Below are 102443 nucleotides of genomic sequence, written 5' to 3'. Positions count from 1 at the left end.
GCGCCCATTCCTGCACTGAGATCACCCTTCCGATCGTGGATGGGTGGCCGATTTTCAAAGAGCGCCGGTGGCCGGATTTTCGAAGAGCGCTGACACCCACCAACTGGTGGCGGTGGTCAGAGTGGTTCCGTACACAAAACCTACAAGAGTGTCACGACATTCCGCGAGAGCGATACCGAAGCCTGGCTCGGTGATCATCTCGCTGAGCATCTCTCGATGACGCTGCGACTCGATGTCCGGCCAAACGAACGGGGGCACCGAGAACGCTTCGTCATACAGCTCACAGATCGCATCGAAGTGGTGCCGTGCGTCGTCCGCGGTTCCGAGCCGGACCGCTGTCGCATCGTTCATGGACCAACCATAGATACGAACGGAGAATGACTTCATGGCCGAGGACTACACGGCGGATCACTGGTGGTGGCGTCCGGGATGGAAGCAGGGCAAGTCGTTCTACACCTGGCACATCACCTTTGACGACGATTCCCCAGCTGGGCAGCTGGCCCAGGTCTTCGCGCCGACTCTTTCGCAAATATCCACTATGGATCCCGTTGCGCGCGAGGGACTGCACATCACAATCCAGGGCATCGGATTCACCGATCAGGTGACAACGGCGGATATACGGCGGATCAGCGAGGCCGCCGAGAACTACCTGTCCCGGCGTGAGCCATTCGACGCCCTGATCGGACCACCACGCGTCGACCGGGAAACCATCGGTATGCCGATTGCGAACCCTGAGTGCTTCATCGACATCCGCGACGATCTGCAACGCGCCATCGCCGATGTCTGGGGCAGCGATCAGGTGCCCGAGCGCGGCGACCGCTTCCATCCCCACCTGTCGCTCGCCTACTCCACTGGCGTGGCGTCGATACCCGACCTTCGCGACCTGCTCACGCGAAATGAACTCGATGACATACAAGTCTCCCAGGCGGTGACGGCGGTATCGCTCATCGCGCTGAACCGGGACAACCATCGGTACGGATGGCGCGAGATCACCAAGATCCCGGTGGACGCGGTGATTCCGGCGCATGACATGGCAGAACACTGCGCCGGAATCACCGAGACGTATCAACCCGGCAAGGTGATCAACCTGAACCGGTGCCAGCCGCTCAGTACCCATGCCTCCATGTCCCGACCACCGCCGGAGGTGTGCACGGCACCTCGAGAGGTTTCCGAGAGCGATCGAACCGCTCAGAACCCGAGCTTGCCCAACTGCTTCGGATCCCGCTGCCAGTCCTTCGCCACCTTCACGTGCAAATTCAGGTAGATCCGGGTGCCGAGGATGTGTTCGATCTGTTTGCGGGCGTTGGTGCCGACCTCTTTCAGCCGGGAGCCGCCCTTTCCGATGACGATGGCCTTCTGGCTGGGGCGCTCGACGTAGAGCAGGGCGTGGACGTCGAGCATGTCCTCGCGGTCCTCGTAGGGCAGGACCTCCTCGATGACGACGGCCAGCGAGTGCGGCAGTTCGTCGCGGACGCCCTCGAGCGCGGCTTCGCGGATGAGCTCGGCCATCAGCGTTTCCTCGGGCTCGTCGGTGAGTTCGCCGTCCGGGTAGAACGCCGGGCCCTCCGGCATCTTCGAGGCGATGACGTCGACGAGCACCTCGACCTGCTCACCCTTGACCGCCGACACCGGCACCACGTCGGCCTCGGGGCCCAGGAGCTGGGAGACGGCGAGCAGTTGCTCGGCGACCTGGTCGCGGCTCACCTTGTCGATCTTGGTGACCACGCCCAACAGCGTCGTCTTCGGCGCCATCTGCTTGATCTGCTGCACGATCCAGCGGTCGCCCGGCCCGATCTTCTCGTCCGCCGGGATGCACAGCGCGATCACGTCGACTTCCGAATACGTGTCGCGCACAAGATCGTTGAGCCGCTGGCCGAGCAGGGTGCGCGGGCGGTGCAGGCCGGGGGTATCGACCAGGATCAGCTGCGCGTGCTCGCGGTGCACGATGCCGCGAATCGTATGCCTGGTCGTCTGCGGGCGCGAAGAAGTGATCGCGATCTTCGCGCCGACCAGTGCGTTGGTGAGCGTCGACTTGCCGGTATTCGGGCGACCGACGAAACAGACGAAACCGGAACGGAATTCGCCCTTGCCCTGTGCCTCAGCCACCGCGGACCTCGCCGGAGTCGGCGCTCACCGCGTCGGCCGCGTCCGCCGAGTCGTCGACGACCTCGAACACCGCGCCGTCGCGATCGGTGAAGATGATTCGCGCCTCCGGCGACACCTCCCGCACCGCGGTCACACCGAAGTCGGACAACCGCCCGCCGACCACGACGGCCGCCTCGAATCCCTCCGCGCCGCTGGACAACGCCGCGGCCACGGCGGCTTGCAGCGCCGTCAGCCGCAGCGCGGTCAGCGTGACCTCGCCCGCGGCGTAGGTGCGTCCGTCGGTGTCCCGGATCGCCGCTCCGCTCGCCCCGCCGGTGCGGCCGAGCGCGCCGCGGGCCAGCACCACCAGCTTGTTGTCCTCGGCGTCCAGTTCGGTCATTCGCTGTCTCCGTCCTCGTCGCGATCGGCAGGGATCTCCCGCTCCGATCCGTTGGCCTTGCGCTTGCCATTGGGATTGTCCCCGTTGGGCTTCCCGGCGGGGACCTTCTCGCGCGCTTTGCGTACCACCACGGTGTTCACCCGCATCCGGCCGCGCGCGTCCGGGCCGCCCTCACCGCGCAGCACCAGCCCGTGCGCCTCGATCTTCGACCCGGGCAGCGGCACCCGGCCCAGCTCGTGTGCGAGCAGGCCGCCGACGGTGTCGACGTCCTCCTCCTCGATCTCCAGCCCGTACAGCTCGCCCAGATCCTCCACCGACAGCCGGGCCGACACACGGTAGTGACCGTCGCCGAGATCCTCGATGGGCGGGGTCTCGTCGGTGTCGTACTCGTCGGCGATCTCTCCGACGATCTCCTCGAGCACGTCCTCGATGGTCACCAGACCCGCGATCCCGCCGTACTCGTCCACCAGCAAAGCCATGTGGTTGCGCCTGCGCTGCATCTCGTCCAGCAGGCTGTCCAGCGGTTTGGAGTCGGGCATGAACACCGCGGGCCGCATCACCTCCTGCACCCGCACCTTGCGGCTGCGCTCGGCGAACGGCACGAGATCCTTCAGATAGACCACGCCGAGGATGTCGTCGACGTTCTCGCCGATCACCGGGATCCGCGAATGCCCGGAGCGCACCGCCAGCGACATCGCCTGCGCAGCGGTCTTGTCCGCTTCGATCCAGACCATCTCCGTGCGCGGCACCATCACCGCGCGCGCCGGTGTGTCGCCTAGTTCGAAGACCGACTGGATCATGCGCCGCTCGTCGTCGGCGACCACACCGCGCTCACCGGCCATCTCGACCACCTCGCGCAATTCGATCTCGGAAGCGAAGGGGCCGTTGCGAAAACCCTTACCCGGGGTGATCGCGTTACCGATGAGGATCAACAGCCTGCTCAGCGGGCCGAGCAGCGCACCGATGAACTGCAGCGGCAAGGCCGCCGCCAGCGAGATGGAGTACGCGTGCTGCCTGCCCAGCGTGCGCGGGCCGACACCGATCACCACGTAGGACACCAGCACCATCACCAGCGCGGTGATCAGCAGCGCCCAGTTCCTCCCCCAGACCGTCATCAGTCCGGCCGCGAGCAGCACCGTGGCGCCGATCTCGCACAGGATGCGCAGCAGCACCATGAGATTCACGTAGCGCGCCCGGTCGTCGACGACCCGGCTCAGCCGCACCGCGCCGGGCCGGTCGGCCCGCACCATGTCGTCCACCCGGGCGGGCGAGATCGTGTTCAGGGCGGAATCGACGCCGGCGAAAACCCCACCCACGAAGATGAGCAGGACCGCCAGCAGGACCAGGGTCAGGGAATTCACGCGGGACCCAGGGAGTCACCCGGTGTGGTGAAGCCCGCCTTGCCCAGCAACCGCGCGTCGCGTTCGGCCAGCTCGGCGCGCCGCCGAGCCTCCCGCAGGCTCTCGTACCACTCCTCGAGCAGCCGGGCCTGCAGCGCGAACATCTCCTTCTCCTCCTCCGGCTCGGCGTGGTCGTAGCCGAGCAGGTGCAGGACGCCGTGCACGGTGAGCAAGGCGAGTTCGTGATCGAGGGAGTGCCCCGCCTTGCGCGCCTGTCCGGCGGCGAACTCCGGGCACAGCACGATGTCGCCGAGCATGGACGGGCCGGGTTCGGGGCTGTCGGGCCGCCCGCCCGGCTCGAGTTCGTCCATCGGGAAGGACATGACGTCGGTCGGGCCGGGTAGGTCCATCCAGCGCATGTGCAGGTCGGCCATGGTGTCGAGATCGACGAGCACCATCGACAGCTCCGCGGCCGGGTGGACGTCCATCCGGGCGATCACGAACCGTGCGACGCTGACCAGCTCTTCTTCGGGTACGTCGATGCCCGACTCGTTGGCGATCTCGATGCTCACCCGAACAGCCTACGATCCCGGCTGCCGCGTCGGCGGAGCGGAGCCCCGCCCGGCGAGACGAGTTATCGCCGGTCCGACCGGCTCGCCGCGCGGCGCTGCGCGCGATTGCCGCCGTAATGCGGGGCGACCTGCGGCCGGGTTTCGGCTTCGAAGCGGTCGTAAGCGTCGACGATGTCCGAGACCAGCCGGTGGCGGACCACGTCGCTGCTGGTCAGCTCCGCGAAGTGGATGTCATCGATCTCGGTGAGGATCTCGCTGGCGGCGCGCAGACCGGACCGCGCGCCCGTCGGCAGATCGACCTGCGTCACGTCACCGGTCACCACGATCTTCGAGCCGAACCCGAGGCGGGTGAGGAACATCTTCATCTGCTCGGCGGTGGTGTTCTGCGCCTCGTCGAGGATGATGAACGAGTCGTTCAGGGTGCGTCCGCGCATGTAGGCAAGCGGCGCGACCTCGATGACACCGGCCGCCATCAGCTTCGGAATGGCCTCCGGATCCATCATGTCGTGCAGCGCGTCGTACAGCGGCCGCAGATACGGATCGATCTTCTCGTTCAGCGTGCCGGGCAGGAAGCCGAGCCGCTCCCCCGCCTCGACCGCCGGACGCGTGAGGATGATCCGGTTGACCTGCTTGGACTGCAGCGCCTGGACCGCCTTCGCCATCGCCAGATAGGTCTTGCCGGTACCGGCGGGACCGATGCCGAACACGATGGTGTTGGCGTCGATCGCGTCGACGTAGCGCTTCTGGTTCAGCGTCTTGGGCCGGATGGTCTTGCCGCGCCGGGACAGGATGTCCAGGCTGAGCACCTCCGCGGGAGACTCGCTGGAGCCCTCGGTGAGCATCGATACGGTGTGCCGCACCGCTTCGGGAGTCACCACGCGGTTGCGGCCGGTGAGCGCGACCAACTGCTCGATCACCCGCTCGGCGAGCGCGACGTCGGCCGCCTTGCCGGTGAGGGTCACGGAATTGCCGCGGACGTGAATGTCCGCGTCGAGCAGCGCTTCCAGTTCACGAAGGTTCTGGTCGGCCGAACCGAGGAAGGGGAACACGGATTCTGGAGCGAGTTCGATGCTCGAGCGCACGGTGCGCGCTGCCGGACCCGAACCGTTGTCGCCGGCGCCGATGCCTGCCGCTGGGGTGGACGGGTCGCCGATCTCGCCTTGTGTTCTCAAAAGTGGCTATAGCCTGCTTTCCGGTCTCGACTGCTGTATTGAGAAAAGTTTAACGCGCCCCACCGACACCGCCCAGCGAATAAGCCGCGGGCAGAACCGGCCCTCACGGAATTCCCCCACGCCGCCGCGCCCAATCCTCGGTGAAGTCACGAAAGCGTCGCACCGCGTCCGGCGGCGTCGCCGCGGCGGGCCAGACCAGCCCGACCGCGCGCGCGGCGCCCGCGTCCGCCAGCGGCACCGTCACCGGGCCGGACAACGGCCCCGCCGACAAGGGATCCTCCTGCGGCAGGATCGCCACCCCCAGACCCGCCGACACCAGCCCGGCCACGGTGACGAGATCACTCGACTCGAACGCGATGCGCGGCCGGATGTCCGCCGCGGCGCACAGCTCGTCGAAGATGCGCCGCATACCGAACCCGTGGTGCATGGTGACGAACTCCGCGTCGGCCGCCTCCGCGAGCCGCACCTGCCGCCGCCCGGCCAACCGGTGATCCGGCGGCACCGCGAGAACCAGGGGCTGGCGCAGCACGACCCGCCAGCCGACGCCCGCGACGGCGGGGCGCGGCGAGACGATGCCCAGATCGGCCGCGCCTTCGAGCACCCGCTCGGTTACCGCCGTGGCCGCCCCTTGCCACAGGGTGACGGTGATCCGGCCGGAGACGCGCCGGAAACCGCTGATCAGCTGCGGTACCAGGGAGCCACCGAACGAGTGCTGGAACGACAACCGCACGACGCCCCCGGCCGGGTTGGCCCGATCGGCGAGCGCCTGTTTCGCGGCGTCCAGCTCGGATCGCGCGCGGCGGGCGTGCTCGTAGTAGATCCGGCCGTACTCGTTGAGGATGATCCGTTTGCCGTGCCGGTCGAACAGTTCGACACCCACCCTGCGCTCCAGACGGGCCAGCATGCGCGACAGGGTCGGCTGCGCGAGGTGCAAGCGATCCGCCGCCGCACCCACCCGCTCCAGTTCGGCGAGTGTCGTGAACCACTCCAGATCCTCTCCGAGCACCATCCCACCTCGCTATATGCGTCCAGAGAATCAACTTCCTCGCCATTATTCATTTCCTTCGAGATGCACCGGCTGACGATGCTGGAGGAAGGAGGAGCCATGACCACGACCCGGATCGAAGCGGCGAGAGACGTCGCGCACGAACGCAGGATCACCATCGCGCTGTTCGCGGCCGGTCTGACGACGTTCGCCTCCATGTACAGCGCGCAAGCTCTGCTGCCGAGCCTTTCGGCCGCCTTCGGTGCGACGCCCGCGCGGGCCGCGCTGGCGGTCTCGCTCACCACCGGTTTCCTCGCGCTGGCGATCATTCCGGTGAGCGCGCTCTCCTCACGGATCGGCCGGACCAGGGTGATGATCGGTTCCGCCGTCGCGGCGGCGGTGATCGGGCTGCTGCTGCCGCTGAGCCCCTCGCTGGATCTGCTGCTCGCCGGACGCGCGGTGCAGGGCATCGCGCTGGCCGGCGTGCCCGCGGTGGCGATGGCCTATCTGGCGGAGGAGATCGGCGGGGACGGGTTGGGCGCCGCGATGGGCGTCTACGTGGCGGGCACCACGATCGGCGGGCTGGCGGGGCGGTTGATCCCGGCGTTCGCCCTGGACCTGGCGTCCTGGCGGTGGGCGCAGGCCACGGTCTCCCTCGCCGCCGTAGCCTGCACCGTGTGGTTCGTCCGCTGGTTGCCGCCCTCGCGCGGCTTCGTCCCGCGACCCGCCGGATTCCGGACCGTGCTCGGCGACCTCGGCAGCCAGCTGCGTCAGCGCGGACTGCTCGCCCTGTTCGGGCTGGCGTTCGTGCTGATGGGCGGGTTCGTCTCGATGTACAACTATCTCGGCTACCGGCTGACCAGCGCGCCGTTCGGATTGCCGGAAGCCCTGGCCGGGCTGGTGTTCGTGCTGTATCTGGCCGGAACGGCGGCCTCGGCGGCCGCCGGCCGGTTGACCGATCGGATCGGCAGGTCACGCGTCCTCGCGATGTCGCTGGTCGTGACGACGATCGGGCTGGGGACGACGATCCCCGACCACATCGGCACCGTGATCATCGGCGTGCTGCTTTTCACCGCGGGGTTCTTCGGGGCGCACACCGCGGCGAGCGCATGGGTGGGCGCGATGGCCGAGGGCAACCGCGGCGCGGCGTCGTCGCTGTACCTGTTCGCCTATTACCTCGGCAGCGCACTCGTCGGCGGAACGGCCGGGATCGCCTACGCTCGCGCCGGGTGGCTCGGCCTGGTCTGCGGTATCGGATCGCTGATGGTCATCGCGGCGCTACTGCTGTGGGTGTCGCATCGAGCGCACCGCGGTGCGGCGACAGGGGGTACCACCGGTAGCGCGCCGGAAGCGGCGCCCATCGAGGTTTGATCCGGCCGCAGCCCTTGCCGACGGCCACTCCGGGCGTCGCGGCGCAGCGCCGGTCCCGGTGGCGGGGTGCGGATCGCCGTGCGGTGTACGGCATGCGCGGCGCGTGCTCCCGAGCGCAGGACGGATTCGGCACCTCGGCAGCGACGCGAGCCAACCTTGCGGGTGGCGCGCGGCTCTCACCAGCGCGGGGTCAGAGCGCCGAGCGCGCCGAGCGCGACCGCCGCCGCGGTGGAGGTTCGCAGCACCGTCGGACCGAGCAACGTCACCTCCGCTCCCGCATCGGCCAAGGCGGTGAGCTCCGCGTCGTCCAGCCCGCCTTCCGGGCCCACCACGAGCACGATCCGGGTCGCGTCGGCGAAGGGCAGCGTGCTGAAACGGGTGGTGCCGGATTCGTGCAGCGCCGCGACGATCGCGCCGCCGGACTTCGCGTCGCGGATCAACTCCAGCACGTCCTTGGTGCGGTGTAGGTCGGACACGTCCGGGATGTAGGCCCGGCGGGACTGGCGGGCGGCCGAACGGGCAGCGGCCCGCCATTTCTCGACACCTTTGGCCGCTTTGCCCTCCCAGTTCGCGACACAGCGCGCGGCCTGCCACGGCACGACGGCGTCCGCGCCCGCCTCGGTCATCAGCTCGACCGCCAACTCCGAACGATCGGATTTCGGCAGCGCCTGCACGACGGTGACCGGTGGGGCGGGCGGAGCCGCGAGCACCCGGTTGCGCACGGCTAGATCGAGCCGGTCGCGTTGCGCGGCGACGACTTCCGATTCGGCGAGCACGCCCCGGCCATCGGAGAGGGTGATCGGCTCGCCGACCCGGATGCGCCGCACCGTGGCGGCGTGCCTGCCCTCCGGGCCGTCGAGCACCGCGACCGCGCCCGGCTCGGGCACCTCGTCGAGGTAGAAGACCGTCGCGGCCACCTAGCGCCCGCTGAACGAGGCGCGCAACCGCGCGAACAAGCCGCTGTTGTGCTCGGACTGCGCCGACATCACCTCGGCGCGCTCCCGCTCGCGCAATCCCTTGTACTTGCGCAGCAGTTCGGTCTGCTTGCTGTCCAGCTTGGCCGGGATCACGATGTCCAGGTGCGCGAGCAGGTCGCCGCGCGCGCTGGAGCGCAGCCGCGGCATGCCGTGCCCGCGCAGCACCGAGATCTCGCCGGGCTGGGTGCCCGCCGGAATGGACAGCTCGGTCGGACCGTCCAGGATCGTGTCGATCACGACGGTGGTGCCCAGCGCCGCGTCGACCATCGGCACCCGGATGGTGCAGTGCAGATCGTCACCGTCGCGGACGAAGACGTCGTGCGGCTGCTCCACGATCTCGACGTACAGGTCGCCCGCATGGCCGCCGCCCGGGCCGACCTCGCCCTGCGCGGCCAGCCGTACCCGCATGCCGTTCGCGACGCCGGCGGGGATCGGCGCGGCGATCTCGCGGCGCGCCCGCACCCGGCCGTCGCCACCGCACTTGTGGCAGGGGTCCGGGATGGTCTCGCCCGCGCCCCGGCAGGTGGGGCACGGACGCGAGGTCAGCACCTGGCCGAGGAAGGACCGCTGCACGGACTGCACTTCGCCCGCGCCGCCACAGGTTTCGCAGCGCACCGGCTTGGAGTTGCCGTTGGTGCCGGAACCCTGGCAGATGTCGCACAGGATCGCGGTGTCCACGGTCAGGTGCTTGGTGACGCCGACCGCGCACTCGGCCAGGCTGAGCCGGGTGCGGATCAGCGAATCGGCGCCCGGCTGGACGCGGCCGCGCGGCTTGCGCGTACCGGCCGATCCGCTCATGCCGCCGAAGAACGCCTCGAACACGTCGCCGAGCCCGCCGAAGCCCGCGCCGTTGAATCCGGCCCCGCCGCCGCCGGATTCCAGCGGGTCGCCGCCCATGTCGACGATGCGCCGCTTCTCCGGATCCGACAGCACCTCGTAGGCGGTCGACACTTCCTTGAACTTGGCCTGCGCCGCCTCGTCGGGGTTGACGTCGGGGTGGAGCTCACGCGCCAGCTTGCGGTAGGCCCGCTTGATCTCCTGGTCGGTCGCGTTCTTCGCGACGCCGAGCAGTCCGTAGTAGTCCCGTGCCACTTGAGTTCTCTAGTCCTTGGTCGTTTTCGACAGTGCCGCCGGTGCCCGCGACGCGTGCGAAGCGCGCCGGCAACAGCATTAGTCTTGTGCACTCAACTTTATCCGGCCGAAGGGTCGAGCGTAGCAGTGGCGTCGCCGGGAGACGTCAGGTCAGCGCTCGGCGAGGACCTCGCCGATGTATCGGGCGACGGCCGCGACCGACGCGATGGTGCCCGGATAGTCCATCCGGGTCGGGCCGAGCACCCCCATACCCCCGAGCACCGCGCCGGCCGCGCCGTAGCCGGTGGACACCACCGACGTGCCGCGCATCTGCTCGACCTGCGTCTCCTCGCCGATGCGCACCGTCACCGTCCCCGGCTGCTGGGCCGCGGCGAGCAGCTTGAGCACGATCACCTGCTCCTCCAGCGCTTCCAGCACCGCGCGCAGCGACCCGGGGAAACCGAAGTCGGCGGCGTTGCGGGTGAGGTTGGCGGTGCCGCCGAGCACCAATCGCTCCTCGGGGTGTTCCACGAGGGTCTCCACCAGCACCGTGGCCACCCGCACCAGCACGTCGCGCAGCCGCACCGGCGCGTGCTCGGGTAGCTCGGCGACCGCGGCCGAGGCCGTGGCCAGCCGTTTGCCGTCCATCGCACCGCCGAGCATGCCGCGCAGCGCGGCCAGGTCCTCGTCATCGATCACCGCGCCGAGTTCCACCAGACGCTGGTCGACCCGGCCGGTGTCGGTGATCACCACCAGCAGCAGGCGCGCGGGATTCAGCGCGACCACCTCGATATGCCTCACCGTGGACGCCGAGACGGTCGGGTACTGCACCACGGCGACCTGCCTGGTCAGCTGGGCCAGCAGACGCACGCCCCGGCGCAGCACGTCGTCGAGATCGACACCGGATTCCAGGAATTCCAGAATCGCCCTGCGCTCGGCCGGCGACAGCGGTTTCACCTCGGAGATCCGGTCCACGAACTGCCGGTAGCCCTTGTCCGTGGGGATGCGGCCGGAACTCGTGTGCGGCTGTGTGATGTAGCCCTCGGCCTCGAGCACCGCCATGTCGTTGCGCACCGTCGCGCTGGAAACTCCCAGGTTGTGCCGCTCTACCAGCGTCTTCGACCCGATCGGTTCCTTGGTCGCGACATAGTCCGCGACGATTGCGCGCAGGACCTCGAAGCGCCGATCCTCGGTGCTCGACATCGGCCGCACCTCCTCGCATTGGTCTCCGGTTGCGCCGTCTCCGGCGCCGACGTCCCGTGGCCACCATTAAGCGCAGGCGAATCACGGTTCGTCTGTCGACCACAGTCTAATTGTCGGTACCCGAATCCCTCGCCCGCTACGCCTGCCCGCGACGCGGGAGCAACGCCGCGCTCAGCGCGGGACGGCGGCTTCGATCACCGCTGCCACGGCGTCGGGCCGGGAGACCGGAGACGCGTGCGAGGCGTCGATCTCACTGGTTCGAGCCCCCATGCGCTGGGCCATGAAGCGCTGGGAGGACGGTGGTATGACCCGGTCGGCGGCCGAGACGAGAAACCAGCTGGGGGTGCCGGACCAGGACGGCGGTCCGGAGGGTTCGAGGTTGGCCTTCACGGCGATGGAGTGCTGGTGGGCGATCATGTCGGCCGCGGTCGCCGGGCCGACGTCCTGAGCGAAGACGGCGTTGAAGCTGTCGGGCGCGACATAGCCGTCCAGGTTCTTCCCCGCGACGCCGGTGACGTCGTCGACGATCTTCACCTGCAGGGCGGGCGGGAGCAGCCTGCTGCCGGGGAAGCGGATCGGGTCGAGCGCCTGCTGGGCCACCTCGCCTTGCACCGGCGCGAAGGCCGCGATGTAGACGAGCGATTCGACTTTCGGGTCGCGCACGTTGCTGATCACGAAGCCGCCGTAGGAGTGCCCGGCCAGCACGACCGGGCCGCTGATCGTATCCAGCGTGCGTTGCACGGCGGCGGCATCGTAGGCGGGCCCGCGCAGCGGATTCTCCGGCGTCACCACGCGATAGCCGCGCTCGCGCAACGCGGCGGCGACGCCGTCCCAGCTGGTCGTGTCGGCGAAGGCGCCGTGCACGAGCACGATGGTGGGCAGCGGCTGCGCCCACGCGGGCCCGGCCGACATCGTGGCGGCGAAGGCCAGGGCGAGCGCGGCCAGGGCGCGGCGCAGGCAGCGTCTGTTCGTCATGGGGTCTCGGCTCCTCGGTTCTGCACGAAGTCCAGTAGATCGGCGTCGAACGCCTTCTCGTAAGCGCCGCACAGGCCGTGCGGGGCGCCGGGATACACCTTCAACCGCGCTCGCGGTAGCAGTTCCGCCGTCTTGGCGCCCGCGGCGGCGAGCGGCACGATCTGGTCGTCGTCGCCGTGCGCCACCAGCACCGGGATGTCGATGCTCGGCAGCTCGGCGGTGAAATCGGTCTCGGAGAACGCCTTGACGCAGTCCAGCGCGGCCTTCAGCCCCACCTGCATGCCCATCAGCCAGAAGTGGTCGCGCAGCCCTTGCGAGACCTCGGCGCCCGCGCGGTTGGCGCCGTAGAACGGGACCGACAGGTCCTTCCAGAACTGCGATCGGTCGGCGGCGACGCCGGCGCGGATGTCGTCGAACGCCTGGATCGGCGTTCCTTCGGGATTGGCGTCGGTCCGCAGCATCAACGGCGGGACCGCGCCGAGCAGCACCGCCTTGGCGACCCGCGACGTGCCGTGCCGGGACAGGTATCTGGTCACCTCGCCGCCGCCGGTGGAATGCCCGACCAGGATCGCGTCCTTGATGTCCAGCTCGTTCAGCACCGCGGCGAGGTCGTCGGCGTAGTGGTCCATGTCGTGCCCGTCCCACACGTCGCCGGAGCGGCCGTGCCCGCGCCGGTCGTGCGCGACGGCGCGGCAACCATGGCTCGCGACCAGGTGCATCTGGTTGTCCCAGGCGTCGCCGTTCAGCGGCCAGCCGTGGCTGAACACCACGGGACGGCCCGAACCCCAGTCCCGGTAGTAGATCTCGACGCCATCGGTGGTGGTGATCGTCGGCATGGCGGTTCCCTTCGATCCGGATGGATGGTCGGATTGCGTGTCGCCGGGCATCGCCGGAGGGTTCTGGCCGAGGCCGCCGGACACCACCGGACGTTCGCGCGGTCACGCCGCCGCGCCTCCTCCACCGCACCCGGAATCGATCTTGGTCGTCGTTCGACAGCGTAGGACGGGCGGCCGCCGGAAAAACGACTCTGCGTGCACGATCTTCGGCTCAGAATGCACGTCCTGATCGACCGGGCCCGTGCGAGGATTGCCGAATCTGTCTCATTTGCGACGGAGGCTGTGATGACGGTCGTGTTCGATTCGGACACCATCGCGCCGCACGAGCGGGCGGAGGCGGTGGCCGCGGCGGTACAGCAGGCATCGGTCCCGTCCCACGTCGTGCTGGACGGGCCGGACGAGTGTGTCCACGCCAGGTTCGACGTGTGGCGGTTCGGCGAGGTGAGCGTTCTCCGCGCCCGCACTTCGGGCATCCAGCTGATCCGGACGCCGAAACAAGTGCGCACCTCGCCCGCGCCGGTGCTGGCGATCGCGGTACGGCAGGCGGGGGACGGACGCTACGAGCAAGGCGGCGTCCAGCGCGTCGTGCGGCCGGGCGAGTTGCACATCGTCGACCTGAACGCGCCCTTCGACTTCCGCAGGCACGGCGACGGGGCTTCGACCTGCCTGCACGTGCCGCTCGATCAACTCGGCCTGCCCGCCGAGCTGATCAGCCAGGCCGCCGCCGTAGTCCGGGACAGCCCGCACTACCGGCTGGTGGCCAACCACATCGTCCAGCTGACCGCCGAGGCCGACGCGCTCAGCGCCGACCCGGCCGCCGCGTCGTCCGGCTGCGCCAGCATCGAGTTGATCCGGGGACTGCTGTTGTCGGCGGCCAGCGACGACGCCAACGGCTCCGTCGTGCCGTCCGACATCCAGCTGTCCCGGATCCGCGCCTACGTCCGGCGCAACCTGGCCGATCCCGAGCTGGGGCCGGAGCAGATCGCCAGGGCGCACAACATGTCCGTCCGGCAGCTCTACAAGATCTGCGCGAACGCGGAGTACCGCCTCGAACAATGGATCATCGGCCAGCGGCTGGAGCGGGTCCGCGGCGATCTGGCCCGTCCGGACCAGAAGCACCGGACGATCGCGGTGATCGCGCGCCGCTGGGGTTTCCGCGATCCGTCGCATTTCGCCCGGCGTTTTCGCGCCGCCTATGGGCTCTCGCCGCGGGAATGGCGCGGGACCGTCCTGGCCGTGGACGAGCCGTAGCGGTCAGCCGCGCTCGCCGGCTCTCGCCTGTTTGCCCGCGAGGGCGTCGAGACCGAGCATCGCCAGCAGCGACTCGCAGTCGGCGGCGTTCTCCGCGTAGCTGGCGACGGTGCGGGCGGCGACGGCGCACTGGCGCGCGTTCTCCGCCTTCTCCGCTGCTCGCGCGACCGCGAATTCGCCCGGTTCATGGATAAGGGTGATGTGTCGTGCCGACGCCATAAGTCTCCTTGGGGGTTGGTCGCAGACTACGCGGACGGGCGGGGGCGCGTTACAGGAACGAGACACGTAGGTCCGCCCAGTCACCGATTCGTGATGGGACGCCGGGCGCGCACGCCGCACCGGGATCGGACGACCCGAGACCGCGCCCAGCCCTCGACGCGCGGACCGGCCGCGTCGTCTCGGCAGCCGGGGCGCGCGGCGAACCTGCTGGTCAGTCGAGCAGTTCGCGGACGACGCCGTCAGCAAGGAGGCGACCGCGGTCGGTGAGGACCAGCCGGTCGTCCGCGGTGCGCAGCGCGAGGCCGTCGGCGACCACCCGGTCGACGGCGGGGCGGGCCGAAGAGGCCAGATCGGCCAGCGGCAGACCCGTGCGCAGCCGGACGGCGAGCATCACCCGCTCGGTGTAGCGCTCCTCCGCGCTGAGCGCCTCCCAGCCCGCGGCGGGCAGCCCGCCCGCGCCGACCCGATCGGCGTACCGCGCGGGATGCTTCACGTTCCACCACCGCACGCCGCCGACATGGCTGTGCGCGCCCGGTCCGGCGCCGAGCCAGTCACCGCCGTCCCAGTAGCCGAGGTTGTGCCTGCATGCCGCCGCGTCGCCCGCGGCCCAGTTCGACACCTCGTACCAGCCCAGACCCGCCGATCGCAGACGCGCGTCGATCCGTTCGTAGCGGGCGGCGAGCACGTCGTCGTCCGGCGCGGGGAGCTCACCGCGGCGCACCCGGCGGGCCAGCGCGGTGCCGTCCTCCACGATCAGCGAGTACGCCGAGACGTGGTCGACGCCCGCGGCGAGCACCGCGTCCAGGCTGGCGTCGAGGTCGGCGTCGCGCTCGCCCGGCGTGCCGTAGATCAGATCCAGGTTGACGTGCTCGAATCCCGCGGCGCGCGCCTCCCGCGCGGCGGCCACCGCGCGGCCCGGGGTGTGCGTGCGGTCGAGCACCTTCAGCACGTGCGCGGCAGCGGATTGCATGCCCAGCGACACCCTGGTGAATCCCGCCGCACGGATGCGCTCGAAGAACTCCGGGGAGGTGGACTCCGGATTGGACTCGGTGGTGACCTCGGCTCCGGCGGCGAGGGTGAACTCGGCGCGCACGGCGTCGAGCACCGCCGCGAGGCCGTCACCGCCCAGGAGGGATGGCGTTCCGCCGCCGACGAAAACGGTGGACACGTCCGGCGTCGGCGTGGGCAACGCGGCGAACTCCCGCGCCGCGGTGGCGAGCTCACCCCGCAACGCCGTCAGCCACGACTGCGGCGACGCCGACGTGCCGAGTTCCCCCGCGGTGTAGGTGTTGAAGTCGCAGTAGCCGCACCGCGTGGCGCAGAACGGCACGTGGACGTAGATCCCGAACGGGCCGTCGCCGAAGTCGTGCAGCACCGGCGCGGCGGTGCCGGTGCTCGCGGACAGGGCGGAAGAACTCACCTGTCCAGTGTGAACGCCGCCGCGACCGCGCCGACGCCCGGGACTCGGCTAGGGGCGAACGGGTCCCGGTTCTCCGCTCGGACCGTTCGCGGTCGCCGCCGCCGCACCCGGCGAGCGGAGACGCGACGGCCGCACGGCCGAGTGTCCGGCGCCACCGCTCCGGGCGCCCTACCCCGGCGGCTGCCCGATCGGCTCAGTCCCCCACGACCGGGGTGTTCTGGTTGGCGGTGAGCACCCAGCGCCCGTCCTCCTTGGACATCACGTACAGCGGGCTGCCTTCGCTGTCCAGCACGCCCTCGGGGGTGAAATAACGCTGCCGCACCTTCACCGCGGCCACGTCCGGGCGGATGAACAGCACGTGCTCGACCTCGTAGGTGGCGGTGCCGTGCGCGGTGGCCCCGGGCAGCACCTGGGCGGTGAACTCGGCGATGGCGGCGCGGCCGAAGAGTCGTTTGCCGTGGCCGGTGGTCCAGATCGCGTCCTCCCGGAAGAGCGCGGCGAATTCGTCGACGAGTTCGTTTCGCTGGGCGTGCTGGACGCTCGCGACCACCGCGCGGATGGCCTCGAGTTCGGCGGCGGTGTCGACAGCTGTGGTATTCATGCCGCCGAGCGTGCTACCTAGACCCGACTCGAGGTCAAGTGGCGTGTGCGGTGTCACACCCGATGCGGTGGTGGTATCACGCGCCCGGCCGCGGCTCGGACTATGACTGCCGTCACAAACCGGGTCGAGCGTCCAGGGCATTTCCCGTCAAAGTGCGGGAAATACTGGACGTGGGGTCGGAAGGCCATCGCTGACGTGGCACAATGGCCGCATGCGCGCTTTGGAGATCCGACTTGTGGCACGTCGCCACGTCGATTACAAGCGCGTCTGTAGCGCCTGCTGTCTGCCCGGTTCCCTCCGGTAGCTCAGCGCGCCCGATCCCCGGGTCCCCGGCGATCCCCGACTTCCTCGGCCCGCTGACACCGCAGGCGTGAGTCAGCCCCTCACGCCCTCAGCAGGATGTACCACCCACCCCGCAGGAGCGACCCCATGACGTCGAGCACCGACGCCGGTCCGAACGATCAGCCCACGCCCGAATCCCAGCCCGGGCACCGCGCGCGTCCCGACCGCCCGGCCTCCGAACGCCGCGTCCGCCCGGACCGCCCGCGTCCCGAGGCGACCTCCACCGGCCCGCGCGCCCGCACCGGCAAGCCCGTGCGCCGCAAGGCCGAAGGCCAGTGGGCGCTGGGCTACCGTGAGCCGCTGAACCCGAACGAGCAGTCCAAGAAGGACGACAACCCGCTCAACGTCCGCGCCCGCATCGAGAACATCTACGCCAAGACCGGCTTCGACGGCATCGACAAAGGCGACCTGCGCGGCCGGTTCCGCTGGTGGGGTCTGTACACCCAGCGCGAGCAGGGCTACGACGGCACCTGGACCGGTGACGAGAACATCGACCTGCTCGAGGCCAAGTACTTCATGATGCGCGTGCGCTGCGACGGCGGCGCGCTGAACCTCGCGCAACTGCGCACCCTCGGTCAGATCTCCACCGAGTTCGCCCGCGACACCGCGGATCTGTCCGACCGGGAGAACGTGCAGTACCACTGGATCGAGGTGGAGAACGTCCCCGAGATCTGGAAGCGGATCGAGGCGGTCGGGCTGAAGACCACCGAGGCGTGCGGCGACTGCCCGCGTGTGGTGCTCGGGTCCCCGCTGGCGGGCGAGTCGATGGACGAGGTCATCGACCCGACGCCCGCGATCGAGGAGATCGTGCGCCGCTACATCGGCAAGAAGGAGTACTCCAACCTGCCGCGCAAGTTCAAGACCGCGATCTCCGGCCAGCAGGACGTGGTGCACGAGATCAACGACGTGGCGTTCGTCGGCGTCGTGCACCCCGAGCACGGCCCCGGCCTGGACCTGTGGGTCGGCGGCGGCCTGTCCACCAACCCGATGCTCGCCCAGCGGGTGGGCGTGTGGGTGCCGCTGGACGAGGTGCCGGACGTGTGGGAGGCCGTCGTCTCGATCTTCCGCGATTACGGCTACCGCCGCCTGCGCACCAAGGCGCGCCTGAAGTTCCTGATCAAGGACTGGGGCATCGAGAAGTTCCGCCAGGTGCTGGAGGACGAGTACCTGAAGCGCAAGCTGATCGACGGCCCCGCGCCCGAGCAGCCGACCAAGCCGATCGACCACGTGGGCGTGCAGCGGCTGCGCAACGGGCTCAACGCCGTCGGCTTCTCCCCCATCGCGGGCCGGGTGTCGGGCACCGTGCTGACCAAGGTCGCCGACGCGGTGGAGCGGATCGGCTCCGACCGCGTCCGGTTCACCCCGTATCAGAAACTGATCGTGCTCGACGTGCCCGACGACAAGGTCGACGCGCTGATCGACGAGTTGGAACCGCTCGGCCTGCAGGCGCGGCCCTCGCTGTGGCGGCGCAATCTGATGGCCTGCACCGGTATCGAGTTCTGCAAGCTCTCCTTCGCCGAGACCCGCAAGCGGTCCCAGGCACTGGTGCCGGAGCTGGAGGAACGGCTGGCGGATCTGAACGCGCAGCTGGACGTCCCGATCACGATCAACATCAACGGTTGCCCGAACTCTTGCGCCCGCTCGCAGATCGCCGACATCGGGTTCAAGGGTCAGCTGGTCGACGACGGCACCGGGAATCACGTGGAGGGCTTCCAGGTTCACCTCGGTGGCAGCCTCGGCTTCGACAGCGCCTTCGGGCGCAAGCTGCGCCAGCACAAGGTGACCACCCAGGAATTGGGCGACTACATCGACCGGGTGGTGCGCAATTTCGTCAAGCAGCGTACGGACGGCGAACGGTTCGCCCAGTGGGCGGTCCGCGCCGACGAGGCCGACCTGAGATAAGTCTCGACGGGAGATCAACTGTGACAACCCAACTCGCGGAAAAGCTGTCCGAGGACGAGCTCCGCGCCATCGCCGCGCGCGGTGCCGCCGAACTCGACGGCGCCTCGGCGACCGAACTCCTGCGGTGGACCGAGGACACCTTCGGCACGAACTACATCGTGGCCTCCAACATGCAGGACGGGGTGCTCGTGCACCTGGCCGCCGGCATTCGCGCCGGCGTGGACGTGCTGTTCCTGGACACCGGCTACCACTTCGCCGAGACCATCGGCACCCGGGACGCGGTGGAGGCCGTGTACGGGGTGAACGTGGTCAACGTCCAGCCGGAGCAGACGGTCGCCGAGCAGGACCGGCTGCTGGGCAAGGATCTGTTCGCCCGCGAGCCGAACGAGTGCTGCCGGTTGCGCAAGGTGGTCCCGCTGCAGAAGTCGCTCGCGGGATACAACGCCTGGGTCACCGGCATTCGCCGGGTGGAGGCGCCGACCCGGGCGAACGCGCCGCTGATCTCGTTCGACGAGGCGTTCGGACTGGTGAAGATCAATCCGATCGCGCCGTGGTCCGACGACGAGATGCAGGACTACATCGAAAAGCACGGCATCCTCGTCAATCCCCTGGTGGAGGAGGGGTATCCGTCCATCGGCTGCGCTCCGTGCACCCGGAAGCCGGAGCCGGGAGCAGATCCGCGAAGCGGCCGTTGGGCCGGCCTCGCCAAGACCGAATGCGGGTTGCACACAGCATGACCGAGTCAGGGCCCGGAGGAGGCAGCCTGCGTAACCACGTAGGGCCCCTCGGGCATGCGAAGAAGGACACAGCATGACCGAGTCAGGGCCCGGAGGAGGCAGCCTGCGTAACCACGTAGGGCCCCTCGGGCATGCGAAGAAGGACACAGCATGACCGAAACCATTCGAAGCGAACGTTCGCTCGGCATCAGCGATTTCGACACTCTCGCCGCGCTGGAGTCCGAGGCGATCCACATCTTCCGCGAGGTGGCGGGCGAGTTCGAGCGGCCGGTGATCCTGTTCTCCGGCGGCAAGGACTCCACGGTCCTGCTGCATCTGGCGCTCAAGGCGTTCTGGCCCGCGCCGCTGCCGTTCGCCCTGCTGCACGTGGACACCGGGCACAACCTGCCCGAGGTGCTGGAGTTCCGGGACAAGGTGGTGGAGCGCTACGGCCTGCGCCTGCACGTGGCGAAGGTGGAGGACTACCTGGCCGACGGCAGGCTCACCGAGCGCCCCGACGGCATCCGCAACCCCTTGCAGACGGTCCCGCTGCTGGACGCGATCAGCGAGCACCGGTTCGACGCCGTGTTCGGCGGCGGCCGCCGCGACGAGGAGCGCTCGCGCGCCAAGGAGCGGATCTTCTCGCTGCGCAACGCCTTCGGCCAGTGGGACCCGAAGCGCCAGCGCCCCGAGCTGTGGAACCTCTACAACGGGCGCCACGCGCCGGGCGAGCACGTGCGCGTGTTCCCGCTGAGCAACTGGACCGAGCTGGACATCTGGCGCTACATCGCCCGCGAGGACATCGACCTGGCGAGCATCTACTACGCGCACGAGCGTCCGGTGTACCTGCGCGAGGGCATGTGGATGACGCCCGGCGTGTGGGGCGGCCCGCGCGACGGCGAGGTACTGGAGACCCGGTCGGTGCGCTACCGCACCGTGGGTGACGGTTCCTCCACCGGCGCCATCCTTTCCGACGCGGCCGACAACGAGGCGATCCTCGCCGAGGTAGCCGCGTCCCGACTGACCGAACGCGGCGCGACCCGAGGTGACGACCGCGTCTCCGAAGCCGCGATGGAAGACCGCAAACGAGAGGGTTATTTCTGACATGTCCGACCTATTGAGGCTGGCCACCGCCGGTTCTGTCGACGACGGCAAGTCCACTCTGGTCGGACGCCTGCTCTACGACACGAAATCCGTTCTGGCCGACCAGATCGACGCCGTCACCCGCGCGTCGGTGGACAAGGGTCTCGCCACACCGGATCTCTCGCTGCTCGTGGACGGGTTGCGCGCGGAACGCGAACAGGGCATCACCATCGATGTCGCCTACCGCTACTTCGCCACGCCGCGCCGCTCCTTCGTGCTCGCGGACACCCCCGGGCACGTGCAGTACACCCGCAACACCGTGTCCGGCGCGTCCACCGCGCAACTGGTGATCCTGCTCGTCGACGCGCGCAAGGGCGTCATCGAGCAGACCCGCAGGCACGCGGCGGTGCTCGCGCTGCTCGGCGTGCCGAAACTGGTGCTCGCGGTGAACAAGATCGATCTGGTGGACGACGCCGCCGCCGTGTTCGCCGCCATCTCCGCGGAGTTCAACGAGCTCACCAGCACGCTGGGCTGGTCGAGCGAGGATGTGCTGGAGATCCCGGTCTCGGCGCTGCACGGCGACAACATCGCCACCCGGTCGGACAAGACCCCGTACTACGACGGTCCCTCGCTGATCGAGCACCTGGAATCGGTGCCGGTCGATGCCGACAGCACCGGCAATCACGCGCTGGGCCTGCGGTTCCCGGTGCAGTACGTGATCCGGCCGCGCACCGCCGAGTACCCGGACTATCGCGGCTACGCCGGGCAGATCGCGGCGGGCGCGGTCGCCCCGGGCGACGAGGTCGTAGTGCTGCCCTCGGGTATCCGCACGACCGTCGAGCGGATCGACACCCCCGACGGCGAACTCGCGGTGGCACAGGCCGGACGCAGCGTCACGCTGATCCTCGCCGACGACGTGGACATCTCCCGGGGCGACATCATCGCGTCGACCGCCGACGCGCCCGAGCCGGTCGACGCTTTCGACGCCACCGTGTGCTGGCTGGGCGACAAGCCGCTGCGCCCCGGCGCGCGACTGCTGCTCAAGCACGGCACCCGAACCACCCAGGCGATCGTCGGCGCGCTGCTGGAGCGCTTCGACGAGCAGCGCCTGGCGGCCGATCCGAGTCCCGAGTCGTTGGAGCTCAACGACATCGGGCGCATCTCGGTGCGGGTCGCCGAGCCGATCGCGGCCGACGACTACCGGGTGAACCGGCACACCGGAAGCTTCCTGCTGATCGACCCGGCCGGTGGCAATACGCTGGCGGCCGGTCTGGTCGGCGACGTGCTGACCGCCGTCGAGGTCGGCACCGGAGTCTGACATGGCCGTGCGGCGAGCTCTTTTCGGCACTCCGCCGGTCTCGCGCGCCGGCGCCCCGGCGTCCCGGCTCGACCGTCCGGCCGTGCTCGACCGGCGCGCGGCGCGGCCGCCCGCGCTGATCGCGGTGGCGCACGGCAGTCGTGACCCGCGCTCGGCGGCGACCGTCGCGGAAGTCGTCGGCGCCGTGGCGGCGGCGCGTCCGGACCTCGACGTCCGGACGGCGTTCCTCGATCTCACCGCCCCGTCGGTGGAGCAGGTCGTGGACGCCGTGGCCGCCGACGGGCACACCCATGCCGTGGTGACGCCGCTGCTGCTCGGCAGCGCCTTCCACGCCAAGGTGGACCTGCCGGGCCTGCTCGCCGCGGCCCGTGCCCGCCATCCCGGGTTGGGCCTGACCCAAGCCGACGTCCTCGGCGTGGACGCCGGACTGATCGGTGCGCTGCGCGACCGGGTGCTCGCCGCCCTCGACGGGCACGCCTCGGCGGATCGGCGCCTGGGCGTCGCCGTCGCGGCGGTCGGCTCGTCCTCGGCGGCGGCCAACGCGCGCACCGCCGAAGTGGCCGCGCGCCTCGCGGCCCGCACCGGTTGGCGCACCGAGATCTGCTTCGCGACCACCCAACCGTCGGTGACCGAAGCGATCGCACGACTGCGCGCCCGTGGCGCGCACCAACTGCTGGTCGCCCCCTGGTTCCTCGCACCCGGATTGCTGACCGATCGCCTCGCCCACGCGGCGCCGCGAGCGATCCACGCCGACGTGCTCGGCGCGCATCCCGCTTTCACCCGGGTCGTCCTGGATCGCTACCACACGGCAATCGCGCAGACGCGCGCGCTCTCGGCCTGAGCGTTCGGCCTCGACCGCTCTCCGGGAACCTCGGAGTCGTCCGCGAGCACACTCCTCGTGCTAGGAACATGGCATGGTCGAGTCGTTCCGCACCACCTCCTGCGTCAGCCACGGACATCCGGAGTTCACCGTCGTGTTCACCGAGCCGCAGTTGCCCGGCATGGAGAACTGGCTGCTGTCGTATCTGGAGTCCACCGTCGCGGCGGGGACGCGGTACCACCCCGGCGAGACGATCCGGATCGGCTGGAATCTGGTCCGGGTGCGTGGCCGCGACGACGGCACCCTGGGCCTGGCCGAACGCACCGATACGCAGACCTGGGCCGAGCAGGTCGACCGCACCCTGCGTGACGTCTGGTATCAACGCGAAGTGGCGGCCGGAGTCGGTTTGACCGATCGGCTGGACTTTCCCGGCGAGGATCAGCAGGCGATCGTCTCGTCGTGCGGACTCGAATCGCCGGTGCTGGTCCTGACCCGCGCCGCGACCGACGACCCGGAGTTCTCCGGCTGGTCGGTCGAGTGCTTCGAAGACCACGCGCACCGCTCGTCGTACTACACCACGCTGCTCGAGCTGGCCACCGCCATGCCTTTCGCGGTGCAGTTCCTCGCGCTTCCGGCCACGACGACGGTGCTGATCGAAAGCCCCGAGATCACCCCCACCGGCGCCATCCGGCCGCACATCGTGGATGCCGACGGCGTGGAGATGTGCCCGATTCCCGGCTCCTACCTGGACTATCTGGTCAACGGCGCACCGGCCGACTAGTCGTCGGGTCCGAGCAGATCCGTCACGACGGCGTGGGCGGTGCGCACGCCCCACTCGTCGCCCATCTGCCGCGCGGTGTGCGCCGCGGCGATCACCGCGTCCAGTTCGAACGCGACGGCATCGGCGGCACGGCCGTCGAGATGACCCTGCTGCTGGGCGCGGCGAATCTCCTTCACCAAGAACGTGAGCCAGTCCCGCCGGTCTTCGGCGATGGCGTCACGTACCGGTCCCGGTCTGCTGTCGAATTCCGCGAGGGTCGCGACGCGGAAGCACCCGCCGGGAAACGCCGGCTCGGCCACCTGACCGAGCCAGCGCTCGACCAGGGCGCGCAGGCGCGGTAGTCCGGCGGGCTCACTCAGGCTCGGCGTGATGACCTCGTCGATGAAGACCTGCCGCGCGGTCTGCACCGCGGCGAGCTGCAAGCTCTCCTTGCTGCCGAAAAGGGTGGCGATACCGCTTTTGCTCAGCCCCAGATCGGCGGCCAAGCGGCCGATGCTCAGGCCGGTGAGGCCCTCGACGGAGGCCACCTCGGCGGCGCGGCGGGCGATCGACGCCCGCGCCCGGGCGCCTTTGGCCACCCGCTGGTCGGTCTCGCGCGGCCGGCCACTCGCGGTGACGGACTCGGTCATGCACTCATTCTTCCACTTCGCTGTTGCACATACGAACGTATGGTCGTACTTTAAGTGAACGAACGATCGTGCGTTTTGTTTCCCTCTTCCTAAGGACTTCCCCATGACCGAGGCGTCCGTGCGGCTGGACAGCCCGCCGACCGCGACCGCGGCTACCCGCACCTTGCTGATCGCTTGCGGCGCGGCCTTCATCGCTTTCCTCGACCTCTCCGTCGTCAATATCGCCTTCCCCTCGATCGCCCGGGACTACCCCGACACGGCCACCACCACGCTGACCTGGATCGTCAGCGGATACGCGGTCGCTTTCGCCGCCCTGCTCACACCGGCCGGACGTTTCGCCGACGCGCTCGGGCGCCGCAGGCTGTTCCTCGGCGCGCTGGCCGGTTTCGCCCTCACCTCGTTGCTGTGCGGACTCGCTCCGACAGCGGGCTGGCTCATCGCGGGCCGGGTGCTGCAAGGCGCGACAGCGGCGCTGATGGTGCCCTCGGCCCTCGGCCTGGTGCTCGCCGCCACCCCGCGGGAGAAGATCGGCGCGGCCATCGGAGCCTGGTCGGCCGCGGGCGGGTTCGCCGCGGTGGTCGGTCCCGCACTCGGTGGCGCGCTCGTCGAAGGATTCGACTGGCGGGCGGTCTTCGTGATCAACGTGCCGGTGGCACTCCTGCTCATCGCGGCGGCCCTGCGCATTCCGGCCGTGGACGGCCGTCCTTCCGGCGGCGCGCTGCCGGATCCGCTGGGCACACTCGCGGTGGCGCTGGGTCTCGGCGGGCTGGTCGCGGGCGTCACCGAGGGGCAGCGCTGGGGCTGGACCTCGGCGGGGACGCTGTCCGCGCTGATCGGCGGCGGACTGCTGGTCGTCGCCGCGCTGGTCCGCTCCGCGCGTCATCGCGAGCCCGCGATCGCCGTTGACCTCTGGCGCAGCAGCTCCTACGCGCTGGCCAACGCGACCTCGTTCGTCTTCGGCGCGGCCATGTTCGCCTGGTTGCTGTCGGGACCACTGTTCCTCGACGCGATCTGGGGCTACTCGGTGCTCGGCTCGGCGGGCGCGATGACCATCGGGGCGGTCGCGTCGATGATGACGGCGACCGTCGCGGGCCGGGTCGCCTCGCCCACCGCCCGGCGATGGCTGGGTGTGCTCGGTGCGGCGATGTTCGTCGCGTGCACCGTGTGGATGAGCACGGACGCCTTCGGACCCACCCCGGCCCTGTGGTCGGCGTGGATTCCGGCCGGCGTGCTCGGCGGTGGCGGCATCGGCTTCGTCGTCACGGTGCTGGGCACCGCGGCCGCGAGTTCCCTTCCACCGCAGCAGTTCGCCGCCGGAACCGGGATGAACCTGACCGCGCGGCAGGTGGGCGGCGCGCTCGGCGTCGCCGTGCTGGCCGCCGTGTTCGCGGCGCGGCCCGACGATCCGCTCGGCGCGTTCCACACCGTCTTCGCGGTGTGCGCGGGCATCGCCGCCGTGGCCGCCTGCTTGGCGGCGCTTCCGACCCGCACTCCCGCATTCTCCGCCGACAACCAGGAAAGATAATGAGCGACAACAGTATTCGTACCGAAGCGAACGACCCGCTGCTGCTGCCGCCCGCGGAACAGCGACGCCTGCTCGCCGACGCGCCATGGCAGCGCTACGCGGTGCTCGGCGACTCCATCGCGCAGGGCGTCGGCGACCCGAGCCCGGGGTACGAACCGGTGGGCTGGGCCGATCGCGTCGCGAGCGTGCTCACCGCGGTCCGCCCGGGTCTGGCCTACCTGAACACCGGCCGGATCGGCGCCACCTCCGCCCAGGTCCTCGCCGAGCAGCTGCCCGCCGTGCTCGAATTCCAGCCGGATCTCGTGCATCTCAGCTGCGGCGGCAACGACCTCTTCCTGCCCGGCGGCGACCTCGCCGAGCTGCGGACGAACCTGGACACCCTGTTCGCGACGTTGACCCGCACCGGCGCGCAGGTCGTCACGTTCACCCTGGCCGACGTCTGGGAAGTCGAGCGCATGGCGCCTATGCGCCCGATGCGCGAGCGGATGGCCGCGCTCAACGATATGGTCCGCGAACTGGCCGCCCGCTACGACGCACTCCTGCTCGAACTCTGGGACCACCCGCTGCGCCTGCGGCCGGACCTGATGAGCGCCGACCTCATCCACTTCAGCATGAGCGGCCACGCCGTGCTGGCCTCGGACATGGTGCGCACGTTGGCCGGTCACGTCCTCGCGCCGCGCTGACGGCGACGAAAGGGGGGAGGCAGCTGCGGCAGCGGATGCCTCCCCCACGTTTCGAGGCGGGCGTCCACCGAGCTGCCACGCTCCGACGGTCAGCGCGACAGCGGCACACGGGGAGCGCCCGAGGATTCGCGCGGCCCCATGGGTTCGTTGCGCAACCTCGTGAGAACCGGCCGAGGGGCACGCCTGGCTCGAAGCATCGACGCTCCGCAAGCGAATGGAAGCAGTGTCGTGCGACCGCATCGGTCCATCGCACGGCCCAGATCAGACCGACCGAAGGGCGCACCCGGCTCGGAGCATCGACGCTCCGCAAGCGGATGGGAAGCAGTGTCGACGTCTCGGAAGATTTTCGCGACCGAATCGGTCCATCGCACGGCCCAGTTGAGACCGCCGAGGGGCGCACCTGGCTCGGACGCTCCGCAAGACGGACCCCTGCCCGTGCGTCCGCAGGATCGGCACTTCGCGACCGCCGACGCCCGTCGGCACTGCCCGCGGGACCGCCCTGCATGCCCTGCACTGGTCGCCCGTCACGGTGCCGCGTCGGGTCGATCGTCCGTTCCGTAGCGGTCGAGCAGTTCGGCGCCCAGGCGGGCCAGCTCGGCGCGGACCTCGGCAGGACCGAGGACTTCGATCGAAGCGCCCCAACCGGCCAGCTGCTGGGCGAGCATCCAGGCGGTGGGCGCGGTGACGCGGACGCGGACGCGGCCGTCGTCGGCAGGACCGTCCACGACGCAGTTCCTGCCCTGCTGGTCGCGCAGAATCGGCAGCAGGCGTTCGGAGATCAACAGGGTGGCGGCGGTGGTCGCGCGCCGCCGTTCCATCTCCTCGACCACCTGTCCCCAAGCGGCGGCGAGATCGAAATCGTCCGGGCGGTGCGCGGGTTCGCCGGTGACCAGCGCCTCGGCGATCCGATCGACGCGAAACGTCCGCTGCCCCTGCTCGGTCCCGGCGACCAAATACCAGACGGCGTCCTTGTCCACCAGTCCCCACGGGTCGACCAGACGCTCGGACCGCTCGCCGGTGCGGTTCGCATAGCGCAGCCGCACCTTGTTGCGCTGCACGACGGCGCGTTGCAGCAGGGACACCACCTCCGGCAGCGGGCGATCGGTCGCGCCCCAGCGCGCCGGGTCGATCACCACGGCATCGGCCGCCGCTTCCGCATCCCCTCGGAAGGTCTGCGGCAGCGCCCGGACCAGCTTGCGCAGCGCCGACCGGGCCTCCGGCGCCGCGCCCGCGGACGGACCGGCCAGGAGGAACAACGCGCGCGCCTCCCCTGCCGTCAGCCCGCTCAGATCCGTGCGCGCACCTCCCACCAGCGACCAGCCACCGCCGCGCCCGGGCTGCGGATACACCGGCACCCCGGCCGCCGAGAGCGCCTCGAGGTCGCGGCGCGCGGTGGCGACCGAGGTCTCCAGCTCCGTGGCGACCTGCGCGGCCGTCACCCGTCCCCGGCTCTGCATCATCAGCAGGATCGCCACCAATCGGTCCGCTCGCATGCCCTGATTCTGCCGTTGAAAGTGCTCATTCGGTGCGCACTTTGCCTCGGATGATGGAGACAACAACGAAAACAACGACTCGAAGGAGAACCCCATGTTGCGCGGAATGGCGACGAGCACCTTCTACGCCGACGACCTCGAGGCCGCCAAGGACTGGTACACCCGGTTCTTCGGCATCGAGCCCTACTACCACGTCCCGGGCGGCTACTACGAGTTCCGCATCGGCGACTACCAGCACGAATTCGGCATCGTGAACCGCGCCTACGCTCCGGCCGGAGCCCGCAACGCCCCCGGCGGCGCGATCGTCAACTGGCACGTCGACGACCTGCAAGCCGCCTTCGACCGGCTGCTGGAACTCGGCGCGACCGTGTACGACCCCATCACCCCGCGCGGCGACGGCGAGGGCTTCGTCACCGCCGCCGTGGTCGATCCGTTCGGCAACGTCCTCGGCCTCATGTACAACCAGCACTACCTGGACATCGTCGCGAAAACCGGGACCGCCTAGGCCGAGGAGAAGGCGACGTGCTGCCGGATCCGGCTGGCCGGACAGCACGCCGCACACTCCGACTGTTACCCGACCGCTGGGCTTACCGGCATCCTTCCCCGGCGGTCGGATCGCGGCTGCGTCGCCTGGTCAGGGGCGGAACCAGCGCTCCAGGACGGTGGCGACGCCGTCGTCTAGAACGTGGCCGGTCACTTCGTCGGCGAGGTCGCGGATGTCGCCGGGCGCGTTGGCCATCGCGACCGAATGCGCTGCCCAGCGCAGCATCTCGCGATCGTTGTATCCGTCGCCGATGGCCAGTGTCGCCTCGTCCGGCACACCGAGGGCGAGGCGGAGTTGTTCCAGCGCCCAACCCTTCGACACGCCCTGCCGGGAAACGGTGAGCCACGGCCCGAACTCGCCGTGCACCCAGCTCGCACCGGGCACTCGCAAGGAGCGCAGGGCGAGCAGCATCTCCTCCAGCGAACCGTCCGGCAACCAGCCGTTCAGGCGCGGAGTCGGCTCGCTGCTCAACGCGTGATGGTCGACGAGCAGGTACTCGCCCAAGGAGAATTCGCCGGGGCCGGCCCCGGTGGCCCAGGTACCGATGCCGACCTTCTCCACGGCGAAGATCATCGCCGGGAACAGCGCGCGCAACGCGGTGATCGCAGGCGCGGGGTCGAACGATTGGATCGCGACCGGTTCCCCTCTGGCCACGTCGATGTGCACGGCGCCGTTCGAGCACAACGCGTGGCCCTCGCGCAGACCGAGTTCGGTGAGCACCGGGCGTGTGGTCAGCAGCGTGCGTCCCGTGGTCACCACGACGTGCGCCCCCGCCGCCACGGCCGCGCGCACAGCCTCGACCACCCGCGTACTGATCGGTGTTCCCGTGTCCAGCAGCGTCCCGTCCACGTCCAGCGCGATCAGCTGGGGACCCCCGGATGCCATCAATCCATTGTGCCTCGGCGTCACCGCGTCGAACAGCGAATCCGGCGCAACGAGACCCCCACGCGCGCCGAATGATTCACCGTCCGAACGGTCGCCGCTAACGACCGCGGCCTCCGCCTCCGCCGCCCGCCGACGAACCGCCGACCGAGCCGGACCGGCCCCGCGACCCTCCGGACGACGAAGCCCCCGAGGAATTCCCGCCCGAATGATTACCCGCCGACGAGGCGCCCCCCGGACGCCCGCCCGATGCGGATCCACCGGACGAGGGTGACCCACCGGCCGACGAATTACCGGCTGCCCCCGCGGAGGACGACCCGTGCGTCGAAGAATTGCCGGTCGACCCACCCGACGCCGAACCACCCGTAGACGAATTACCGTCCGACCCACTCGAAGACGAACCATCCGACGCCGAATCACCGGCTGACCCGCCCGAGGACGAGCCGTGCGACGACGGATTGCCATTCGACCCGCCCGAGGAGGAGCCACCCGGCGAAGAATTGCCGGTCGCCCCACCCGAGGACGAACCATGCGACGACGGATTGCCGGTCGACCCACCCGACGACGAACCGCCCGGCGAGTCATCGGACGCTCCGTTCGCGGCGGAGTCACTCGTCGAACCACTCGACGCGGTCCCACTACCGACGCTACCGCCTGACGTTCCCCCGGCATCGCCGGACGAAGCGCCCCCGGCGTGCGCACCTCCCGAGGACGACGAACTCGCCCCGGAGGAGCTTCCCGGCTCCCCCGATCCGGCACCCGAGGAATCGGGCGTTCCGGTCGAGGAAGTGCCCGCAGCGCTTCCCGGCAGGGTCCCACCGGAAGCCGGGCCGGGTTCCGCAGGCGTCGATCCATTCTGCGGCACGGGAGCGTTCGGCCCCGGCGTTCCCGGCGCGGGCTGGCCGGGCAAGCCCGGAACCTGCCCCGGCAGCGGTAGACCAGGAGTCGAAGACTGCCCGGGAACGGGCGGCTGCGCGATGTCTCCGGGCACGGGACGCGGCGCGAACGGCAGCGGGTTCACGAAGTAGGCGGGATCGCCGTATCCCCGGTAGCGCAATCCGCCCGGCGCGCAACAGTTTCGCGGGTCACGATGCGAGCCGGACCGCGACTCCGCTACCGAAGGACCATAACCGGCGCTACGCGGAGCCGGTGTGATGAACCGGGTGTACGCGGAGGTCCGCTGCGCGAGAGCCGCCCGGCCCGCGTACCAGGCGCCGGGCGCGGACACCCAGGACCAGGCGTCGGCGAGTTGCTCGTCTCCTACGTCGACCAGCAGGCTGCCGGTCGGCGCGCCGAGCTCCGGCAGACGCTCGAGCAGCGGCGACAGTTCGGGAACCGTCGGGCCGCCGAAGACGGTGGCCGCCGACATCGCGACCGCGGAGACCACCGCCGCACTGGAGAACACCGCGACCCGAGGCGCGGTGGATCGGCCGTCCGATGCGCCGAGCGCCATGGTGCGTGCTGCCATGAGGGCGGCTCCAGCGGCGATCGTCTGGCCGGGGTCCGCCGAGATCACCAGGGGGCGGCCGAGTTCAGCGAGCGTCCGCGCCACCTCCGCGGGGCGCGACGCGCCGCCCACCAGCAGGACGCGGCTGATATCCGACAGGGTGACACCCGCCTCCCGCACACAGTCGCGGACCAGTTGCAGCGAGTCCTGCACATGTGCGGTGCGCAGCCCGTCGATGTCGACGATGGACGTCATCGACAGTCCCGCGGACGACACGCCGGGGGCGTACCGCGCGATCATCGACCCCAGCGGCCTGCCGCCGAAGTCGTAGGACCGCCTCGGCTTTCCGATCATCGGATGGTTGTCCCAGTCCGGACCGACACGCACGATACTCACGTCGAGGCTGGTGCCCCCCAGGTCGTAGATCAAGACGAAGCCGGTTTCCAGCGGGCCCTGCTCGTGCTCCAGCCATTCCGCGGCCGCGACCGGTTCGGGCACCAGGAGCACGTCACCCGACCCGGATAGGTCCAACGCCTGCCGCAGCAGCGCCACCTGCTTGTCGGAATACATTGCGGGATACGTGGTCACGACGCCCGCTTCGGACGCGCCCGGCTGCGCCGCCCGCAGCTCGCCGACCACCGCGGCGACGAGATTGGCCGGTGACCAGATGCGGCCGCCGACGATCACCGCTTCCGGATCCCGGCCTAGGTCGGCGAAATCCGTGACCGCCATGTCGAATCGCGGAATCCCGCCCAAGCGCAGTCCACCCGCGCTGTCGAAGGTCACCGCGGTGCGCCGAGACCGCACCGTCGGCCGTGGTAGATCCGCGCTGACCGAAGCCGCCACGGAGTTCACTGCACCGATGCTGAAACCCAGACCTGTCGTCATTCGCTATCCCGTCAACGCACCGTGACCACGTCCATCACATGGCGTTCCCCTGTGGCCGCGGTCGTCTTCCAAACAGCCACCACAGGTTAGCTGTTTCGCGTCCACGCGTATGCGCAATTGATACGGATTGTTCGCCCGAAAGCCATTGTCGTCCGAAATGCCAGGCAGATGCGAGTCGATCGGACCGTCCAGCCGGCTCGACAGCGCGAATCAGTCTGCGATATCGGCCATTCCGCTATCACACAGCGATCTCGAAATCGCCGAGACAATCAGACTCCAGGCCGGTTTACCAAGCGAAACCACACCGCGCGACAGGCACCGACCGGTCGGTAACCGAATCTTTGCCCTCGTGCAGCACACCCACTTCTCGGCCAAATTTATGACACATCAACTAGATGTCCGATATTCGCCAGCATCGCCGTGCGCCTCCGGCTTGACTCGACAGCGGATCCCACCACGGAGGCGGGATCGCGAGAGCGGAAAGGGAATTCGACGATGGCAACACGGTTCGCGGAGCAGGTCGTCCTGGTCACCGGCGCGACGTCGGGTGTCGGCAAAGCGGTGGCGCTGCGCGTCGCGAGCGAAGGCGCCGCGGTGGTGCTCGGCGCCCGGGGCAAGGACGCGGGCGAGCAGGTGGCCGCCGACATCCGCGCGGCAGGCGGGCGTGCGCTGTTCGTGCCGACCGATGTCACAGTGGAGCAGGACGTGGCCCGGCTGACCGACGCCGCGCTGACCGAATACGGCCGCTTGGACGCGGCGTTCAACAACGCGGGCGCGGTGTGCGCCTTCGGTCCGGTAGCGGACATCGATGAGGCGGGGTGGCGCGCCGATCTGGAACTCAACCTCACCAGTGTGTTCTACGGCTTGCGGCATCAGGTGCCCGCGCTGGCGGCCTCCGGCGGCGGCGCGATTCTGAACAACGCGTCGAATCTCGGTGTGGTCGGCATGGGTTCGGTGGCGCCGTACGTCGCCGCCAAGCACGGGGTGGTCGGCTTGACCCGTGCCGTGGCGCTCGAGGCCGCGGATCAGGGTGTGCGGGTGAACGCATTGGTATCAGGTGCGGTCGATACCCCGGCGTTCCGGAATTCCATGGGCGCGACGCCCGAAGGAGAGGCGGCCATCGCGGCGCTGCACCCGGTGGGCCGCATCGCGACACCGAAGGAGATCGCCTCGTTCTGCGCTTATCTGCTCAGCGGTGAAGCCAGTTTCGTCACCGGCGCGGCCCTCGCCATCGATGGCGGTTTCACCGCACGGTGACCCCGCACATGGAACCGCCTCGAGATACCGGCGCGGCCGGGGTATCTCGAGGCGGGGTCCGTCAGGCGCGAGCCAGCAAGCGGCGGACTCGGCCGGGGCGGGCTCCCACCGCTCCCCCGGCGCGGACCGCGGGCTGGCGCAGCCGCACCAGCCGATCGAATTCCGCGGCGGACCCGGCGGGTTCGGGCAGGCGACCCGCGTTGAAGTCCGCGGCCAGCTGCCGCACCGTCTCCTGCGCACAGGACTTGTTGGTGCCGATGAAGCCGGTGGGCCCGCGCTTGATCCAGCCGGTCACATACGTCCCGGTGACCACGGCGCCGCCTGGATGTTCCAGCACCCGGCCCTCCTCGTTGGGGATCACCGCGGCCTGCTCGTCGAAGGGCAAGCCCGGCACCGCGACGCCGCGGTAACCGACCGAGGTGAGCACCAAGCCCGCGTCCAGCCGGTCGGTCCGCCCCGTCGCGACGGCGCGGACGCCGCCGTCCGGACCGGTGACCAGCTCGGTGCGGCCGACCTCGAGGCCGGTCACCCGATCGGTGCCGAGGATCTCGGTGGGCGCGGACAGATAGCGGAACACGATGCGCTTGCGTTCGCCCACCGGCCGGCTGCGCACGCTGTGCAGCAGCCGCAGCTTCTGTTCGACATGGAAAGGCAGTTCCGCGCCGAGTTCGGGCAGTTCGCCCTCGACCACGACATCCACATCGCAGCCGAGCAGGCCGACGAATTCCGGCACGGTGAAAGCGGATTCGAGCGGGCCGCGCCGGCCGAGCACGACCACTTCCTCGACCTTGCTCTCGCGCAGCGCCCGCAAGGCGTGGGGCGCGATGTCGGTACCGGCCAGCGTCGCGGGGTCACTGGTCAGCACGCGCGCGACGTCGAGGGCGACATTGCCGTTGCCGACGATCACGGCACGCCGGGCGGACAGGTCGAATACCCGGTCGGCGTAATCGGGGTGACCGTTGTACCAGGCCACGAAATCGGTGGCCGACACGGTGCCCGCCAGACCCTCGCCCGGGATGCCGAGTTTGCGATCCGACGACGCGCCGACCGCGTAGATCACGGCGTGGAAATGGTCGAGCAGTTCGGCGTGCGAAACATGCGCGCCGACATCGACGTTCAAGTACGAACCGAACCCCGGCTGCGCCGAGATGACGTCGAACAGCTCGCCGACCTTGCGGGTCTTGTCGTGGTCCGGGGCGACGCCGTGCCTGGCCAGCCCGTAGGGCACCGGCAGCCGGTCGAATACCGTCACCGACACGTCGGGCTGGGTCAGCAATTCGTCGGCGGCGTACATCGCCGACGGACCCGATCCCACGATCGCCACCCGCAGCGGCGTGCGCTCGGTGTGGATCCGTGCCGCGGGCACCGGTCGCGCCAGCAGGGGGCGCGGCCGCGCCTGCCGGTAGAAATCGGCGTTGATCTCGATGAACGGCTTCTGCTCAGCGGTCAGCTTCTGCGCTGACACGATGGCGTCGACCGGGCACGCGGTGGCGCAGGCGCCGCAGTCCACGCACGCCCGCGGGTCGACGTACAGCATCTCCGCCGTCCGGAAGTCCGGTTCGTCGGGCGTGGGATGGATGCAGTTGACCGGGCAGGCGTACACGCAGGACGCGTCGCTGCAACAGGATTGGGTGACGACGTACGGCATACGACTCAGGCGACCTTGCTCACGGCGCGCAGCGGCTCGGACCGGTACCGGGTGCTCGGACCGTCGATCCCCAGCGCCTTCCAGACGGCCTTGGCGACCGGGTTCATCAGCCCGATGTCCTTGGCCAGGGCGCGCACGTCGCAGAAGTAGTCGCTGAAGACCTGCTTGGCCTCCTTCGAGCCGTAGAACAGCTCCTTGCGGACCTTTTCCGGGATATCGAACTCGGTGAAGAACGACCGCGGCGGCGTGACGATCGCGCGGCCGAGGATCCACATGACGATCGGCATGGCCAGCGACAGGATGAACTTCTGCGCGGGCTTGGCCTCCGGCACATGGTTCTTCAGGAACTCGTGCGCGAAGGAGATGTGCCGCGCCTCTTCCGCGACGTGAATGGCCATCACGCCGCGCATGATCGGGTGCACCTCTTCGCCGGAGCGCAGGATCTGCTTCTGGATGTGGTCGATCGGCTCCTCACCGGCCAGCACGGCCATGAAGAACAGGTTCGGGAACCAGGCGGCCACCGGCGCGCCCAGGTACTTGAACTTGCTGACCAGCGGGCCCATGCCGGGCACGTCCAGCCCGATCCGGTTGACCATTTCCTGGAACATCAGGGTGTGGTTGTGCTCCTCGATCATCTCGTGGGAGCAGTACCGGAACTCCGGCGAGCCGTTGGGCAGCCCGAAGTTGTGGATGACCATGCCGCTGATCAGGATCGACTCGAATTGCAGGCCGACCTTGGCGATGTTCGCCTGCCGGTACTTGCCGACCGCGATCTTCTGTTCCTTGCTCAGCGCCTGGTACCAGGGATGGCGGGCCACGGTGTCGGCGGACACGGGCAGGATCCAGCGCTCCTCACCGGCGTCGGCGGCGAAGTCGGGGTTGTCCCAGTCGATGTCCTCGAAGGGATCGAAATGCTTGTTGACCGATCCCTCGGAGAGCAGCAGCAGCTTGGCGGCGTACTCCTGCGCCTTCTCCAGATCAGGATCGACGGCTGGTGTCACGGCTGCGGACATCGTCGTCACTGCCTCTCGTCGATGGAACCGTTTAACTGTATCCCATAGTTACACCAACGGAGAGTCACGTCAACCCAGCAGTTGCTAGGGCCGTCCGGCGATGCGCGCCCTCATCACGCGCACCGCCGGACGGCCCCTGTTCATCGCAGCCCTGACCGGGCGCCTAACTCACCAGCACCCCGTCACCGGCCGCCAGGATCGAAGTTCCGAGACCGAACACCGCCGACATGCTCGTCACGACAACCGCCCGGCCCAACCGGCGCCGGGTCCGGCGCGACAGCATCAGGGCGCGTGTCGTGGCACGGCGCCGTACGCGGCGGCGCCTGGCCCGACGCTGCTCGGCCACCGCTTCCGCCACGAGCGCCGCCCTCCGGCCGATGATCGCGGCGCCGTCGGCGGTGGTCCGCTCGGGATCCGCGGCAGCGATCACCGGCCTGGCCAGTTCCGCGGCGAGCACCTCGGCCACCTCCGCCGGGCGCGCCGCCCCGCCGACCACCAGGACCCGGTCGACGTCGGCCATGGTGACATCCGCGACGCGCAGGCAGCGGTAGACGAGTTCGAGCGACGCCCGGACATGGCGGACGCGCAGTTCTCCGGCGAGCGTGTCGGCGACGGACTCGGACACCGAGGACGAGGACAGACCCTGCCCGGCATGCTCGGCGATCAACGCGCCGAACGCGCGCCCACCGAATTCCGTCGAACGCAACGAGACGCCGACGATCGGGTTGCTCGGACATCCCGCGCCCACCCGGACCAAGGTGACGTCCAGCCCCGCGCCGCCGAGATCGTAGACCAGGGTGAGCCCCGGCATCAGCGGACCGCGGTCGGCTTCCAGCCAGGCCGCCGCCGCGACGGGTTCGGCGACCAGCGCGGCCTGCGTGAGGTGGACGCCGTCGAGTGCCGCGCGCAATGCGTCCACCTGCTCGTCGGCGTAGCGGGCGGGGTAGGTCACCGCGATGCCGAGCCCGGCGTCGCGGCCCGCCTGGTCCTGCAGCACCTCGTCGATCAGGCACTTGGCCACGGTGGCGACGAGGTCGGCCGGCGCGAGCGCGCGATTGCCCACCCGTGCCCACGTACTGGAACGCTGCGTGAGGTCGGCGAATTCGGTGACCGCGCGGCCGTGCCGGGGAATCATGCCGACCCGGGCGACGCCGGTGCTGTCGAAGGTCAGCGTGGTGCGGCGCGTGATGGTCTGCGCCCGCTGCGTTTTGCGTCGCCCCGGCGGAGCCTTGGCCGAACCTTCCTCCGCCAGAACGGAAACCGTGTTCACCGTACCGATGCTCAACCCGAGACCAACCGCCATCGCAATCCACCCGATCGCCGTGCCGATTTGCTTCGAACGCGTTTAGGCAACCACTCCGCGATCTTCGTGCCAAGTCCGGACACCCGATTGTCCGCAAGCCGCCTGTGCCGCACCGCACCGTTTCCGCGATCTTCGGCGCGCTCACCTGGCCGAGCAGCGTTGCACATGCCGTCCAGTCGGGTTTCCTTGCGACACGCGAGGATCGATCGTGCCCGGTGGAGGTTTGCCGGGTTCCGGCTGTCGCGGGAGACCTCGCCCATCCATAGCGCTCCACATGCGGAGACTCCCCTTGGCCAGACTCCACTGAGCGGTGCCGATGATTTGCCGATCGGCATCGAACGCCGGACCGACGGCAACCACGGACACCAGCATCGCCTGCCGAGCCCGGCACGATCGTCCCTGCGGCTGCCACATCGCCGCCCGGACGGCAACCGCACCGCAGCTCCGGCACAGACCGTCGCCACCCCGAATGCCGACGAGCGCAGCAACCTTTCAGCGCCGCGCTCGTCGCACACCAGGACGCGGTTACCCCGCCGAACGCCTAGTGGGCGGGGAGCTCGGGGATCCGGGTGGCGCGGACGTACACCGTCTCACCGTCCGACAGCCGCAGCGCTTCGGCGTCACCGCGGGTCACCTGCGCGGCGAACAGGTCGCCGGTGGCCGCATTGCGCAACTCCACGCGCACCTCGAAGCCGAGGTGCACCACGCGCTCGACCGTCGCCCTGGTGACACCCGCGGACTCCGCGGTGCCCTCGTGCTCGGCGAGCGCCATGCCGGGATCACGGCCGACGCGAATGTCGTGCGGACGCACCAGATGTCCGTTGAGCCGGGCCACCGCGCCGAGGAACGACATGACGAACTCGTTGGCCGGCCGGTCGTACACGTCCTCCGGAGTGCCGATCTGCTCGATGCGGCCCTTGTTCATCACCGCGATCCGGTCGGCGACGTCCAGCGCCTCCTCCTGGTCGTGGGTGACCAGCACGGTGGTCACGTGGACCTCTTCGTGCAGCCGGCGCAGCCAGGTCCGCAGATCGGCACGGACTTTGGCGTCCAGCGCGCCGAACGGTTCGTCCAGCAGCAGCACCTGCGGATCGACGGCGAGCGCGCGGGCCAGCGCCATGCGCTGGCGCTGACCACCCGACAGCTGGGCCGGGTAGCGATGCTGGAAGCCGTCCAATCCCACGATGCCGAGCAATTCGTCGACGCGCTTGCTGATCTCGCTCTTCGGGCGCTTGCGGATCTTCAGCCCGAACGCCACGTTGTCGCGCACGGTCATGTGCTTGAACGCCGCGTAGTGCTGGAACACGAAGCCGATGTCGCGCTTCTGCGGCGGCACCCGGGTGACATCGCGTCCCGCGATGCTGACCACGCCGGAGTCCAGCGACTCCAGTCCGGCGATCGAGCGCAGCAGCGTCGACTTGCCCGAGCCCGACGGGCCGAGCAGCGCGGTGAGCTCGCCGGAGGGAATGTCGATGGTCACGTCATCGAGGGCCGCGAACGTGCCGTAGTTCTTGTTCGCGTTGGTCACGGTGATCACTTTGCGCCCCGCTTACGTTCGAGGATGGTCATCAGCAGAAGGGTGACGAGGGCGATGCCCATCAGCAAGGTCGCGGCGGAGTAGGCGCCGAAGGTGTTGTGGTCGTTGATGTACCGGCCGTGCACGAGCAGCGTCAGCGTCTGCGACTTGCCCGGCAGCGCGCTGGACACCATGATCACCGCCCCGAACTCGCCGAGTGCGCGGGCCACGGTGAGCACCACGCCGTAGGTCAGGCCCCACCGGATCGCGGGCAGCGTGATCCGCCAGAACGTCTGCCATTTCGACGCGCCCAGAGTGGCCGCGGCCTGCTCCTGGTCGTCGCCGATCTCGTGCAGCACCGGTTCGACCTCGCGCACCACGAACGGCAGCGTGACGAAGATGGTGGCGATCACCATGCCCGGCAGGTTGAAGATGACCTTGAAGCCCCACTCTTCCAGGCCGCCGAACCAGCCGCCCGCGCCCCAGAGCAGGATCAGCGACACGCCGACCACCACGGGCGAGACCGCGAACGGCAGGTCCACGATGCCCTGAACCAGGTTGCGGCCCGGGAACTTCCCACGGACCAGCGCGAGCGCCGTCACGATGCCGAAGACCACGTTCACCGGCACGGTGATCGCCACGATCAGCAGCGACAGCTGGAACGCCGAGATAGCCGCGGGCGTCGTGATCGAGTCGGCGAACGCGCCGACGCCGCGCTCGAAGGTGCGCCAGAGGATGATGATCAGCGGCAGGACCAGCAGCACGAACAGATAGCCGAGCGCCACCGTTCGCAACGAGATACGGGTCAGCGGATGCAGTTTCATCGCGCCCGCTCCGTCCCGCGAGTATTTCCGCGCCCCGGCGACGCCGGGCGCTGTGCGCGATCGTGTCTCATCGAGCCGCCTGCTCCTTGCGCGCGCTGCGTTCCGCGAGCAGCCGCAGCACCAGCAGCGTCGCGAACGAGATGGCCAGCAGCGCGACCGACACCGCCGCCGCGTTCACCGGCCGGTCGATCTCGATCTGCTTCTGGATGTACTGGGAGGCCATCTCGGTCTTGCGCGGGATCGCGCCGCCGATCAGCACCACCGAACCGTACTCGCCGATCGCGCGGGCGAAGGCCAGTCCGCCACCGCTGATGATCGCCGGCGTCAGCGCGGGGAGCACGATCCTGCGAAAGGTGGTCCAGTTGTTCGCGCCCAGCGAGAGCGCGGCCTGCTCCACCTCGCGGTCGGCCTCGATCAGCACCGGCTGCACCGAGCGCACCACGAACGGCAGCGTGACGAACGCCAGCGCGACTACCAGGCCCGGCTGGGTGGCGTTCAGGTGGATGTCCACCGGACTCTGCGGACCGTACAGCGAGAGCAGCACGATGCTGGCCACGATGGTCGGCAGCGCGAACGGCAGGTCGATCAGCGCGTTGACGACACCCTTGCCGGGGAACCGGTCGCGGACCAGCACCCAGGCGATCAGTGTGCCCATCACCACGTTGATCACCGCCACCACCACCGAGACCAGCACGGTGATGCGCAGCGAGTCCAGCGCGGCAGGCGCGGTGACCGCGTCCCAGAAGCCGGACCACCCCTCCTCGAAGCTCGTCACCGTGAGCGCCGCCAGCGGCAGCAGCACGATGATGCTCAGCCACAGCACGGCGGTGGCGATGCCGAGCGGCCCCACGGAGCCGGTCACGCGCAGCCACGACCAGTTCCAGCGGCGGCCCGCGCGGGCTGCCTCGGAGACGCCGGGACCGTCTTCCAGCACGGTCCCGGCGTTACTGCTCTTCGTCACGATCGTCCAGTATCCCGTGTAACGAGGGTCACCCGGTCACTTGGTCGCATTGTCGTAGATCACCGCGACCGAGCCGGTGTTCGGGGTGAACAGCTCCTTGTCCACCGTCTTCCAGCCGCCGAGGTCGGCGATCGTCCACAGCTTCTGCGGCGTCGGGAAGTCCTTGGCGTAGTCGGCGGCGACCTTCGGGTCGACCGGGCGGAAGCCGGCGGCGGCCCAGGCCTTCTGCCCCTCGGGGGTGAAGAGGAAGTCGCGGAACGCGACGGCCTTCTGCTGGTTCTTGCTGTTCTTCAGCACCGCGACCGGGTTCTCGATCTTGAACGTCACCGGCGGGACGAAGTGCTCGATCTGATCGCCGTTGCGCTCGGAGAAGATCGCCTCGTTCTCGTAGCTCAGCAGCACGTCACCGGTGCCCTGCAGGAAGGTCTCGGTCGCTTCGCGGCCGGATTTGGGCTGCACCTTCACGTGGTCCTTGGAGACCAGCTTGCTCAGGTAGTCCAAGCCGGCCTGGGGGTTCTTGCCGCCGTCGCTCTTGGCCGCGTACGGCGCGAGCAGGTTCCACTTGGCCGATCCGGAGCTGAACGGGTTCGGGGTGACCACCTCGACGCCCGGCTTCAGCAGGTCGTCCCAGTCCTTGATGCCCTTGGGGTTGCCCTTGCGCACGACGATCGCGACCACCGAGCCGAACGGGACGCCCTTGGTGGCGTCGGCGTTCCAGCTCGCGTCCACCAGGCCCGCGTCGACCAGGCGGGTGATGTCCGGCTCGACCGAGAAGTTGACCACGTCGGCCTCGGCGCCGTCCTTCACCTTGCGGGACTGGTCACCGGAGGCGCCGTAGGACTGCTGGATCTGCACGCCCTTGCCCTGCTCGGTCTTGTTGAACTCGGGGATCACCTTGTCGAAACCGGGCTTGGGCACGGCGTAGGCGTACAGGTTGAGGGTGCCGCCGCTGCCATCGGAAGCGCCTCCCCCGACCGTGTCGCTGGCTCCGCCGCCGCACGCGGTTAGCGCGACCGCCGCGACTGCGGCGAGGGCAACGGCGCTGTAGCGTCGACGCGGCGAAAGCCAAGATTTGCGAGCCATCGGGGTGGACCTTTCGTGCGGACCGCCATTTCTCCGGTAATACATCGGTGGCGGCGACCATCTTCTTGGATCAGCAGACCTGCCGATCGAGCGATACGGCAGCGGCGACTATCGGCCCCAACGGGCCGCTGGGAGGCGGGCACATCCGCAGGAAGCGCGCCAGTCTGCTGGGAACGAGACGCGGAGGTGCCCGGTTGCCGATCAGCGACAGTAGACGTCCGCGACCGCGAGATCACCGACAGCAATCAACGCCAATTCATGGCGGACCTGCGGGACGGCGCTCGAAGACACGGGCAGACTTTATCAGAGCGAACGACGGAGTTCGAATCGAAGAGTCCCAGGAAGAGGGGGGTTTCATCCCATGACCACCAGTCCGGATCGCGTCCGCGTCCAGTTCCCCGGCATCAGCACCCGCACGTGGGAGCATCCCGCCGACCGCACCGCCCTGGTTACCTTGCGGTCACTGGCGGGCTTCGACGTGGTGCTGCGCACACTGTCGGGTTTGCTGCAAGAACGCCAGCACCGGCTACTGTATCTGGCCACCGCCGTCCGGGTGGACGAGCGGCAGTTCCGCACCCTCCACCACCTGCGCCAGGACGCCGTGCGGATCCTGGACGCCCCCACCACGCCCGAGCTGTTCGTGCTGCAGAGCCCGCAGGTGAACGCCCTCACCATCGGCATGGACCGGCCGTTCATCGTGCTGACGACGGGCTTGCTCGAACTGATGGACACCGAGGAACTGCGTTTCGTGGTCGGCCATGAGGTCGGGCACGCGCTGTCCGGCCACGCGGTGTACCGCACGATGCTGATGCACCTGCTGCGGGTCTCCGCGAGCGTCGGCTGGCTGCCGGTCGGCGGCTGGGCGCTGCGCGGCATCGTCGCGGCCCTCATGGAGTGGAGCCGCAAGTCGGAGCTGTCCGGCGACCGGGCGGGGCTGCTGTGCGGCCAGGATGTCGACGCGTCGGTGCGCGTCCATATGAAGACGGCGGGCGGCGCCTGGGTCAAGGAGATGAACCACGGGGCGTTCCTGGCCCAGGCCGACGACTACGAACGGTCCGGCGACCTGCGCGACGGCGTGCTGAAGCTGCTCAACCTGGAGTTGCAGAGCCATCCCTTCTCCGTGCTGCGCGCGGCCGAACTGCGCCGCTGGATCCAGAGCGGCGACTACGATCGCGTGCTGGCGGGCGACTATCCGCGCCGGGACCAGGATCGCGCCACCAGGATCACCGACGAGATGAGAGCCGCCGCCCGCACCTACCGCACGAACTTCGACCAGTCCGAAGACCCGCTCATCCGGACCGTGCGCACGCTGGGACGGGATGTCGGCGCGGCGGCGAGCACGGTCGCCCACGAGGTCGGCGACACCGTCGCGAAGCTCGGCAAACGGTTCGGCGACTGGCGGACCGGCGGAAACTGACCGTCAGCGGGTGAGCAACCAGGCGACGACGATGAGCACGAGCAGGGCGACGAGGGCGAGCTGAACGCGCGAGCGAGGCATCAACGCGCCCCGCTCTGCACCGGCGTGCGAGTCTCGGCCGCCTGCTCGGGTTCGAGCATCGCGGCGGCCGGGGCGGGCCGGACCGGTGCGGGGTGGGCGCCGTATCGGCGATCCAGGATGCGCAGCACGGCTCGCAGCACGCGATCGAGCCCGTAGGCGATGGCGAAGCTGATCGGGACCATGCCCACGAGGACGACCAGGAACTGCGGGATGAACGGCAGTCCCGCCACCCACAGCTCGAAGCCGTCCCACCATCCTGCGATGCGATGCACGATCCCAGCCTAGTCGGTTCGCCGGCCGGTTCCACGAGGCCATCGGCACAGTACCCGGACCGAGCGGTGGACGCCGGGCGCGCATCGGCCCGAAGATGGGGTATGGCGTCCTCCGATCACCTCACCCTCAACGACTCCGACGGCCTGCCGACGAACCTGACCTACCCGACGGGCGCGACCGAGCCGCACCGCCACGGCGCCTACCCGCCGATCGACGACTACGCCTTCCTGTCCGACTGCGAGACCAGCTGCCTGATCGCCAGCAACGGCTCGGTGGAATGGATGTGCGTGCCGCGGCCGGATTCGCCGAGCATCTTCGGGGCGCTGCTGGACCGCAGCGCGGGCTACTTCCGGGTCGGGCCCTACGGCGTGAACGTGCCCGCCGCCCGCCGCTACCTGCCGGGCGGGATGATCCTGGAGACCACCTGGCAGACCGGCACCGGCTGGCTGATCGTGCGCGACGCGCTGGTGCTCGGGCGCTGGCACAACAACGATCAGCGCAGCAAGACCCACCGGCGCACCCCGATGGACTGGGATGCCGAGCACCTGCTGCTGCGCACGGTGAAATGCGTGAACGGCACCGTGGAACTCGAGATGAGTTGCGAGCCCGCGTTCGACTACCACCGGGCCACCGCCCGCTGGGAGTACACCGGCAAGGTGTACGAGGAGGCGACCGCGGTGCGCAGCGACGACGCCAGCGCCGGTCCGACGCTGGTTCTCACCACGGATCTGCGGCTCGGGCTGGAGGGCCGCGAGGCGCGGGCCCGCACCAGGATGAAGGAGGGCGACGAGGTCTTCGTCGCGCTCACCTGGTCGGAGCTGCCCGCGCCGCGCACCTTCGACGAGGCCGCGAACAAGATGTGGCAGACCACCGAGTGCTGGCGTCAGTGGATCACGCTCGGCAAGTTCCCCGATCACCCGTGGCGCAACTACCTGCAGCGCAGCGCGCTCACCCTCAAGGGCCTCACCTACGCGCCGACCGGCGCCCTGATGGCCGCCGCCACCACGTCCCTGCCGGAAACTCCCGGCGGAGAACGCAATTGGGATTACCGCTACAGCTGGGTGCGGGACGCCAGCTTCGCGCTGTGGGGCCTGTACACGCTCGGCCTGGACCGGGAGGCCGACGATTTCTTCGCGTTCCTCAACGACGCGACGACCGGGGAGGAGGGCGAGCCCGTTCCCCTGCAGGTGCTCTACGGCATCGGGGGCGAACGCCAGCTCGACGAGATCATCCTCGATCATTTCGGCGGCTACGACCAATCCCGTCCGGTGCGCATCGGCAACAACGCCTACAACCAGGACCAGCACGACATCTGGGGCACCATGCTGGACGCCGTGTACCTGCATGTGAAGTCGCGCCAGCAGGTGCCGGAGACCTTGTGGCCGCTGCTGGTCCGCCAGGTGCGCGCCGCCATCGAGCACTGGAAGGACCCCGACCGGGGCATCTGGGAGGTGCGCGGCGAGCCCCAGCATTTCACTTCGTCCAAGGTGATGTGCTGGGTGGCGCTGGATCGCGGTGCGAAACTGGCCGAGCTGCACGGCCAGTACGAGCACGCCGAGGAGTGGTACGCGATCGCGGAGGAGATCAAGGCCGACGTCCTGGCCAACGGCGTCAACTCCGAAGGCGTGTTCACCCAGGTCTACGGCGGCGACACCCTGGACGCCTCGCTGCTGCTGGTGGTGCTCACCCGTTTCCTGCCGCCCGAGGACGACCGGGTACGCGCCACCGTGCTGGCCATCGCCGACCGGCTCACCGAGAACGGCTTGGTGCTGCGGTATCGGACCGAAACGACCGACGACGGCTTGAGCGGCGTGGAGGGCGCGTTCACCATCTGCTCGTTCTGGCTGGTCTCGGCGCTGGTCGAGATCGGGGAGATCCAGCGGGCCAGGCACCTGTGCGAGCGACTGCTCGGCTTCGCCAGCCCGCTGCGGTTGTACGCCGAGGAGATCGATCCGCGCAGCGGACGCCACCTCGGCAACTTCCCGCAGGCGTTCACCCACCTTGCGCTGATCAACGCCGTGACCCACGTCATCCGCGCCGAGGACACCCGGCACGCGGGCCGCTTCCAGCCCGCGCACACACCGCAGGGTCATCCGGTCTGATCCTGCGAGCGAACACGATCCGACACCGCAAGGTCATCGGCATGATCCTGCGAGAATCCCCATCCGACACCGCAGGGTCAGCCGGTCCGACCGGGCCCTGGGGACGGCCTACGCGGGAACGAGCCCGTCGGCCTCCTCGCGCAGCGCGCGCACTCTGCCGAGCTGTGCGTCGAGGTCGGCGATCCGCTCCGGCCTGCGGTCACCGTACTTCCCGTAGTTCTCCTCGGCCCGCCGCAGCGCGTCGTCCGCGCCGCGGGCGACCTCGGTCGCGATGTCGGTGAAGTGGTCGCGCAGCACGCGCTGCATGGCGCGCAGGCGGTTGCGCGACTCCTTGCCGACCTGGAAGATCACGTCGTCCATCAGGCGGGCCACCGCCATCTTGGCCTCGGCGCGGCGGCGCAGCTTGCGGTTCTTGCGGTCGTCCCACAGCGCGTTGACGCCCAGCAGCACGCCCGCGCCCGCCGAATACCAGTTCACCAGCGACATGCCCAGCAGGCTGGTGGCCAGACCGACCATCAGGATGCCGCCGTAGGAGCCGCGCAGACCGGTCAGGAACTGCTGAGTCACACCGGCTTTCGCGCTCTCCAGCGGCTCCAAGGGCTGCACCGCTTCGAGCACCTCGCCCGGGTTGGCCAAGCGCAGGTCCGGCAGCGGAGGGGTGCGGTTGTCGGCCGGGAATTTGGCGGCCACCTGCTCGCACAGCTCCATCGAACGGTAGTGCGCCACGGCGAAGTTCTCCTCGACCGCCTCGCAGATGCGCGCGTCCAGATCGGCGCCGAAGTCCTTCCACCGGCGCGCCGGATCGGTCTGGGCGATCTCGGCCTCGGCGTCGCGGATCAGGCTGCGCAGCCGGTGACGCAGATCGTGCTCGATGTCGGCCATCAGCTCCGTCGCGCCGTCGACGAGCGTGACCTGCCAGTTCGCGGTGCGCTGGCGCAGCTGGTCGGCCTCGTCGCGGGCGCGAGCGAGCTGGTCGGTGATCTCGGCCCGGCGCCGTGGATCGCGCAGCGCCTCGGCTTCGGTGCGCAGCGTCACCGCGAGGTGGTCGCAAACCAGGCGAATGTCCTGGACCGCGGCTTCCAGCGCCACCGCGTCCGCGCGGGCGACCACGTAGTCGCGCAGATGATCGATCAGCTGCGGCACGCCGGATTCGATGTCGCGCTGGTAGTCACCGGTCAACCCGGCCTGCCGGTGCAGTTCCGCGGAAACCGGCGCCACCGCGAAGCCCAGCCCCGCCGAGTCCAGCAGTTCGCGGTTGCGCTGCTGGGTGCGCGACCAATGCGGGAACACGTCGATCTTGTTCAGCACGCAGATCACGGTCGGGCAGATCTGCTGGATGCGCTGCAATTCGGCGATCTGCTCCGGGGTCAGCTCGCTACCGGCCTCGCCGACGTAGAGCACGGCGTCGGCCGCGGCGATCATCGACCAGGTGGTGCGGTCGTCGCCCAGCGCACCCGGTGCGTCCATGACCACGACGCCATCGGCGAGCAACGGGCTCGGCTGGGTGAATTCGGCGCGGACGACGCCCTGCGTGGCCAGCGCCGGGCCGGGATCGAGCGGGTCGACCGGCTGACGTTCGGTGCGGCCGTACTCGGTCTGCCGCACCAGCGTGGCGGTCGGATCCGGGCCGTACTCGACGATCACCGGGACGCTCAGATCGCTGTCGGTCGCACTGACCGAGGCGCCGACCAGGCTGTTGACCAGCGTGCTCATGCCGTTCTTCGGACGACCGACGACCACGAGCCGCACCCGGGGATCGCTCACCCTGGCGCGGACCATGCCCAACCGGCTGCCCAGGTCGTCGCGTCCCGCGGATCGGGCCGTCTCCCGCAGCTCGTCGAGTATTCGGATGAGCGGGGCCATCGCGTCCGGATGTTTCACGGTCGCAGCCTTCAGCCCGGCAGCGGCAGACAACCCTCCTCCTTACTCTCGGTGACTTTCGTTCAGGTACCCCCGGCGGGCACTCCACAGTCCTCGCAACCGCGCGCGGCGCTGCTATATCAGTGAGATGTCCGACACATCGGACGCATAGTGATGCATTTCCGGCATGGCCGGCTCCGGCAGCAAGGCACTGGAGAGGCCGCCGGCGGACAGCAACGCGGAGTGATCGTAGTCGTGCTCCGCGAATCCCGGACCGGCGACGGGGTCGGCCGCCAGCGGCGCCGCGATCCCGTGCGGCTTCGGGTCGATCACCTGCGGCTTGATCGGCGCCTGGGTGGGCACGGGTGCGGTGTAGGTCGGCGCGTGCGGCTCGACGGTGGGCGCCTGCGCGGGAGCGCTGTAGGTCGGCTGGTCCGGCGCGGAGTACGTCGGCTGCGCGGGCCGGCTCACGGTCGGCACGTCGCCGGTCGGCAGCTCGTGACTCGGCAGATCGTCGGTCGGATAGGTGCTGTGCGAGGTGCCGCCGGTGCTGGGACGGCCGGTGCCGCCGCCCGGTGTGGTCACGTCGTCGTCCGGGGTGGTCGGAGCGTGCGTGGGCGCCGGGGTCTGGGTGACCGTCGCGCCGGGGGTCTTGGTGGTCGGCAGGTCCGGCGCGGTCGTGATGCCGCCGTGCGGCGCGGTGGTGACGCCCGGCGTCTTCGTGATGTCGAGATCCGGCGTCTTCGGCGCGGACGGTGCGGTCGCGTCGCCCGGCCCGCTCGGCGTCGGCGTGGTCTTGACGATCGTCGTAGGGGTGGGCACGGTCGCCGTCGGCGAATGCGTCGGGTGCGTCGGCTGCGGGTCGGAGACGGGAGACGGCTTGACCGCGGGCGCCGGGCGTACCGCGTCGAACAGCGCGGGAACCGCCGCGGCCGGAGCGGTCAGCACGGACGGCCCCTCCGGAGCGGCGAGCACGTTCGCGATCGGGGTCGAGGCGACGTCGGGCTGGATCGTGGTCTGCAGCGGGGTGGCCGCGACGACCGGAGCGGCGGCGACCGCCGCGGGTGCGGGCGCGGGAGCCGGAACGGCGGGAGCCACCGACGCGACCGGCGCGACCGTTGCGGCGGGAGCGACCGGCGCCGAGGCGGACAGCGGCTGCACGACGCTCGAAGCCGACGGCTGCGCGGCTCCGGCCGACGGGGACTGCGCCACGCCGGACGCCGCCGACGACTGCGTCGCGGACGAGCCCGGTGACGTGAGCGCGCCGAGCAGGCCGGAGTGGCCGTGGCCGGGGGCGTCCTGCTCGGCGGTGTGGTCGGTGCCATCCGGAATGCGGATGCCGTCGGCCAGCCAGTCGGTGTACTCGTCGAGCTGGTCGCCGACATGGCCGACGCCGACATCGACCTTCATCTCGGAGGTGAAGTAGATCCCGTTCGGGCCGATCCCGAAGTCGACCTGCCACTGCGTGCCGACGAACGCCCCGAGATCGCCGCCGCCCTGACCGACGCCGTCGAACGGGTCGCCCGCCGCGGGCGCCGCGCCGACGCCGTTGCCGCCCGGCAGGTCGAAGACGGTGGAGCCGGGCGCGACGAAGCCGTTCGAACCGGGCAGGCCGAAGCCGTGCCCGGCTTGGCCGAGTCCGTGGCCGGGCAGGCCGAACCCGTGGCCGCCGGGCGCGTCGAGATCGTTGGAAGCCTCGGACCGGGTGCCCGGCAGTGCGGGACCGTGGGACACGTGGCCCTCGGTCCCCGGAATGGTCAGACCGGATCCGGAACCCTCCGTGCCCGGGATGCCACCCAGTCCGGGAACGCCGTTTCCGGAGTGGCCGGGCAGTTGCATCCCGTGCCCGCCCGCCTCGCCGCCGGCCAACGTCGGCAGTGGGAATCCGGCGTCGGTCCCGCTGTAGTCGCCCCCGAGCGTGGGCAACGACGGGGCGGCGCCGGTGCTGGGCAAGGTGAACGCGGGCGCGGGGCCGACCGACCCCGGGACCGGGTTGCCGTGCGCCACCGGAGTGTTCGAGCCGTGCGAGGAGAACGGCGCGGGTTCGACGACCGGGTCCGGGAAGGTGATCACCGGGCTCGGCTGGTCGGGGTCGGGATCGGTGCTGTGCGCCCAGCCGGTGTGCCAGCTGTCGAGGCGGGATTCGCCGGGCTGCGCGGGGACGCCGCCACCGTTGGCGGCCACCAAGGCTCCACCGGTGACATAGGCGCCCGCCCGCGCGACCCGCGCGACGCCGGTGGCCACACGATAGGCGGTGTCGCCCGCGCGCTCGGCCCCTTCGGTGTCGTCGTCGAAGGGCAGATCACGCGTCATAAGAAGCTCCACTCTCGGTTGTCCAGCATCCTCACCACGCCGGCCGAGCAAGTGAAGATCATCCAACAGTATTTCGGGAATACTCCCCTGTCACATTCTCCAGGACTGTAGAGAATACGGCTGTGGTGAGCAACACAACCTTGCCATCCGAAATACCGGGTCGGAAGCCCCATTTCCGGTGGTGTTCCGGACCGCGCGCAGACTCGAATAGACGCCGCCACCAGGACTGATCGATTCGTCATCAGCGTGGCTGTGAACCGGCCGGGAAAAATTAATGGAACTCTAAGATTTGCCGGCGGAGTGCTGGAGATCGGCTCCGGACTGTCGAATTCGAGGAACCAGCCGCTCGGCGGCACGGATGCGCGGGGCACCACACCGTCGGCGCATCGACCGGACGACTGCCGACCGATATCGCGCTCCGGCCACCTGGTCGGCAGCCAGCCGGTCACTCCCAGAGTGTGGGATTAGATTGACACCATGGCCGGACAACGAATCCTGGTCGCGGACGACGAGGTTCGCGTCCTCGCGTCGCTGCGGCGAGGACTGGAGCTCTCCGATTTCGAGGTCGTCACCGCGTCCGACGGCGCCGAAGCGCTGAGCATGGTCCGCGCCACCACGCCCGACGCGATGGTGCTCGACGTCAACATGCCCGTGCTCGACGGCGTCGGGGTGGTCACCGCGCTGCGGGCGATGGGCAACGACATCCCGATCTGTGTGCTCAGCGCGCGCACCGCGGTCAGCGACCGAATCGCCTGCCTGGAGCGCGGAGCCGACGACTACCTCACCAAGCCGTTCGATCTCGGCGAGCTGGTCGCCCGGTTGCACGCGCTGCTGCGGCGCAGCCGGAAACCGGTACGGCGGCCGGAGCAGGTGCGCGCGGTCGGGCGGGTGCGCATCGACCCGGCCGGGCGCCGGGTGCTGGCCGGAGACCGGCCGGTGGAGCTGACGAAACGGGAATTCGAGGTGCTCGCCCTGCTCGCCGAGCACACGGGCATCGTGCTCGGCCGCGAGCAGATCCTGTCCGCCGTCTGGGGATACGACTTCCCCACCGACACCAACGTCGTCGACGTGTTCGTCTCCTATCTGCGACGCAAACTGGAGGCGGACGACGTGCCCCGGGTGATCCACACCGTGCGCGGCGTCGGCTTCGTCCTCCGGGAGGAACCATGAGCAGGTCACCGTCGCTGCGCACCCGGGTGGCCGTCGTCTCGGGGGTGGTCGCGGCGCTGGTCGCGCTCACCTTGACGATCACCTTCGCGGCTCTGCTCGACGCCACCGGCGAACGCCAGCTGGACGAGACCGTCTCCTCGATGGCGGTGCGCGTCGCCGGGCCCCTGGAAGCGGTTCCCGCGCAACCGGGTCCACCGGCCGCGGCCCCGTTGTCCCCACGGCAGGCGCCCGCGGACGCACGCAGGCCGGGTGCGCCCGCCGACGCGGCGATCGCCCGGGTCGACGGCCTCCCTGGCGTGCTGGTCGCGCTCGATCCCGACCGCGATGTCGTGGCGTCGGCCATTCACCGCAGTCAGCGCATCGGGTTCGGCATCGGCGTCGCAGGCGCGCTCCTGGCCGCCCTGCTCGGCTGGTTCCTGGCCGGATTCGCCGCGCGTCCACTGCGCCGCCTGGCCGACGCCACCCATCGCATCGACACCTTGGAGGAACTGCCGCCGTTGTCCGGCCGGGGCGCGCGGGAAGCCGAGGAACTCTCCGACGCGATCACCCGCATGCTCGCCCGGCTGGAGGCCGCGCACCGCGCCACCCAGCGCGCCCTGAGCGGGGCGCGCGACTTCGCGTCGGTCTGCGCGCACGAATTGCGTACCCCGCTCACGGCTTTGCGCACCGACCTGCAGGTACTGGCCACGAAAGAAATACCGGAGGGGCAGCGCGGCGCGATCCTGTCCGAAGTGCTGCTGGCCGAGCGGCAGATCGAGAACACGCTGACCGACCTGGAACGCCTCGCGCTCGGCGAACTCACCGAGCCGGACGTCTTCGAACCGTTCGACCTCTGCGACACCCTGGATCGAGCGGTGCACGACGCCCGGCGCAGGCATCCCGGAGTCGACGTCCGGCTCGCCGACTGCGCCCCGGTCACCGTCACCGGTCTGTCCGGCGGCGTCCTGCTCATCGTCACGAACGCCGTCGCAAACGCCGTGCAACACGGTCACGCCCGAACCGTCACCGTCACCGCACGAACCGGCCCGGAGGACACCGTGGAGATCCAGGTCGACGACGACGGCCACGGCATCCCCGAGGCCCTGCGCGCCGACGCGTTCGACCGCTTCGTCAAAGGCCCCGGCTCACCCGGCTCCGGCCTGGGCCTGGCCCTGGTCCGCCAGCAAGCCGAATTGCATTCCGGCACCGCCGAACTCGACGAGAGCCCGTTGGGCGGCGCCCGCCTGCGCGTACGGTTGCGCAGCGGGCTAGGCGGGCCCCAAGTCTGCCTGGTCGGTCGTGGTACCTCATCTCCCGAGTAGCCAGCGCCAACGTGGCAGTTCGGCGATTGCAGTGGTGAGCGCCAGTGTGGTGACGACGACGGCCGGCCAGGCCGGCCAAGTGGCCCAGGACGCGAGTACGGCGGCGGCAAGTTGGAGAACGACGAGACCGATGGTGACTGCGCCGGGGACAGGAATGAGGACCTGTCTCTTGTCGCCAGGGGTGGCGAAGAGGGTCGGCAGCCCGATGAGCACGACCAATGCCGCAACCGCGAGCGCGACCGAGTGATCGGCCAGTGCCCATGGGGTGGCGATCCACGCGATCAATTCGGTGGTGAACCGCAGAATCGAGGCGAGACGTCCCTGGTCGGTGAGGTTCGGCGAGGTGATGGCGCGGGCGGACATGACGGACAGCGTGTCATACCCGCTGGTCTGGAATACTCGATGGTCTGTCAGGGCTCATCGAGCCTGGCGACGAGAGCTTTTCGCGAAAGACGAGGTTAGACGGACGGTGCGTGAGATCACCACATCCATCGAGATCAACGCCACTCCCGAGCAGGTGTGGGCGGTGCTCGCCGATCTGCCGACCTATGGGCAGTGGAATCCGTTCATCCAGCAAGCGGCCGGTGAGCTGCGTACGGGTGCGAAGCTGACGTTGCGGATGGTGCCGAAGCAGGGGCGGCCGATGACGTTCAAGCCGAGGGTGCTGGCCGCCGAGCCGGGGCGGGAGCTGCGGTGGATCGGGCGACTGCTGGTGCCCGGCATCTTCGACGGCGAGCATCGATTCGTGCTCACCGCGATCGATGGCGGCACACAGTTGGTGCAGAGCGAGAAGTTCTCCGGGGCGCTCATCGCGTTCACCGGCGCGATGATCGAAAACACCCGCGACAATTTCGTCGCCCTCAACGAGGCGTTGAAGAAACGCGTCGAAGGCGCCTAGAGCCTGTGTTGAAGTGGTGATGGCGGGTCTGTCTGCCGGTTCTCAGTTGAGGGTGGCACCGCACAGCGGTGCCACCCTCAACTCACTTCGACACACAACCTAGCCGCCTACTTCTTGTCCTTCGGCTTGTCCGAAGCGGCGTCGGAGGACAGCGCGGCCACGAAGGCTTCCTGCGGGACGTCGACCCGGCCGATCGTCTTCATCCGCTTCTTGCCTTCCTTCTGCTTCTCCAGCAGCTTGCGCTTGCGGCTGATGTCACCGCCGTAGCACTTGGCCAGCACGTCCTTGCGAATGGCGCGGATGTTCTCGCGGGCGATGATCTTCGACCCGATCGCGGCCTGGATCGGCACCTCGAACTGCTGGCGCGGGATCAGCTCGCGCAGCTTGGTGGTCATCTTGTGCCCATAGGCCTGGGCCGCGTCGCGGTGCACGATCGCGCTGAACGCGTCCACCGCCTCGCCCTGCAACAGGATGTCCACCTTCACCAGCTGCGACTCCTGCTCGCCCGACTCCTCGTAGTCCAGGCTCGCGTAACCGCGGGTGCGCGACTTCAGCGAGTCGAAGAAGTCGAAGATGATCTCCGCCATCGGCATGGTGTAGCGCAGCTCGACGCGGGTCTCCGACAAGTAGTCCATGCCGCCGAGCTCACCGCGACGGGACTGGCACAGCTCCATGATGGAGCCGATGAACTCGCTCGGCGAGATGATCGTGCACTTCACGACCGGTTCGTAGACCTTGCCGACCTTGCCCTCCGGCCAGTACGAGGGGTTGGTGACCACATGCTCGGCGCCGTCCTCCATCTCCACCCGGTACACCACGTTCGGCGCGGTCGAGATCAGGTCGAGGTCGAACTCGCGTTGCAGGCGCTCGCGGGTGATCTCCATGTGCAGCAGGCCCAAGAAGCCGCAGCGGAAGCCGAACCCGAGCGCCACCGAAGTCTCCGGCGTGTAGGTCAGGGCGGCGTCGTTGAGCTGCAACTTCTCCAGCGCGTCGCGCAGATCCGGGTAGTCGGAGCCGTCCACCGGATACAGGCCGGAGTACACCATCGGGCGTGGCTCGCGATATCCGGTGAGCGGTTCGCTCGCGCCGCCGCGCGCACCGGTCACCGTGTCGCCGACCTTGGACTGACGCACGTCCTTCACGCCCGTGATCAGGTAACCGACCTCGCCGACGCCGAGACCCTGGGTCGGCTTCGGCTCGGGCGAGACGATGCCGATCTCCAGCAGCTCGTGCGTGGCGCCGGTGGACATCATCTTGATCTTCTCGCGCGGGGTCAGCTTGCCGTCCACCACGCGGACATAGGTGACCACGCCGCGGTAGGTGTCGTAGACGGAGTCGAAGATCATCGCGCGAGCGGGCGCGTCGGCCTCGCCGACCGGCGGCGGCACCTGGGCGATCACCTGGTCGAGCAGATCCGTCACGCCCTCGCCGGTCTTGCCGGAGACGCGCAGCACGTCCGACGGCTCGCAGCCGACGATGTGCGCCAGTTCGGCGGCGTAGCGCTCCGGGTCCGCGGCGGGCAGGTCGATCTTGTTCAGCACCGGGATGATCGTCAGATCCTTGTCCAGCGCCAGATACAGGTTGGCCAGCGTCTGCGCCTCGATGCCCTGTGCGGCGTCGACCAGCAGGATCGCGCCCTCACACGCCTCCAGCGCACGGGAGACCTCGTAGGTGAAGTCCACGTGGCCGGGGGTGTCGATGAGGTGCAGCACGAAATCGGTGCCCGCGTGCTCGCCCGTCCTGGGCGTCCAGGGCAACCGCACGTTCTGGGCCTTGATGGTGATGCCGCGTTCGCGCTCGATATCCATCCGGTCCAGATACTGGGCACGCATCTGCCGCTCCTCGACCACACCGGTCAGTTGCAGCATCCGGTCGGCCAGCGTCGACTTGCCGTGGTCGATGTGCGCGATGATGCAGAAGTTCCGGATCCGGGCGGGATCGGTGAACGTCGTGTCGGCGAAGCTGGCGGGCACTCCACTCCTCATGGGTATCGGCAAACTGCCGTCCATCGTCCCATGATGCTGTGTTGGTTTTTGCAGCGCCTGCGGCGCTGCGTGTTCGCGGCCCCGGGAAGTCTCGCGTTCGAGCGACCGAGACTCGCGACTTCGTCGCATGCGCTTCGGTCGCTCGAACGCGAGACGGGCCGCGAACGGTGCTCGTAAGACTCGCACCCGGGCGGGTCGGAAGTGCGCTCGGGCGGTGGGCCCCCGGTTCGCCGGTCCGCATGGCGCGCGATTTCCTCGGGCGGCGAATGACCTCGGCGACACAACGAATCCCACGCGGGTGAGAAGCGGCGGGTGCGCCGTTATTCTCCTGAGATGGCCCGAAGTTGGAACTCCCTCGGCAAGCAGATCGGTCTCCTCGCTAAGCAACAGGGTCCAAAGATAGTCAAGCAGCAGGGTCCCAGGCTGGTCGACCGGCTCGTGGGGTCGCTGGCCCAGCGGCGCGCGAACGGGGGCGTCGCGGTGCGGCCCGCCGCGTCGACACCGGTCCCCACCGCCGAGCGGGCCCGGCAGATCGTCTACTCGCCGCAATTGGACGGCCGCGCCGATCCCGGGGAGATCGTCTGGACCTGGGTGCCGTTCGAAGAGGACCCGAGCAACGGCAAGGACCGGCCCGTGCTGGTGGTCGGCCGCGATCGTCGCACGCTGCTGGGCCTGATGCTGTCGTCGAATCCGGAACGCGCGTACGACCGCAACTGGATCGGCATCGGCAGCGGGTCCTGGGACCACGACGGCCGCCCGAGCTGGGTGCGGCTGGATCGGGTGCTCGACGTGCCGGAGGCGGGCATACGCAGGGAGGGAGCGATCCTGCCGCGCAAGACCTTCGACCTCGTCGCCCACCGGCTCTGCGCCGAATACGCCTGGCACTGAGGACGACGTGTCGCGCGTACTCGGGCCGACCAAGATCGCCATGCTGGTCACCGACGTCGGTTTCCTGCTCTACTGGGCGATCGCGTTCGCCCAGGTGATCCCGCCCGAATGGGCCTACAAGGACTACGCCGACCCGATCCTCGGCGACTGGAACTACTCGTTCGTCGTGCTGGACCTCGCCGCGAGCGCCACCGGCCTGGCGAGCCTGTGCCGCGCGGGCGGGCGCACCCTGATGACCGTCTCCTTGACGCTGACCAGCGTTGCCGGGCTGCAAGCCCTCGCGTTCTGGACGCTGCGCGGCGATTTCAGCCCGCTGTGGTGGGCGCCCAACCTCTTCCTGCTGCTGTTCCCCCTCCCCGCCTTGGTCACCCTGGTATGCGACGGCCCGCAGGAACAAGCGGCGAGCTGACGATGCCGCCGCGCCTGCGGGCCGCTGACCCAGGCGGGAACGCGCCGGTCAGGAGATCATGTCGCGGGAACGGCCGAACAGCAGGCCGTACAGCAGCGCGCCCAGACCCCCGCCGATCAGCGGGAACACGATGAAGGCCCAGACCTGTCCCATCGCGCCGTCCTGGTAGGGCGCCACAGCGAGACTGCGGGCCGGATTGACCGAGGTGTTGTCCACCGGAATCGACACCAGGTGGATCACCGCCAGCGTGACGCCGATGGACAGGCCGGCCAACGGCACGTCCGAGAGCTGGTCGGTGGACGACAGCACCACGAAGACGAGCAGCGCCGTCAGCATCACTTCGACGATGATCATGGCGGCGATCCCGAACCCGTTCTGCACGACCACCTCGCCCAGGGGCCCCCGGATCGCGGACGGGCTGTGCTTGCCCCACCCGTTCGCGCCGAGACCGTCGACCGATCGATCGTATGACGGCAGGTTCTTGGCCAGCGCGAACAGAACGAGTCCGGCGAGGAGCCCGCCGATCAGCTGCGAGATCACATACCCCGCCGCGGACACGCCGCTGAGCCGGCCGAGCAGCAGATGCCCCAGGGTGACCGCCGGGTTGACATGACAGCCCGAAATCGGCCCGATGGAGTAGACGAGAAACATCAGCGACAGGCCGAAGCCCAGCGCGACGCCAAGCGGACCGACCTTGTTCCCCGCCAGCACCGCGGTGCCGACGCCACCGATCACCAGGACGAAGGTGCCGAGCGCCTCGGCGCCCCACTTCTTGCTTTCGGGGATCGGTTTGTTCTCGACAACCTCTTCGACCATTTCCTGGGCCGTTGGAGACATCTGTCCACCTTCCGCGTTCCAGACATGTACTCGGACGAGTCGTGGTACCGCTTCGACAACAGAGCCGCTCGAACAGCAACGGTTGCTCTGAGGACGCTACGCGAGTCGGATGATCTCTACAACGACTTCGGGGCCGGTCGCGCCGCCGCCGGAGAAGACACCGGGAAGCGTCGACCCGGCCACCGCGGGCAGCCGGAAAATGTCATTCATGCAGGTAATGCCGCTGTAGGTGTCGTTACTCCGCCACGCACGCCGCTCGCCCCGTGCTGATATCCCCCGCCGGGCAGCGGCGCGGCCCGGAGATAGCCGGTGCACAGCCGCTCGCGCTGCCCAGGCCGGTTCCGCGACACCAGGCGCCCGCAGCCGCCCGCCGTGCCGGACACCGGCCGCCAGGACTGGGATCGGCCGAGCGCCCGGCTGTCCGACGGATCGCGAGCCCGTCACCCGCGATTCGACCGGTCGGGTGTCGATTTCGTGTGCCGGACGGCGACTGGTAACCTCGACCTTCGGCGCTGCGTTACCCGTCCACCGCGGGTATGTCGCGCGCTCGACGAACTTTCCCAGGACAGACCTACCAGACAGGAACACGAGGAACCGGCGTGGCCAACATCAAGTCCCAGCTGAAGCGGATCCGCACCAACGAGGAAGCGCGCAAGCGCAACCAGTCGGTCAAGTCCGCGCTGCGCACCGCCATCCGCGGCTTCCGCGAGGCCGCGGCCGCCGGTGACAAGGAAGCCGCCGCCGAGCGCCTGCAGTTCGCCAGCCGCAAGCTGGACAAGGCCGCCTCGAAGGGCGTCATCCACGCCAACCAGGCCGCCAACAAGAAGTCGGCCCTGGCGCTGGCCTTCAACAAGCTCTGATCCACCCGGTACCGCACGCCGGTACCGCGCTCGTGCTGTGACGCAGCCGCCGTGGCCTCGATGACCACGGCGGCTTTTGTCGTGCCCGGGCGGCAACACCGCCGCGAGGCGCGTTCTACCTGGGCTTTCAGGATTCGGCCCGCGCCGTGTCAGAGGTTCCAGCTACCATTCCGCGCATGGTAACCGTGTATGCCAATCAGACGGTCGTTCGCGCCGAGGATCTGCCGGACGTGATCCGCGCGGCCGAGGTGCTCGGCTTCGGACTGAAGATCGAGAATGTGCTGGTTCCCGACGACGACGGCGGTTACTCGTTGGAGTGGATCGTCACCCGGGACGAGGACGTGCCGGCCTACGAGGAGTGGGAAGGCCGCTACGAGGACGCGGACGACGACGGCGAATTGGTGCTGAGTTCGGCGGAATGACCCCCGGTCACGGCGCATCCAGGGCGGCGACGAGCCGGTCCAGCGCCGACTGGGATTCCGCGTCCGCGGCGCGATAGATGATGATCCGCTGGTCGGGATCCTGCACGGGCATCAGCACCTCGTAGCTGACGACCAGCGGACCCACCAGCGGATGCCGCAACGGCTTGTTGCCTCGCCCCTGCACGCGCACGTCGTGGCGGGCCCACGCCTGCTCGAACTCCGCGCTGTACTCGGTGAACTCGGCGATCAAATCGGCCAGCGCCCGGTCGTCCGGGTGCGCGGCCCACGCCGCGCGCAGATCCGCGATGCCCTCCCGGATGATGCGTTCCCGCTCGACATAGAAATCCCGCATGCTCGGGTCGAGCAGGCACAGCCACATGGAGTTGCGCTGCCGCTCCGGCAGCGCGCCGAAATCCGTGATCAAGGCTGCCATCTCCCGGTTCCAGGCCAGGATGTCGTATCGGTGGTTGACCAGCATCGCGGGCAACGGCGACAGGTCACACACCAGCATGGCCAGCGCGGGCGGGGGCACCGTGCTCGGCTTGCCGTGGTCGGGCTGCCGCTGTAGCGCCAGATCGAACAGGTAGGCGCGCTCGTCGTCGTTCAGGCACAATGCCCGCGCCAGCGCGTTGAGCACCTCCACCGACGGTCGCAGGCCCCGCCCTTGCTCCAGCCGCACGATGTAATCGGTGCTCACGCCCGCCAGCTCGGCGACCTCTTCCCGCCGCAGTCCCGGGGTCCGGCGCGTCTGCCTGCGCTGCGGCAAGCCGAGATCGGCCGGCGTCAGCCGCTCCCTGCGGGCACGGAGGAACGCTGCCATCTCTTGAACACGATCCGCGCCGCTGCCGGACACCCCGTGGGTGCGCGGACTCCCACCGCCCGGGCCGCGATCGGGACGCTGCGCCGACTCCGCGCCGCTCCCGGGTCCGCCCTGATCAGACCTGCCGCCACCCGAACCGCGATCGGGACGCTGTGCCGGGTCCGCACCACTCCGGAGGCCCCCGTGGTCAGGCGGGCTGCCACCCGGGCCATGATCGGGACGCTGGACCGCATCCGCACCGGGCTTGGGATCACCGTGATCACGCGGGCTACCACCGCCCGGGCCGTGATCGGGGCGCTGCATCAGATCCGCACCGCTCCCGGGTCCGCCCTGATCAAACCGGCTGCCGACACCCGAACCGCGATCGGGACGCTGCGCCGGGTCCGCACCATCAGCGGGCCCACTGTGGTTCCGTGGGCCTCCGCCGGCCCTGGCATCGTGGCGCTGCGCAGACTCCGCGTCACCTCCGGGCTCACCATGGTTGCGGGAGCTGCCGCGGCCGGGCCTGAGGTCGCGGCGCGGTATGGGGTTCACCGTGCCAGTCATCACCGTCGATCCTACGGTTGCCTAGGACTGGACTTCCCAGGATGAAGCTTCCCTTACTGAGCCGCGCGCGCCGTTGAAAACTGTCTTCGGACCACATGGCATCGCGAAACACAAGGAGCTGGACATGTCCGGAGCCCGCACCCTCGACACCTACCGGCTGCTCGGCCGCTCTGGCCTTCGGGTGTCTCCCCTGTCCCTGGGAACCATGACCTTCGGCGCCGACTGGGGCTGGGGCGCGGACCGGGACGAAGCCCGCAAGATCTTCGACACCTACGTCGAGCGAGGTGGCAACTTCATCGACACGGCCAACCAGTACACCAACGGCACCTCAGAGCAACTGCTCGGCGAATTCACCGCGGACAATCGCGAAAGCCTCGTACTGGCGACCAAATACACCATGCTGCGCCGCCCAGGCGACCCGAATTCCGGCGGCAACCACCGCAAGAGCCTGGTCGGCTCGGTGGAGGCCAGCTTGCGCAGGCTGAACACCGATTACATCGACCTGCTCTACCTGCACGCCTGGGATTTCCTGACCCCCGTCGAGGAAATCCTGCGCGGCATGGACGATTTGGTGCGCTCGGGCAAAGTGCTCTACGTCGGCATCTCCGACGCACCGGCCTGGCAGATCGCGCGGATGCAGACCATCGCCGACCTGCGCGGCTGGTCACCCCTGATCGCGCTGCAGATCGAGTACAGCCTGATCGAGCGGACCGTCGAGCGTGATCTCATCCCGATGGCACGCGAGCTGGGCCTCGGCGTGATCCCGTGGTCGCCGCTGGCCAGCGGCGTGCTCACCGGCAAGTACAGCCGCGCGGATCTGGACCACGAAGTGGACGGTTCGCCCGAGGGCAGCCGCAAGAACGTGGCCGCCGCCAACGGCTCGCTCACCGAACGCGGGCTCGCCATCGCCGACGTGGTGAAGCAGGTCGCGAGCGAGATCGGCAGGACTCCGTCGCAAGTGGCGCTGGCCTGGACGCTGCTCGATCCCGCGGTCACGTCGCCGATCATCGGCGCGCGCACCGCCGCGCAACTCGAGGACAACCTCGGCGCGCTCAACGTGGAGTTCGACGCCACTCAGCTCGCCCGGCTCGAACAAGCCAGCGCGGTGGAACTCGGGTTCCCGCACGAATTCCTGAACCGCCCGATGACCCAGAGCGTCACCTTCGGCGATCTGAAGATCGAAGGGCGCGGCTGATTCATCGCTCCGCGTCCGGCACAGCACACTTCGATCAGTTCGGGACCGCCGCACCGTCCACATCGGTGACAACACCGACCGCGGAGGATGACGATGGACTTGGACATGATCACGATGTGGACGCGCGCCGAACGTCTCGGGCTCGCCGACTTCCTCGACGACCTGGACGACCACGAGTGGACGGCCGAGTCCCTGTGCCCGGGCTGGACCGTGCACGACGTCTTGGCCCACCTGACCCTGTCCAATCGGGTCACCCTCGGTGCGACGATCGCTGGAATCGTCCGCGCGCGTGGTGACTGGAACCGGATGACGGAGCGGATGGCACGCGAGCGCGCCCGTCGGTACTCACCCACCGAACTGGTCGGGCAATTGCGGGAAGGCGCCGCGTGGACCCGGCGGGCGCCAGGGGCGGGGGCACTGGATCCGCTGGTGGACACCATGATTCACGGACAGGACATCGCCCGTCCGCTCGGCCGGCGGTACGTCATGCCCGTCGAGCAAGCCGTCGTCGGGCTGGAACACGTGCTGCGCAGCAGGTTCTACGGCAGCCAGAAGCGTCTGCGCGGGATCCGTCTCGTGGCCACCGACGCGGAGTGGTCGTCGGGTACCGGGACAACGGAGATCAGCGGACCGCTGAGCGATCTGCTGCTCGTCGCGACCGGCCGCGCGGCGGGGCTCGCCGGGCTGACGGGCACAGGGGTAGAACGGCTCACCAGCGCGTTATAGGGCCGCCCCGTTGCCCCTCGACTCCCCATCGACGCCCGCCGCGACGTCCCCGATCGGGTCGGATGGCACCGGCTCTGCCGGGTCCGGGTCCGGGTCGGTCCTCTGCCGGCTGCCCGCCACCACGTCTTTCGCGGCCGCGGCGTTGGACGTCGAGGTGTAGGACTGCGCCTGGGGCAGACCCCAGCCCGACCTGCCAGATCGGAGCGCCTGCGTGGCACTGATCGTGTGAGCTGATCATTCGAACTGGTCGATGTCGGCTGGCTGATCGGATCAGGCGCGATCAGCCCGCCCCGTGCAGATCGAGGATGCGGGTGAGGGCGTGTTCCAGCGCATAGCCCGTATCGGCGGCACCGCCCTTCACGTCGGCGTTGAGGGTGGCGACGACTTGGAGGGCGGAGCCGATCGTCGCGGGGGTCCAGTTGCGGGCCTGGGCTTGCGCTTTCTTCACCTTCCACGGCGGCATGCCGAGTTGCTGGGCCAGTTTGAACGGATCACCGCGGCCCGCCGAGCCGACACGCGCGATGGTGTGCACCGAGTCGGCGAGCGCGTCGGCGAGCAGGACGTGCGGCACGCCACGGTCGTTCGCCCAGCGCAGCGCCTCCATCGCACCGGGGCGATCGCCTGCCACCGCAAGCTCGGCCACGTCGAATCCGGAGACCTCGGCCTTGCCCGAGTAGTAGCGGCGCACGGCCGCCACATCGATCTTCCCGCCGGTGTCCGCAGCCAACTGCCCGCACGCCGCCGCCAGCTCACGCAGGTCCGAACCCACCGACTCCAGTACCACTTGGACGACTTCGCCGGACACCCGCACGCCGGCGGTGCGGAACTCACCCCGCACGAACTCGACGCGCTCGGCGGCCTTGGTCAGCTTCGCGCAGTCATGAGTAACGGCCCCGGCTTTCTGCAAGGCGGGTGCGAGCGCCTTGGCCCGGCCGCCCCCGGAGTGCAGAACGACGAGCACCACACCCTCGGGCGGACTCTGCGCCGCCTCGGTGATGACCGCGACCGCGTCTTTCCCCGCCTCGGCCGCGGACTCCAGGATGATCACCCGGTCCTCGGCGAACAGCGACGGACTCAGCAGTTCCGCCAGCTCCGCGGTGCTGGCATCCCCCGCGCGCAGACGATCGACGGGCACGGCGTCCGGATCCGGAGCCAACGCCCGGACCTGCGCGGTCACCGTACTCAACGCCCGCTCGATCAGCAGCTCTTCTTCGCCGAGTACCAGGTGCACCGGCGCTGGTCGCTCGCTCACGACAGCGTTTCCCCGAGACCGGAAGGCACCGTGCTCGACGGCATTGCCGGATTGCTCTGTTCGCCGCGCGCGTCCACAGCCCGATCCTACGATCCGTGGCCGACACCTCCCCTCACCCAGCCCACCGGATCTCGGGCCCCGCCATCCGGCAGACCGCGATGCTCGGCTTCCGCCGACCCCATCGGACCGGGCCACGGCTCGCACTGACGCCCGAACTTCGGGCCGCCACGGCTCACAGCGATTCCGCGCGGATCCGGCCCATCGAATGGCATCCGAACCGCATCGCGTCCCTGCGCCCGACGGGCTCGCAGCATCCGGACCCCCTGTACCCCAGGGGGGCAGCATCCGGTCGCTCGGCGGCGCCGCTACATCGGTATAGGCCCGATCGCGTGAGCTTCGAGTCGACCCGGTCATTCCCATGCCCGCTGGTCGTCATCGCGAACTCGTCACGCGGAGGTTCCCGTCGCTGCCGGAGACCACGAGGTCGCCTTGCCGATCGGTGCGGACCACCGTCGCGCCGAGGGCGGACAAATCCGCCAGGACCGCGGGATTGGGATGTCCGAAAGTGTTGTCGGCGCCGACGCTGACCAGCACCAACCGGGGACGCACCGCGTCGAGGAATTCTCGTGTGGTGGTGCGTGATCCATGGTGCGGTAGTTTGAGCACGTCCGCCTGAATGGGTATCCCGGCCTGCATCAGCGCGCGCTGGGCGGACGCCTCGATGTCCCCGGTGAGCAGGATTCGCCCGGCGGGCGTGCGGGCGATGACGACCACCGAGCGGTCGTTGGCATCCTCGGTTTCGTCACCCTGGACCGGTCGCGGGCCGTTTCTGGACGGCGCGAGCACCTCGAGCTCGATCGACCCGAAACTCAGCAGGTGTCCCGCCGATAATTCCAGTAGCGGCACTCCCGCGCCTCTGGCGAGGGTCACGACCTGGGTCAGACCCGAGACAGCGACACCCACGTCACCCGACGGAAGCACCGCATCATTACTCGCGAATTCACCTGGGCTACAAGAAATTCGCGTGGGCCACTCCGCATGAGCAATGCGATGACGATCGACGGGCGGCAAGCTTCGCGTCCCGCTCCGACCGACGAGACGGCTTCGGTCGTCCTCCCCATCGGCTTTCCCGGATCCGGGACGGCCGTATCCGTCCGCAGCAGGTGTCGGCGGGGAACCGCATCCGAGGCCGCCGTCCGGAGGCACCCGACGGGATTCGCCGGGGGGCGCAGACGGCGCAAGCCCGTCGAGTTCGTGCATGCCGACGGCTATCGCGTCGACCGCGCGACCGTGCAATGCGCCGGCGAGCCCGTCGATGTGGTCGGCGTGTGGATGGGTGAGGATCAGCAGGGGGATGCGCGAGATGCGCAACCGGTCCAGGCAGGTACGAATCGGGCGCGGGTCCGGCCCCGCGTCGATGACGACCGCGGCGCCGGGGCCCACCGACAGAGCGAGACCGTCTCCTTGTCCGACATCGCAGGCCGCGAGCACCCAGCCGCTCGGCGGCCAGCCCGGGTGCCAGATCCGCACCGGCACCAAGACCACCGCGACACCGAGCGCCATCGCGGCGGCGACTCGACGCACGGCTCGGGCGCGCGAGGCCGCGACCACGACCGCCACCACGACGCCCGCGATCAGTCCCCCCGCCGCTCCACCCGGCACCGCGACGGATGCGCCGGGCAACGCGGCGGCGTGGCGGGCCACCCACAGCAACCACCACAGCGGCGGCGCCGCGCAGCGCAGGACCAGGTCGGCGAGGGGTGACCACAGGCTCGCCAGCACCGCTCCACCCGCCCCGGCGACGGTGACCGGTGCGATGACCGGGGTGACCAGCACATTGGCCAGCACCGCGACCAGGCTGAGCCGCCCGGTGAGCGCGATCAGAATCGGCGTCGTCACCACGAACGCCGCGGCGGACACGGCGACCGTTTCGGCAGCCACCCGCCACCATCCCCGGGCGCGCAGCCAGTCGGCCCAGCTCGGCGCCAGCAGGATCAGGCCGCCCGTCGCGACGACCGACAGCGCGAACCCCGCGTTGACGGCGAGCGCAGGCCACAGGGCGAGCAGCGCGATGAGCGCGGCGCACAGCGCGGGCAGCGCCTGCTTGCGGCGACCGGTGAGCACGGCCAGCAGGGTGATCGCGCCCATCGCACCGGCGCGCAGCACGCTCGGGTCCGGCCGCGCGACGACCACGAACATGAGCAGGGCCGAGGCGGCGACGGCCGCCGCGGCGCGCGGGCCGAGGGTCAGCAGGCGCACGACGAACAACACGACGGAAAGCAAGATGGTGAAATTCGCCCCGCTCACCACCGTCAGGTGCTGCAGCCCGGCGATCTCGAAGTCCTCGCGCACCTGCTCGGACAACCCCGAGGTGTCCCCGACGACCAGCGCGGGCAGCAGCCCCGCCGAGTCGGACGGCAGTGCGCGCACCGCCGATGCGGCGAAGGCGGCGCGCACGGCATCGGCGCCGCGCTGCCACCAGGGCAGCGGCCCCGCGGCGGGTGATCCTTGCGCGTGAAGGGTCACGACGGTGAGGTCGGCCCGGCGCGGCTGTTCCACCCGGGCGCGGAACTCGACCGGCCCGCCCGGCGACAAGCCGGCCCACTCCGGGCCGGAGGCCAGGACGACCACCGCGCCGCCGGCATGGACGGTCACACCGCCGCGCCGGTACTCTCGCAGATCCGCGCGGAGCACCCATTGCCGATCCGCACCGGAGACTTTGCCACGCACCGGCTTCGGGTCGTCCGTCGGTGTGACCACCACATGTACGGACTGTCCCACCGCCGCCCGCAGCGGGTGGGTCGCCACGCGATGTTCCCGCCATGCCGCCGCGGCCGCGAACCCCGCCCCTAGCAGAACCGCCGCGAGCGCCACCACCGCTACCGCCCGCCGACGTTCGCCGCGGTGCGCGAGGGCCCACAGCAGCAGCACCCACAATCCGATGGCCGCGACCGCCAGCGCGACCGCCAGCGCAACCCCCGCCCGCCACCCCGCCGTCACCGCGACAATGGTCGCGCCCCAACAGCACAACGCGGCGGGTACCAGACGAGCGTCCAGCACCTGTACGGCGCCGGACTCCTTCGCCGAAGCGTCCTCCTGCTGGTCTCGGATGCCTTCGGCGCTCGGACCGGCCGGCGACTCCAGGCGAGAGCCGAGCCGTCGGCGAACCGATTCCGTCGAGCCCCCGGCGGTCATACCCGCACCAGATCGCGCAATCGGGCCAGGCGGGCCGGGCCGATGCCGTCCACTTCGCCGAGTTGCTCGACCGACGTGAAGCGGCCGTTGGTCGTCCGCCAGCCGACGATGGCGCGAGCGGTGACCGGCCCGACTCCGGGAAGCGCGTCGAGCTCGGATTCGGAGGCCGTATTCAGGTCGATCCGGCCCGCCGGGCTCGACGGACGGCTCGGTGCGGCGGCGGACCCGGAGGACGGACGCCCGCCCGCGCCGATCGTGCTGCTGCCCTGCTGCGCCGCGCCGGAGCTCGGCGCGACCGGCCCCACCAGCACCTGATCGCCATCCGACAACCGCTGCGCCAGATTCAGGCCGGTGGTGTCCGCACCCGCGCTCGGACCGCCCGCCGCGGCCAGCGCATCCGCGACACGGGACCCTTCGGGCAGGCGGACCAAACCGGTGCGCTGGACCAAACCGACGACACTGACGACCAGTTCGGCCGTCGGCGGGCTGGGCTCGGCACGCCTTGGTGATTCCCTGACGGCGCTCACCGGTACGGGAGCGCCGGGTGTTGCCGAGGCGGCGGCTTGCCCGAACGCAAGCGGCGGCACCGGGCGGGCGATCGGGCGCTCGCGGAAAACGATCACCCCGGCGACGACCATCGCCGCGATCCCGACCAGCGCGAGTGCGCGCACCCCGCGAGTGCCCGGATCCAGCCGGAGGCCCCGGAACCGTTCGGGCACAAGGCGACGCCGCCAGTGCGGTCCGCCCGTCGGCTCCTCCAGCCAGCCGGGAGACCGAATGCGACCGACATCGTCTTCGGTTTCCCGATCGGGCGCCGGAGCGCCGGACAGCCGCAGCAGATCCCACTTCCCGGCATCGCCCGAACTCTCGTCCGGCTGTGGGTCGCGGCCGCGCGCAGCGCCACCGGCGACGCCACTGTCGTGTGCCGAGCCGAGCTCGTCTTCGCCCTGCTGGGACCCGGTCGCGCGGGAAGCCACCACCGCACCGACGTCGCGGGCTACCGGCCGTCCCTTTACGGCCACCGGACCGGAGCCGTCGACCCGCGCCGCGCGACTCGTCTTCGATCCGTGATCCGCCGCAGGCGAGGAACTTTCGGTAGCGAGTGGTGGTAGCACCGCCATGCCCGATCGTCCCCCGCGGTGGGTGGCGGCCGCTGCGCGGGCAGGATTCGCGCTGCCCGACTGCCCGGTGTTTCGCGAGGGCTCTGCGCGCGGGGATCGCGCCGTCTCCCAGCCGGACGGTCCGGGCTCGGCGTCCGGCCCGGCCGTACCGGTACCCGCACCGGCCGTTCTGCTCGCGCCGACCCGGGCGGTCAGCTCTCCCAATCGCCGTCGTACCCGCTCGCGTTCGTCCTGTCGTGACATGGCGGTGACGGTAATGCCGCCGACCGGCGAGAAAATCGGTCCGACCAACTGATTCGACGCACCTGTTGATAACCCCCGGACTGTGCACAACTCGCCGTCGACCGGTCGGAGTCTTCATCCCCACACGCCGTGGACTACGCATACGAGCCTTCCCCTCGAGGCCCGCCCGAACGGTCCGCCCCCGACCGAACCGCAATGACCGGAACCGATTTCCGACCGGCCACGACGACCCGACGAAACATCTGGACAGCGAGACCCCCCGCGCCCCAGCGGCGGCACGGCAACGCTCATCCCCTGGCCGCGTAAGTAACCCGAACGACGATGCCGCGACCGAACAGCAGGCCGAAGGAAGAAATGCGGTTCAGCCCAGATGCTTGGCGAAGCAATTCGACAAAGGGAGCACCTCGTACGGCGAGAAAATCGGGATCCGATGGTAGCCACTACGTTCGTAGAAGCGTACGGCTTCCGGTTGCAGGTGACCGGTCTGCAGGATCAACCGGGGGCGCCCGGCCGCCCGGGCGGCGTCCTCGGCCGCGGTGAGCAACAACGTCGCGGCGCCGGAACCGCGATGCGCCGGGCGGACGAACATCCGCTTGACCTCGAGATCCTCCGCATTCCATCGCAAGGCGGCGTGGCCGACCGGACCGTCGGAGTACGCCACGAAGGTACTGTGCACGGTGGCCGGGTCGACCGCATTCGGGTTCGTGGGCAACTCCCTCGCCAGATGGGCGTAGCGCGGCCCGACCTCGGCGGCCATCTCGTCGCGCAACGTCACTGCGTCCGGATGCGCCCAGTCCACCGTGGTCACGGTGAGTGGCGGCCGCACAGAACTCATGCCCCGACGCTAGCCGCACCGCGGGTGACGCACGAGCAATCGGATCACCGAGATTGTTGTCCGACCCGGAGCCCGCAAACGCTCAGTGGCACCCGCCCGGCACGACCAGCACGCCCAGCGCTCCCACCCCGAGGTGCACCGCCAGCGCGGGCCCGAACTCGGCGACGATGAGTTCTCGGATGCCAGGAACGAGTTCGCGCAGCCGGCCCGCGATGGTGTGTGCGGCGTCCTCGGCGCCGAGGTGTTGCACGGCCACCGCGGCGCCGTCCTCGCCCGCCGCCTCGACCGCCGCGGCGACGAGTTTCGCGTACGCCTTGGAGCGCGTCCTGACCTTCTCGCGCAGTTCCAGCCGTCCCTCGACGATGTGCAGCAGCGGCTTGGTGACCAGCTCGCTGCCGAAGAACGTCGCCGCCGAGGACAGCCTCCCGCCGCGGCGCAGCTGCTCGGTGCGGTTGACCAGGATGAACGTGCGAGCTCGCGCGGCAGCGGCGACCGCCGCGTCGTAGACCACGTCCAGCGGCGCCCCGGCCTTGGCCCGGCGCGCCGCGGCCAGCGTGGGCAGCCCGGTCGCCAGCCCGGCGCCCAGCGAGTCGACCAGGCGGACCCGGTCGGCGGCGTCCATGTCGCGCACGGCCTGCCGACCGGCCTCCCACGTCCCGGACAGCCGGCGGGAAAGGTGCACCGCGACAACGCCGTCGCCGCCGCTGCGTTCCCAAGCCCGCTCGTACACTTCGCGCAGCTCGCCGGGGGAGGCGGCCGAGGTGGTCACGGTGTCGGACGCATAGTCGATCTCGACCGGGTCGACGCCTTCCCGCATCGCCCGGTCACCGACCAGGACGTGCAGCGGGACGACGGCGATATCCAGCGAGTCGAGGTGTTCGGCAGGGAGGCTGGCGGACGAATCGGTGACGACCACGACTGCCACGGACTACCGAACCTCCTGCAGGGTCTTGACCATCGCGTTGGCCACCGCCGTGTGACCGTCCCAGCCCCAGTGGATGCCGTCCGGGTTCGCCTCGCCGGAGAAGATGTTGTCGCGCACCGCTTCGCCCAGGTCGACCAGCGGCACCGAGGTCCGGCCCGACCAGGCGCGCAGCGCCTCGACCGCCCGTGGCCGCCCGGAGTGCACGCGACCGTAGGCCGCGCAGTCGTGTACCGAGGGCAGCACCGCGACGACCGGCAGGTCGGGGCGCAACTGCGCCAGCGCGGTGCGGCACTGTTCCAGGTAGTCGACGCTCACTTTCGGTGGAAGCGCAACGGGTCTGCCGAGTTTCGACAGCTTGGGCTGCAGCCAGTTGTAGGTGGCGCGGACGACGCGGCGCAGCGCGGGCGGGCGCACATAGCGGATGAGTTCGCGCAGCGCGGTCGGCAGCGGGGAGGGCAGCGTGTCCATGCCGCCGACGGCGAAGACCACCGCACCGGCGCGCGGCACCGCCGCCCACACCCGGGGGTCGCCGATCAGCGCCCAATAGGCATCGCGGCAGGTCCAGCCGATCCGGGCGACCAATTCGACGTCCCAATCCAGCTCGGCCGCAACGAGATTCGGCCAGATGCGCGGATGGTCGGCGGGCAGCCCGCCCTTGGGTCCGAAGTAGGACAGGGAGTCGGCGATCACCAGCAGCACCGGGCGCGCGGCTTCCCGCGTTTCGGCGGGCTCGTCGGCGGTCGCGGATTCCGAAACAGTAGTGGCGGACTCGGCCGGAGCAGGTTCGGGTTCCCCGGACCCGGCGGGCTCGGTCGTCGCTGCGCTGGACTCGGTCGCGGCGGCGGCCGGTGCGGGCGCTGCGAAGATCGCGGCGCCCCCGGACCCGTCCACCGCCGGTTCATCAAGCACCGGCGCGAACTCTTCCGCCGCTGTAGCAACCGATTCGGCGATCACTTCGACCGCAGACTCGTCCACTGCTGAGGCAACCGATGCACCGAACGCTTCCGCCGAGTCGGCGATCGGTGCGGAGGCGTCGTTACCGGTGCCGCCGGACGAGGTGTCGCCGCCGACGTTCGCCTGTGGCTGCGCCCCGGTGACGATGTCGCCGGATCCGTCGTCCTCCGCGTCGGATTCGTCGGCAGACTCGGCCCCGCCGCCGTTTTCCACGGCCGTGCCCGAAGCCCCGTCGGACGTAGCCTCGGGTTCGCGGGGAGCCGGTGGCGGGCCGAACAACGCGTCCGGCAACTGCCGTTCGGGCTTCGCCGACACCTTACGGAACAATTCGTCCGGGACCGATCTGATCGGCTCTTCAGAGGACATCCGGTGCTACCTTCGCCGCTGCGTTCCACACATCCAGACGCCAGCCGGGCTGTTCGATGCTCGGGCCGTGACTGCTCAGCTGCACCCAGCTGGTGTTGGCCAGTCCTCCGAGGATGGGCCAGTTCTGTGGCGGCAGGTCGAGCAGCGCGGCCGTGAGGGCGGCGATCAGCCCGCCGTGCGCCACCAGGATGATAGTCCGGCCCGGCCAGTCCTGTCGCTCGACCAGCAACTCCCGCACCACCGGCAGTGACCGCGCCCCGACCTCGAGTTTGCTCTCGCCGTTGGGCGGGGTGTAGCGCGCGTCCAGCCGCCACGCCATGCGCGCGCCCGGATAGTCGGCGTCGACTTCCAGATGGGTCAATCCCTCCCAGTCACCGAGATTGGTCTCCCGCAACCGGACGTCGGGCACGACGGTGAGCCCGGTGTGCTCGGCCAGCGCCGTCGCGGTGTCGAAGGCCCGCCGCAGGTCCGAGGAATGGATCGCGATGGCGTTGCGCGAAACCAGTTCCCGCGCCGCCTCTTTGGCCTGCCGGCGACCGAGTTCGGTGAGATCGGTGTCGATCTGGCCTTGCATCCGGTCGGCGGCGTTCCATTCGGTTTGCCCGTGGCGCAACAGGATCAGGGTGCGCACGCCGGCATGTCTGCTCACGATCGCGCCTCGTCCTCCGTCGCCGCGGCGCGCGTCTCCGGCGCGGCCCCGGTGAGGCCGGCGACCGGCACGACGGGGCAGTCCTTCCACAACCGTTCCAGCGCATAGAAATTGCGCTCGTCGCTGTGCTGGATGTGCACGACCACGTCGACGTAGTCCAGCAGCGCCCAGCGGCCTTCGCGGGTGCCTTCCCGCCGGACCGGCTTGTGCCCGGCAGCACGGAGCTTCTCCTCCACGTTGTCGACGATGGCGTTGACCTGACGCTCGTTGGGTGCCGACGCGATCACGAAGCAGTCGGTGATCACCAGTTGCTCGGACACGTCGAGCACCACCACGTCGGACGCCAGCTTCTCGTCCGCGGCCAGCGCGGCGACCTGCGCGATCTCCACCGACTCCGTGGACGCGGTCATGCCCGCACCCCCGTGGCGCTCGACTCCGGCTGGACCGCACTCGCGGCCTTGTCGAGGGTTCGCTCGCTCATCCCCGCACCTTCGCTGCGCTCGCTCACGCTCAGCTACCTTCCGCTGCTCCGGGCACATACAGGTGCCGCTTCGATATGTACTGCACCACGCCGTCGGGGACGAGGTACCACACCGGCCGGTTCTCGGCGGCGCGGCGACGGCATTCGCTCGACGAGATCGCCAGCGCGGGGACCTCGACCATGGTCACGGCATCCGCCGGGAGATCCCGTAGATGCTCCTCGAGATGGTCGATGTTCAGCTCGTACCCCGGACGGCTCACCCCGACGAACTTCGCCAAGTCGAACAGTTCCGCCCAATCCTGCCATGTCAGGATGCTGGCCAGCGCGTCCGCACCGGTGATGAAGTACAGCTCGGCGTCGGGATACGTCGATTGCATCTCGCGCAGGGTGTCGACGGTGTAGGTCACCTTGCCGCGGTCGATGTCCGCGCGGCTCACCGAGAACCGGGGATTGGACGCGGTCGCGATGACGGTCATCAGGTACCGGTCCTCGGCCGGGCTGACCCGCTTGTGCGATTTCTGCCACGGCTGCCCGGTCGGGACGAAGATCACTTCGTCCAGGTCGAACCGGTGCGCGACCTCGCTGGCGGCGACCAGATGCCCGTGGTGGATGGGGTCGAACGTGCCGCCCATCACTCCGAGCTTGCGGCCGCGCCGACCTGTCTCGTGCATGACTGCCGAGCTTAACGGGTCGCGCGCGGCCCGCACGGGCCGGTCAGCGGGGGCGGGCACTCAACTGGAGACACCCGCCCGCACTCCGGCCCGCCGCGGATCCGGCGGTGGCGCCTCAGGCGCTGGTTTCGGTGACCTGGCCGATCCTCAGCATCCGGGCCAGTTGCTCACGGGTGTGCGCGAGCTCCTCCGCCGCCTCGTCCGACTGCCCGGTCAGCGCGGCCAGGTCGGCGGTCAGCGTCCGCATCGAAGTGAGCCAGGGTTCGGGATCGCCTCCGGGAGATACCTGGAGCCAGGCCGCCGCGCGCACGCAACGCGCCCGCGCCGCCACCGCGCCCAGCGCGGCCCACAGTTCGGCGGCGCGGTGGTAGGCCGACACCGCCTCGTCGTCCTGCCCGCAGCGCTCGAGCGCGCCTGCGGCCGACCACGCCAGCTCGGCGTGCAGCCGCGTCCGCTCCGGGTCGCGCTCGACCAGCCGTGCCGCCTCGAGGAACTGCCGGGCGGCCTCGCGGTGCCGGTCCAGGGCGTTCAAGGACCGGCCGAACTGCGCGCGCACCACCGCCAGCTCGCCGGGCGGATACGGTATGGCCCCGCTGACCAGCGCCTGTTCGAACAGGGCGACGGCCTCGCCGTGGCGCTCGGCGCGGTGGAACGCGCGCGCGGCCACCACGGTGTGATGCAGCACGTCCGATTCGGACAACCCTTCCCAGCGTGCGGCGGCGCGCACCGCGGCGTCGGCCAGATCGAGGGCGCGGTCCGGCTGGCTCGCGATGGCGATGACCAGCTGCGCACCCAATCGGGCAGCCTCCTCCCGATCCAGCACCGGTGTACCGAGCGCCAGCGCTTCCCGCAGACGCGCTTCCGCCTCCTCCGGCGCATCGGCGAGCCGGGCGGCGCCGAGTTCGGCGAGTCTGCGTACCTCCGCGGCCCGGTCGCCGGAGAAGTCGTCGGCGACCGGAGCGTCGTCCGGCACCGTCCCGGCGCGGGGCAGCGTGCTACGCACACCGAGGGGTAGCCGGTCGAGCAGCGGTTCGGCGGCGAGCCGGGCAGCCGTGCGGAGGCTGACCGCGCTGTTGCCGTTGCGGGCGTCGTAGCGGGCGCACAGCGCGCCGATCTCGATTTCCAGTTCCGCGCGTACCGATTCCACCGTGCCGTCCGCCAGCGGAAGATCGCCCAGGCGCAGCGCGACCAGCCTGCGCAGCAGCACGCACACGCCGGTCGCGAACGCCAGGCGCGCACCGGCGTCGGCGCCGGAATCGGCCAGCCAGCTCCCGTGCTCGGCGAGGATCTCCAGCCCGCGCGCCTCGTTGCCGGTCAGCGCGCAGAACTCCACGTGCAACGCCACCGACGGGCGCAGGTCCTCGGTATGCCGGACCAGCGGATACCCGGTCAGGTGCGCGCCGCGCGCCGCCGCGACGCGACCGGTGCGCACCAGCGGCAGCAATGCCTCGGCCAGCACGCGGTGCGGTTCCTCGGCGCAGGTCCGGTCGCCGTCGAGCACGGGTTTCCAGTGTGCGAGCGCGGCCTCGTCATCGCCGAGATACGCGCTGGTCACGCCCCATTCGCTGCGCTCACAGGCGTCGCAGTCGGACATACTGTCACGCGCGGCGGCCCGCGCCTGCTCCAGCCATGCGGCGGCCGCCGCGGTGTCGCCGATCTCGCGAGCGAGTTCGGCGCGCAGGGCCAGCACCGGCCGGAGACTGTAGCCGCGCTGCCGGTACCGCTTGTCCAGTTCGCCGAACCAGCGGTCGATCGTGGACAACGGTATCGCCGGATTGTCGATCATTCCCCACGTCACCCATTTCAGGTACCAGTGCACCGAATGCGTCATCGATCCCAGTTCGGCCGGGTGGTCGTCGTAGATGCGCAGCAATCGGCCGTAGGCCACGGGCACCAGGTCGCGTTCCCCGGCGTAGGTGTACGACTGCGCCAGCTCCAGCAGCACCCGGCCTTCGAGCACGCGATCCGATCCGCTTCTCGCGGCCGCGGCCAAGGTCTCCAGTCGCTCGGTCCGCGTCCGGCCGTGTGGCAGGGCGTAGACCTGCGCCAGTGCCGTGGTGATCTCGGCGGCGTCCATGCTCACTCCGTCTCTTCGCCGCGCCCGGCGGCGCGTTGGGTGGCCCAGCCCAGGAATTCGCCGAAGGCGCGGTTGAGCAATGCGGTGTCGGCCGCGCTCAGCGGCCGGTGGGTCATCAGCAGGGCCTGGCCGTAGAGCGATTCCACCGCCGTCTTCAGGAAGGCCGGGTCGCCGATGCGGGTCAGCCTGCGCACGATCGGGCTGTGGTGGTTGAGCACGAGCTGCGCTCGCGGCGTCGCGACCGCCAGTGCGCCCAGGATCTCGCTCCACAGTTCGTCGGCGTCCTCGGCGGTCTGCGCCCGCGCGCGTTCGTTGCGCGCGGCACGGCCGTCGAGGTAGAGCGCGGGCACGGTGACCGGGTGGAAGGCGCGCACGATCACATCGCATGCGAGCGGATCGAGCACGGTCCGCGCCAGCGCGAGCACCGGAGCCAGTGCCAGTTCCTCGCCCGGGTCGACCGGGTCGAGCGCCGCGGTGATCGCGTCGGTGTCCAGGTCCACCACCTCGACGCCGGGCAGCAGCCGAGGCAGCAGCGCGACGAGCTCGCGGTCGTAGGCGTAGCCGCCGTTGACGACGCCGATCCCCTGCGCGGCGGCGGTGGCCGCCACCTGGCGGAACTCCTCGACCGTCGCGGTCACCCGCACGGTGCGGTGGTTGCGGGCGAACTCGGTGAGCGGCACGCGCCCGTCGGTGGTCTCGAAATGCAGATGCGGCAGCATGATCCGCAGCAGGTCGGTCGAATGCCTGGCCAGGGCCTTCACCCCGAGCGCGTGCACGGACAGGAACGCCGCCAGCCGCTGCGGCTGCGCGGCGGCGATCTCGGTGAGCCAGTCCCGGATCCGATCGCCGAGCACCTCACGGACGACGGCGAGCCGCTCGTCCTCGTAGAGCCCCTCGCGCGACGCCGTGGGCCGCAGCGTGTCGGTGTCGATCACACAGCGCACGAAGAACGCCCAGTCCGGCAGCACGCCACGGACGGTGTCCCCGAGCAGCATCCCCTTCAAATACACCCGATGCGCACTGCTGTCGGACGGGTTCCCCGGTTGGGACAGCACATAGGCCACCCCGCTGACCCCCGCCGCACCGGCATCGAGGTCTATCACGTCGAGCGGGGCGAAGCCCAGCGTCCGGTGACCGTACTCGAGCAGGGCGACCCTGCGCTGTTCCACCGACGGGTACGCACGCCGCCAGACCGGCACGCCCTCGGTGATCGTCGTCACGGCACCGCCGGACGCCACCGTCACCTCGTAGGGCAGCAGCGACCCGAACTCGCGGGCCAGATCGGTCACCCGCTCCGGCCCGAACCACTCCCGCGCTCCCCCGCGCGGGCTGAGCCACACCGTCGTGCCGGGCTCGGCGTGGTCGCCCGGATCCAGCGAGCGCACCGCGTACGTGCCGTCGGCGCGGGCCAGCCACTCGACGGGCGGCGCGGCCGGATCGGTGGCCGAGCGGGTGACCACCCGGATGCTCTCGGCCACCGTGAAACAGGCCAGGAGCCCGATCCCGAACTGTCCGAGGAACTCTCGTCGCGCGCCTTCGATGTCGTCCCGCTTGGACGAGCGGCCGATGGTGGCGAGGAACCGGTGGACGTCACTCTCGGTCAGGCCGATGCCGGGATCGCTGATCCGCAGGCCCGCCTCGTCCACGGTGAGGCGAATGGCGGTGGGAGCCCGGGAATCGAGCCGGGTGCGCGCGGTGACCGCGTCGACGGCGTTCTGCAACAGCTCGCGCAGGTAGACCCGAGGACTCGAATAGAGATGATGAGAAAGCAGATCGACTATTCCGCGAAGGTCGACCTGGAACGAATAATTGTCGTGCACCGCCGCCCGACCCTGGGGCGTTGTGTTCACCATGGCCGCCGATCTTGTCGGCGCGCGCCAAAGATTCGCTTAACGAACCCTTTTCGATCACACGGTCGGACGTTTGCTCTTCGGTAGCTTGCGCACGACGGCCTCGTACGAGAGGTCGACCAGCTCGCGGACTTCGTCGTCCGGGACGGCGCCGCCGAGCTGCACGACGTTCCAGCCGTACCGCCCGATGTAGGCCGAGGCCGCCACGTCGTCCGGATACACCCGGACCAGTTCGTCGGCCTCCTCGCGGGTGCGTCCGCACTTCAGGCCGACCGACGTCGCGCCGAGGAAGGCGAAGATCTTGTCCCCCACCTTGGCGACGACGTCACCTTCCCACGGCTCGTCCTGCCAGGCGCCCGGCTTGGACAGGCAATAGTTCAGCAACGCGGCGTCGTCCATGCTCGTCTTCCTACACCGGCAACAGCCGGGACACGACGGCGGTGAGCTGTTTGGCCGAGCGGCATTCGTGCATCTCGATCACGTCGCGATATCTCTCCGCGGCGGAATCGCCGGAACCCCATTGGTTGCGTGGTTCCGGGTTGAGCCAGTGCGCGTGTTTGGCGACCTCGACCAGCGACCGCAACGTGTTCAGTTCGGGATCGCGGTAGTTCGTGCGGGCGTCGCCGAGGATCAGCAGCGAGCTGCGGCTGGTGACGGCGTCCGGATAGTTCCGCGCGAATCCGGCCAGCGCGTTGCCGTAGTCGGAGTGCCCGTCCAGGCCGACGACGCTCGCCTCGCCGAAGATCCGGGCCATCGCCCGGTCCAGCTGGGTGTGCGGATCGAAGAACCTGGTCACCTCGTCGATCTGGTCGACGAACGCGAAGATGCGCACCCGGGAGAACTGCTCGCGCAGCGCGCTCACCAGCAACAGCGTGAAGTTGCTGAAGCCGGCCACCGACCCGGAGACGTCGCACAGCAGCGCCAACTCGGGTCGCCCCGGCCGCGGCTTGCGGTGCACCAGATCGATGGGCACCCCGCCGGTGGACATGGACGCGCGCAAGGTGCGGCGCAGGTCGATGGCGCCGCGGCGGGCGTGCCTGCGGCGCGCCGCCAAGCGCGCGGCGAGGATCCGGGCCAACCGTTGCGTACTGCGCTTGAGTTCGGCGAGTTCGGCTTCGGAGGCGCGCAGGAAGTCGACCTCCTCGGCTTGGCGGGCTACGCCGTAGCTCGCGACGCGTTCCCGGCCGATCCGCTCGGCGACCCGCCGCCTGGTCTCGGCCTCGACGGTCGCGCGGAAACCGGTGATGCGCTGCCGCGCGGCGCGGCGGGCGATCTCGGCGTCGAACTCGCTCGCGTCCGGTCCGAGGGCCATACCCGCGAGGATGCGCGCCAGCAGCGTCTGCGGCTGGACCTCCTTCAGCGCCTGATAGGACGAGAAGGACGGGCCCCGGGCGGACTGGTACTGGCCGAGCTGTTCGACCAGCTGCGCGGCCAGCGCCTCCAGCTGTGGCGTCGCCGACTCCTGCGCCAGCAGTTGCGCGAGCAGTTCGCGCAGCGCCGGGATGTCCACGTCGCCCGACGGCGTGTGCGGAATCTCGATCTCGTCCTGGGCGGCGGCGCGTTCCCCGACGGCGACCGGGAACCACAGGTCGAACAGCCCGTCGAAAGTGGCGCGATGGGTGGTGCGCCGCAGCAGCGCGCAGGCCAGCCCTTCGCGCAGGACCTCACGGTCCATCAGGTCGAGCACGGTCATCACGCGGCCCGCGTCCACCGTCTCCGACGGCCCTACCGGTATGCCGCGCGCCCGCAGCGCTTCGACGAATCCGACCAGATGCCCGGGGATACCGTGCGGCGCGCTCAGGGACGCGATCTCCGCGGGGACCGACCCGGTCGCCATGGCTCAGGCCAGCTTCAGTTCGGCCAGCGCGCGCTGGTGGTCGCTCTGGTGTTTGAGGACGACGCCGAGGGTGGCGCGCACGGTCGTGTCGTCCAGATCCCGCAGGCCCAGCGCCAGCAGGGTGCGACCCCAGTCGATCGATTCCGCGACCGAGGGCAGCTTCTTCAGCTGCATGCCGCGCAGCACGTGCACGATCCGCACCAGCTGCGCGGCGACCGCCGCCGACAGCTCGGGCACCCGGCTGGCCAGGATGCGCCGCTCCAGCTCCTCGTCCGGGAAGTCCAGGTGCAGGTACAGGCAGCGGCGCTTGAGCGCCTCGGACAGCTCGCGGGTGGCGTTCGAGGTGAGCACCACGAACGGTTTGCGGCTGGCGGTGATCGTGCCCAGCTCCGGCACCGTCACCGCGAAATCGCTGAGCACCTCGAGCAGCAGACCCTCGATCTCGACGTCGGCCTTGTCGGTCTCATCGATCAGCAGCACCGTGGGATCGGCGCGCCGGATCGCGGTCAGCAGCGGGCGCGACAGCAGGAACTCCTCGGTGAAGACGTCGGCCTTCGTCTCCTCCCAGTCGTTCTCGCTGGAGGCCTGGATGCGCAGGATCTGCTTGGCGTGGTTCCACTCGTACAGCGCGCGGGCCTCGTCGACGCCCTCGTAGCACTGCAACCGCACCAGTTCCGCACCCGAGGTCTGCGCGACCGCGCGGGCGAGTTCGGTCTTGCCCACCCCCGCCGGCCCCTCGATCAGCAGCGGCTTGCCGAGGCGATCGGCGAGGAACACCGAGGTGGCGGTGCCCTTGTCCGCCAGGTAGCCCGTGCTCGCCAACCGTTCGATCACGTCGTCCACCGACGCGAAGATCGGCTCCTGTACTGCGCTCTCCGACACCACCCGGCACCTTCCTTCCGAACCATTCCCCACGCTACGGCAGCGCGGCCCCGACGCCGACCCGGCGTCGGCCGCGGCCGCCGAGCACCGGTCAGACCGGCCGGATCTGTCCTTCGCCCCAGACGATCCACTTCGTGGAGGTCAGCTCCGGCAGCGCCATCGGGCCGCGCGCATGCAGCTTCTGGGTGGAGATGCCGATCTCGGCGCCGAAGCCGAACTGCTCGCCGTCGGTGAACGCGGTGGAGGCGTTCACCATCACGGCGGCGGCGTCGACCCGGCCGGTGAACTCGCGCGCGGCGGCGAGGTCGCCGGTGACGATGGCCTCGGTGTGGCCGGTGCCCCAGGTGTTGATGTGCTCCACCGCCGCGTCCAGGTCGTCGACCACCTTGAGCGCGATGTCCAGGGTGAGGTACTCCTCGCCCCAGTCGGCATCGGTGGCCGGAACCTGGCCGGGCAGGTCACCGTGGATGGTGACGCCGGAACGCTCCAGCGCCGCGGTGAGCCGGGGCAGCGCGGTCTCGGCGATCGCGGCGTCGATCAGGACGGTCTCGGCGGCATTGCACACGCTCGGACGACGGGTCTTGGCGTTGATCAGGATCCGCTCGGCCATCTCCAGATCGGCGGCGGCGTGCACGTAGACGTGGCAGTTGCCGGTGCCGGTCTCGATGGTGGGGACCTGCGCGTCGCGTACGACCGCGTTGATCAACCCGGCGCCACCGCGTGGAATGACCACGTCGACCAGGCCGCGGGCCTGGATCAGATGGGTGACGCTGGAACGGTCCTCGCTCGGCAGCAGCTGCACGGCGTCGGCCGGGATGTCCTGCGCGGCAAGCGCTTCGCGCAGCACCGCGACCAGCGCGGCGTTCGACCGGGCCGCCGAGGACGAGCCGCGCAGCAGGGCGGCGTTACCGGACTTGAGCGCCAGCCCGAACGCGTCGACGGTGACGTTCGGCCGGGCCTCGTACACCATGCCGACCACGCCGAGCGGCACGCGCACCTGCCGGATCTCCAGCCCGTTGGGCAAGGTGGAGCCGCGCACCACGACACCGACCGGGTCGGGCAGCCCCGCCACCTGGCGCAGCCCCGAGGCGATGCCGTCGATGCGCGGCTTGGTCAGCCGCAGCCGGTCCAGCAGCGACTCCTCGATGCCCGCGGCCTGCGCCGCGGCGATGTCCTCGGCATTGGCGGCCAGCACCCGGTCGGCGGCGGCCAGCAGCGCGTCGGCGGCGGCGTGCAGGGCGTCGTTCTTCTGCGCGGTCGTCAGCTGGGCGAGTGCCCGCGACGCGACCCTGGCCTTGCGGGCGGCCTCGTGCACCACCTCGCGAACATCCGGCTGAGTGGTCGTTCCTACCGTCATGGGTACAGCCTACGCACCGGGCCCGACGCCGATTCCACCCGCTGTGACGCGGACTCACCGGATGCGTGCGCGTCTCCGGCCGGGCGACTACCGTCCGGCGATATGACGGTCGAACCGGACGCTCCCGCGATCGTGGTGCTCGGCAGCATCAACATGGACTTGGTGACCACGACCGCGCGCAGGCCCGTCCCCGGCGAGACGGTCCTCGGCAGCGACTTCGCCATGGTGCCGGGCGGGAAAGGCGCCAATCAGGCCATCGCGGCGCAGCGGGCGGGCGGCGCGGTCCGCTTTCTCGGGGCGGTCGGCGACGACGTCTTCGCCACCGAACTGCGCGGCGCGCTCACCGACGCCGCGGTGTCGGCCGACCGGCTGCGCACCGTCGCCGGACCGAGCGGCATCGCCACGATCGTGGTGGACGACGGCGGCGAGAACAGCATCATCGTGGTCGGGGGCGCCAACTCGCGGATGACCGAGCTGACCGAGGACGACCTCGCGGCCATCGCGGCGGCCGATATCTTGCTGTGCCAATTGGAGATTCCGGTCGAAACGGTCGCCGCCGCGGCGCGCCACGCGCACGCGCACGACACGACGGTGCTGTTGAATCCCTCACCGGCCCGCCGCTTGCCCGCCGACCTGTGGGCCGATGTCGATGTGGCCGTAGTCAATTCGGGTGAGGCGGAGCAGCTGGGCGCTGACCTCGACGCCGTCGCGCACTTGGTCGTCACTCGCGGGGCGGCGGGCGCGGACTATCGCGGGCCGGACGGCGCCCGCCTGTCCCGGCCGAGCCCGCGGGTGGAGGTCGTCGACACCACCGGCGCGGGCGACGCCTTCACCGGCGCGCTGGCCGCGGCCTGGCATCGCGGCCCCGAGTGGGCGCTGACCTGGGCTTGCGCGGCCGGGGCACTGGCGACGACCCGGTTGGGCGCGAGCAGTTCGATCCCGGCTCGCGAGGAGATCACCGCCGCTCTGGTCGCGGAGTAGCGGCGATATCGTGAGGGGCATGGCCACGCCGGACCGCATTCCCGCCGACAGCGACACCGCGCATATCCAAGGGCTGGACGCGTCCATGGTCGCGCTGAGTTTCGTGGACAACGCGGGTATCACGCGCGTGAAAGCCGTTCCGAAGCAGCGGCTGGGCTCGGCGGCCAGGTACGGCGTCGGGGTGTCGCCGTGCTTCGAGACCTTCGCCTTCGACGACCTGATGGCGGTCGGGCGCTATCTCGGCGGGCCCGACGGCGATCTGCGGCTCATTCCGGATCTGTCCAGGCTGACCGAACTGGCCTGCCAGCCCGGCTGGGCGTGGGCGCCAACGGACAAGTACACCCAGGACGGAACCCGTTTCGTCGCCTGCCAGCGCCACTTCGCGGCCCGCCAGACCGCGGCGGCGCGGGCGGCGGGGCTGCGGTTGGCCATGGCCTTCGAGACCGAGTGGGCGGTGGGGCGTGCCGACGATGCCGACGGCTTCACACCGGCGATCGACGGCCCCGCCTACGGACTGGTGCGACTGGGGCAGGTCGCCGATTACGCCGCCGACCTGGTCGCGGCGCTGGAGCGACAGGGAATCGCCGTCGCGCAGTTCCACCCGGAATACGCGCCCGGGCAACTGGAGCTGTCGGTCGAACCGTCCGAACCGGTCACCGCCGCGGACGAGGCCGTGCTGGTCCGGCACACGATCCGTCAGGTGAGCGCGCGGCACGGCATGCGGGCGTCGCTGGCTCCGTGCATCGAGCCGGACGGCGCCGGTTCCGGCGCGCACCTGCACCTGTCGGTGACCGACGACGAGGGCCCGCTGTTCGCGGGCGGCGACGGTCCGCACGGCATACGACCGATCGGTGCGGCGTTCCTGGCGGGGGTGCTGCGGGAACTGCCCGCGCTGGTCGCGGTGGGCGCGGGCAATCCGGCGAGCTTCCTGCGGTTGGCGCCGTCGCGCTGGGCCGGGGTCTGGCAGTGCTGGGGACGCGAGACCAGGGAGGCCGCGTTGCGCTTCGTCACCGGGGTGCGCGGCACCGAGGGGTGGGCGGCCAACGCCGAGATCAAGTGCTTCGACGCGACCGGCAACCCGTACCTGATCGTGGGGTCGGTCATCGCCGCCGGGCTCGCCGGTGTCGCCGAGCGGTTACGTCTTCCGGCCGAGATCACCGGGGACCCCGCGACTTTCGACGCCGAAGCACGCATGATGTCGGATGTGCGCCGCCTCCCCACCACACCGGCCGAAGCCGCCGACCACTTCGCCGCGTCCGAGGTGCTCGCCGACGCCATGGGCGTCGAACTGCACGACGCGCTGCTCACGGTGCGCCGCGCGGAAGCGCAGCGGTACGCCGGCGCGAGCGCCGAAGCGCTCGTCGCCCTGACACGCCGGCGGTTCTGACATGCTCACCGACGGTGTCCGGCTCACCGACCACCACTGTCACGGCGTGCACACCGCGAACCTGGACCGGCCGGGTTTCGAGCGCATGCTCGGTGAGGGCGCCCACGGGAGCTTCGACTCCGCGATCGGGCTCGCCGTGCGCCGCTGGTGCGCGCCCGCGCTCGACCTGCCCGCCCACGTCAGCCCGGATGTCTACCTCCGGCATCGGGCGAGGCTCGGCGGGCGCGAGGTCGCGGCGCGGCTGCTGCGTGCGACCGGGGTGACCCGGTGGTGCCTGGATACCGGGATCGGCGGCGGCACAGCCGATTTCGCCGCCCTGGTGGACGGCGAGGTACGCGAGGTGGTCCGGCTCGAAGCGGTCGCTGAGCGCGTCATCGCGCAGGTCGGCGCGGTCTCCGGGGTGTACGAGCACATCGAGGCGGAGTTGCGGGCGCGGGCCGCGGGCGCCGTCGGGCTGAAGACGATCGTCGCCTACCGGTGCGGTTTGGACTTCCCGCTGCGGGATCACCCGCCGACGAGTTTCGCGCCCGAACACCGGCTCACCGATCCGCAGTTCCTCGGCTGGCTGGTGGGCCTCGGCGCGCGGATCGGCGCCGAGCTCGGTCTTCCCCTGCAATTCCACACCGGGTTCGGCGATCCGGATCTGCGCCTCCGGCACGGCGACCCGCTGCTGCTCACCGACTTCCTGCGCCGGACCGCGGGCACCGGTCTGTCGGTGATGCTGCTGCACTGCTGGCCCTTCCACCGCCACGCCGCCTACCTCGCGCACGTCTTCGACCACGTCCACCTCGATCTCGGCCTGACCATCCCTTACGTGGGACAGCGGGCCGGGGCCGTGCTCGCAGAGACGCTGGAACTCGCCCCGTTCCGTGCGCTGTGCTATTCGTCGGACGGCTACGGGCTGCCGGAACTGCACCACCTCGGCGCGCTGCTCTGGCGGCGCGGCCTCGGCAAGCTGATCGACGAGTGGATCGCCGACGACGCGATCACCACTGCCGACGCCGAAACGCTGATCGGCGCCATCGCCCATGGAAACGCCGAGCGCGCCTACCGGGCGCGGTTCGAGACCGCCGTCGGCTGATCCACCATCCCGGTCGGTCGGATATTCGGGTGCGCCGGGTGCCGCCGGTCCCTACCGTTGATGTGGAAGACAACGGAAGGATCGAAACCATGTTTCCCGTCGAGCTGCGCGGCACCAAGGCGCAGACGCTCATGTGGGCCCACGAGCACGAGGTCGAGCAGGCCGCGCTCCAGCAGCTGCGCAATATCGCCGCGCTGAAATGGGTCCACGGCGTCCGCGTGATGCCGGACGTGCACCTCGGCAAGGGGGCCACGGTCGGATCGGTGATCGCGATGCGGGACGCGGTGTCGCCCGCCGCGGTGGGCGTGGACATCGGCTGCGGCATGGAGAGCGTGCGCACCGACCTCACCGCGGCGGATCTGCCCGACAACCTGCGTTCGCTGCGGTCGCGCATCGAGGCGGCGGTGCCGGTGGGCTTCCAGGCGCACCGCGACGCCGTCGACGTCATCCGGCTCGGCCACCAGGTCGCCGGGCTCGGCGCGAGCACCGCGACGTTGCGGGCGGGCTGGGATCGTTTCTGGGGGTCGTTCGGGGCGTTGGACGACCGGGTGCAGTCCCGGGAGTCCAAGGCGCACAAGCAGATGGGCACGCTCGGCGGCGGAAACCACTTCATCGAGGTCTGCCTCGACCAGGACGACCACGTGTGGATTCTGCTGCACTCCGGCAGCCGCAACATCGGCAAGGAGCTCGCCGAGCGGCACATGGCGATCGCGCGCGGGCTGCCGCACAACGTCGATCTGCCCGACCGCGACCTGGCGGTCTTCGTCTCCGGCACGCCGGAAATGGAAGCCTACCGGCGCGACCTCACCTGGGCGCAGGAGTACGCGGCGCGCAACCGCGCGGTGATGCTCGCCCTGGTCTGCCGCGCGGTCGCCGCCGAGTTCGCCGAGCGCGGTGTGCGTTTCGAGCAGCCCATCAGCTGCCACCACAACTACGTGGCGGAGGAAGTCATCGACGGCGTGCCGATGCTGGTGACCCGGAAGGGCGCCGTGCGCGCGGGCGAAGGCGATCTCGCGCTGATCCCGGGCTCCATGGGTACCCGCTCCTATGTGGTGCGCGGCAAGGGCAATCCGGCCTCGTTCCAGTCGGCGTCGCACGGTGCGGGACGGCGGATGAGCCGCAACGCGGCCAAGAAGCAGTTCACCGTCGCCGATCTCATCGCCCAGACCGAGGGCGTCGAGTCCCGCAAGGACGCGGGCGTGGTGGACGAGATCCCGGCCGCGTACAAGGACATCGACGAGGTCATCGACGCACAGCGGGACCTGGTCGACGTGGTCGCGACGCTGCGCCAGGTGCTCTGCGTCAAGGGCTGATCGGCGCATCCGACCGCGCGCCGGGCGATCCGCTCGCCCGGCGCGATGTCGCGGTCGGCGGGGCTGCGATGTGGCGCCGAACCGCTCCCACGGGCACCGGTGCCTGCCCTCGGAACACTCGGTCCTGGCGGGGCCTGCTCGGTTCCCGTGACGGTGACGGCGCCCGCTCGGTCGAGCGCCGGATTGGACGCACCCGTTCCCGAGGGTCTGGCTCTCCCGGCGGTTTCCTCGATACGATCGGATATGCCCTGGCGGCCCTCCTTCTTCGCGCCCGCTCCGGATTCCGACCCGGCGGCGGACCCACCGGAGATTCCCGGCGTGCGACGGTCGGAGGTGCCCGCCCGCGGTGTGCGTTTCCACGTCACCGAGGCGGGTCCGGCGGACGGACGCCCGGTGCTCGTACTGCACGGCTGGCCCGAGCATCACTACGCCTACCGTCATCTGCTCGCCGACCCGCCGGACGGGTTGCGGATCATCGCCCCCGACCTGCCCGGCTACGGCTGGTCCGGCCCCGCTCCGCACCGATGGGCCAAGGACGACGTCGCCTCCGACGTGCTCGCGTTGCTGGACGCGCTCGGACTCGACCGCGTCCTGCTGGTCGGCCACGACTGGGGCGGCTATATCGCGCACCTGCTGGTCTTGCGGGAGCCGGAACGTTTCGACGCCCTGCTGGCGCTCAACATCGCCCACCCGTGGCAGACGCCGCGCCGGTTCCTCCCGCACGCGTGGCGGTTCCTGCTCTACCAGCCGGCCGTCGCCGCCTTCGGCGGGTACCTGCACCGGCGTACTCGCTTCCTGGAGCAACTCGTCTTCACCCGCGGTGTGCACGATCGCGCGGCATTCGGCCCCGAGGTGACCCGGGCCTACGCGGACCGTTTCCGCGACCCGGTCTGCGCCCGCACGGCGACCGACACCTACCGCACCTTCTTGCTGCGCGAAGTCCCCCGGTCGGCCGGGCGCTGCGAACGACGCCGAGCGCGGGTACCGATCCTGGCCCTGTTCGGCGTCGAGGACGCGGCGATCCATCCGTCGCTCGCGTCCGCCGAGACCGCCCGCGCCGACGACTACCGTCTGGAACTCGTCCCGGACTGCGGCCACTTCATCATCGAGGAACGACCGGACCTGGTCCGCGCCCGTCTGGTCGAGCTGGCGGCGGCGACCGCGCGACCCGCCTGAGTACGTTTGCCGTCGAGGCGACGGCTCAGGCGCGGCGACCGCGGGGGAAAGCCCGCCGGTGTATGTGAAACTCGGGATCGAGCTGTGAGGTCGCATACGACCGCCGGTGACGACGGCAAAGGAGAAATCTGCATGGTGCGCATCGGGGTCACCGGGCACACGAACGTCACGCCGACCACCGAGCCCCTGGTCTACACCGCGATCGGTGCGGTGCTCGCCCCGTACGCCGCCGCTGAGCTGGTCGGCGTCAGCTGCCTCGCCCGTGGCGCCGACTCGGTGTTCGCCAAGGCGGTCCTGGAGGCGGGTGGGCGACTCGAAGTGGTGTTGCCCTCGCGGAACTACCGGGCGGCGCAAGTGCGGCCCGACCACGCCGGGCTGTTCGACGAACTCGTCGAGCGCGCGACGGCGGTGCGGGTGATGGACTTCGACGAGGCGGGAAGCGAAGCCTATGAGGCGGCGAACGAGGCGATGCTGGCCTCGTGTGACCGGCTGATCGCGGTATGGGACGGCGCGGCCGGGCAACGCGGCGGCACCGGATCGGTGGTCGCCCTCGCCCGGCAGCGGAACGTGCCGGTCGAGATCGTGTGGCCGGACGGCGCGGCGCGCGGCTGACGCGGTCGGCGACGGTCGGCCGCGACGCCACCTGTCGGTGTCGTCGGGCACGATGGAGCGCATGACCACGGCCACCGGCGCGTCTCCGATCGACCTCACGGCCCCCGACCTGCGCGAGCACGCCGAACAGCTGCTGCGCGAACTGGCCGGGGCGAACGCTCGGCTGCGCGAGGACCAGTGGACCGCGATCGAGGCGCTGGTCGTACGGCGGCGCCGTGCACTGGTCGTGCAGCGCACCGGCTGGGGCAAGTCGGCGGTGTACTTCATCGCCGCCAAGCTGCTGCGCCGGGCCGGGCGCGGGCCCACCGTGATCGTGTCGCCGCTGCTGGCGCTGATGCGCAACCAGGTGGCCGCGGCACAGCGCGCGGGGGTGGCCGCGGCCACCATCAACTCGGGCAACGTCACCGAGTGGGACGAGATCCACGCCGGCGTCGCCGCGGGCGCGGTCGACGTGCTGCTGGTCAGCCCGGAGCGGTTGAACAACCCGGACTTCCGCGATCAGGTGCTGCCCCGGCTCGCCGCCGACGCCGGGCTGGTGGTGATCGACGAAGCGCACTGCGTCTCGGACTGGGGCCACGACTTCCGGCCCGATTACCGGCGCATCCGCACGCTGATCGCCGACCTCGGCTCGGACGTCCCGGTGCTCGCCACCACCGCGACCGCCAACGACCGGGTGGTCACCGACGTCGCCACGCAGATCGGCACCGACACCTTGGTGCTGCGCGGCACGCTGGATCGCGAGTCGCTGCACTTGTCGGTGGTCCGCTTCGACGACGCCGTGGAACGCACCGCCTGGCTCAGCGGTCACCTGCACCGGCTGCCCGGCTCCGGCATCGTCTACACGCTCACCGTCGCCGCCGCGCACGACCTGGCCGACGTGCTGACCTCGCACGGCCACACCGTCGCCGCCTACACCGGGCAGACCGACCCGGCCGAGCGCGAGGCGCTGGAGGCGGCGTTGCTGGACAACGAGGTCAAGGCGCTCATCGCCACCTCCGCGCTGGGCATGGGCTTCGACAAACCCGATCTGGGATTCGTGGTGCACGTCGGTGCGCCGTCCTCCCCCATCGCCTACTACCAGCAGGTGGGACGGGCCGGGCGCGGTACCGATCGCGCCGAGGTGATCCTGCTTCCCGGCCAGGAGGACGCGCGGATCTGGAGCTACTTCGCCTCCGTCGCCTTCCCGCGCGAGCACATCGTGCGCGCGGTGCTCGACGCGCTGGACTCCGAGCGGGCGCTGTCCACCGCGGCGTTGGAGCCGTTGGTGGAGCTGAATCGCTCGCGGCTGGAGATGGTGCTCAAGGTGCTCGACGTGGACGGTGCGGTGCGCCGGGTGCGCGGCGGCTGGATCGCCACCGGCCGGCCGTGGACCTACGACACCGAGCGCTACGAGCGGCTGTCCATCGCCCGCGAGGCCGAACAGCAGGCCATGATCGATTACCAATCGACCGCCGATTGCCGCATGGAGTTCCTCCGCCGCCAGCTCGACGACCCGGGGCTGTCCGCGGACGCCGCGGAGCCGTCCGGCTGCGGCCGCTGCGACAACTGCACCGGTAGCCGCCCGGACCGCACCGTCGCCGCCGAGGCGGTCGCCGCGACCAAGGCCCGGCTCGACCGTCCCGGCATCGATCTCGCGCCGCGTAAGCAGTGGCCCACCGGCATGGCCAAACTCGGTGTGCCGTTGTCGGGCAGGATCACCGGCGGCGCCGAGACCGGCCGCGTCCTGGGCAGGCTGACCGACCTCGGCTGGGGGCAGCGCCTGCGGACGCTGCTCGACGGCCCGGACGACCCGGTGCCCGACGCGGTCTTCGACGCCTGCCTCGCCGTCCTGCGCGAATGGGATTGGGCCGCCCGCCCCACGTCGGTGCTCGCGCTGGAATCCCCGCGCCACCCCGTGCTCACCGCCACCCTCGCCGCCCGGCTCGCCGAGGTCGGTCGCCTGCACGACCTCGGCACCCTTCGCACCCGCTCCGGCCGCCCGCCCGTCTCGGCGGCCAACTCCGCCCATCGCGTAGCCGGACTGTTCGACTCCTGGGAGATCCCCGACCTCACCCGGGTACAGGGCCCGATCCTGCTGGTGGACGCCATCACGGACACCGGCTGGACCTTCACCGTCGCCGCCCACGCCCTCCGAGCAGCCGGTGCCGACGCAATCCTGCCCTTCGCGCTGGCGACGCCGACTTAGCGACGAGGCCCGGCGGCCCCGAGCCGGTCGGCCACCTGCTCCAGCAGTCGATGACGCTCGAAGGACCCGGGCCGGTTCCTCGACGCGGGGATAGCCCGGCTGCCCCAACCGTCCCGTACCGCGTATCGAGCCCGTGCGGGCCCGAGAAGTCAGCCGCTCCGATCCGCGAACCGTGCCCACAACTCGACGACAACGCACCAAGCCCGCCTGAACCCCCGGTTCGAGCGAAGCGAGTCCGACCGTCCGACGCCGGCAGAGCACGTCGACTACGAACCACACCTCACCAGCTTCCATCGCGACACCTGCGGGTTCCGAACCACCGACGCCGGCCTACCCCGACTGAACTGACACCGAACGCCACGACGGCGCAACCAGCCACGACCGATCCAGCTTGACCTGAACCATAGGGACACCACCCGATTCGAGGGCAACACAATTCGGGTCATGCGTGGTGAGGGCTTGCCGATTAGGTTCGGCCGTCTAGCCGATACGCGAGGAGTTCGAATGTTCGCAGCACGTGGATTTGCCGCCGCCCTGGTCGGTGCCGCAACCCTGACCGGTGCCGGGGCAGCCGCCGCGGCGCCGTTGCCGCTCGAACCGCAGTCGCCCGCACCGGCCGTGTCGGTCGCAGGGAGCTGTGGTGGTATCACCGATCCGTTCGTGGCGCTGGTCTGCGCGATCAGCAGCCTGTCCGGCGGAGGCGGCACGGCCGTTCGATGAGCAGCCGTGAAGTCGGCTCAGCCGCGCAGGAACGGCGCCGAGTTCGGCAGTGACGCGTTCTCTGCCGAACCAGCCGAGCGGAAGCTGAGCGCGCACCAACGAATCGCATCCTCGAGCCACCGGACGAATCCGACTCGTCGAAGCGTTCACCGAAGTTCGTTCCGCCAGGCCCCGGGCGCGGCCGCCGCGTCCGGGGACGAAGGAGCAAGCGGTGGCCGCGCACACGCGAGCCACAAGGGGGCCGCGAGCACGCAACGCCACAGGCGCTGCACTAAAGACTGAGCGTCGCCCGCAGGCGCGCGTCGAGGGATTCCGTCTCGGCCGGGGTGAGCACGCCGAGGTGTTCGGTGAGCCAGGGGCGGTAGGCGCGGTGCAGTTTCATGGTGTCGGCCCAGCCGTGCTCGGTGTGGGTGGCCAGCACGTGGCCGGGGTCCGCGTCGCGCAGCGGGACGACCTGCAGCCAGCGGGAGCGCGACGTGATCACCGCCGAATCGGATACCAGCACGACCGTCATGCGCCGTGGGAAGGGAGTGCCGTCACTGAGCGTCGGGGCGTAGCGCCAGACCTCGCCGCGTCTCATGCGGCGTCGTCTTCGGCGGCCTGGCCGAGCCGGAGGTCGTCGTAGGCGGCGGCCAGTTCGGCTTCCTCGTCGATGGTCAGCGCGATCAGGCTCTCGTGCACGAGCGTGGTGCGCAGCGCGGCGTTGATCACCGACGACAGGCTGCGGTTCTGGCGATCGGCGGCCTCCCTGGCCCACTCGGCCACCTGCGGATCCAACGTGACGGTCACGCGCGTCGCCCTGCTCATATTCGTATGCATACCAGAGCGGTGCGATACCGGGAACTCGTCCGGGGCATCCGAACCGGCGGACTGGAGATCGTGGCCGGAATTTCGTCGGCTCGCCCACTACAGTCGACCCGTGGCCAGCAAATCCACCGGGTCGGCGATCGAGCTCGAGGTCGGCGACCACACGATCCGCGTCTCCAACCCGGACCGCGTCTACTTCCCCGAGTCGGGCGCGACCAAGCTCGATCTGGTGCAGTACTACCTGAGCGTCGGGGACGGCATCGTCAACGCGCTGCGCGACCGGCCCTGCATGCTGCACCGGTTCCCCAAAGGACTCGCGGGCGACAAGGTACATCAGAAGCGGCTTCCCGCGGGCGCGCCGGACTGGATTCCGACTGTGCGCGTGTACTTCCCACGCTACGGCAGGCACGCCGACGAGTTGTGCGTCGAGAAACTCGCCGACGTCATCTGGGCGGTGCAGATGTCGACGGTCGAGTTCCATCCGTGGAATTCGCGCGCCGCCGACACCGAACGCCCCGACGAGTGGCGCATCGACCTCGACCCGATGCCCGACTGCCCGTGGTCGCGCGTGCAACGGGTCGCGGCGGTGGTGCGCGAAGTCCTCGATGAACTCGGCGCCGTCGGGTGGCCGAAGACCTCCGGCGGCAATGGCCTGCACGTGTACGTGCGGATCGCGCCGCAGTGGGGGTTCCAGGAGGTGCGCCGGGCGGCGCTCGCGTTCGCCCGCGAGGTGGAGCGCCGGGCGCCCGATGACGTGACCACCACCTGGTGGCGCCGCGACCGGGACCCGAAGCTGCTGTTCGTCGACTACAACCAGAACGCTCGCGATCACACCATCGCCGCCGCCTACTCGGTGCGCGGCGTCCCCGCCGCCACGGTCTCCACACCGGTACGCTGGGACGAGATTCCCGACATCGATCCGCGCGACTTCACCATGGCCTCCGTGCCCGCTCGCTTCGCCGAACTCGGCGATCTGCACGCGGGCATGGACGACGCGGTGTTCCACCTGGATCCTCTCCTGGAGTGGGCCGAGCGGGACAAGGTGGACGTGGAGCTCGACGAGGAGCAGAGCGAAGCCTAGCGCCGCGACGCACGGCCACCGGCGACCGATCCGCGCACGCCCGGCGGTGCTACGGTCGCAACGTCCACCCGCTCGCGACCACGCCCTACTGCTCCGAAGGAGGTCCATCCATGAACCGACCGGCAGTGACGATCGCGATCGGCCCCACCGAGCCTCCGCCCACGCTGGTGGAGAAGGCCGTGGTGGAGGCGGGCGCTACCGTCTCCGATCTCGACGAGGCTCGCGGGCTGATCTGGGTGGGCGGGGTCGGCGAGTTCCCGGACGAATTGCCGGCCGGGGTGGAGTGGGTACAGCTTTCGGCCGCCGGTATCGAGGATTGGTTCACCTCGGGTGTCATCGCCAGGCATCCTGCCGTGCGATTCACCTCCGCCGCAGGCGCTTTCGCGGCCAGCGTCGCCGAGCACGCGCTCATGCTGCTGCTCGCGGGCGTCCGGTATCTGCCCGAGCATCTGCGCGCGTCGGACTGGCGGCAACAGGACTTCTTTCCGCACATCCGCTCGCTGCGCGGCAAGACGGTGACGATCGTCGGCGCGGGCGGCATCGGCCGCGCGCTGATCCCGATGCTGGTCCCGCTCGGCGCGCACATCATCGCGGTGAACCGCAGCGGGCGGCCGGTCACCGGCCCGGGTATTCCGTCGTCGGTCGAGACGGTTCCCGCCGAGCATCTCGGCCGGATCTGGGCGCACACCGATCACGTGGTGGTCGCGGCGCCCGCGACGCCCGCCACCAGGCATCTCATCGGCGCGGACGAACTGGCGCGACTGAAGCCGTCCTCGTGGATCGTCAACGTCGCGCGCGGCAGCCTCATCGATACCGACGCCCTGGTGGCCGCGCTGAGTTCCGGCGCGATCGGCGGCGCCGGCCTCGACGTCACCGATCCCGAGCCGCTCCCGGCCGGCCACCCGCTCTGGTCGCTGCCGAATGCCATTGTCACTCCGCATGATTCGAATCCACCGCAACTGCGGTTGGCGGCATTCGCCGACCACGTCGAAGCGAACGTCGAGCGCTTCATCGCGGGCCGCCCGCTGCTCGCTCCGATCGATCCCGCTCTCGGGTACTGAACCTGTCGGGCACACCGAATTCGAGGCCCCTCCGCGGGATTCACCAGCGCGGTGGATGCAGCGAGCATGATCTGCGATCCCGTCCTGCCGCTGCGCGAGCGTTGGCCGCCACTACGCACAAGCACTCCGCAGTGCAGTGTGGGGGCGGCGAATCCGGTGTCCCTACCTCGCCGACATCAGCCGGGTAGCGCTCGTCCGAGGATTTCCTCGATGACCGCGCTCTTGGCGTTGGCATAGTGCTGCACGAATTTCCATTCACGCTGCGCCAGTTCGCGTTTGGTCCGCTCGTAATACACCCGGTCCTCATCGTGCGTGCGCAGCCAGTCGCGGAACGCCAGGATCCGCTCGATCTCCGGCGTGCCCGACTCCGGCGAGAGCACGTGCAGATTCACATCCCGCGGCGCACCGTCATCCACGCGGCGAACCAGACAGCGATGCTGATACCAGCCCGGTTGCCGGATACGCAGGGCATACCCGGCCGCCTCGAGAGCCGGTAGATAGGCAGCCTCATCGGCGGCCTCCGGAACCAGCAGCAGGATGTCGATCAGCGCCTTGGCCGCGAGGCCGGGAACCGACGTGGAGCCCGTGTGCTCGATCCGCAGGGCCACGTCGCCGAGCGCTGCGCGTATGGCGGCCTCTTCCTCGGCGTACCAGTCCGGCCACGCGCCGTTGTACTCCTCGAGAACCACCTCGACCCCATAGGGGCGCAGTTCGCCGACTGTCGCCGCCGCGATCTCCTCGTCGTCCACCGTCGCCATACGGCACAGTAACCCGTTCGAATAACAGCCTTCTCAGAATGTGCCATTGACAACTGGCACATTAATGACTGATTCTTAGCGCATGACAAGGTCAACGAGGACCTCGGTCCCTCGCGTTCCGGCCGCGCCGTCCACACGCGCCACCGTGGCCGCGGCGGCCACCAGGCTCACCCTGCGTCCGCTGAACTGCGCGGTGCCGATGAACACGCCGGGCGTGTGGTTCGCGCGCAAGCTCATCGCGACGCTGATGGCCGTCGGTGGTCCGGTTCCGCCCGGCACTTCGGTCACCCAGGTCCGATCGGGCGCGGTGCGCGGCGAATGGGTGCGGGCGGCGGGCGTGCCGTTCGGGCCGCGGGCCGTCTACTACATCCACGGCAGCGGGTACGTCATCTGCTCGGCTCGCACGCATCGCGCTCTCGCGGCCCGGCTGTCGGCGAAAACCGGGCTCCCCGTCTTCCTCACCGACTATCGCCTCGCGCCCGAGCACCGGTTCCCGGCCGCGGCCGACGACGTCGAGGCGGGCTACCGCTGGCTGCTCGGCCGTGGCATCGCCGCGGACGACCTGGTGATCGCCTGCGACTCCGCGGGCGGGCATCTCGCCCTCGATCTGCTCGTCGAGAACGGACGGCACCGACGCCCGCAACCCGCGGCCGTGGCGATGTTCTCCCCGCTGCTGGACCTGACCCTGGGCTTGGCGGCCGAGCGGGAACGCGTCCGGACCGATCCCCTGATCTCGGCCGCCGCCGCGCGCAGGCTGCCCGCGGCCTACACCAGCGGCCACCCGGCCGACGCGGCGCGCCTGCGGCTGGCCGTCCCGCAGGGTCTTCCGCTGCCGCCGATCCTGGTGCAGGTCGGCGGCACCGAGATGCTCGGCGCCGACGCGCAGGCACTGTGCGAGATGGTCCGGCGTGCGGGCGGCAGTTGTGAGCTCGAGATCTGGCCGGGGCAATTGCACGTCTTCCAAGCCCTTCCCCTGGTGGTGCCCGAGGCCGATCAGGCCCTCGCCCGCGCCGCCGACTTCCTGCGCGCGGCGCTGGTCGCTACCTCCGGCACGGAAAAGGTGAGCTGAGATGTTCGGATTGGACAAGCTGGTGGCCCTGGGCCGCCCCCGGCGCACGCACGGCGCGCGAGCCGTGGTCACCGGCGCGGGCAGCGGCATCGGCCGCGCGTTCGCGCTGGAGATCGCGGCCCGTGGCGGCCGGGTGATCTGCGCCGACATCGATGAGGCGCGCGCCGACGAGACGGTCGCCCTGATCGAACGCGACCACCCAGGGGCCGCGCACGCCTTCCGCTGCGACGTGGCGCAGCGGGAGGACGTGGAACTGCTCGCCCGCTTCGCCGAGACGCTGTTCGACCGCCCGGTCAGCCTGGTGATCAACAACGCCGGTGTCGGCATCGGCGGAAAGCCGGTGGGGCGCATCGGTTTCGACGACTGGCAGTGGGCGCTGGGCATCAACCTGTGGGGCGTGGTGCACGGCTGTGAAGTCTTCGCCCCGCGCCTGCGTGCCGCGGGCAGCGGCGGCATCATCAACGTCGCCTCGGCCGCGGGATTCGCCGCCGCGCCGTCGATGGCCGCCTACAACGTGTCCAAGGCGGGCGTGCTGTCACTGTCGGAGACGATGGCCGCCGAACTGAGCGGCACCGGCGTCGCGGTCACCGTGCTGTGCCCGACGTTCGTCCGCACGAACGTCGCCCGCGACGGCCGGATCACCGAGGGATCGGCGCAGCTGGCCGACTTCCTCATGCGCTGGACCGGCTTCTCCCCCGAGCGCGTCGCGCGCACCGCCCTCGACGCGCACGACCGCGGGCAGCTCTACGTGCTCCCCCAACTGGACGCGCACGCCGTCTGGCTGCTCAAGCGGTGCTTCCCGGCGCAGTACACCTTCGTCCTCGGGCTCCTGGAGCGACTGCTGCCCCAGGACCACTCGACCGCCACCGACCGCACGCCGGTCACCGACAAGACAGGAGTCTGACATGGCTGCCATCGCGATGGACTTCGACGACATGCTCCGCAAGATCAAGGACCGCCAGTGGGCGCTGGCCGATATCGACTGGGACGCGCCCGGCGCGGAGACGATCACGCCCGAACTGCACGCCAAGCTCAAGCCGTTCATGGCCGATCTGATGTGGATCGAGAACGTCGGCGCGCGCGGCTTCGCGGCGATGGCGAAGAAGGCGCCGAACGAGACGTTGCGCGAGATCTACCGCTACTTCCACGCCGAGGAGCAGAAGCACGCCAACGCCGAGCTGGCGCTGATGCGCCGGTGGGGCATGCTCGAGGGTGACGAGATCCCGCAGCCGAACGTGAACGTCAAGCTGGTGATCGACTTCCTCGACAAGTACTCCGACGACATGTCGCTGTCGTTCCTCGGCACCGTCATCCCGATGCTGGAGGTCGCGCTGGACGGCGCGCTGATCAAGTTCATCATGGACGAGATCGAGGACCCGGTCTGCCAGGAGGCGTTCAAGAAGATCAACTCCGACGAATCCCGGCACCTGGCGGTCGATTTCGCCGTGATGGATCTGCTCGGACACGCGGAGATGCGCAAACTGCTCATCGACCTGGTCGGCGGCTGGGCCAAGCCGTCGCTGATCATCGGCGTGCTGAGCTATGTGCCGCTGCTGAACAAGATGCGCGACAACATCGTGGCGATGGGCGTGGACGAGGAGAAGCTCTACGGCGCGCTGAAGCGGTACGCGAACGTCGGCGAGCGCAGCGACTTCGCCCGCAGGCTGCCGATGTACCAGATCGTCAAGATGCACGGCAGCTGGGTGATCGACCGCGGCCACCCCTACCACCTGGTGGCCGACGCGCTGGTGAAGATCACCGGGCTGGTGCCGAGGGCGCTGCTGCGCAACAACCCGACCTGGTCGAAGGAACTGACCTACGAGCCCGCGGCATGACAGGGAGCCCGATGAGCACGCACACCCTCGACGTCGCCGTCATCGGCGGCGGGTTCGCCGGTATCGGCACGGCCATCCGGCTGAAGCAACGCGGGATCCGCGATTTCGCGATACTCGAGCGCGGCACCGCGATCGGCGGGACTTGGCGCGACAACACCTATCCCGGTGCGGCGTGCGACATTCCGTCGCGGCTGTACTCCTACAGTTTCGCGCCGAACCCGAACTGGTCGCGCACCTATTCCGGCAGCAACGAGATCCTCGGTTACATCGAGGCGATGGCCGCGGAGTTCCGGCTCGGTCCGCATATCCGGTTCGGGCACAACGTTTCCGGCATCGTGTTCGACGAGCAGGCCGGGGTCTGGGAGATTTCGGTCGAGGGTCACGCGGAGCCGATCCGCGCCCGGGCCGTCGTGCTGGCGTCCGGACCGCTGGCCAACGCCGGTTTCCCGGATATCCGCGGCATCGAGACCTACCGTGGTCACAAGATCCACAGCGCCCGCTGGGATCACGAATACGACTTCACCGGCAAGCGCGTGGCGGTCGTCGGCACCGGAGCCAGCGCGGTCCAGATCATTCCGGAACTGGTCGACAAGGCCGCCTCGGTGAAGGTGTTCCAGCGCACGCCCGGCTGGGTGCTGCCACGGGTCGACCGGCGGACCAACGGCCTGACCAAGGAGCTCTACCGCCGGGTGCCCGCCGCCGAACAGCTGGCCCGGCGCGCCTGGTTCTACGGCCACGAGTCGGTGGCGCTGGGCGTGGTCTGGAATACGCCGCTGACCAGGGTCGTCGAACTGGTCGGCAAGGCACAGCTGCGCAGGCAGGTCAAGGATCCGTGGCTGCGCCGCCAGCTCACCCCGGACTTCCGCGCCGGCTGCAAACGCCTGCTGATGACCGACGACTACTACCCCGCCCTGCAACGGGACAACTGCAAGCTGATCACCTGGCCGATCGCCCGGATCTCCGAGCACGGCATCCGCACCGCCGAAGGCATCGAGCACCAAGCGGATTGCATCGTGTTCGCGACCGGATTCGACGTCTCCAAGACCGGGACGCCCGTTCCGGTGGTCGGGCGCGACGGCCGGAATCTGGCGGAGGAATGGTCGCGCGGGGCTTACGCGTACAAGAGCGTCGCGGTCTCCGGATATCCCAACCTGTTCCTCACCTTCGGACCCAATTCCGGCCCGGGGCACAACTCGGCGCTGGTCTACATGGAAGCCCAGATCGATTACCTCGTCGGCGCGATCGGCATCATCCTGGACCGGGACCTGCGCATGCTGGACGTGCGACGGGATCGGCAGGACCGCTACAACGCCGCCATCCAGCGCAAGCTCTCCGCCACCACCTGGAACTCGGGATGCCGCAGCTGGTATCTCACCGATGACGGCTTCAACGCGACCATGTACCCGGGTTTCGCCACGCAGTACGTCCATCAGCTGCGCGCGGTCGATCTCGACGACTACCTGGTCGTCGAACAGACCGCCGACCAGCGGCGACAGCGGGTGGCACCGGTTTCCTAGGTGCCGAGGCGCCGGCGGCGCGGACGATAGACTCGGTCCGCAGGGAGTTCTATCAGCGTGCCGCCGGTCCATCGGCGCCCTGCTCAGCGAGGGAGGTGAGGTCGACGCCGGAGTACCGGATCGATGACCTCGCGCGCGCCGCGGGCACCACCACCCGCAACGTGCGCGCCTACCAGGAACGCGGGCTGCTGCCGCCGCCGGTCGGCAAGGACGGCCGGGCCAGCATCTACGACGACGCGCACCTCGAGCGGCTGCGCCTGATCGACGCGCTGCTACAGCGGGGCTTCACCACCGCGCACATCGCCGACTTCATCACCAGCTGGGAGACCGGCAAGGACCTCACCGAGGTGCTCGGTCTGCAACACGCCGTGACGGCGTCCTGGGCCAAGGACGAGACCTTCGAGGTGCCCCGCGAGTTGATCGGCACAATCCTCGGCGCCGACGCCGACGAACTGGTCGACCGGCTGCGCGAGATGAAGCTGGTCCGCTTGGAGGGCGACACGGTGGTCTTCACCGAGACCCAGCTGCTCACCTCGTTCGCCGAGTTGCACGAGTACGGCCTCGAACTGCGCACGCTCATCGAGATCTACGCCAAGGTGGCCGACCGGATCGATGACATCACGCACATCATGATCACCGCCGCCAAGCAGCACATCATCGACGAGCACGGCCCCGGCTGGATGCCCGACACCAGCGGCGAAATCGCCGAGACCACAACGATGCTCAACAAGATGCGGGAGCTGGCGGTGGCCTCGGTGCACGCCACGCTGGCCCGCTCGCTGGACGTCACGCTGCGCCGCGAACTCGGCGACTACCTCGCCACGGCGGCCGAGCGCGAGAAACAGCGCAGCGAATCCGGTCGCGACGTACCCTCCTAGACAAAGCGCAGAGTGCCGACCTTCGACGGATGGAGTCGCTGTGGCGTCCGACCGACCGAGAATCCCTCCGCTGCCGCTGATCCGGGCCGTCGAGTCGATTCGCGGCGCGTTGGCCGTCGCGTTCCGGAAACTGGTGCCGGGGCACGTCGCGCTGATGGAGCTGATCGCGGCCGGATGGATCTCGCAAGCCATCCACGCAGCCGCGGCGCTCGGCGTGGCCGACGAACTCGCGGCGGGGCCGCGTTCCGGTGCGGACCTCGCCGCGGCGGTCGGCGCCGACGAGGGCGCGCTGCGGCGATTGCTGCGGCTGCTGATCAGTTACGGCATCTTCACCCAACGGCGCGACGGACGCTACGCGCTGACGCCGATGGCGCGGGCGCTGCGCCGCGACGCGGATGTGTCGCTGCGCGACGCGGTGCTGTTCTTCGGGTCGCCCGGACACCGCAACCACTGGACGCATCTGGTCGACGCCGTGCGCACCGGCGAACCGGTCGGCGAGAAACTCGAGGGGATGTCGTTCTTCGACTACGTCCGGCACGACCGCGAATTCGGCGACCTGTTCGACCGCGCGATGACCAGCATCGGCACCCTGGCGATGGAACCGTTGTTCGCGGCCTACGATTTCGGCCGCTACTCGACCCTGGTCGACGTGGGCGGAGGTGAAGGAACGTTGCTGACCGAAATCCTGCGCCGCGCGCCACGATCGCGCGGCATCCTGTTCGACCTGCCCGAGGTGGTGGCCTCGGCGCCCGCTCGGCTCGCCGAACTGGGTCTCGCCGATCGCTGCGCGGTGGAGAGCGGGTCGTTCTTCGACCGTGTCCCCGGCGGAGGCGACGCCTACATCCTCAAGCACATCCTGCACGACTGGGCCGAGCCCGACGCAGGGCGCATTCTGCGCACGCTGCGTGCGGCCATGGCTCCCGAGGCCCGGCTGCTGATCGTCGAACTCGTCGTCCCCGAACACACCGCACCGCACCCGAGCAAGTTCATCGACCTGGAGATGCTGGTCAACGCGGGCGGCCGGGAACGCACCGAGGCCGAGTACCGCGAATTCCTCGCCCGGCACGGATTCACGCTGACGAAGATCGTGCCGACAGCTTCCCCGGACAACGTGCTGGAGGCTCGGCCGAGCTGACCGCCACGGATCCCCGAGCGGCCGAACGTGTTTCGCAGACGGGCGTCGTTACGAAGCCGCCGCGGGGACGAGGAACGCGAGAGTGGCGATCCCCACCGCACCGTCGGCCACACAGGTGACGCGCATCGGCGTGCCGACCGGCGTCTGCCGCGATTCGAACCCGCTGTAGTAGCCGAACACCGGCCCGGAGCGCTCCGACGGCAGGAAGAAGCCCAGACATTCCGCCTCCAGCACCGACGCCCCTTCACCGCTGTGGCACAGGGCGGCCGCGTCGGTGACACCGCGATCGACGTAGCAACCGGCCGGATCCGCACCCGCGGGCGCGGCCGCCCAGACCAAACCGCTTGCCAGGACCAGCAGAACGGTTCCCACGCCTACTCGCCGCGCCGTGATGTGCACCGCAATCCCTCCTCGGCAGATCTCAGCCATACCCGGTTGTTGCCGTGCGGGTTCTTCCGCCCTCGCATCCCGAACCCTTTCGAATATTTCAGCAGAACCGGCGGGGAGGGTCGAGCGCGACACCGTCACGAAACCGCATTTTCCAGGCTCGACGCGGGATTTCCGCGCGCTGGCCGGAGCGTCCCCGTGCGGTACATCCGGCCTCCCGGCGCCGGGACCGCTAGGCTACGAGCAGCATTGGCGGGTTCGGTGAGGATGTGATTCGGCCGTGGAATGGACCTTCACTCCGGACGAGTTCGCCCATATCTGGCGCGAGACCGATCTGGATCGGCACCCGTTCCCGCTGCGCATCCTGGAGACGCCCCGTACCGAGGACGAGGCCGAGAAGTTGCGCATCGCCCTGGCCGAACGGCTGCCGCTCCGCTCCGACCCCGACCTCTCGGCCTGCCTGCGTATCCTGGCCAAGCCGCACACCAGGATCGTGGCGATCGGCGGCACGCACGGGCCGGGCGGCGAACTGCGTCTGCTGGCCGCGGCCATCTACGACCGTGCCGTGCTCGCGGTGCAGGAACCCGGCACGATCCCGGATTTCGGTGGAAGCGTGCATATTTCGATCGGGCACAGTGCCAAATTGGGGCGGCGGATCGCGGCGCTGCTGCCGAAGACTCCGCCGGGCCGCGAACCGGCCCGCGTCGCCCCGGGTGACGCGGTACGCGACCAGGAGACCGTGCCCGCGCGGCAACAGGCGGCGCCGCGAATCCGCAAGCTGCTGCTCGAACCGCACACCGCCGAGGGACACATCAGAATCGAACCGCGGCTGGATCGTCCGACGCCGCCCCCGCCGATCCACTACACCTGGATCGATGTCCGCGACGACGGGCGATATCTGATCAAAGCGGGTGACGAAGTGCGCATCGCACCTGCCTCCGTCGAGCAGATCGCCACCCAATTGCAGAAGCGCATACCGATATAGCCGCCTTTCCTGACCGCGGCCGCCGCCTATTGCTGACCCGGCACCGGGCTTCCGGTTAGTCTGGGGCGGACCGACCGATCTCAGGGGTGAGCGATGACGATCGAGACCAGCCGAGCCGATATCGCCCGATTCAAGCAGGCCGCGCAGGCCGGGACCGTCCAGTTCGATCCCGCGGCGGCTCGGCAGTGCGCCGAGATGTACGACCGGCAGGCCGATCGGCTGCTCCACCTACAGCAGAACCTCGAATCCGCCGCGGAACTCGGCGGATTCGGCGGATTCATCTCCGCGCAGCAGTTACAGGCCGGTTTCGGCCACAAAGCGCGGGACGCGGCGGCGCTGCTAGACCACTACATCGAAGCGGCATACCGCATGAAGGAAGCGTTCTTGATCAGCGGAGGACTGTTCGAAGAGGCCGATGCCGCGGGCGCTGCCGCCCTGCGCGCCGTCCGGACGAGGTTGCCCCGATGACCGGCACCGATCCCACCTACATCAGCTCGATGGAGCATTTCGAGTCCCTGCGGCACGAGGAGATCTACGCGAAGGCGCAGCAGATCGACGCCGCGCAGGTGCTGCGCGCCTCGACGATCTGGCTCGAGGCGGCAGGGGCGCTCACCACGTCGTTCCCGCTCACCCACGCCGGGGTGGACCGCGTGATGGACACGGCCGAATGGAAGGGCGCCGCCGCCGACGCCGCTCAGGCTTGCGCACGCAGTTTCGCGGCGTCGGCCGACGAACTGGCCGCGGTGCTCGGCCAGGTCGGCGCCCGGCTCGGAGGCGTCGCCGCGGCCGCCGAGGCGGTGAAACTCGCGGTGGTGCCGCCGGGTGCGTCCGGACCGGTGGGCGCGATCGCGCAACTGCTGGAGGCGGCGCACGTCATCGACGCGCAGATGGCTCAGGAGGCCCTGCGCCAAGAGGCCCTGCTCGCGATGAACATGGTCTACAAGCCCGCCTATTCCGCCGCGGGAAGCGCCGTGCCCGCGCTGCCCGAACCACCCGCGGTCGCCGCACCGGCCACGCCGCCGTCGGTCTCCCCCGGCACGCCGCGATACTCCGCGCCGGAACAGACGCCGCCGAACGGGCAATGGTCGCCGGACACAACGCAGCCCGCGCCTGCCGCACCGGAATCGTCCGCCCCATCCCACAATCCGGCACCGCAAGTCCAGCCGAAACCGGATCCGCGAACTCCTGCGGAGCCACCCGTCCAGCAGGCTCCGCCACCGCAGCAGGCTCCGTCCACCCAGGCGCCGCAGCCCACGCCGACGACTCCGTCACCTGAGCCGGCTCCGCCGACACAGCAGGCACCGTCCACGACCGCGCCGCCTCCACCACCGAGCCCGTCATCCGCACCGCCGCAGATCCCGGAACCCACGCAACCACCGAGTTCCTCCGCGCCGCCACCACCGAGCCCATCATCCGCACCCCCTGCGCCACAGACCCCGGAACCGACGCAACCACCGAGTTCCTCCGCGCCGCCACCACCGAGCCCATCATCCGCACCCCCTGCGCCACAGACCCCGGAACCGACGCAACCACCGAGTTCC

98 protein-coding genes are annotated in these 102443 nt (G+C 70.0%); 45 read left to right on the top strand and 53 right to left on the bottom strand.

Going from position 1 to position 102443, the window contains the following annotated elements; all coding sequences use genetic code 11:
* Positions 1–54 precede the first annotated feature (54 nt).
* On the bottom strand, positions 55–351 hold the full coding sequence (locus ABZ552_RS27510) for a hypothetical protein (protein ID WP_357440710.1): 297 nt from the start codon (positions 349–351) through the stop codon (positions 55–57).
* A 34-nt stretch (positions 352–385) separates the two neighbouring features.
* On the opposite strand from ABZ552_RS27510, the gene ABZ552_RS27505 reads away from it, so the two are divergent.
* Complete coding sequence (locus ABZ552_RS27505; RefSeq protein ID WP_357440708.1) at positions 386–1264, top strand: 2'-5' RNA ligase family protein; 879 nt, start codon at positions 386–388, stop codon at positions 1262–1264.
* Here ABZ552_RS27505 and era read toward each other — a convergent pair.
* The 6 genes from era to ABZ552_RS27475 all read right to left on the bottom strand — a co-directional run bounded on the left by era (position 1189) and on the right by ABZ552_RS27475 (position 6578).
* The gene (gene era, locus ABZ552_RS27500) at positions 1189–2106 is read right to left on the bottom strand and encodes a GTPase Era (RefSeq protein ID WP_159845063.1); all 918 of its coding nucleotides are present in this window, start codon (positions 2104–2106) and stop codon (positions 1189–1191) included. The two genes, ABZ552_RS27505 and era, sit on opposite strands and share 76 nt — an antisense overlap.
* Positions 2099–2485 carry a cytidine deaminase gene (locus ABZ552_RS27495; protein ID WP_281874856.1) on the bottom strand — a complete coding sequence of 129 codons (387 nt, stop codon included), beginning with the start codon at positions 2483–2485 and terminating at the stop codon, positions 2099–2101. The genes era and ABZ552_RS27495 overlap by 8 nt, the downstream gene beginning before the upstream one ends.
* Complete coding sequence (locus ABZ552_RS27490) at positions 2482–3846, bottom strand: hemolysin family protein (RefSeq protein ID WP_357440705.1); 1365 nt, start codon at positions 3844–3846, stop codon at positions 2482–2484. The genes ABZ552_RS27495 and ABZ552_RS27490 overlap by 4 nt, the downstream gene beginning before the upstream one ends.
* Positions 3843–4397, bottom strand: coding sequence for an rRNA maturation RNase YbeY (gene ybeY / locus ABZ552_RS27485; RefSeq protein WP_159845072.1), 555 nt, complete (start codon positions 4395–4397; stop codon positions 3843–3845). Before ybeY ends, ABZ552_RS27490 begins: the two co-directional genes overlap by 4 nt.
* A gap of 62 nt (positions 4398–4459) precedes the next feature.
* Positions 4460–5521 carry a PhoH family protein gene (locus tag ABZ552_RS27480; protein ID WP_281881100.1) on the bottom strand — a complete coding sequence of 354 codons (1062 nt, stop codon included), beginning with the start codon at positions 5519–5521 and terminating at the stop codon, positions 4460–4462.
* A gap of 151 nt (positions 5522–5672) precedes the next feature.
* Positions 5673–6578, bottom strand: coding sequence for a LysR family transcriptional regulator (locus tag ABZ552_RS27475; RefSeq protein WP_281916929.1), 906 nt, complete (start codon positions 6576–6578; stop codon positions 5673–5675).
* Between the two features lie 96 nt (positions 6579–6674).
* Here ABZ552_RS27475 and ABZ552_RS27470 point away from each other — a divergent pair, with 96 nt between their 5' ends.
* Positions 6675–7925 carry an MFS transporter gene (locus ABZ552_RS27470; protein ID WP_281874859.1) on the top strand — a complete coding sequence of 417 codons (1251 nt, stop codon included), beginning with the start codon at positions 6675–6677 and terminating at the stop codon, positions 7923–7925.
* A 176-nt stretch (positions 7926–8101) separates the two neighbouring features.
* Here ABZ552_RS27470 and ABZ552_RS27465 read toward each other — a convergent pair whose 3' ends face one another.
* The 5 genes from ABZ552_RS27465 to ABZ552_RS27445 form a co-directional block, all read right to left on the bottom strand.
* Positions 8102–8842, bottom strand: a complete 741-nt coding sequence (locus tag ABZ552_RS27465; RefSeq protein ID WP_281916927.1) for a 16S rRNA (uracil(1498)-N(3))-methyltransferase — start codon at positions 8840–8842, stop codon at positions 8102–8104.
* Complete coding sequence (dnaJ, locus tag ABZ552_RS27460; protein ID WP_159845083.1) at positions 8843–9994, bottom strand: molecular chaperone DnaJ; 1152 nt, start codon at positions 9992–9994, stop codon at positions 8843–8845.
* Between the two features lie 150 nt (positions 9995–10144).
* The gene (hrcA, locus tag ABZ552_RS27455; RefSeq protein ID WP_281874861.1) at positions 10145–11176 is read right to left on the bottom strand and encodes a heat-inducible transcriptional repressor HrcA; all 1032 of its coding nucleotides are present in this window, start codon (positions 11174–11176) and stop codon (positions 10145–10147) included.
* A 171-nt stretch (positions 11177–11347) separates the two neighbouring features.
* Positions 11348–12151: an alpha/beta hydrolase gene (locus tag ABZ552_RS27450; protein ID WP_357440699.1), complete on the bottom strand. Its 804-nt coding sequence runs from the start codon at positions 12149–12151 to the stop codon at positions 11348–11350.
* Entirely contained in the window at positions 12148–12987 is an 840-nt protein-coding gene (locus tag ABZ552_RS27445) for an alpha/beta hydrolase (RefSeq protein WP_357440696.1), read from the bottom strand. The genes ABZ552_RS27450 and ABZ552_RS27445 overlap by 4 nt, the downstream gene beginning before the upstream one ends.
* Before the next feature lie 285 nt (positions 12988–13272).
* Here ABZ552_RS27445 and ABZ552_RS27440 point away from each other — a divergent pair, with 285 nt between their 5' ends.
* The gene (locus tag ABZ552_RS27440) at positions 13273–14238 is read left to right on the top strand and encodes a helix-turn-helix domain-containing protein (protein WP_357440693.1); all 966 of its coding nucleotides are present in this window, start codon (positions 13273–13275) and stop codon (positions 14236–14238) included.
* A 3-nt stretch (positions 14239–14241) separates the two neighbouring features.
* Here ABZ552_RS27440 and ABZ552_RS27435 read toward each other — a convergent pair whose 3' ends face one another.
* The 3 genes from ABZ552_RS27435 to ABZ552_RS27425 all read right to left on the bottom strand — a co-directional run bounded on the left by ABZ552_RS27435 (position 14242) and on the right by ABZ552_RS27425 (position 16478).
* A complete protein-coding gene (locus ABZ552_RS27435; protein WP_281874866.1) occupies positions 14242–14457 on the bottom strand; it encodes a hypothetical protein in 216 nt (71 codons plus the stop codon).
* Between the two features lie 211 nt (positions 14458–14668).
* Positions 14669–15862, bottom strand: a complete 1194-nt coding sequence (gene hemW, locus ABZ552_RS27430; protein WP_357440722.1) for a radical SAM family heme chaperone HemW — start codon at positions 15860–15862, stop codon at positions 14669–14671.
* Positions 15863–16070: 208 nt separating this feature from the next.
* Positions 16071–16478: an SgcJ/EcaC family oxidoreductase gene (locus tag ABZ552_RS27425; protein ID WP_281874867.1), complete on the bottom strand. Its 408-nt coding sequence runs from the start codon at positions 16476–16478 to the stop codon at positions 16071–16073.
* Between the two features lie 211 nt (positions 16479–16689).
* Here ABZ552_RS27425 and ABZ552_RS27420 point away from each other — a divergent pair, with 211 nt between their 5' ends.
* From ABZ552_RS27420 to ABZ552_RS27390, 7 genes are all read left to right on the top strand, one after another.
* Entirely contained in the window at positions 16690–16782 is a 93-nt protein-coding gene (locus ABZ552_RS27420) for an Ms4527A family Cys-rich leader peptide (RefSeq protein ID WP_350356343.1), read from the top strand.
* A 125-nt stretch (positions 16783–16907) separates the two neighbouring features.
* Complete coding sequence (locus ABZ552_RS27415) at positions 16908–18722, top strand: nitrite/sulfite reductase (protein WP_281916926.1); 1815 nt, start codon at positions 16908–16910, stop codon at positions 18720–18722.
* Positions 18723–18742: 20 nt separating this feature from the next.
* On the top strand, positions 18743–19459 hold the full coding sequence (locus ABZ552_RS27410) for a phosphoadenylyl-sulfate reductase (RefSeq protein ID WP_281874869.1): 717 nt from the start codon (positions 18743–18745) through the stop codon (positions 19457–19459).
* A 150-nt stretch (positions 19460–19609) separates the two neighbouring features.
* Positions 19610–20542: a sulfate adenylyltransferase subunit CysD gene (gene cysD / locus ABZ552_RS27405; RefSeq protein WP_357440688.1), complete on the top strand. Its 933-nt coding sequence runs from the start codon at positions 19610–19612 to the stop codon at positions 20540–20542.
* Position 20543: 1 nt separating this feature from the next.
* Positions 20544–21839, top strand: coding sequence for a GTP-binding protein (locus ABZ552_RS27400; RefSeq protein ID WP_281874871.1), 1296 nt, complete (start codon positions 20544–20546; stop codon positions 21837–21839).
* A 1-nt stretch (position 21840) separates the two neighbouring features.
* On the top strand, positions 21841–22680 hold the full coding sequence (locus ABZ552_RS27395) for a sirohydrochlorin chelatase (RefSeq protein WP_357440685.1): 840 nt from the start codon (positions 21841–21843) through the stop codon (positions 22678–22680).
* A gap of 73 nt (positions 22681–22753) precedes the next feature.
* Positions 22754–23440 carry a hypothetical protein gene (locus ABZ552_RS27390; protein ID WP_357440682.1) on the top strand — a complete coding sequence of 229 codons (687 nt, stop codon included), beginning with the start codon at positions 22754–22756 and terminating at the stop codon, positions 23438–23440.
* Here ABZ552_RS27390 and ABZ552_RS27385 read toward each other — a convergent pair.
* Positions 23437–24069, bottom strand: a complete 633-nt coding sequence (locus ABZ552_RS27385; protein WP_281874874.1) for a TetR/AcrR family transcriptional regulator — start codon at positions 24067–24069, stop codon at positions 23437–23439. The genes ABZ552_RS27390 and ABZ552_RS27385 overlap by 4 nt on opposite strands.
* Before the next feature lie 103 nt (positions 24070–24172).
* Between ABZ552_RS27385 and ABZ552_RS27380 the strand changes: the two genes are divergently transcribed.
* On the top strand, positions 24173–25594 hold the full coding sequence (locus ABZ552_RS27380; RefSeq protein ID WP_357440679.1) for an MFS transporter: 1422 nt from the start codon (positions 24173–24175) through the stop codon (positions 25592–25594).
* A complete protein-coding gene (locus tag ABZ552_RS27375) occupies positions 25594–26277 on the top strand; it encodes an SGNH/GDSL hydrolase family protein (RefSeq protein ID WP_281874876.1) in 684 nt (227 codons plus the stop codon). Before ABZ552_RS27380 ends, ABZ552_RS27375 begins: the two co-directional genes overlap by 1 nt.
* Positions 26278–26801: 524 nt before the next feature.
* Here ABZ552_RS27375 and ABZ552_RS27370 read toward each other — a convergent pair.
* Entirely contained in the window at positions 26802–27770 is a 969-nt protein-coding gene (locus ABZ552_RS27370) for a YafY family protein (protein WP_281916922.1), read from the bottom strand.
* 94 nt (positions 27771–27864) lie between these two features.
* Here ABZ552_RS27370 and ABZ552_RS27365 point away from each other — a divergent pair, with 94 nt between their 5' ends.
* Positions 27865–28275: a VOC family protein gene (locus ABZ552_RS27365; RefSeq protein ID WP_281874878.1), complete on the top strand. Its 411-nt coding sequence runs from the start codon at positions 27865–27867 to the stop codon at positions 28273–28275.
* 129 nt (positions 28276–28404) lie between these two features.
* Here the strand turns inward: ABZ552_RS27365 and ABZ552_RS27360 are convergent, their stop codons facing one another.
* Together ABZ552_RS27360 and ABZ552_RS27355 are read right to left on the bottom strand one after the other, a co-directional pair.
* On the bottom strand, positions 28405–29199 hold the full coding sequence (locus tag ABZ552_RS27360) for an HAD family hydrolase (RefSeq protein ID WP_281874879.1): 795 nt from the start codon (positions 29197–29199) through the stop codon (positions 28405–28407).
* A gap of 97 nt (positions 29200–29296) precedes the next feature.
* Entirely contained in the window at positions 29297–31531 is a 2235-nt protein-coding gene (locus ABZ552_RS27355; RefSeq protein ID WP_281916921.1) for an Hsp70 family protein, read from the bottom strand.
* Between the two features lie 495 nt (positions 31532–32026).
* Here ABZ552_RS27355 and ABZ552_RS27350 point away from each other — a divergent pair, with 495 nt between their 5' ends.
* Positions 32027–32788 carry an SDR family oxidoreductase gene (locus ABZ552_RS27350; protein WP_281916920.1) on the top strand — a complete coding sequence of 254 codons (762 nt, stop codon included), beginning with the start codon at positions 32027–32029 and terminating at the stop codon, positions 32786–32788.
* Positions 32789–32849: 61 nt separating this feature from the next.
* Here ABZ552_RS27350 and ABZ552_RS27345 read toward each other — a convergent pair whose 3' ends face one another.
* The 8 genes from ABZ552_RS27345 to ABZ552_RS27310 form a co-directional block, all read right to left on the bottom strand.
* Positions 32850–34436 (bottom strand): FAD-dependent oxidoreductase, encoded by a 1587-nt coding sequence (locus tag ABZ552_RS27345; RefSeq protein ID WP_281916919.1) that lies wholly within the window; start codon positions 34434–34436, stop codon positions 32850–32852.
* A 5-nt stretch (positions 34437–34441) separates the two neighbouring features.
* Positions 34442–35449 (bottom strand): diiron oxygenase, encoded by a 1008-nt coding sequence (locus ABZ552_RS27340; RefSeq protein WP_281874884.1) that lies wholly within the window; start codon positions 35447–35449, stop codon positions 34442–34444.
* Between the two features lie 163 nt (positions 35450–35612).
* Entirely contained in the window at positions 35613–36719 is a 1107-nt protein-coding gene (locus tag ABZ552_RS27335; protein ID WP_281916917.1) for an Hsp70 family protein, read from the bottom strand.
* A 574-nt stretch (positions 36720–37293) separates the two neighbouring features.
* On the bottom strand, positions 37294–38289 hold the full coding sequence (locus tag ABZ552_RS27330) for a sulfate ABC transporter ATP-binding protein (protein ID WP_281874886.1): 996 nt from the start codon (positions 38287–38289) through the stop codon (positions 37294–37296).
* The gene (cysW, locus tag ABZ552_RS27325; protein WP_281874887.1) at positions 38286–39092 is read right to left on the bottom strand and encodes a sulfate ABC transporter permease subunit CysW; all 807 of its coding nucleotides are present in this window, start codon (positions 39090–39092) and stop codon (positions 38286–38288) included. The genes ABZ552_RS27330 and cysW overlap by 4 nt, the downstream gene beginning before the upstream one ends.
* Positions 39093–39159: 67 nt before the next feature.
* Positions 39160–39960, bottom strand: a complete 801-nt coding sequence (cysT, locus tag ABZ552_RS27320) for a sulfate ABC transporter permease subunit CysT (protein ID WP_281881103.1) — start codon at positions 39958–39960, stop codon at positions 39160–39162.
* A gap of 129 nt (positions 39961–40089) precedes the next feature.
* Entirely contained in the window at positions 40090–41136 is a 1047-nt protein-coding gene (locus ABZ552_RS27315; protein WP_281874888.1) for a sulfate ABC transporter substrate-binding protein, read from the bottom strand.
* 201 nt (positions 41137–41337) lie between these two features.
* A complete protein-coding gene (locus tag ABZ552_RS27310) occupies positions 41338–41427 on the bottom strand; it encodes an Ms4533A family Cys-rich leader peptide (RefSeq protein ID WP_321210233.1) in 90 nt (29 codons plus the stop codon).
* A 70-nt stretch (positions 41428–41497) separates the two neighbouring features.
* Here ABZ552_RS27310 and ABZ552_RS27305 point away from each other — a divergent pair, with 70 nt between their 5' ends.
* On the top strand, positions 41498–42553 hold the full coding sequence (locus ABZ552_RS27305; RefSeq protein WP_281874890.1) for a M48 family metallopeptidase: 1056 nt from the start codon (positions 41498–41500) through the stop codon (positions 42551–42553).
* 80 nt (positions 42554–42633) lie between these two features.
* On the opposite strand, the gene ABZ552_RS27300 is transcribed toward ABZ552_RS27305, so the two are convergent.
* On the bottom strand, positions 42634–42906 hold the full coding sequence (locus ABZ552_RS27300; protein ID WP_281874891.1) for a hypothetical protein: 273 nt from the start codon (positions 42904–42906) through the stop codon (positions 42634–42636).
* A 102-nt stretch (positions 42907–43008) separates the two neighbouring features.
* On the opposite strand from ABZ552_RS27300, the gene ABZ552_RS27295 reads away from it, so the two are divergent.
* The gene (locus ABZ552_RS27295) at positions 43009–45009 is read left to right on the top strand and encodes a glycoside hydrolase family 15 protein (protein ID WP_281874892.1); all 2001 of its coding nucleotides are present in this window, start codon (positions 43009–43011) and stop codon (positions 45007–45009) included.
* A gap of 108 nt (positions 45010–45117) precedes the next feature.
* Here ABZ552_RS27295 and ABZ552_RS27290 read toward each other — a convergent pair whose 3' ends face one another.
* Together ABZ552_RS27290 and ABZ552_RS27285 are read right to left on the bottom strand one after the other, a co-directional pair.
* The gene (locus tag ABZ552_RS27290) at positions 45118–46923 is read right to left on the bottom strand and encodes a hypothetical protein (RefSeq protein ID WP_357440668.1); all 1806 of its coding nucleotides are present in this window, start codon (positions 46921–46923) and stop codon (positions 45118–45120) included.
* Positions 46924–47004: 81 nt separating this feature from the next.
* Positions 47005–49182 (bottom strand): hypothetical protein, encoded by a 2178-nt coding sequence (locus ABZ552_RS27285; protein WP_357440665.1) that lies wholly within the window; start codon positions 49180–49182, stop codon positions 47005–47007.
* A gap of 477 nt (positions 49183–49659) precedes the next feature.
* Between ABZ552_RS27285 and ABZ552_RS27280 the strand changes: the two genes are divergently transcribed.
* Positions 49660–50352, top strand: coding sequence for a response regulator transcription factor (locus ABZ552_RS27280; RefSeq protein WP_357440662.1), 693 nt, complete (start codon positions 49660–49662; stop codon positions 50350–50352).
* Positions 50349–51653, top strand: a complete 1305-nt coding sequence (locus ABZ552_RS27275; RefSeq protein ID WP_357440659.1) for a HAMP domain-containing sensor histidine kinase — start codon at positions 50349–50351, stop codon at positions 51651–51653. Before ABZ552_RS27280 ends, ABZ552_RS27275 begins: the two co-directional genes overlap by 4 nt.
* Here ABZ552_RS27275 and ABZ552_RS27270 read toward each other — a convergent pair.
* Complete coding sequence (locus tag ABZ552_RS27270) at positions 51639–52016, bottom strand: hypothetical protein (protein WP_281874897.1); 378 nt, start codon at positions 52014–52016, stop codon at positions 51639–51641. The two genes, ABZ552_RS27275 and ABZ552_RS27270, sit on opposite strands and share 15 nt — an antisense overlap.
* Before the next feature lie 106 nt (positions 52017–52122).
* On the opposite strand from ABZ552_RS27270, the gene ABZ552_RS27265 reads away from it, so the two are divergent.
* Entirely contained in the window at positions 52123–52551 is a 429-nt protein-coding gene (locus ABZ552_RS27265) for an SRPBCC domain-containing protein (protein ID WP_357440656.1), read from the top strand.
* Between the two features lie 107 nt (positions 52552–52658).
* On the opposite strand, the gene lepA is transcribed toward ABZ552_RS27265, so the two are convergent.
* Complete coding sequence (lepA, locus tag ABZ552_RS27260) at positions 52659–54560, bottom strand: translation elongation factor 4 (RefSeq protein WP_281916913.1); 1902 nt, start codon at positions 54558–54560, stop codon at positions 52659–52661.
* Between the two features lie 309 nt (positions 54561–54869).
* On the opposite strand from lepA, the gene ABZ552_RS27255 reads away from it, so the two are divergent.
* Both ABZ552_RS27255 and ABZ552_RS27250 read left to right on the top strand, forming a co-directional pair.
* Positions 54870–55424: a type II toxin-antitoxin system PemK/MazF family toxin gene (locus ABZ552_RS27255; protein WP_281874901.1), complete on the top strand. Its 555-nt coding sequence runs from the start codon at positions 54870–54872 to the stop codon at positions 55422–55424.
* Positions 55425–55431: 7 nt separating this feature from the next.
* The gene (locus tag ABZ552_RS27250) at positions 55432–55833 is read left to right on the top strand and encodes a DUF5360 family protein (protein ID WP_357440652.1); all 402 of its coding nucleotides are present in this window, start codon (positions 55432–55434) and stop codon (positions 55831–55833) included.
* Between the two features lie 48 nt (positions 55834–55881).
* On the opposite strand, the gene ABZ552_RS27245 is transcribed toward ABZ552_RS27250, so the two are convergent.
* Positions 55882–56670 (bottom strand): aquaporin, encoded by a 789-nt coding sequence (locus tag ABZ552_RS27245; RefSeq protein ID WP_281874903.1) that lies wholly within the window; start codon positions 56668–56670, stop codon positions 55882–55884.
* Between the two features lie 599 nt (positions 56671–57269).
* On the opposite strand from ABZ552_RS27245, the gene rpsT reads away from it, so the two are divergent.
* Positions 57270–57530, top strand: coding sequence for a 30S ribosomal protein S20 (gene rpsT / locus ABZ552_RS27240; protein WP_281874904.1), 261 nt, complete (start codon positions 57270–57272; stop codon positions 57528–57530).
* 176 nt (positions 57531–57706) lie between these two features.
* On the top strand, positions 57707–57952 hold the full coding sequence (locus tag ABZ552_RS27235; RefSeq protein WP_159845215.1) for a hypothetical protein: 246 nt from the start codon (positions 57707–57709) through the stop codon (positions 57950–57952).
* Between the two features lie 7 nt (positions 57953–57959).
* On the opposite strand, the gene ABZ552_RS27230 is transcribed toward ABZ552_RS27235, so the two are convergent.
* Positions 57960–58772, bottom strand: coding sequence for a helix-turn-helix transcriptional regulator (locus ABZ552_RS27230; RefSeq protein ID WP_281916911.1), 813 nt, complete (start codon positions 58770–58772; stop codon positions 57960–57962).
* Between the two features lie 183 nt (positions 58773–58955).
* Here ABZ552_RS27230 and ABZ552_RS27225 point away from each other — a divergent pair, with 183 nt between their 5' ends.
* From ABZ552_RS27225 to ABZ552_RS27215, 3 genes are all read left to right on the top strand, one after another.
* Positions 58956–59363, top strand: coding sequence for a hypothetical protein (locus tag ABZ552_RS27225; protein ID WP_357440647.1), 408 nt, complete (start codon positions 58956–58958; stop codon positions 59361–59363).
* A gap of 79 nt (positions 59364–59442) precedes the next feature.
* Positions 59443–60513 carry an aldo/keto reductase gene (locus ABZ552_RS27220; protein WP_357440644.1) on the top strand — a complete coding sequence of 357 codons (1071 nt, stop codon included), beginning with the start codon at positions 59443–59445 and terminating at the stop codon, positions 60511–60513.
* A gap of 93 nt (positions 60514–60606) precedes the next feature.
* On the top strand, positions 60607–61239 hold the full coding sequence (locus tag ABZ552_RS27215; protein WP_357440641.1) for a maleylpyruvate isomerase family mycothiol-dependent enzyme: 633 nt from the start codon (positions 60607–60609) through the stop codon (positions 61237–61239).
* Positions 61240–61519: 280 nt separating this feature from the next.
* On the opposite strand, the gene holA is transcribed toward ABZ552_RS27215, so the two are convergent.
* The 15 genes from holA to ABZ552_RS27140 all read right to left on the bottom strand — a co-directional run bounded on the left by holA (position 61520) and on the right by ABZ552_RS27140 (position 79934).
* Positions 61520–62491, bottom strand: a complete 972-nt coding sequence (gene holA / locus ABZ552_RS27210; RefSeq protein ID WP_281874908.1) for a DNA polymerase III subunit delta — start codon at positions 62489–62491, stop codon at positions 61520–61522.
* A 432-nt stretch (positions 62492–62923) separates the two neighbouring features.
* Positions 62924–65686, bottom strand: a complete 2763-nt coding sequence (locus ABZ552_RS27205; protein WP_357440636.1) for a ComEC/Rec2 family competence protein — start codon at positions 65684–65686, stop codon at positions 62924–62926.
* On the bottom strand, positions 65683–67050 hold the full coding sequence (locus ABZ552_RS27200) for a ComEA family DNA-binding protein (RefSeq protein WP_357440633.1): 1368 nt from the start codon (positions 67048–67050) through the stop codon (positions 65683–65685). The genes ABZ552_RS27205 and ABZ552_RS27200 overlap by 4 nt, the downstream gene beginning before the upstream one ends.
* 361 nt (positions 67051–67411) lie before the next feature.
* The gene (locus tag ABZ552_RS27195) at positions 67412–67885 is read right to left on the bottom strand and encodes a GNAT family N-acetyltransferase (protein WP_357440631.1); all 474 of its coding nucleotides are present in this window, start codon (positions 67883–67885) and stop codon (positions 67412–67414) included.
* 82 nt (positions 67886–67967) lie between these two features.
* Positions 67968–68810 (bottom strand): DegV family protein, encoded by an 843-nt coding sequence (locus ABZ552_RS27190; RefSeq protein ID WP_281874911.1) that lies wholly within the window; start codon positions 68808–68810, stop codon positions 67968–67970.
* Positions 68811–68813: 3 nt separating this feature from the next.
* Entirely contained in the window at positions 68814–69509 is a 696-nt protein-coding gene (gene octT / locus ABZ552_RS27185) for a diglucosylglycerate octanoyltransferase (protein WP_350356416.1), read from the bottom strand.
* A 610-nt stretch (positions 69510–70119) separates the two neighbouring features.
* Positions 70120–70779 (bottom strand): histidine phosphatase family protein, encoded by a 660-nt coding sequence (locus ABZ552_RS27180; protein WP_281874913.1) that lies wholly within the window; start codon positions 70777–70779, stop codon positions 70120–70122.
* Positions 70776–71189, bottom strand: a complete 414-nt coding sequence (rsfS, locus tag ABZ552_RS27175) for a ribosome silencing factor (RefSeq protein WP_281874914.1) — start codon at positions 71187–71189, stop codon at positions 70776–70778. The genes ABZ552_RS27180 and rsfS overlap by 4 nt, the downstream gene beginning before the upstream one ends.
* A gap of 100 nt (positions 71190–71289) precedes the next feature.
* Positions 71290–71931, bottom strand: a complete 642-nt coding sequence (gene nadD, locus ABZ552_RS27170; RefSeq protein ID WP_084489301.1) for a nicotinate-nucleotide adenylyltransferase — start codon at positions 71929–71931, stop codon at positions 71290–71292.
* Positions 71932–72046: 115 nt separating this feature from the next.
* On the bottom strand, positions 72047–74008 hold the full coding sequence (locus ABZ552_RS27165; protein WP_357440626.1) for a hypothetical protein: 1962 nt from the start codon (positions 74006–74008) through the stop codon (positions 72047–72049).
* 2 nt (positions 74009–74010) lie between these two features.
* Entirely contained in the window at positions 74011–75861 is a 1851-nt protein-coding gene (locus ABZ552_RS27160) for an HSP90 family protein (RefSeq protein ID WP_357440623.1), read from the bottom strand.
* Between the two features lie 54 nt (positions 75862–75915).
* On the bottom strand, positions 75916–76257 hold the full coding sequence (locus ABZ552_RS27155; RefSeq protein ID WP_281874917.1) for an MmcQ/YjbR family DNA-binding protein: 342 nt from the start codon (positions 76255–76257) through the stop codon (positions 75916–75918).
* 10 nt (positions 76258–76267) lie between these two features.
* A complete protein-coding gene (locus ABZ552_RS27150; protein ID WP_357440620.1) occupies positions 76268–77695 on the bottom strand; it encodes a VWA domain-containing protein in 1428 nt (475 codons plus the stop codon).
* A 3-nt stretch (positions 77696–77698) separates the two neighbouring features.
* The gene (locus tag ABZ552_RS27145) at positions 77699–78580 is read right to left on the bottom strand and encodes a MoxR family ATPase (RefSeq protein WP_357440617.1); all 882 of its coding nucleotides are present in this window, start codon (positions 78578–78580) and stop codon (positions 77699–77701) included.
* A gap of 88 nt (positions 78581–78668) precedes the next feature.
* Positions 78669–79934, bottom strand: a complete 1266-nt coding sequence (locus tag ABZ552_RS27140) for a glutamate-5-semialdehyde dehydrogenase (protein WP_281874920.1) — start codon at positions 79932–79934, stop codon at positions 78669–78671.
* A 102-nt stretch (positions 79935–80036) separates the two neighbouring features.
* On the opposite strand from ABZ552_RS27140, the gene ABZ552_RS27135 reads away from it, so the two are divergent.
* The 8 genes from ABZ552_RS27135 to ABZ552_RS27100 all read left to right on the top strand — a co-directional run bounded on the left by ABZ552_RS27135 (position 80037) and on the right by ABZ552_RS27100 (position 89389).
* Complete coding sequence (locus ABZ552_RS27135; protein WP_357440614.1) at positions 80037–80915, top strand: ribokinase; 879 nt, start codon at positions 80037–80039, stop codon at positions 80913–80915.
* Positions 80916–80934: 19 nt separating this feature from the next.
* Complete coding sequence (locus tag ABZ552_RS27130; protein ID WP_357440611.1) at positions 80935–82302, top strand: glutamine synthetase family protein; 1368 nt, start codon at positions 80935–80937, stop codon at positions 82300–82302.
* Between the two features lies 1 nt (position 82303).
* Positions 82304–83383, top strand: a complete 1080-nt coding sequence (locus ABZ552_RS27125) for an amidohydrolase family protein (protein WP_281874923.1) — start codon at positions 82304–82306, stop codon at positions 83381–83383.
* 89 nt (positions 83384–83472) lie between these two features.
* Positions 83473–84696 (top strand): RtcB family protein, encoded by a 1224-nt coding sequence (locus ABZ552_RS27120; RefSeq protein ID WP_281874924.1) that lies wholly within the window; start codon positions 83473–83475, stop codon positions 84694–84696.
* 243 nt (positions 84697–84939) lie between these two features.
* Positions 84940–85872 (top strand): alpha/beta hydrolase, encoded by a 933-nt coding sequence (locus ABZ552_RS27115; protein ID WP_357440607.1) that lies wholly within the window; start codon positions 84940–84942, stop codon positions 85870–85872.
* Between the two features lie 84 nt (positions 85873–85956).
* Positions 85957–86484: a hypothetical protein gene (locus ABZ552_RS27110; protein ID WP_357440604.1), complete on the top strand. Its 528-nt coding sequence runs from the start codon at positions 85957–85959 to the stop codon at positions 86482–86484.
* 61 nt (positions 86485–86545) lie between these two features.
* Complete coding sequence (locus tag ABZ552_RS27105) at positions 86546–88669, top strand: RecQ family ATP-dependent DNA helicase (protein WP_357440601.1); 2124 nt, start codon at positions 86546–86548, stop codon at positions 88667–88669.
* Positions 88670–89173: 504 nt separating this feature from the next.
* Positions 89174–89389 carry a hypothetical protein gene (locus ABZ552_RS27100; protein WP_281874928.1) on the top strand — a complete coding sequence of 72 codons (216 nt, stop codon included), beginning with the start codon at positions 89174–89176 and terminating at the stop codon, positions 89387–89389.
* Between the two features lie 271 nt (positions 89390–89660).
* Here the strand turns inward: ABZ552_RS27100 and ABZ552_RS27095 are convergent, their stop codons facing one another.
* Together ABZ552_RS27095 and ABZ552_RS27090 are read right to left on the bottom strand one after the other, a co-directional pair.
* Positions 89661–89969, bottom strand: coding sequence for a hypothetical protein (locus ABZ552_RS27095; protein WP_281874929.1), 309 nt, complete (start codon positions 89967–89969; stop codon positions 89661–89663).
* Positions 89966–90196 carry a hypothetical protein gene (locus tag ABZ552_RS27090; RefSeq protein WP_281874930.1) on the bottom strand — a complete coding sequence of 77 codons (231 nt, stop codon included), beginning with the start codon at positions 90194–90196 and terminating at the stop codon, positions 89966–89968. The genes ABZ552_RS27095 and ABZ552_RS27090 overlap by 4 nt, the downstream gene beginning before the upstream one ends.
* 112 nt (positions 90197–90308) lie before the next feature.
* Here ABZ552_RS27090 and ligD point away from each other — a divergent pair, with 112 nt between their 5' ends.
* A complete protein-coding gene (gene ligD, locus ABZ552_RS27085) occupies positions 90309–91277 on the top strand; it encodes a non-homologous end-joining DNA ligase (protein ID WP_281916900.1) in 969 nt (322 codons plus the stop codon).
* 110 nt (positions 91278–91387) lie between these two features.
* On the top strand, positions 91388–92338 hold the full coding sequence (locus ABZ552_RS27080) for a D-isomer specific 2-hydroxyacid dehydrogenase family protein (protein ID WP_281874932.1): 951 nt from the start codon (positions 91388–91390) through the stop codon (positions 92336–92338).
* Positions 92339–92514: 176 nt separating this feature from the next.
* Here ABZ552_RS27080 and ABZ552_RS27075 read toward each other — a convergent pair whose 3' ends face one another.
* A complete protein-coding gene (locus ABZ552_RS27075) occupies positions 92515–93096 on the bottom strand; it encodes a GrpB family protein (RefSeq protein ID WP_357440596.1) in 582 nt (193 codons plus the stop codon).
* Between the two features lie 82 nt (positions 93097–93178).
* On the opposite strand from ABZ552_RS27075, the gene ABZ552_RS27070 reads away from it, so the two are divergent.
* The 6 genes from ABZ552_RS27070 (at position 93179) to ABZ552_RS27045 (ending at position 99530) form a co-directional block, all read left to right on the top strand.
* Positions 93179–94165, top strand: a complete 987-nt coding sequence (locus ABZ552_RS27070) for an alpha/beta hydrolase (RefSeq protein ID WP_357440593.1) — start codon at positions 93179–93181, stop codon at positions 94163–94165.
* 1 nt (position 94166) lies between these two features.
* Entirely contained in the window at positions 94167–95069 is a 903-nt protein-coding gene (locus ABZ552_RS27065; protein WP_281874934.1) for an SDR family NAD(P)-dependent oxidoreductase, read from the top strand.
* Between the two features lie 10 nt (positions 95070–95079).
* On the top strand, positions 95080–96000 hold the full coding sequence (locus tag ABZ552_RS27060) for a ferritin-like domain-containing protein (RefSeq protein ID WP_281919472.1): 921 nt from the start codon (positions 95080–95082) through the stop codon (positions 95998–96000).
* Positions 96001–96011: 11 nt separating this feature from the next.
* Complete coding sequence (locus ABZ552_RS27055) at positions 96012–97517, top strand: NAD(P)/FAD-dependent oxidoreductase (RefSeq protein ID WP_357440590.1); 1506 nt, start codon at positions 96012–96014, stop codon at positions 97515–97517.
* A 95-nt stretch (positions 97518–97612) separates the two neighbouring features.
* Positions 97613–98395 carry a MerR family transcriptional regulator gene (locus ABZ552_RS27050; protein ID WP_062977487.1) on the top strand — a complete coding sequence of 261 codons (783 nt, stop codon included), beginning with the start codon at positions 97613–97615 and terminating at the stop codon, positions 98393–98395.
* Positions 98396–98435: 40 nt separating this feature from the next.
* Positions 98436–99530, top strand: a complete 1095-nt coding sequence (locus ABZ552_RS27045) for a methyltransferase (protein WP_357440587.1) — start codon at positions 98436–98438, stop codon at positions 99528–99530.
* Positions 99531–99578: 48 nt separating this feature from the next.
* On the opposite strand, the gene ABZ552_RS27040 is transcribed toward ABZ552_RS27045, so the two are convergent.
* Positions 99579–99902 carry a hypothetical protein gene (locus ABZ552_RS27040; RefSeq protein WP_357440584.1) on the bottom strand — a complete coding sequence of 108 codons (324 nt, stop codon included), beginning with the start codon at positions 99900–99902 and terminating at the stop codon, positions 99579–99581.
* Positions 99903–100197: 295 nt separating this feature from the next.
* On the opposite strand from ABZ552_RS27040, the gene ABZ552_RS27035 reads away from it, so the two are divergent.
* From ABZ552_RS27035 to ABZ552_RS27025, 3 genes are all read left to right on the top strand, one after another.
* Positions 100198–100902: an ESX secretion-associated protein EspG gene (locus tag ABZ552_RS27035; RefSeq protein ID WP_357440581.1), complete on the top strand. Its 705-nt coding sequence runs from the start codon at positions 100198–100200 to the stop codon at positions 100900–100902.
* Positions 100903–100995: 93 nt separating this feature from the next.
* Positions 100996–101370, top strand: coding sequence for a hypothetical protein (locus tag ABZ552_RS27030; RefSeq protein WP_281874940.1), 375 nt, complete (start codon positions 100996–100998; stop codon positions 101368–101370).
* Positions 101367–102443: hypothetical protein (locus ABZ552_RS27025; protein ID WP_357440578.1), on the top strand; the 1077-nt coding region annotated here is incomplete at its 3' end. The genes ABZ552_RS27030 and ABZ552_RS27025, both read left to right, overlap by 4 nt.

This window comes from Nocardia sp. NPDC019219 (assembly GCF_040632645.1).
GTDB lineage: Bacteria > Actinomycetota > Actinomycetes > Mycobacteriales > Mycobacteriaceae > Nocardia > Nocardia sputorum.
This window is presented reverse-complemented; position numbering and strand designations above follow the sequence as displayed.

Excerpts from the sequence above, each read along its gene's own strand:
- cysD (WP_357440688.1), top strand. The coding sequence starts at position 19,610 with ATGACCGAAACCATTCGAAGCGAACGTTCGCTCGGCATCAGCGATTTC.
- ABZ552_RS27365 (WP_281874878.1), top strand. The coding sequence starts at position 27,865 with ATGTTGCGCGGAATGGCGACGAGCACCTTCTACGCCGACGACCTCGAG.
- ABZ552_RS27450 (WP_357440699.1), bottom strand. The coding sequence starts at position 12,151 with ATGACGAACAGACGCTGCCTGCGCCGCGCCCTGGCCGCGCTCGCCCTG.
- ABZ552_RS27350 (WP_281916920.1), top strand. The coding sequence starts at position 32,027 with ATGGCAACACGGTTCGCGGAGCAGGTCGTCCTGGTCACCGGCGCGACG.
- ABZ552_RS27245 (WP_281874903.1), bottom strand. The coding sequence starts at position 56,670 with ATGTCTCCAACGGCCCAGGAAATGGTCGAAGAGGTTGTCGAGAACAAA.
- hrcA (WP_281874861.1), bottom strand. The coding sequence starts at position 11,176 with ATGTCGAGCACCGAGGATCGGCGCTTCGAGGTCCTGCGCGCAATCGTC.
- ABZ552_RS27435 (WP_281874866.1), bottom strand. The coding sequence starts at position 14,457 with ATGGCGTCGGCACGACACATCACCCTTATCCATGAACCGGGCGAATTC.
- ABZ552_RS27440 (WP_357440693.1), top strand. The coding sequence starts at position 13,273 with ATGACGGTCGTGTTCGATTCGGACACCATCGCGCCGCACGAGCGGGCG.
- lepA (WP_281916913.1), bottom strand. The coding sequence starts at position 54,560 with ATGGACGGCAGTTTGCCGATACCCATGAGGAGTGGAGTGCCCGCCAGC.
- ABZ552_RS27445 (WP_357440696.1), bottom strand. The coding sequence starts at position 12,987 with ATGCCGACGATCACCACCACCGATGGCGTCGAGATCTACTACCGGGAC.
- nadD (WP_084489301.1), bottom strand. The coding sequence starts at position 71,931 with ATGCACGAGACAGGTCGGCGCGGCCGCAAGCTCGGAGTGATGGGCGGC.
- ABZ552_RS27165 (WP_357440626.1), bottom strand. The coding sequence starts at position 74,008 with ATGGACGCCGCCGAGATCACCACGGCACTGGCGCAGGTCTACGCCCTG.
- ABZ552_RS27075 (WP_357440596.1), bottom strand. The coding sequence starts at position 93,096 with ATGGCGACGGTGGACGACGAGGAGATCGCGGCGGCGACAGTCGGCGAA.
- ABZ552_RS27315 (WP_281874888.1), bottom strand. The coding sequence starts at position 41,136 with ATGGCTCGCAAATCTTGGCTTTCGCCGCGTCGACGCTACAGCGCCGTT.
- ABZ552_RS27510 (WP_357440710.1), bottom strand. The coding sequence starts at position 351 with ATGAACGATGCGACAGCGGTCCGGCTCGGAACCGCGGACGACGCACGG.
- ABZ552_RS27195 (WP_357440631.1), bottom strand. The coding sequence starts at position 67,885 with ATGAGTTCTGTGCGGCCGCCACTCACCGTGACCACGGTGGACTGGGCG.
- ABZ552_RS27495 (WP_281874856.1), bottom strand. The coding sequence starts at position 2,485 with ATGACCGAACTGGACGCCGAGGACAACAAGCTGGTGGTGCTGGCCCGC.
- ABZ552_RS27120 (WP_281874924.1), top strand. The coding sequence starts at position 83,473 with ATGTTTCCCGTCGAGCTGCGCGGCACCAAGGCGCAGACGCTCATGTGG.
- ABZ552_RS27100 (WP_281874928.1), top strand. The coding sequence starts at position 89,174 with ATGTTCGCAGCACGTGGATTTGCCGCCGCCCTGGTCGGTGCCGCAACC.
- ABZ552_RS27055 (WP_357440590.1), top strand. The coding sequence starts at position 96,012 with ATGAGCACGCACACCCTCGACGTCGCCGTCATCGGCGGCGGGTTCGCC.
- ABZ552_RS27355 (WP_281916921.1), bottom strand. The coding sequence starts at position 31,531 with ATGACGACAGGTCTGGGTTTCAGCATCGGTGCAGTGAACTCCGTGGCG.
- ABZ552_RS27140 (WP_281874920.1), bottom strand. The coding sequence starts at position 79,934 with ATGACGGTAGGAACGACCACTCAGCCGGATGTTCGCGAGGTGGTGCAC.
- ABZ552_RS27230 (WP_281916911.1), bottom strand. The coding sequence starts at position 58,772 with ATGGCAGCGTTCCTCCGTGCCCGCAGGGAGCGGCTGACGCCGGCCGAT.
- ABZ552_RS27420 (WP_350356343.1), top strand. The coding sequence starts at position 16,690 with ATGCGCGCTTTGGAGATCCGACTTGTGGCACGTCGCCACGTCGATTAC.
- ABZ552_RS27295 (WP_281874892.1), top strand. The coding sequence starts at position 43,009 with ATGGCGTCCTCCGATCACCTCACCCTCAACGACTCCGACGGCCTGCCG.
- ABZ552_RS27235 (WP_159845215.1), top strand. The coding sequence starts at position 57,707 with ATGGTAACCGTGTATGCCAATCAGACGGTCGTTCGCGCCGAGGATCTG.
- ABZ552_RS27415 (WP_281916926.1), top strand. The coding sequence starts at position 16,908 with ATGACGTCGAGCACCGACGCCGGTCCGAACGATCAGCCCACGCCCGAA.
- ABZ552_RS27280 (WP_357440662.1), top strand. The coding sequence starts at position 49,660 with ATGGCCGGACAACGAATCCTGGTCGCGGACGACGAGGTTCGCGTCCTC.
- ABZ552_RS27205 (WP_357440636.1), bottom strand. The coding sequence starts at position 65,686 with ATGACCGCCGGGGGCTCGACGGAATCGGTTCGCCGACGGCTCGGCTCT.
- ABZ552_RS27270 (WP_281874897.1), bottom strand. The coding sequence starts at position 52,016 with ATGTCCGCCCGCGCCATCACCTCGCCGAACCTCACCGACCAGGGACGT.
- ABZ552_RS27285 (WP_357440665.1), bottom strand. The coding sequence starts at position 49,182 with ATGACGCGTGATCTGCCCTTCGACGACGACACCGAAGGGGCCGAGCGC.
- ABZ552_RS27090 (WP_281874930.1), bottom strand. The coding sequence starts at position 90,196 with ATGAGCAGGGCGACGCGCGTGACCGTCACGTTGGATCCGCAGGTGGCC.
- ABZ552_RS27215 (WP_357440641.1), top strand. The coding sequence starts at position 60,607 with ATGGACTTGGACATGATCACGATGTGGACGCGCGCCGAACGTCTCGGG.
- ABZ552_RS27200 (WP_357440633.1), bottom strand. The coding sequence starts at position 67,050 with ATGTCACGACAGGACGAACGCGAGCGGGTACGACGGCGATTGGGAGAG.
- ABZ552_RS27340 (WP_281874884.1), bottom strand. The coding sequence starts at position 35,449 with ATGTCCGCAGCCGTGACACCAGCCGTCGATCCTGATCTGGAGAAGGCG.
- ABZ552_RS27375 (WP_281874876.1), top strand. The coding sequence starts at position 25,594 with ATGAGCGACAACAGTATTCGTACCGAAGCGAACGACCCGCTGCTGCTG.
- ABZ552_RS27255 (WP_281874901.1), top strand. The coding sequence starts at position 54,870 with ATGGCCCGAAGTTGGAACTCCCTCGGCAAGCAGATCGGTCTCCTCGCT.
- ABZ552_RS27395 (WP_357440685.1), top strand. The coding sequence starts at position 21,841 with ATGGCCGTGCGGCGAGCTCTTTTCGGCACTCCGCCGGTCTCGCGCGCC.
- ABZ552_RS27475 (WP_281916929.1), bottom strand. The coding sequence starts at position 6,578 with ATGGTGCTCGGAGAGGATCTGGAGTGGTTCACGACACTCGCCGAACTG.
- ABZ552_RS27470 (WP_281874859.1), top strand. The coding sequence starts at position 6,675 with ATGACCACGACCCGGATCGAAGCGGCGAGAGACGTCGCGCACGAACGC.
- ABZ552_RS27125 (WP_281874923.1), top strand. The coding sequence starts at position 82,304 with ATGCTCACCGACGGTGTCCGGCTCACCGACCACCACTGTCACGGCGTG.
- ABZ552_RS27305 (WP_281874890.1), top strand. The coding sequence starts at position 41,498 with ATGACCACCAGTCCGGATCGCGTCCGCGTCCAGTTCCCCGGCATCAGC.
- ABZ552_RS27505 (WP_357440708.1), top strand. The coding sequence starts at position 386 with ATGGCCGAGGACTACACGGCGGATCACTGGTGGTGGCGTCCGGGATGG.
- ABZ552_RS27385 (WP_281874874.1), bottom strand. The coding sequence starts at position 24,069 with ATGACCGAGTCCGTCACCGCGAGTGGCCGGCCGCGCGAGACCGACCAG.
- ABZ552_RS27135 (WP_357440614.1), top strand. The coding sequence starts at position 80,037 with ATGACGGTCGAACCGGACGCTCCCGCGATCGTGGTGCTCGGCAGCATC.
- ABZ552_RS27345 (WP_281916919.1), bottom strand. The coding sequence starts at position 34,436 with ATGCCGTACGTCGTCACCCAATCCTGTTGCAGCGACGCGTCCTGCGTG.
- ABZ552_RS27425 (WP_281874867.1), bottom strand. The coding sequence starts at position 16,478 with ATGAATACCACAGCTGTCGACACCGCCGCCGAACTCGAGGCCATCCGC.
- ABZ552_RS27380 (WP_357440679.1), top strand. The coding sequence starts at position 24,173 with ATGACCGAGGCGTCCGTGCGGCTGGACAGCCCGCCGACCGCGACCGCG.
- ABZ552_RS27065 (WP_281874934.1), top strand. The coding sequence starts at position 94,167 with ATGTTCGGATTGGACAAGCTGGTGGCCCTGGGCCGCCCCCGGCGCACG.
- ABZ552_RS27150 (WP_357440620.1), bottom strand. The coding sequence starts at position 77,695 with ATGGCGACCGGGTCGGTCCCCGCGGAGATCGCGTCCCTGAGCGCGCCG.
- ABZ552_RS27400 (WP_281874871.1), top strand. The coding sequence starts at position 20,544 with ATGTCCGACCTATTGAGGCTGGCCACCGCCGGTTCTGTCGACGACGGC.
- ABZ552_RS27360 (WP_281874879.1), bottom strand. The coding sequence starts at position 29,199 with ATGGCATCCGGGGGTCCCCAGCTGATCGCGCTGGACGTGGACGGGACG.
- ABZ552_RS27070 (WP_357440593.1), top strand. The coding sequence starts at position 93,179 with ATGACAAGGTCAACGAGGACCTCGGTCCCTCGCGTTCCGGCCGCGCCG.
- ABZ552_RS27160 (WP_357440623.1), bottom strand. The coding sequence starts at position 75,861 with ATGGTGAACACAACGCCCCAGGGTCGGGCGGCGGTGCACGACAATTAT.
- ABZ552_RS27095 (WP_281874929.1), bottom strand. The coding sequence starts at position 89,969 with ATGAGACGCGGCGAGGTCTGGCGCTACGCCCCGACGCTCAGTGACGGC.
- ABZ552_RS27105 (WP_357440601.1), top strand. The coding sequence starts at position 86,546 with ATGACCACGGCCACCGGCGCGTCTCCGATCGACCTCACGGCCCCCGAC.
- cysW (WP_281874887.1), bottom strand. The coding sequence starts at position 39,092 with ATGAAACTGCATCCGCTGACCCGTATCTCGTTGCGAACGGTGGCGCTC.
- ABZ552_RS27115 (WP_357440607.1), top strand. The coding sequence starts at position 84,940 with ATGCCCTGGCGGCCCTCCTTCTTCGCGCCCGCTCCGGATTCCGACCCG.
- ABZ552_RS27275 (WP_357440659.1), top strand. The coding sequence starts at position 50,349 with ATGAGCAGGTCACCGTCGCTGCGCACCCGGGTGGCCGTCGTCTCGGGG.
- ABZ552_RS27130 (WP_357440611.1), top strand. The coding sequence starts at position 80,935 with ATGGCCACGCCGGACCGCATTCCCGCCGACAGCGACACCGCGCATATC.
- ABZ552_RS27220 (WP_357440644.1), top strand. The coding sequence starts at position 59,443 with ATGTCCGGAGCCCGCACCCTCGACACCTACCGGCTGCTCGGCCGCTCT.
- ABZ552_RS27370 (WP_281916922.1), bottom strand. The coding sequence starts at position 27,770 with ATGCGAGCGGACCGATTGGTGGCGATCCTGCTGATGATGCAGAGCCGG.
- rsfS (WP_281874914.1), bottom strand. The coding sequence starts at position 71,189 with ATGACCGCGTCCACGGAGTCGGTGGAGATCGCGCAGGTCGCCGCGCTG.
- ABZ552_RS27030 (WP_281874940.1), top strand. The coding sequence starts at position 100,996 with ATGACGATCGAGACCAGCCGAGCCGATATCGCCCGATTCAAGCAGGCC.
- ABZ552_RS27080 (WP_281874932.1), top strand. The coding sequence starts at position 91,388 with ATGAACCGACCGGCAGTGACGATCGCGATCGGCCCCACCGAGCCTCCG.
- ABZ552_RS27155 (WP_281874917.1), bottom strand. The coding sequence starts at position 76,257 with ATGGACGACGCCGCGTTGCTGAACTATTGCCTGTCCAAGCCGGGCGCC.
- ABZ552_RS27390 (WP_357440682.1), top strand. The coding sequence starts at position 22,754 with ATGGTCGAGTCGTTCCGCACCACCTCCTGCGTCAGCCACGGACATCCG.